At 51.1% G+C, this 115,343-nt stretch carries 83 protein-coding genes (2 of these 83 only partly in view); 24 read left to right on the forward strand and 59 right to left on the reverse strand.

Features of this window, described 5'->3' with window-relative positions:
* Positions 1 to 858, reverse strand: the 5' portion of a protein-coding gene (locus L1278_RS13960) for a hypothetical protein (RefSeq protein ID WP_253405443.1). It extends 267 nt beyond the left edge of the window; 858 of the gene's 1,125 nt are visible here — the first part of the coding sequence; the start codon lies at positions 856 to 858; its stop codon lies off the left edge, out of view.
* Positions 859 to 2,337 (reverse strand): MBOAT family protein, encoded by a 1,479-nt coding sequence (locus L1278_RS13965; RefSeq protein ID WP_253405445.1) that lies wholly within the window; start codon positions 2,335 to 2,337, stop codon positions 859 to 861.
* A gap of 608 nt (positions 2,338 to 2,945) precedes the next feature.
* Between L1278_RS13965 and L1278_RS13970 the strand changes: the two genes are divergently transcribed.
* The gene (locus tag L1278_RS13970) at positions 2,946 to 5,294 is read left to right on the forward strand and encodes a LamG-like jellyroll fold domain-containing protein (RefSeq protein WP_253405449.1); all 2,349 of its coding nucleotides are present in this window, start codon (positions 2,946 to 2,948) and stop codon (positions 5,292 to 5,294) included.
* A 343-nt stretch (positions 5,295 to 5,637) separates the two neighbouring features.
* Complete coding sequence (locus L1278_RS13975) at positions 5,638 to 6,114, forward strand: hypothetical protein (protein ID WP_253405450.1); 477 nt, start codon at positions 5,638 to 5,640, stop codon at positions 6,112 to 6,114.
* 292 nt (positions 6,115 to 6,406) lie between these two features.
* Here L1278_RS13975 and L1278_RS13980 read toward each other — a convergent pair whose 3' ends face one another.
* The 17 genes from L1278_RS13980 to L1278_RS14060 all read right to left on the reverse strand — a co-directional run bounded on the left by L1278_RS13980 (position 6,407) and on the right by L1278_RS14060 (position 30,037).
* On the reverse strand, positions 6,407 to 9,028 hold the full coding sequence (locus L1278_RS13980; protein ID WP_253405452.1) for a PA14 domain-containing protein: 2,622 nt from the start codon (positions 9,026 to 9,028) through the stop codon (positions 6,407 to 6,409).
* A 651-nt stretch (positions 9,029 to 9,679) separates the two neighbouring features.
* A complete protein-coding gene (locus tag L1278_RS13985) occupies positions 9,680 to 10,963 on the reverse strand; it encodes a glycosyl hydrolase (RefSeq protein WP_253405453.1) in 1,284 nt (427 codons plus the stop codon).
* A 9-nt stretch (positions 10,964 to 10,972) separates the two neighbouring features.
* Positions 10,973 to 11,812: a glycosyltransferase family 2 protein gene (locus L1278_RS13990; protein WP_253405455.1), complete on the reverse strand. Its 840-nt coding sequence runs from the start codon at positions 11,810 to 11,812 to the stop codon at positions 10,973 to 10,975.
* Between the two features lie 101 nt (positions 11,813 to 11,913).
* Positions 11,914 to 12,810 carry a nucleotide-diphospho-sugar transferase gene (locus L1278_RS13995; protein WP_253405457.1) on the reverse strand — a complete coding sequence of 299 codons (897 nt, stop codon included), beginning with the start codon at positions 12,808 to 12,810 and terminating at the stop codon, positions 11,914 to 11,916.
* Between the two features lie 102 nt (positions 12,811 to 12,912).
* Positions 12,913 to 14,214, reverse strand: coding sequence for an O-antigen ligase (locus tag L1278_RS14000; RefSeq protein WP_253405459.1), 1,302 nt, complete (start codon positions 14,212 to 14,214; stop codon positions 12,913 to 12,915).
* Between the two features lie 52 nt (positions 14,215 to 14,266).
* Positions 14,267 to 15,457, reverse strand: a complete 1,191-nt coding sequence (locus L1278_RS14005; RefSeq protein ID WP_253405461.1) for a glycosyltransferase family 4 protein — start codon at positions 15,455 to 15,457, stop codon at positions 14,267 to 14,269.
* 86 nt (positions 15,458 to 15,543) lie between these two features.
* Positions 15,544 to 17,079 (reverse strand): lipopolysaccharide biosynthesis protein, encoded by a 1,536-nt coding sequence (locus L1278_RS14010; RefSeq protein ID WP_253405463.1) that lies wholly within the window; start codon positions 17,077 to 17,079, stop codon positions 15,544 to 15,546.
* A gap of 104 nt (positions 17,080 to 17,183) precedes the next feature.
* Positions 17,184 to 19,556, reverse strand: coding sequence for a polysaccharide biosynthesis tyrosine autokinase (locus L1278_RS14015; protein WP_253405466.1), 2,373 nt, complete (start codon positions 19,554 to 19,556; stop codon positions 17,184 to 17,186).
* Between the two features lie 5 nt (positions 19,557 to 19,561).
* On the reverse strand, positions 19,562 to 20,260 hold the full coding sequence (locus tag L1278_RS14020) for a polysaccharide biosynthesis/export family protein (protein WP_253405467.1): 699 nt from the start codon (positions 20,258 to 20,260) through the stop codon (positions 19,562 to 19,564).
* Positions 20,261 to 20,813: 553 nt separating this feature from the next.
* The gene (locus tag L1278_RS14025) at positions 20,814 to 21,026 is read right to left on the reverse strand and encodes a hypothetical protein (RefSeq protein WP_253405469.1); all 213 of its coding nucleotides are present in this window, start codon (positions 21,024 to 21,026) and stop codon (positions 20,814 to 20,816) included.
* Between the two features lie 172 nt (positions 21,027 to 21,198).
* Positions 21,199 to 22,515: a PAS domain-containing sensor histidine kinase gene (locus tag L1278_RS14030; RefSeq protein WP_253405470.1), complete on the reverse strand. Its 1,317-nt coding sequence runs from the start codon at positions 22,513 to 22,515 to the stop codon at positions 21,199 to 21,201.
* Positions 22,499 to 23,878, reverse strand: coding sequence for a sigma-54 dependent transcriptional regulator (locus tag L1278_RS14035; protein WP_253405472.1), 1,380 nt, complete (start codon positions 23,876 to 23,878; stop codon positions 22,499 to 22,501). Before L1278_RS14035 ends, L1278_RS14030 begins: the two co-directional genes overlap by 17 nt.
* A gap of 54 nt (positions 23,879 to 23,932) precedes the next feature.
* Positions 23,933 to 25,111, reverse strand: coding sequence for an ABC transporter permease (locus tag L1278_RS14040; RefSeq protein ID WP_253405474.1), 1,179 nt, complete (start codon positions 25,109 to 25,111; stop codon positions 23,933 to 23,935).
* On the reverse strand, positions 25,108 to 26,349 hold the full coding sequence (locus L1278_RS14045; protein ID WP_253405475.1) for an ABC transporter permease: 1,242 nt from the start codon (positions 26,347 to 26,349) through the stop codon (positions 25,108 to 25,110). Before L1278_RS14045 ends, L1278_RS14040 begins: the two co-directional genes overlap by 4 nt.
* Before the next feature lie 2 nt (positions 26,350 to 26,351).
* On the reverse strand, positions 26,352 to 27,056 hold the full coding sequence (locus L1278_RS14050; RefSeq protein ID WP_253405477.1) for an ABC transporter ATP-binding protein: 705 nt from the start codon (positions 27,054 to 27,056) through the stop codon (positions 26,352 to 26,354).
* Between the two features lie 151 nt (positions 27,057 to 27,207).
* Positions 27,208 to 28,674, reverse strand: coding sequence for a TolC family protein (locus L1278_RS14055; RefSeq protein ID WP_253405480.1), 1,467 nt, complete (start codon positions 28,672 to 28,674; stop codon positions 27,208 to 27,210).
* 118 nt (positions 28,675 to 28,792) lie between these two features.
* Positions 28,793 to 30,037, reverse strand: a complete 1,245-nt coding sequence (locus L1278_RS14060; protein ID WP_253405487.1) for an efflux RND transporter periplasmic adaptor subunit — start codon at positions 30,035 to 30,037, stop codon at positions 28,793 to 28,795.
* Between the two features lie 263 nt (positions 30,038 to 30,300).
* Here L1278_RS14060 and L1278_RS14065 point away from each other — a divergent pair, with 263 nt between their 5' ends.
* The 3 genes from L1278_RS14065 (at position 30,301) to L1278_RS14075 (ending at position 34,444) form a co-directional block, all read left to right on the forward strand.
* Positions 30,301 to 31,281 (forward strand): hypothetical protein, encoded by a 981-nt coding sequence (locus L1278_RS14065; RefSeq protein WP_253405489.1) that lies wholly within the window; start codon positions 30,301 to 30,303, stop codon positions 31,279 to 31,281.
* An 84-nt stretch (positions 31,282 to 31,365) separates the two neighbouring features.
* Positions 31,366 to 32,505, forward strand: coding sequence for an OmpA family protein (locus L1278_RS14070; protein ID WP_253405491.1), 1,140 nt, complete (start codon positions 31,366 to 31,368; stop codon positions 32,503 to 32,505).
* A 160-nt stretch (positions 32,506 to 32,665) separates the two neighbouring features.
* The gene (locus L1278_RS14075) at positions 32,666 to 34,444 is read left to right on the forward strand and encodes an aminopeptidase P family protein (RefSeq protein WP_253405493.1); all 1,779 of its coding nucleotides are present in this window, start codon (positions 32,666 to 32,668) and stop codon (positions 34,442 to 34,444) included.
* 67 nt (positions 34,445 to 34,511) lie between these two features.
* Here the strand turns inward: L1278_RS14075 and L1278_RS14080 are convergent, their stop codons facing one another.
* Positions 34,512 to 36,656, reverse strand: a complete 2,145-nt coding sequence (locus L1278_RS14080) for a T9SS type A sorting domain-containing protein (RefSeq protein ID WP_253405497.1) — start codon at positions 36,654 to 36,656, stop codon at positions 34,512 to 34,514.
* A gap of 442 nt (positions 36,657 to 37,098) precedes the next feature.
* On the reverse strand, positions 37,099 to 39,003 hold the full coding sequence (locus L1278_RS14085) for an SBBP repeat-containing protein (protein ID WP_253405498.1): 1,905 nt from the start codon (positions 39,001 to 39,003) through the stop codon (positions 37,099 to 37,101).
* A gap of 779 nt (positions 39,004 to 39,782) precedes the next feature.
* Here L1278_RS14085 and ctlX point away from each other — a divergent pair.
* The 3 genes from ctlX to rluF all read left to right on the forward strand — a co-directional run bounded on the left by ctlX (position 39,783) and on the right by rluF (position 42,797).
* A complete protein-coding gene (gene ctlX / locus L1278_RS14090) occupies positions 39,783 to 40,712 on the forward strand; it encodes a citrulline utilization hydrolase CtlX (RefSeq protein ID WP_253405500.1) in 930 nt (309 codons plus the stop codon).
* 74 nt (positions 40,713 to 40,786) lie between these two features.
* Positions 40,787 to 41,698 (forward strand): AEC family transporter, encoded by a 912-nt coding sequence (locus L1278_RS14095; RefSeq protein WP_253405502.1) that lies wholly within the window; start codon positions 40,787 to 40,789, stop codon positions 41,696 to 41,698.
* Between the two features lie 88 nt (positions 41,699 to 41,786).
* Positions 41,787 to 42,797 (forward strand): 23S rRNA pseudouridine(2604) synthase RluF, encoded by a 1,011-nt coding sequence (gene rluF, locus L1278_RS14100; RefSeq protein WP_253405505.1) that lies wholly within the window; start codon positions 41,787 to 41,789, stop codon positions 42,795 to 42,797.
* Positions 42,798 to 42,967: 170 nt separating this feature from the next.
* On the opposite strand, the gene L1278_RS14105 is transcribed toward rluF, so the two are convergent.
* The 3 genes from L1278_RS14105 to hemN form a co-directional block, all read right to left on the reverse strand.
* Positions 42,968 to 43,627 carry a hypothetical protein gene (locus tag L1278_RS14105; RefSeq protein ID WP_253405507.1) on the reverse strand — a complete coding sequence of 220 codons (660 nt, stop codon included), beginning with the start codon at positions 43,625 to 43,627 and terminating at the stop codon, positions 42,968 to 42,970.
* A 59-nt stretch (positions 43,628 to 43,686) separates the two neighbouring features.
* A complete protein-coding gene (locus tag L1278_RS14110) occupies positions 43,687 to 44,229 on the reverse strand; it encodes a CopD family protein (RefSeq protein ID WP_253405509.1) in 543 nt (180 codons plus the stop codon).
* A gap of 130 nt (positions 44,230 to 44,359) precedes the next feature.
* The gene (gene hemN / locus L1278_RS14115; RefSeq protein ID WP_253405510.1) at positions 44,360 to 45,730 is read right to left on the reverse strand and encodes an oxygen-independent coproporphyrinogen III oxidase; all 1,371 of its coding nucleotides are present in this window, start codon (positions 45,728 to 45,730) and stop codon (positions 44,360 to 44,362) included.
* Between the two features lie 154 nt (positions 45,731 to 45,884).
* Between hemN and L1278_RS14120 the strand changes: the two genes are divergently transcribed.
* Positions 45,885 to 47,072, forward strand: a complete 1,188-nt coding sequence (locus tag L1278_RS14120; RefSeq protein WP_253405511.1) for an alanine racemase — start codon at positions 45,885 to 45,887, stop codon at positions 47,070 to 47,072.
* A gap of 67 nt (positions 47,073 to 47,139) precedes the next feature.
* Here L1278_RS14120 and L1278_RS14125 read toward each other — a convergent pair whose 3' ends face one another.
* On the reverse strand, positions 47,140 to 48,003 hold the full coding sequence (locus tag L1278_RS14125; RefSeq protein WP_253405512.1) for a M28 family peptidase: 864 nt from the start codon (positions 48,001 to 48,003) through the stop codon (positions 47,140 to 47,142).
* A 156-nt stretch (positions 48,004 to 48,159) separates the two neighbouring features.
* Here L1278_RS14125 and L1278_RS14130 point away from each other — a divergent pair, with 156 nt between their 5' ends.
* Entirely contained in the window at positions 48,160 to 49,077 is a 918-nt protein-coding gene (locus tag L1278_RS14130; RefSeq protein ID WP_253405513.1) for a glycoside hydrolase family 25 protein, read from the forward strand.
* Positions 49,078 to 49,176: 99 nt separating this feature from the next.
* On the opposite strand, the gene L1278_RS14135 is transcribed toward L1278_RS14130, so the two are convergent.
* A complete protein-coding gene (locus L1278_RS14135; protein WP_253405515.1) occupies positions 49,177 to 49,917 on the reverse strand; it encodes a hypothetical protein in 741 nt (246 codons plus the stop codon).
* A gap of 85 nt (positions 49,918 to 50,002) precedes the next feature.
* Positions 50,003 to 51,814, reverse strand: coding sequence for a glycosyltransferase (locus L1278_RS14140; protein WP_253405516.1), 1,812 nt, complete (start codon positions 51,812 to 51,814; stop codon positions 50,003 to 50,005).
* 224 nt (positions 51,815 to 52,038) lie between these two features.
* Here L1278_RS14140 and L1278_RS14145 point away from each other — a divergent pair, with 224 nt between their 5' ends.
* Together L1278_RS14145 and L1278_RS14150 are read left to right on the forward strand one after the other, a co-directional pair.
* Complete coding sequence (locus L1278_RS14145; protein ID WP_253405517.1) at positions 52,039 to 53,352, forward strand: glycoside hydrolase family 2 TIM barrel-domain containing protein; 1,314 nt, start codon at positions 52,039 to 52,041, stop codon at positions 53,350 to 53,352.
* Between the two features lie 238 nt (positions 53,353 to 53,590).
* Complete coding sequence (locus L1278_RS14150) at positions 53,591 to 54,406, forward strand: nucleotidyltransferase (RefSeq protein ID WP_253405518.1); 816 nt, start codon at positions 53,591 to 53,593, stop codon at positions 54,404 to 54,406.
* 199 nt (positions 54,407 to 54,605) lie between these two features.
* Here the strand turns inward: L1278_RS14150 and L1278_RS14155 are convergent, their stop codons facing one another.
* From L1278_RS14155 to L1278_RS14165, 3 genes are all read right to left on the reverse strand, one after another.
* Positions 54,606 to 55,091 carry a GNAT family N-acetyltransferase gene (locus L1278_RS14155; RefSeq protein ID WP_253405519.1) on the reverse strand — a complete coding sequence of 162 codons (486 nt, stop codon included), beginning with the start codon at positions 55,089 to 55,091 and terminating at the stop codon, positions 54,606 to 54,608.
* Positions 55,092 to 55,094: 3 nt separating this feature from the next.
* The gene (locus tag L1278_RS14160; RefSeq protein WP_253405520.1) at positions 55,095 to 55,520 is read right to left on the reverse strand and encodes an EamA family transporter; all 426 of its coding nucleotides are present in this window, start codon (positions 55,518 to 55,520) and stop codon (positions 55,095 to 55,097) included.
* A gap of 97 nt (positions 55,521 to 55,617) precedes the next feature.
* Positions 55,618 to 56,646 carry a phosphatase PAP2 family protein gene (locus L1278_RS14165; protein ID WP_253405521.1) on the reverse strand — a complete coding sequence of 343 codons (1,029 nt, stop codon included), beginning with the start codon at positions 56,644 to 56,646 and terminating at the stop codon, positions 55,618 to 55,620.
* Between the two features lie 1,004 nt (positions 56,647 to 57,650).
* On the opposite strand from L1278_RS14165, the gene L1278_RS14170 reads away from it, so the two are divergent.
* Positions 57,651 to 59,114, forward strand: coding sequence for an aminoacyl-histidine dipeptidase (locus tag L1278_RS14170; RefSeq protein ID WP_253405524.1), 1,464 nt, complete (start codon positions 57,651 to 57,653; stop codon positions 59,112 to 59,114).
* Between the two features lie 85 nt (positions 59,115 to 59,199).
* Here the strand turns inward: L1278_RS14170 and L1278_RS14175 are convergent, their stop codons facing one another.
* From L1278_RS14175 to L1278_RS14190, 4 genes are read right to left on the reverse strand one after another with little or no spacing between them, the layout of a single operon-like run.
* Positions 59,200 to 60,411 (reverse strand): ATP-binding protein, encoded by a 1,212-nt coding sequence (locus L1278_RS14175; RefSeq protein ID WP_253405529.1) that lies wholly within the window; start codon positions 60,409 to 60,411, stop codon positions 59,200 to 59,202.
* Positions 60,401 to 60,973: a chemotaxis protein CheB gene (locus tag L1278_RS14180; RefSeq protein ID WP_253405531.1), complete on the reverse strand. Its 573-nt coding sequence runs from the start codon at positions 60,971 to 60,973 to the stop codon at positions 60,401 to 60,403. The genes L1278_RS14175 and L1278_RS14180 overlap by 11 nt, the downstream gene beginning before the upstream one ends.
* Positions 60,973 to 61,803, reverse strand: coding sequence for a protein-glutamate O-methyltransferase CheR (locus L1278_RS14185; RefSeq protein WP_253405533.1), 831 nt, complete (start codon positions 61,801 to 61,803; stop codon positions 60,973 to 60,975). The genes L1278_RS14180 and L1278_RS14185 overlap by 1 nt, the downstream gene beginning before the upstream one ends.
* The gene (locus tag L1278_RS14190; protein WP_253405535.1) at positions 61,793 to 65,851 is read right to left on the reverse strand and encodes a response regulator; all 4,059 of its coding nucleotides are present in this window, start codon (positions 65,849 to 65,851) and stop codon (positions 61,793 to 61,795) included. The genes L1278_RS14185 and L1278_RS14190 overlap by 11 nt, the downstream gene beginning before the upstream one ends.
* A gap of 246 nt (positions 65,852 to 66,097) precedes the next feature.
* Between L1278_RS14190 and L1278_RS14195 the strand changes: the two genes are divergently transcribed.
* Complete coding sequence (locus L1278_RS14195) at positions 66,098 to 66,634, forward strand: DUF2975 domain-containing protein (RefSeq protein ID WP_253405537.1); 537 nt, start codon at positions 66,098 to 66,100, stop codon at positions 66,632 to 66,634.
* 3 nt (positions 66,635 to 66,637) lie between these two features.
* On the forward strand, positions 66,638 to 66,859 hold the full coding sequence (locus tag L1278_RS14200) for a helix-turn-helix transcriptional regulator (protein ID WP_253405538.1): 222 nt from the start codon (positions 66,638 to 66,640) through the stop codon (positions 66,857 to 66,859).
* 93 nt (positions 66,860 to 66,952) lie between these two features.
* Here L1278_RS14200 and L1278_RS14205 read toward each other — a convergent pair whose 3' ends face one another.
* From L1278_RS14205 to L1278_RS14280, 16 genes are all read right to left on the reverse strand, one after another.
* Complete coding sequence (locus L1278_RS14205; protein WP_253405540.1) at positions 66,953 to 67,351, reverse strand: GNAT family N-acetyltransferase; 399 nt, start codon at positions 67,349 to 67,351, stop codon at positions 66,953 to 66,955.
* 40 nt (positions 67,352 to 67,391) lie between these two features.
* Positions 67,392 to 68,294 carry a YwqG family protein gene (locus L1278_RS14210; protein ID WP_253405542.1) on the reverse strand — a complete coding sequence of 301 codons (903 nt, stop codon included), beginning with the start codon at positions 68,292 to 68,294 and terminating at the stop codon, positions 67,392 to 67,394.
* Positions 68,295 to 68,387: 93 nt separating this feature from the next.
* The gene (locus L1278_RS14215) at positions 68,388 to 68,936 is read right to left on the reverse strand and encodes a hypothetical protein (RefSeq protein WP_253405544.1); all 549 of its coding nucleotides are present in this window, start codon (positions 68,934 to 68,936) and stop codon (positions 68,388 to 68,390) included.
* Between the two features lie 93 nt (positions 68,937 to 69,029).
* A complete protein-coding gene (locus tag L1278_RS14220) occupies positions 69,030 to 69,680 on the reverse strand; it encodes a hypothetical protein (RefSeq protein WP_253405546.1) in 651 nt (216 codons plus the stop codon).
* Positions 69,681 to 69,757: 77 nt separating this feature from the next.
* Positions 69,758 to 70,126 carry a methylglyoxal synthase gene (locus tag L1278_RS14225; protein WP_253405548.1) on the reverse strand — a complete coding sequence of 123 codons (369 nt, stop codon included), beginning with the start codon at positions 70,124 to 70,126 and terminating at the stop codon, positions 69,758 to 69,760.
* Positions 70,127 to 70,392: 266 nt separating this feature from the next.
* Positions 70,393 to 71,595, reverse strand: coding sequence for a threonine synthase (locus L1278_RS14230; RefSeq protein ID WP_253405550.1), 1,203 nt, complete (start codon positions 71,593 to 71,595; stop codon positions 70,393 to 70,395).
* A gap of 62 nt (positions 71,596 to 71,657) precedes the next feature.
* On the reverse strand, positions 71,658 to 72,563 hold the full coding sequence (locus tag L1278_RS14235; protein WP_253405552.1) for a LysR family transcriptional regulator: 906 nt from the start codon (positions 72,561 to 72,563) through the stop codon (positions 71,658 to 71,660).
* A 72-nt stretch (positions 72,564 to 72,635) separates the two neighbouring features.
* Positions 72,636 to 72,833 carry a hypothetical protein gene (locus L1278_RS14240; RefSeq protein ID WP_253405554.1) on the reverse strand — a complete coding sequence of 66 codons (198 nt, stop codon included), beginning with the start codon at positions 72,831 to 72,833 and terminating at the stop codon, positions 72,636 to 72,638.
* Positions 72,834 to 72,998: 165 nt separating this feature from the next.
* Entirely contained in the window at positions 72,999 to 75,749 is a 2,751-nt protein-coding gene (locus tag L1278_RS14245; RefSeq protein WP_253405556.1) for a trehalase family glycosidase, read from the reverse strand.
* Positions 75,750 to 76,256: 507 nt separating this feature from the next.
* Complete coding sequence (locus L1278_RS14250) at positions 76,257 to 77,432, reverse strand: aldose epimerase family protein (RefSeq protein WP_253405558.1); 1,176 nt, start codon at positions 77,430 to 77,432, stop codon at positions 76,257 to 76,259.
* A gap of 19 nt (positions 77,433 to 77,451) precedes the next feature.
* A complete protein-coding gene (locus tag L1278_RS14255) occupies positions 77,452 to 79,038 on the reverse strand; it encodes an alpha-amylase family glycosyl hydrolase (RefSeq protein ID WP_253405560.1) in 1,587 nt (528 codons plus the stop codon).
* Between the two features lie 192 nt (positions 79,039 to 79,230).
* Complete coding sequence (locus tag L1278_RS14260; protein ID WP_253405562.1) at positions 79,231 to 80,271, reverse strand: SusE domain-containing protein; 1,041 nt, start codon at positions 80,269 to 80,271, stop codon at positions 79,231 to 79,233.
* A 76-nt stretch (positions 80,272 to 80,347) separates the two neighbouring features.
* Positions 80,348 to 81,973 (reverse strand): RagB/SusD family nutrient uptake outer membrane protein, encoded by a 1,626-nt coding sequence (locus tag L1278_RS14265; protein ID WP_253405564.1) that lies wholly within the window; start codon positions 81,971 to 81,973, stop codon positions 80,348 to 80,350.
* Positions 81,974 to 81,985: 12 nt separating this feature from the next.
* A complete protein-coding gene (locus L1278_RS14270) occupies positions 81,986 to 85,279 on the reverse strand; it encodes a TonB-dependent receptor (RefSeq protein ID WP_253405566.1) in 3,294 nt (1,097 codons plus the stop codon).
* Positions 85,280 to 85,295: 16 nt separating this feature from the next.
* Positions 85,296 to 86,330 (reverse strand): FecR family protein, encoded by a 1,035-nt coding sequence (locus L1278_RS14275; protein ID WP_253405568.1) that lies wholly within the window; start codon positions 86,328 to 86,330, stop codon positions 85,296 to 85,298.
* Between the two features lie 145 nt (positions 86,331 to 86,475).
* The gene (locus L1278_RS14280) at positions 86,476 to 87,039 is read right to left on the reverse strand and encodes an RNA polymerase sigma factor (RefSeq protein ID WP_253405569.1); all 564 of its coding nucleotides are present in this window, start codon (positions 87,037 to 87,039) and stop codon (positions 86,476 to 86,478) included.
* Between the two features lie 222 nt (positions 87,040 to 87,261).
* Between L1278_RS14280 and L1278_RS14285 the strand changes: the two genes are divergently transcribed.
* Entirely contained in the window at positions 87,262 to 90,081 is a 2,820-nt protein-coding gene (locus L1278_RS14285; protein WP_253405570.1) for an alpha-amylase family glycosyl hydrolase, read from the forward strand.
* Positions 90,082 to 90,165: 84 nt separating this feature from the next.
* Here L1278_RS14285 and L1278_RS14290 read toward each other — a convergent pair whose 3' ends face one another.
* Both L1278_RS14290 and L1278_RS14295 read right to left on the reverse strand, forming a co-directional pair.
* Positions 90,166 to 91,629, reverse strand: coding sequence for a M48 family metalloprotease (locus L1278_RS14290; RefSeq protein WP_253405571.1), 1,464 nt, complete (start codon positions 91,627 to 91,629; stop codon positions 90,166 to 90,168).
* A gap of 135 nt (positions 91,630 to 91,764) precedes the next feature.
* A complete protein-coding gene (locus L1278_RS14295) occupies positions 91,765 to 92,163 on the reverse strand; it encodes a hypothetical protein (protein WP_253405573.1) in 399 nt (132 codons plus the stop codon).
* A gap of 114 nt (positions 92,164 to 92,277) precedes the next feature.
* Here L1278_RS14295 and L1278_RS14300 point away from each other — a divergent pair, with 114 nt between their 5' ends.
* Entirely contained in the window at positions 92,278 to 92,739 is a 462-nt protein-coding gene (locus L1278_RS14300; RefSeq protein ID WP_253405575.1) for a DUF4268 domain-containing protein, read from the forward strand.
* 93 nt (positions 92,740 to 92,832) lie between these two features.
* On the opposite strand, the gene L1278_RS14305 is transcribed toward L1278_RS14300, so the two are convergent.
* Positions 92,833 to 93,075, reverse strand: coding sequence for a DUF3820 family protein (locus L1278_RS14305; RefSeq protein WP_253405577.1), 243 nt, complete (start codon positions 93,073 to 93,075; stop codon positions 92,833 to 92,835).
* Positions 93,076 to 93,550: 475 nt separating this feature from the next.
* Between L1278_RS14305 and L1278_RS14310 the strand changes: the two genes are divergently transcribed.
* Positions 93,551 to 94,315, forward strand: a complete 765-nt coding sequence (locus L1278_RS14310) for an oxygenase MpaB family protein (protein WP_253405579.1) — start codon at positions 93,551 to 93,553, stop codon at positions 94,313 to 94,315.
* Between the two features lie 63 nt (positions 94,316 to 94,378).
* On the opposite strand, the gene L1278_RS14315 is transcribed toward L1278_RS14310, so the two are convergent.
* From L1278_RS14315 to L1278_RS14325, 3 genes are all read right to left on the reverse strand, one after another.
* Positions 94,379 to 95,437 carry an ArsO family NAD(P)H-dependent flavin-containing monooxygenase gene (locus L1278_RS14315; protein ID WP_253405582.1) on the reverse strand — a complete coding sequence of 353 codons (1,059 nt, stop codon included), beginning with the start codon at positions 95,435 to 95,437 and terminating at the stop codon, positions 94,379 to 94,381.
* Between the two features lie 272 nt (positions 95,438 to 95,709).
* Positions 95,710 to 98,982 carry a S41 family peptidase gene (locus tag L1278_RS14320; RefSeq protein WP_253405584.1) on the reverse strand — a complete coding sequence of 1,091 codons (3,273 nt, stop codon included), beginning with the start codon at positions 98,980 to 98,982 and terminating at the stop codon, positions 95,710 to 95,712.
* Between the two features lie 63 nt (positions 98,983 to 99,045).
* A complete protein-coding gene (locus L1278_RS14325; RefSeq protein ID WP_253405586.1) occupies positions 99,046 to 100,356 on the reverse strand; it encodes an NCS2 family permease in 1,311 nt (436 codons plus the stop codon).
* 320 nt (positions 100,357 to 100,676) lie between these two features.
* Here L1278_RS14325 and L1278_RS14330 point away from each other — a divergent pair, with 320 nt between their 5' ends.
* Together L1278_RS14330 and L1278_RS14335 are read left to right on the forward strand one after the other, a co-directional pair.
* On the forward strand, positions 100,677 to 103,145 hold the full coding sequence (locus L1278_RS14330) for an outer membrane beta-barrel family protein (RefSeq protein ID WP_253405588.1): 2,469 nt from the start codon (positions 100,677 to 100,679) through the stop codon (positions 103,143 to 103,145).
* Between the two features lie 105 nt (positions 103,146 to 103,250).
* A complete protein-coding gene (locus L1278_RS14335; protein ID WP_253405589.1) occupies positions 103,251 to 103,979 on the forward strand; it encodes a Mut7-C ubiquitin/RNAse domain-containing protein in 729 nt (242 codons plus the stop codon).
* Between the two features lie 65 nt (positions 103,980 to 104,044).
* On the opposite strand, the gene L1278_RS14340 is transcribed toward L1278_RS14335, so the two are convergent.
* Both L1278_RS14340 and L1278_RS14345 read right to left on the reverse strand, forming a co-directional pair.
* Entirely contained in the window at positions 104,045 to 105,118 is a 1,074-nt protein-coding gene (locus L1278_RS14340; RefSeq protein ID WP_253405591.1) for a 3-oxoacyl-ACP synthase III family protein, read from the reverse strand.
* 163 nt (positions 105,119 to 105,281) lie between these two features.
* Positions 105,282 to 105,932, reverse strand: a complete 651-nt coding sequence (locus L1278_RS14345) for a CatA-like O-acetyltransferase (protein WP_253405593.1) — start codon at positions 105,930 to 105,932, stop codon at positions 105,282 to 105,284.
* A 171-nt stretch (positions 105,933 to 106,103) separates the two neighbouring features.
* Between L1278_RS14345 and L1278_RS14350 the strand changes: the two genes are divergently transcribed.
* From L1278_RS14350 to L1278_RS14365, 4 genes are all read left to right on the forward strand, one after another.
* Positions 106,104 to 106,730: an OB-fold-containig protein gene (locus tag L1278_RS14350; protein WP_253405595.1), complete on the forward strand. Its 627-nt coding sequence runs from the start codon at positions 106,104 to 106,106 to the stop codon at positions 106,728 to 106,730.
* Positions 106,731 to 106,735: 5 nt separating this feature from the next.
* Positions 106,736 to 108,871 carry a flotillin family protein gene (locus tag L1278_RS14355; RefSeq protein ID WP_253405597.1) on the forward strand — a complete coding sequence of 712 codons (2,136 nt, stop codon included), beginning with the start codon at positions 106,736 to 106,738 and terminating at the stop codon, positions 108,869 to 108,871.
* 204 nt (positions 108,872 to 109,075) lie between these two features.
* The gene (locus L1278_RS14360; RefSeq protein WP_253405599.1) at positions 109,076 to 109,894 is read left to right on the forward strand and encodes a DUF4393 domain-containing protein; all 819 of its coding nucleotides are present in this window, start codon (positions 109,076 to 109,078) and stop codon (positions 109,892 to 109,894) included.
* A 154-nt stretch (positions 109,895 to 110,048) separates the two neighbouring features.
* Positions 110,049 to 115,013 carry a DNA repair ATPase gene (locus tag L1278_RS14365; RefSeq protein ID WP_253405600.1) on the forward strand — a complete coding sequence of 1,655 codons (4,965 nt, stop codon included), beginning with the start codon at positions 110,049 to 110,051 and terminating at the stop codon, positions 115,011 to 115,013.
* Positions 115,014 to 115,091: 78 nt separating this feature from the next.
* Here L1278_RS14365 and L1278_RS14370 read toward each other — a convergent pair whose 3' ends face one another.
* On the reverse strand, positions 115,092 to 115,343 hold the end of the coding sequence (locus L1278_RS14370; protein WP_253405602.1) for an AhpC/TSA family protein. It continues 843 nt past the right edge of the window; 252 of the gene's 1,095 nt are visible here — the last part of the coding sequence; its start codon lies beyond the right edge, outside the window; its stop codon occupies positions 115,092 to 115,094.

Consider the following 115,343-nt stretch of genomic DNA (forward strand, 5'->3'; position numbering starts at 1 on the left):
GTAAATGTTCTCTTTGTTAGGTATAGGCATGAACACGAAGGGTATACCGCGTTCTGCCAGCGCATGTTTGTAGCCTTCCAACACATCGGCAATCTGTTTTATTTCTTCGTCGGTGAAGGAGCGGTTGGCGTACTCGCCTTCCATGAAAAATTCGTTTTGGTACTGGATGTACTGCTTTTTGCCAAACTTCCGCTCAATGTTAGCCAGGGTGCGGTGGTAGAGCGCCAGCTTCGAAATGCGGTCTGCCGTCACGGCTAGCCAGGTCAGCACTTTTGACGAGTTGATGATGGCGCCTGTCCGGTCGCGGAGCTTGTTGCCTATACCTGTGGCACCCACGGCGGGCAGCTCAGGTATACGGCGCTCAATGCTCGAAACCACCACCATCTCAGGTGGATTTTCCTCGAAACGCCTCGTGCCCAGAAAACGGTTGACGGTAGCGGGAGCAAAGGAGTATACTTCTTTTCCAAGTTCCCCTTCCAGTACTTCGGCCAGCGTTTCTTCCTGCGAGAGCTTGGCCCCGGTGATGTTGGAGTCCCCGATCAACAGCACCTCGGCTTGGGTGTCGCGGTTGCGGTAGCCGTAAGGGTCGGTGTACCACTCGACCTGCTTCTTTTCGGCATAGGGGGTGCGCGGGGCCAGTTCGCCCTCTTCCTCCATGCGCAGGTGCATGTTCGGGTAAAAAGGGCCAGACAACAGGCGCACACTTTTCACCGAAATGGTTTCCCATACCCGGAAGGTGAAGGTGTCCATCGGCAGCACAACAGCCTCTATAATGGGCCACAGCACGAACGGCAGCACGAGCAGCGCTAGTTTCCTGAGAAGCCTTTTTACCTCGTTGTTATTTGTTTCGTGTGCCATCTAGAACTGAAAATAGATAAACTCCTGCTGTCCGAACTGTCCGAAAAGCAGCACCGCAAGTATGGCGGCATAATAAAGTCCCCAGCGTACCACGGCGGGTTTTTGGCCAATGAGCTGCGATACGCTGCCGTGCCGCTGTATGAGGTGCACCGTTTCCATAATCATGATCGAGACAACAGACACGGCGAATACCTTAAAGCCCTGGTCCATGAACAGAATATGCTGCAGGTCTATACCTGCCAGCATCTGCCGGACGTTGCCTATACCTGTCACGCTGCTTTGCAGTATGTAAAAGGCCTCCCCGATAGAGTTGGCCCGGAAAAACACCCATGAGAAAAGCACCAGCGCAAACACGTTCAGCACCTGTACCCATTTGTAGAACAGCGGGCTTTTCATAAGGCCCAGCGATCTGGCTAGGGCATTTCGCTGACTGGCCGTCACGATAGCAAACACCAGGTAAAAGCCGTGCAATGCACCCCAAACCACAAATGTCCAGTTAGCGCCGTGCCACAGCCCGCTCACCAAAAACGTAATGAACAGGTTGTAATACCAGCGCCACTTTACCACCCGGTTGCCGCCCAGCGGAATGTAGAGGTAGTCACGAAACCAGGACGAGAGAGAAATATGCCAGCGGCTCCAGAACTCAGAGATGCTCTTAGAAAAGTAAGGCCTGCGGAAGTTCTCCATCAGCCGGAAACCCATCACCTGCGCCGCCCCGATGGCGATATCAGAGTAGCCCGAGAAGTCGCAATAGATCTGAAAGGCGAAAAAAACAGTGGCGATGATCAGCGTGATGCCCTCGTAGTCGGTTGGGTTGTTGTATACCTGGTTAACCATCAGGGCCAGGTTATCCGCGATCATGATCTTCTTGAAAAATCCCCAGCCCATACGCCGCAAACCAGCCACAACATGCTCGTAGCTGAACTCATGCTTCACTTTGAGTTGTCCGATCAGGTTCCCCGCCCGCTCAATAGGGCCAGCCACCAGCTGCGGAAAAAAGGTGACAAACAGCGCAAAGATGCCCAGATGCCGCTCTGCCTTAATGCGCCCGTGGTACACGTCGATCGAGTAACTCATGGTCTGGAAGGTATAGAAGGAGATACCCATCGGCAGCAGCAGCTCAAAAGCCGGCATGGCATAGCTCATGTTCAGGGCCGAGGCCACCTCCCGTGCGCTGTCGTTAAAGAAATTGTAATACTTGAATAAGCCGAGTATGCTCAGGTTAGAGAACAGCGAGAGCCAGAGGTAGGGCTTGCGTTTGTGTTTTTCCTCATCGCCATACCTGCCCATGGCACGACCGCAGAAATAATCAATCAGGGTCGACCCGATCAGGATCAGGGTATAGGCGGGCCGCCACGAGGCGTAGAAGTAGTAACTGGCTAGCAGCAGAATGAGCCATCTTCGGTTCGGGGGTGTCAAAAAGTAGAGCGTGACTACTACCGGGAAGAATATGAAAAATTCAGTAGAGTTGAATAACATACGCAGACGCTGTTATGGATCGAGAGAAGCGTGTAGTCCTATGCCGTTTGTCTGCTTTCAACCCGTCCCTGACTTGTGACAGATGAAACCAGCAGGCATTTTCCCCTATTATATTTAGTGTCGGGTCAAAAGGTTTAGGATTTCGATATATATTTTACCGGCAGTAGAGGCGCCTTAGACTAATTCTAATTGTGCAGCTTTCTATACGCATCTTGTCTGAAATGGCTGTTAGGTAAATGAAAAAATTGCATTGACCGGCTTATCTGCTATTCGGCTGCGCCGTCGTGTGCCAGGCAGGTTATGTTATCAGATCTGTATTCCTCAATTTTTGGCCGCTATATTCCTTGCCAGTACCTTTTTATATGCCCGTTGCTTTGTGGACAATTTAAGTATGCTGCAAAGCCGAACATCTGAGCCGCTACGGCGTAATATTATTGTACTCTAATACAACAGTAGTCCTATACTCTCCGTAAAGGACATGCAGTATTGCGAATTAGTATTTTAAGTAGAACAACAGCTGTTCAGCCCTAAACGAGACCCTAATACAACCCAAATCAAAGTAGCGAGCATTTATTAAATGCCGTGATACAGATACTTAGTGAGCTTATATGATAGCATCTTCTTTCAGGTACATTTTCCGGTACCTTTCTTTATACCCTTGGGGCGGTAAGCGCAAAATAGCCCTGGCAGGTGCACTTAGCATGCTGCTGGGTTTAGCAGCTCAGGATGTGGCGCAGGCTCAGACGAACTGCCCTCCCGGTTTGGTGCATCACTTCGGGTTTGACGAAAAAGTGGCCGGCAGCTACACAGATTACATAACCAGCGCCAGTGCCATCTGTACAGGCTGTCCTGCCCCAACTGTTAGTCGCTTTGGGGGTGGGCAAAGTTTCAACGGTTCCAGTGGCCTTCAATTCAGTGAGATAGAAAAATTCCAATGGGGACCCAATCATAATTTTACGCTCGAGGTATGGGTGAAGGTAAACCGCAAGTCATCCAATCAGGTAATCGTTGGTCGCAAATCGAGTGATGGTCTGACGGCATGGTGGCTGGGGGTGGACCCGGAGGGGTATGCTGTTTTTGACATGCAGGATAATTATGGCGCCCCACATACCATGAAGGACTACCTGAAAGCTGTCAATTTGTTCGATGGCAAGTGGCACCACCTGGCAGTAGTTCGTGAAGGTGGCCCCCAGATTACCAAACTGTATGTAGATGGGTTTCGGGTAGACGACAGGAGGACCGAAATAAGAGAATACCGCGGCAGTATGGAGTCATCCAGCCCTGTCACAATCGGGTACATTGATATTGACTCGAAGTATTATTTTGACGGCATAATTGACGAACTGCTGGTCTATGACACCAATTTGTCCGAACAGGCAACGCGTGACCGCTACAATCACGGAGCAGGCAATTACTGCGGACCTGAAGACATCAGCCCCGAGATCGTATCGACGCCCATTACGTTTAGCACAGTCAACCAGCAATATAAGTACGATGTGAATGCCGCTGGCAAACCCGCCCCTCGGTACATCCTAATATCAGGCCCGTCCGGCATGACCATCAACGCGGGTACGGGTCTCATCTCCTGGGTGCCTCAAGCCGCCGGAAGCTTCGCAGTGGAGGTGAAAGCCAATAACAGCCAAGGCGAGAGCGCCCCGCAACGCTTTCAAGTCGAGGTAAGAGCCGCCACGGAAGAGAGCATCGGGATACTGCACCACTGGAAGCTGAATGAAAATTCAGGCCCTAATTACCGGGACGTGTATACGCCGATTGATGCAGTTGCCCAGGCAAGAAGCCGTCCTTCCTCCGTGAAAGGTGCAGTAGAAGGGGGACAGCGTTTTAATGGAAAGGACACGGGGCTTGATGTAATCGGCAGTCCTAACTTTGACTGGAAAGCGAATGAAACCTTTACGATCGAGCTATGGCTCCGCACCGATACCAAAGAAGGTAGTAGTGAAGCCCAGAATCAGGTTCTGATCGGGCGCCATGCCACGGACTCGCCTTCGCAGTGGTGGCTGGGACTCGACCAAAACCGAAAAGCTGCTTTTTACCTGCCAGACATCGAGTTTAAAGGAAATCTTATCAGCTCCAGCGGCCCCAAGCTGAATGACGGAGGCTGGCACCAACTCGTGGCGGTGCGGGATGGCAGTTCCGGGGCTACCAGGCTGTATGTGGATGGTGAGCAAATTGCCGCCGGCAACTTCGTGTATGATTTTGGATTTAGTAGCCGGTCGCCTGTTAACATTGGCTACTTCAATGCGAGTCTGCTTAACAGTTACCACTACGAAGGTGACCTGGATGAAGTAAAACTCTTTGGCAGAGCGCTGACGGCAGAAGAAATAAGAGAGCGCTTCGTAGAAGTGTACAATAACCTGACAGGCATCCTGAACTTTAAAGGACGCTACGCAGATGGCGAGGGCTTCAACCAGAAAACCGTTCTGCTGGACTGGAGAACCCTTTATGAGCTGGAAACGAATTACTTTGAAATAGAGCGATCTGAGGATGGTGAGAATTTCACCGCCATCGGCCAGGTGAAAGCCTCGGGCACCACTACGGCTGCCCTTGACTATACCTTTACGGACGAAAAACCACTCAAAGAACAGGGTTATTACAGACTCCGGCTGGTTCGTCTGGATGGAACCGCTACCTACTCCAATATCATCCTGGTACAGGACCGCTCGCCAGCTGCTTCCTCGTTCAGGGTGTATCCGAATCCGGCCGCAGTAGGAGATGAATTGACAATCGAGGTTGCCAATCTGAAAGAGAGCGAAGATGTGACCTTTATGATAACGGACGCTTCCGGAAGACAAGTGTTTAGCCGGCAGGTACGGACAGATGAGCTTGGTGAACTATACCTGACGTTGCCGGTCGGGGCAAACTTAAAACCTGGCATCTATAACCTGACAGTGGCTGGTAGTAACAAAACCCTTAACCGTAAGCTCGTGGTGGCCCGTTAGTGCAATTGAACTGAAAGCATAAAGAACAAGGCCTAGACGATGCTGCATGACGAATACCGGGCGAGACTGAAGTACAGTCATGTAAAGCCGGCGATAACTATCCTGCGGCGTCAGGAGACTTGCTCTGATTTTAGGTATACGAGCAGGCTATAAATTTAAATTATATTCAATAATTTATTGAATATAAGGTGTTTATATATAAAATTTTGTAGATGTCAGTTTTTTGATAAACCCTACTAATTATAGCTCGTACTATGCTTGAAAAACATCGAATACTCTCCGCCAGATAAACACCCGATCATTAGGTTTCAGATTCCTTTACTAAATTTAATTGTATTATTTTATGAAAAAACTATTTATAATTCCAATACTTTTCGCGCTCTTCCTTACTTCATGCGACAAGGACAAAGATGAAAAGTTGGAGCCACCAGTTTCAGAAATTGATGCGAAGATGCGTGGCGACTGGACCAACACACAGATCAAAAGAGTTTACTATTCAGATCAAAATGAGGTTATGTTCACTGACTCAGTTCAGTATCAGACGGTCTTTAGCTTTAACGGCAAACAGTTAACTGTTACAGCGCCAGGAAGTCAGCCAGAAGTAATGAATTACAGTTTCCCAGACCCTAACGATTCGACTATAATTGAATTGCAGCGAGGTAGCGATAGGGGAAAGTACACTGTTAGCTCTATCTCAGGTTCAGATATGACTTGGACAGAAGAAAAACCATATGCCGGTTTCCCGGAAGAGGCACCGGATGCGGAGAAGACAACATCTCAAAAAGGGGTGTATACCTGGAAATTCGTTCGCAAAAACTAGTAGCGAATGACGTATCCTGATCTTCAGGTATGCTAGGATAAAGGGAAACCTCCGGTTTCAGGTATACAGTCGCTGTATTACCTAAAATGGGGTCATGAATATAACTTCTGAGAACCTTATATTCGGTCCTAAGACTTTCTGCTGATCGGGTATAGAGCTGCTATAGAACAGAAAAGCGGTGCAGGAAAACTCCTGCACCGCTTTTTATTATCCGGCTGGCATTGGCCAAGCCTAGTAGTCTATTGTTTCTGTCCCTTGATCAACCCAGGAAGATCCTTTTTGTAAGATACACTTACTCTTTGATCAGCTTGATTGTAGCGCTTTTGCCGGCGTTGTCAGTATACTTCAGGAAGTACAGACCTGCTCTTAGTCCGGTAGCAGCCAGGTTCATCACCAGCTTGTTGTTCTCTACCTTCAGGTTTTCTTCTTTGTATACCACTGTACCAGCCTGGTCCAGGATAACAACTTCCTGCAGCTTGATCTCCTCTTTGCCCAGGTCGAGTGTTACCACATCGTTGAATGGGTTAGGGTATGCGCTTACTTTTTCGAAGCTGATGTTTGTATCAGTTGTCTCAGCAGTAAGTGCTGACGAAGAAGACGCAGTCAGAGACTCGATTGGAGACAATCTATTTGCAGCGATCGGACGCTCCAGCGTGCCGTTCGGCAACTGCCAGCCCACGGCCAGGTTGTCGCCGCCGCCGCCCTGCAGCATCAGCGCCTCGATGTAGTAGCGCTTGCCGGCTTCCAGGGTGATCTTGGCCGACTGCTGACCGCTGGTCTTGGTCCACTCACGCGGGTTGGTCCAGGTGCTGGAAAGGGCGATTCTGGTCTTCTTGGTTGGGTCCTCCGAAGTGCTCAGGTATAGCTCAGCCGCGTCGTCGGCAGCGATCCAGAAGGTGTATTGGCCTGAAACAGGGGCCGTCACGTAGCCGCGGATGCGCTGGCCGTAGTTGTTGCCCTGGCCGCCTGGCGCTTCGAATGAAGTCAGCTCAGTAGTCGAGGCAGGCTTTGTGTTCACTGGGATCACGCTCACCGTTGAGCCGTGCACATTTGACCAGTAATCGCGTGTGATCTTGCCTACAGGTGTTGTCGTTGCAGTAGGTGCTGTTACTGTTGCCACAGGAGCAGTGCTTCCCATCTGAGACAATCTATTTGCAGCGATCGGACGCTCCAGCGTGCCGTTCGGCAACTGCCAGCCCACGGCCAGGTTGTCGCCGCCGCCGCCCTGCAGCATCAGCGCCTCGATGTAGTAGCGCTTGCCGGCTTCCAGGGTGATCTTGGCCGACTGCTGACCGCTGGTCTTGGTCCACTCACGCGGGTTGGTCCAGGTGCTGGAAAGGGCGATTCTGGTCTTCTTGGTTGGGTCCTCCGAAGTGCTCAGGTATAGCTCAGCCGCGTCGTCGGCAGCGATCCAGAAGGTGTATTGGCCTGAAACAGGGGCCGTCACGTAGCCGCGGATGCGCTGGCCGTAGTTGTTGCCCTGGCCGCCTGGCGCTTCGAATGAAGTCAGCTCAGTAGTCGAGGCAGGCTTTGTGTTCACTGGGATCACGCTCACCGTTGAGCCGTGCACATTTGACCAGTAATCGCGTGTTATCTTACCAGTACCAGTAGTACCTGTTGTCGTACCAGTAGTTCCTGAGGTTGGCGTCTGCTCAGCAGGTGCAGTAGCTACCGGATCCTGTACTGGCTGTGTAGGTGAGGTAACCGGAGCTGAACCGTTAGGGCCTAGTACAATGCCATTGCTGCTAAGTTTATTCAACCAGGCAGTATATTCGTTCTTTTCGTGCTGCTTCGTGATGTTACCGCCAACGTAAGGGTTGTTCTCGTTTTTAACCAGTCCATCAGGGAAGTAGTTCTTGTCGAATAAGTTGCCCTGGCTCATTACGCCGGTAACGTTGTTGCGCATTACTGCATTGAAAGTTGCGCCTTTCTTATAGTAATCGTATCCGTACAGACCTACGTTGTGTGTGTTAACACGCGTGCCATCGTCAAATAAGCCGGAGTTTATACCACGGTTGTTGTATACCTCGATGTTGTTACCGCCTGCAATAGCATAGTTGTAGTTACCGATGTTTACAGTCTGGTTGTCGTATACCTTCACGTGAGCAGTAGCTACCCCAGCCGGATCACCCATACCATCCTGGTACCATGAGTCAGCAATAATACCACCACCTGAGAATTTAGTTTCTGTAGCAGGGATTGGATAAGCGCCCTGGATGTAGTTGTTGTGGATACGGATTGGAGAACCGGAAGTACCGCGTGAGTTCGACAGGTTGATGTTATCTTCTACCAACGAATTGTTTGGCTCGTTGATGATTTCATTCCAGGCAATTTCGGCATGTGGCAGGTTACCACGGTAGTTGAACTGAGCGAACTGCGAGTGCTCACGCTGACCACCGTATACACGTCCGTCAATGTTCTTGGCCTTGTTGTAGCGTATTTTTACCGTGTTGTTAGTAGATCCGTCACCTTCATAGCGCGTGCCCACATAAATGCCGGCTGTACCTTCCAGGTAGCAGTTCTCTACAATAACGTTCTTGAAGTTGTTTACAGTTAAGAAACGACGTGGTTTCTTGTAATCCCTGAAAGGAGTAGGGGTAAGGCCGTAGCCTTTTGTGTTTTTTACGGTGATGTTGGCGGCATAGCCCCAGCTTTTGATCAGATAACCGGCACCACGAATGTTCGAATTAACGATAGTTACAGGTTCAGAAGTACGAACATCGACAGCAGCTACCTCAGAATCTCTTGATTCCCAGTTGCCTGTGTAAGTACCTCCTTTTGTGATTACTAATGGCCCGCTATAAGTCTGGGCGTTAACGAAACCCGTCGAGAACAGAAAGGCTACGAGTGTGAGGATAAAAGCAGACAGAGTTGTCCCCGTCCACTTAGTCTCCTGAGTGGAAATTGTATTCATCTTTTTGGCTAAAAGTTGAAAAATTAAAAAATGTACTCCTTATAAGGCACTAGGCTTGTTCCTGTTTTCTGATACAGAAGCAGATGTACTGCCTGTTGCTTTTTATGAAAATACTAAGCTTGGTAGATCCTTGCGACTATCTTCATATATAAGTTGTTGCAAATATAAGTAGGAATTTTTTAGAAAAACCAGACTTTTGTGATTTATTCTTATTTAAATTATAGCAACCTTGGATATTTCAATTTGAATAAGATGAAAAAATAGCGTTTAAAGGCTATTTAACGAGGTTTTTGATTTTATGCATACTTGAAAAAAGTTACAAAAATTTTAAAAATACAAAACCAAGAATATAATATTGACACTAATTACTATAATTAAAGTAATAAATATTAATTAAAAATATACAATACTGAGCCTATTTTCGACTTCGGAATCAGTCCAATGCATGAATATATAAAATATAATATATTCAATAACCTGGTTTTTTGTGTCCGAATTATAAATGGTGTTATACCTTTGAATTAGGAGATTAGGGATATCTGGGTTCGGGGGGTAGAGTGAGGTGACAGCTTATCAGCGAGTACAAAAACCAAAGGTATAAAGGGAGGCTGTACCTTCGCTGAGCCAGTTTGCTGCTTGCTGATTTGTCAGCTATTGAATGCCGCTTGATTCTTTGGATTTGGAGGGCTCTGCTAAAGTGGAGCCAAGGAGGATATTGTTTTTCGCCAGTTTTGTCAGCCAGGTATGGTACTCCGCCCGCTCACTTTGTTTTGTTATCTCACCTTGTATAAACTTGTTGCTGTGCTCACGCACTGTCCCGTCCGGAAAGTAATGGTTGTCATTTCTGCCGTCCTGCCCCATAATTCCGATCACATTGTTGTGGAATGTATTGTTGAAAGTAGCATTCTTTTTGTAGAAGTCGTAGCCGTACAGTCCCTGGGTCCACATCTTAAACTTCTCACCATTTTCAAAACGGGCGGCGTTAACGGCACGATTATTAAAAACTTCGATGTTGTTGCCTCCTGCGATAGCGTAATTATAATTGCCGAGGTTGACAGTCTGGTTGTCGTATACCTTAACATAGGCAGTGGCCACTTCTTTCGGATCGTCCATGCCATCCTCATACCAGGAGTCCGCAATAATGCCACCACCGGAGTATTCCTTACTATTGGCCGGGTAGGGATAGGCTCCTTGGATGTAGTTGTTGTGAATGCGGATGGGAGAGGCCGGTGTGCCGCGTGAATTCGACAGGTTGATGTTATCCTCCACAAGCGAATTGTTCGGCTCATTGATCACCTCGTTCCAGGCGATTTCGGCATGCTGGATCGGGTTTCGGAAATTGAATTGTACAAACTGTGACCGGTACCAACCCTCATAAATTCGCCCGTCGATGTTCTTTGCCACGTTGTAACGAATCTTGACGGTATTGTCCGGACTGCCATTGCCCTTGTAGGCGTCTCCGATGTAGATACCGGCCGTGTTCTCCAGGTAACAGTTCTCTACCACCACATGCTTGAAATCGTTCACAATCAGAAAACGCCGGGGCTTCTCATACAGAATCCAGGGGGTGGGGGGAAGGCCGTAGCCTCTGGTGTTTCTAACGGTAATGTTGGCCGCATGTCCCCAGCTTTTGATCAGGTAGCCGGCTCCCCGTATGTTGGAGTTCTCGATAATGACGGGCTCCGATGTTCTAATTTCCACAGCAGCTACTTCAGAGTCCCTTGACTCCCAGTTGCCGGAGTAAGTGCCCTTCTTCGTGATCACGATTGGATCATCATAGCCGACTGTTGTGGCTTTGGCACTTCTTTTTGCACCAGGTAGGTGCCCCTGGGTATAATAATAAGCAAAAAGCATTGCTACTACCGCCAGGGGAATAGCAATGCTTAGTATTATGAGGTATGGAAATCCTTTCTTCAAATCAAAGGCCTGGTGCATCAGGGAGTGTTATTTCAAAAAATACCCGAACAGCCTGCGCGTATAGCCGTTTGCCAGGTGAAACGGGATGTAAGGAGCAGGGCAGTTCTTCAGTGTGAACCTTGTAAAGTCCCGCAGGTTACCGCCGCCCTTCAGGTCGAACAGGTGCTTGTAGTAGTTCTTAAAGTTCTTGTCGCTCCTAATCTGCCGCTCCCCGCTTTCTTCCGGGTAAGTGAGCAGCTTGGCATCATAGTTAACGTACAGCTCAAATCCCGCTCTTCTGGCCGTATGGGTATAGTCGTAGTCTGCGATGTAGTGCGGGAAGCGGTCCTGGTCGAAGAGTCCTATCTTTTCGATTATTGCACGAGGTATAAGCAAGCCTCTACCTGGCAGGTGGGTCACCGCATGCAGGCCCTTTTGCTCATCTTTCGACAGGGTAGGCAATACTTCTTCAATGGTGTTCAGCAGCCAGTTTAAGCGCTCCCCCCCAAAGATAGGCTGTTGCGTATTGGCATCCAGTTCGAGCGCTCCCAAAAGGGCTTCTGGCTTTTGCTCATGCCAGTAGTACATTTTCTCGATCAGGCGCTCATCCGTGATCACGTCGTTGTTCATGGTCATGATAAGCTCAGCGCCTTGCTTCAGGGCATGCCGGATGCCCATGTTTACGCCGGCTGTCCAGAACAGGCTGCCACTGCCTTTAAGTACTTCCACTTCCGGAAATTCCTGCCGCAGCATGTCTTCTGTGCCGTCTGTAGAGCCATCGTCCACAATAACCACTTTAAAACGCTGGTGTGTTTGTTTGCCTAAAGACAGGAGGCACTCCCGGGTATATTCTTTTCTGTTAAATACAGGTATGATGATGCTGATCATATGTTTCAAATGTGAATCTGATAATAGGTGCAGATTATGCTGTCAGCGTTGCAGCTAAGCAGCACTATCTACGAAAATCAGAAAGGTTGTTATAAATTGTTTTACAAATTAAAACTCAGGATGCTTTTGAGTTTTGAACTTACCTTGCCCTTGATCAAGTGATTAAAGTTCTTGGTGTCTGACTCGATGTCTCGTACCACAAAACGCGGGTGTCGCAGCGGGAAAGCGATCTCATTTTCCTTGATTTGTGCCTTATTATCGTGGGTGTTAAACGTGTGCGTGGCGTCTTCTCCGAAGCCGATGTTACGCACCAGGTTTACCTCCGGCACAATACAAAGCCCTGAATTGCTGTATACCGTAAACTCCCACTGGTAATCCCAAATGTCGCCGTTCGAGATACTGGCGAAAGCTTCTTCGAGCTTGCTCAGGCGATAAGTTTCTTCAAACTTGTTCAGGAACAGACCTTTCAGGTAGCCTTTTTCTTTCAACTCTGGGTAGGCTTTCAGGTTAAAGTCAAACAGCTGCCAGGCCCTGCGCCAGGTAGCCCAGCCCCAGGCGTTCACTTTGTTTGAGAAGTAGTAGGAGTAATCATTGTCTCTGCGCCAGCCATTGAGGTAGTTGTTGCCGCTGATGTGCATGATGCGCGTATCGTGCTTATACTTCTCGAGCAGCTCCTGGCAAAACCAGAAAAAGCTTTTGGAGGGTACGCAGTCGTCTTCCAGGATAATGCCGGACTCTTCTTGCTCAAAGAACCAGCTGATCGCTGTAGCAGGTGCCACACCACACTTTAAGTTTTTCTCCTGGAAAAGCGTTTTCACCTCGCAGTCCCAGTCCACTTGTTCTACGATGCGCCGGGTCTCGGCGCATTTAGCTATATCTGTCTCCACGCCAGGTCGCGGGCCATCGGCGGCTACATAGAGTCGCGCTGGCTTTACCTGGCGGATACGGTCGAATACTTGTTGTGTGGTATGAGCTCTATTGAATATGATTAACAGCACGGGTGTGTGCAAAGGGGTCGTGGGAATAGAATTACTCATAATATTAAGGTATAACGATATGTCTGTTTTGTATACTGAAATTGCCGTCAGAAGTTACCGTAATCAGGCGGCTGTTAGCTTTCGGTACTGCCCAATGGTTTTCGCCTTCCAGCGGGAGGCGAAATCGCGCAGGTAACTGGTTCGCTCCACGCCATCTTCTTCCATGTAAACGATGGCCCAGCCCAGCACGGCATAATAAAACACGGGCAGTACATATGAGAAACCGTAGGCAAAGCCTGTGCTGATAAAGGCGATCAGGATGATCTGGTTTACGGTCATGGCTTTCGAGCGCAGGCCTTTCACGATGGCGTAAATAGGCATGATGCAGTAAATGGCGAGTCCGACAAAGCCGGTGTAGAACAAAATGTCTACATAGAAGCTGTGGAAGTGGTGCCCCTGGCCATCGTCGAACACGGGCTCGTTGGTATCGTCGCGCCAGAACTGGATGGGCAGCTCAAAGCCTTCGAAGCGCATCCCTACCAGCCAGTTATCCTGAATGAAGGGTAGGTACGACATCCACTGTATGTAGCGCCAGCCCCCCGTGCCCTGCGAGTCGAAGTTCTCTATATCCGAGAAACTGTCCTGTATTTTGGTAATAATCTCCGGGTTGGTCGAGAACAGGAAGGCACTGCTGGCAATACCTGCGATCAATAGCACGATACCGATGGGCATGAATTTCGCAGCGAAGTTGATCGATAGGCCGGACTTAAACCTGATCAGGAGGTAATACACAACCAGTATGATGGCAGTAGATATCCACACGGTCCGGTGCTGGAAAAAAACGATCGAGACCAGTATAAAGAAAGCCATAAACAGGCTCATAAGTTTGCCGTGGAAAATGTATTTGCTCAGGAAATACATGAAAGGTATCACCAGCATGTATACGGAAGAGGCGTACACCCCCCGCTCATGTGAGGTAAAAGCGCCCAGGCTAAGCTTATCAGGATGCACCACGATAACGCTGACCCAAAAGCCGCCCAGTATAAACCAGACTACATGCGAGAACTTCAGGTGAAAATTGCCCTTGTAGAAGGTATAGACAAAGAAAATGAAGTAAAATAAAAACAGCTTCTGGAATACGTGTGGGTACACCATGGGGGTGCCATAAAAGTAGTACGACTCGAACACCATGGCGAATACATACAACGTCGTGAGTACGTAGGCTACCCGCATGACGGGCGACATGCGCTTAAAGTAAAAAGCGCTATAGCCAAACGAAACAGCCGCCATACCTTTCAGCAAAAGGTTCAGCATGTTGCCCTGCGCTTCCAGGTTGTGCGGGAATGCCAACTCCGTAAAAGCATTGTCCATGATGAGGATCATGGCAAGCGGGATAATGAATATAAAGCTGTAGTTAAATTTCATACGGTTGTTTCATTCTAAAGCCATTTTCGGAAAGTGGCTCACAGTAACCCGTTTAGGCAACCTGCTTTGGCTTACCGGACTGTACCGCAGGCTGCAGGGGCTTGCCCAAAATCTCGCTGTAGTACTTCAAATGCCGGTCCACGATCACCTTCTCAGAGAAATTCTCCTCCGCATAGGTATAGCCTTCATCTACGAGCGTCTGGTACAGCTCCTGGTCCGAAAGAATACGTCCTACTTCGGCCGCCATCGAGTCAGGTGATTCCACGTCGCACAGCAGGCCTGCTTTGCCATAATTGAGCAAATGCGGAATGTAGCCACTGTCTTTGCCCCCAACTGTCGGCGTACGGGCCACCATTGCCTCGAGCAGCACCATGCCAAATGACTCTTCCCTGGAAGGGTGCAGGAGCACCTGGGCATTCTGGATCAGCCTGAACACCTCGTCATAAGGCATCGGGCCCATAAACCGTACGCCATCTGTTAAGTTTTGTTTCTGCGCATACTGCTGTGCCAGGCCTCCCTCTTCAGAGTCGACCCCCACCAGGTAGTACTCTAGGTCCGGAAACTGCTTGCGCAGCAGGGCAAAGGCCTGCAATCCGGTCTCGATATTTTTACGGTGTGTGAAGCCCTGGGCTACCGTAATGATATAATTTCCCTTTTGGGCAGTAGCGGCTAGGCGTTGCTCCAGTGTACTTGGATAAAAATTGTCGATGACTCTGGTTTTGGATTTGGTTTTACTATCAAGCTGGTTGTAGGTATAGGCTGAGTTGGCCAGCAGGAAATCCGCCTTGCTCACGACGATATAATTGATCATCCAGCGCACCAGGCGGAACATGTCGGGTATTTTGCGCAGGATCTGGAACGCCACATCGTGCAGGCTCACCACGGTGGGTTTCCCTGTTTTCAGGGCGGCCCAGGCAAATTCATAGCTCCAGAAAGCACTCATGAAATCAGCCGGATGCGCTACCATCATCTTCCGAAGGTCTTCCACCTCGAACAGAAAGAAACGGCGACCCGGCTGCGGCTTCTGGCGGCTTATACATACCTTGAGGTTGCCGCTCTCCAACACCATCGGCTCCGCTATCTCGGTCGAGTTGGTATAGGCGATTACTTTAAAACCTCTTTTAAGCAAAGCGTTGATAAAGTGCGAGGTGAGGGGGAACGCATTGGTCGGGGGTAAGTTCGTATCTTTCAGGTCCCAGTCAAGTATTCGCAATTCAACGGGCCCAGCTACTCCTATAGTCATTTGGTTTTCTTCTAAAGTAAATTAGTATGCATTAGACGAGCCAAGGCTGGCTAACTAGTGTTGTCATTGTTGTGTGTATACCCTGTTTATACCTGCTCAGTTTCTTTTGTCAGGCTCTTTCTATACCGCATTAGCATACGGCCAGAGTAGGAGCTTGGGTTGTCCTGCACCCCCAGTTTGGAAAAGATCATGTGCAGCTGCTCTTTGAGTGCACTGTGCGGGAAGAGCAGGATCATAGCCAGAAAGATAAAGCCGCCCACAATCATCTGTGAGATCAGGATCACCAGGTGCGGCAACTCCATGTTACGCAGCAAGTTGCTCACCAGGTATACGACGATGGCAACCACAGCTCCGTTCAAGATGCCGGGCAGGTATACGCGCAGCTGTTTCCAGTAGGAGAGATACAGGATCTTTTTCATCAGGGTCTGGTACATACCGATGCGAACCAGCTCACTGATCAGTAGCGCAAAGCCGAAGCCTACCAGGCCATAGTCGCGGAGCAGGAAAAACAGGCCACTGATCACGACAATCAGCGTGATCGTGATGACGATCTTCCAGTTGAGTACGGCTTTGGCGTCGCACACGATGCCGGCAAACATGGTGACAAAACTCAGCGGAATGGCCAGGCTGAGCACCTGCAGCACAGGTATAGCTTCGAGCCACTGATCGCCCAGCACCACGTGCACAATTTCTGGCGCAGCCACCATAATGCCCAGGCAGACAGGTATAATGAGAGTCGCCAGCAGGGTGGTGCTGGATAGGTATACCCGGGAAAGCTTCTCCGTTTCAGTTTGCAGTTTGCTGAACGAGGGGAACACCACACGTGACACCGTACGCGTAAGGTTATACATGGGCAGGTTCACCAGCATAAAGGCCCGGTTGTAGATACCCAGTTTGTAAGCGCCGAACACACGGCCAATCAGCAGCGTGGCCAACTCGGTATAGATGAACTCAAAAAAGCTGATGACGGACATTTTGCTACCATAGGCTAACAATGCCCTGTACGCCTCCCAGCGCACGACCGGCAGCACATTGTGACGAGCCATGGCATGAGCGCCTATCGCCACCAGCGCCTGCTGTACCAGCGAGGCATATACCAAGCTCCAAACACCAAAGTCCAACCAGGCCAGCAGTATACCTACGCCCAGGTATGAGATCACGTACGAGGCTGTCTCTACAATGCTCAGCTCCTTGAACCGCATGTTACGCTGCAACAGGCTGGTAGCCGTGGCAGACACGCCTCCCACCACAAAGGCCAGCGACATGACGCGCACAATCGGCACCACTTCGGGCATATCGAAAATTAGCGTTGCATACGGCGCCAGCACCCAGGCCAGTACGGTAAATATGGCTCCGAGCAGGGCGGAGGAGGTAAAGGCTGCCCGAATGTTTTCAGAAGTGAGCTCTTCTTTCTGGATGATGGCCTGGTTGAGGCCCAGATTGGCGAAATAGTAACCGAATCGCAGGATAACGGCCGAAAGGGCTACCAGACCAAAGGCCTCGGGAGCAAGCAGACGGGCCATAGCGGAGGTATAGCCAATCTGCATCACGGCGTTGGCGATGGTGCCCGCCGAGCTCCATTTCAACCCGCTAACCGCCTTCGAAGCTAAATTTTTACTCATGTATAGGTTCAGGTAATCGTGCTTCGCTTGAAAAAAGGTGCTGTGGGAATCTGCATCCTACAGCACCTTTCTAATCAAGCGCGCAATTAATTCTTGCTCTGGCGCTACGCGTAGTAGTAGCTGCCCTTTTTCTTGTATCCGTACTCGTAGGTATTGTTGTAGTTCAGGTCGTTAATCACCATGTAGATGTTCTTCAGCTTGCGGGCTGCGTACAGGTCGTTCACCTGGGTGAGCATGTCCTTGTTGGTGTACTTATGCTTCACTACATACAGGTTTACGTCCATGTGCTTCATCAGGATAAAGTACTCGGCCACAAACCCGATCGGCGGTGTATCGATCACTACGTACTCATACTGCTCCTTCAGTTTGGCGATTAGCTCGGCCATGCGCTTGTGCTCCAGCAGCTTAATGGCATTGTCAGGTATAGGACCGCACGAAATGATATCCAGGTTCTCGATATCGGTCTTCTGGATCACTTCTTCCAGCGGCAATCCCTGGCTCAGGTATGAGGACAAACCGGCCGCATTGTGCGTGTTAAAGTACTTGCCAAAGGTAGGCTTGCGCATATCCGACTCAATCAGGATGGTGCGTTTACCGGCCATGGCCATCTCGCTGCTCAGGTTAACCGAGGTAAACGTCTTGCCCTCGCCCGATACCGATGACGTCACGCCCAATACTTTAAAGTTGGTTTCAGACATCAGGTACTGTAGGTTGATGCGGATCGATCGGAACGACTCGGCAATGGCAGAGCGCGGGTTGTTTTTAACTGCCAGCTTGTCAGCCTTGGTGCCATGCGCAATCACACCCAGGAACGGAATGTTGGTTACGTTGTTCAGGTCGTTTTTGCCCTGTATGGTGTTGTCCACGTTGTCCATCAGAACAATAAGCACGGCAGGTATGATCAGACCCAGGACGAGGGCCAGCATAAAGATCATCTTCGGCTTCACGTTCACCGGACCAGAACCCCACATGGCAGCTTTGTCCACTATCTTTTTATCGGTGGTGTTGGTCGCCAGGGCAATGGCAGCCTCGGCACGCTTCTCGAGCAGGAAGTCATACTTCTTATTCACGAAGTCGGCCTGGTTCTGCAGGTCCATCAGGCGGCGCTCGTGCTCCGGCACTTTCGCTATACCTGTTTCGAGCTGGCCAATGCGCTTGTCGGCGTTGGCAATAGAAATATCGGTAGAGCGGATCAGGTTTTTGATGTTCGCTATAATGGCATTGCGCGTGCTTTTGATCTCACTGTCAATTACCTTAATTCTCGGGTTGTCTGCTGTGGCACTCACGCTATAAGAGGCGCGCTGTTGGTTCAGGCGAGACAACTCCGTGAACAGGTTCGCCAGGTTCGGGTTCTGTACACCCGCCACTGCAGGAGACACTGCCTGTGTAAAACTCTCGTCATCCTCAATCTGGTCGAGTACCGTCACGTAATACTGCTTCTCGGTGCTTAACTTCGACTTCTCCATTTCTAGCTGCGCGAGTTTCTCGTAGCTGATGTTAGACTGCACATCGATGTTGGCAATGCGGTTAGCCGAACGGAAAGACGAAAGCGCCTGCTTGCTCTGGCGGAGCGAGTCGGTCAGGCCGGAGATCTGCTCGTCGATAAACTCGAGCGTTTTCTGACCGTTCATGTTTTTCTCGTCCAGGTCACGGGCCACGTAGGTGCTCATCAGTGTGTTCAGGAAGAGCATTTCCTTTTCAGGTATGGTGCCTTTGGTGCTCAGTTCCAGTACCCGCGCCTCGCGCTCAATTGGCTTAATGTGTAGGCTGCCAGCGTACTGGGCTACCAGGCTTTCCAGGCTGTTAAGTACGAAATAGTGCTTTTTGGCGTCAATCTTGTCGTCAGGATTGGCGCGCTTTATCGTAAAGCTAAAGTTTTTGTCCTTATAAGGCTTGCCGAATTCCAGCACTTTAGTGAAATTCACCTCCGGTACGATTTGCTTCACAGTATGCGTCGTGTAATCATACAGGGGAGGGGTTTGGGCTTTCACAGTCAGCTCGTACTCTTTGTCATTGAGCACGCGCACCTCCAGCGGAATGTCCACGATCTGGAGCGAACTGGTGTCAAGTTGTACGATGAACGGAGCGTTGTCATACTGTTCCTCTTTAATAAGGTCCAGGCCGGTATTCAGCCAGTGGTCGGGCACTTTGTAGTAAGATACCGAAAAGTCGAGCTGCTTTAAGGTACTGCGAATCATGTCGGCTGAGGTCAGAATGCCGATCTCATCCTCCACCTTAATGCCCTTGTTCTGCACATCGAGCAGGTTGAGAAGCTCCTGTGCCTTTTTAGAACCGGTATGCTGATCACCCAAAAGAAGGGTGGATTTAAACGCGTAGACGCGGGTAGAGCTTTTGACATAGACATAGGCTCCTGCCATGGCTACCATCACAAAAGCCAGGAACAGATACCATCTGGTCCGGAACTTGAACAGCCAGCTTCTTAAGTCTATTTCGTGCGCTGTGTTTTTTCGTTTCATGGGTACTATTTAAAGTAATTCAGGATAACTGCCGCCGTAGAGATAACACCCAGGGCTATGGTAATCACATTAAGCGACACCAGGTTGTCACGCTTCACCTGCGCAACGGACGGCTCTACGTACAGCACATCGTTAGGCTGCATGAAGTAGTATTTGGATTGTACGATATTCGGGTCTTTCAGGTCGAGTAGGACTACTTCGGAACCACCGGGCGTCTGGCGCACCAGCTTCACGTTCTCGCGGGCGGCACTGCGGGTCAGGTCTCCCGCCATACCCAGCGCATCGAAGAGTGTAGCGCGCTCGTTGTACACAAAGTACTGGCCCGGGCGGTTCACTTCACCCAGCACGCTTACCCGGAAGTTAATGAGCTTTACCACTACGGTCGCGTTGGTGATGTAGCGGTCCACGTTGCGCTGAATCAGCTCCTGTGTCTGCTGCAGGGTGAGGCCCGACACTTTCACTTTGCCCACGTTCGGGAGGTTCACGTTGCCCTCGTCGTCCACGGAGTAGCCGCTCAGGAACATGGTGCCCGGGTCAGCAAAGCCAAAGGCGCTGGAGGGAGGTACGATGTTGTAGATATTGGAAATTTCTGGTTCCAGACTCTGTACCTTAATAGAGAGCACATCGGCAGGCTGTAGCTGGTAAGGCTTATAGGTGGTCTGCATGGGCGTAGCCACTGTCTCTTTCAGGTTGTCATTTTGCATGTATACAAGCTCTTTTTTGCTTAGGCACGAGGTCGCGCTTATTATTAGGAGCAGGAGGTATACGACTCTTCTCATGTGTTTTGTATAAGGGTGTTGTGAATGATGATACTCGTACGTTTATTTTGATTTTATGATAATGAGTACGCATGCCTTTTGTGTTTCGGTATGAAGTACCCAAAAAATTGTATCAGCCATATATACTATAGGAGCCACAAAAAGATGCTTGTTTTCAAAAATATTATGTGAATTTAATGTTGGCAGTCAGAGTTTTGAATTGCAAGTTTCTTTAAATCAGAATGTTGCTATTTTTCGAGATCGGTAATTATTAACACAGGATAACACTGTATTTGCACAACGTGTATATTCGTGCATAAATGATTTGTTGGAATAATTATATATTTTATATTGAGACAGGAGTTGTCGCGGCAGGTGGGGCAACGTGAAACGGCTGCTGTTATAAAAAGGGACTACCATAAAGCAGAACCACCTTCCCCATGCGTTTGGCACGAAGAAGGTGGCTCACTTACTGATAGTAAGGTATATCGTATACTAATTATTCAATCCATTTGGTGCGGCGCTGTTTGGCACGGGGCGCGGGCATCTGGCTCTGTTTCAGTTTATCGGATGCCTTGCGTATCAGCTGTTGCGAGAATCCGTCAGCGTGCTCAATAATTCCACCTTTCAGCTTCCAGCCTTGCGGAAATAATACGGCAACCTCTGTTGCCAGCGTCTCGAGAGTAGGGGCTACTATAATATTGTATTCCATCTTAATGTGTAAATAAACAAACGGTAGAACCAATATAGGGGGTTATAACATAGGTTGTATGCGCGCGATTACGAAATTTAGTAAATGAAGTTACATTCAAAATAAAATTTAGATGATTATCAAAATGATTCAATAAAAGTAGGGGCCAGAGTAGCTTTTTGATGAATTAGTTCTATTTGGTGTTTTCTGAGGTTAGGAGAATTTTGAAAGAGGTCAGCCCTTTGTTGTCAGATTCAAGCGAAAACTGGAAGCCATGGCTTAGTAAGATCTCCCGAATCATGGTCAGGCCAATGCCCTGTCCGGTTTCTTTGGTACTGAAGAAAGGAGTAAAGAGCATGGGGCGGACGTGCTCCGGTATACCTTCGCCGTTGTCGGTAATGGTTAGGCAGAGCGGTTGCTCCTGCAGTTCCACCCAAATGTTGCCATCCGATTTCACGGCTTCCATGGCATTTTTCAGGATGTTTAGCAGGGCTTGTTCTATTTGTTGTTCATCCAAAGAAATGCAAAGCGGGGTGTCAGAGAGTTTCATCGTTAGCTGAATCTGCCGTTGCTCCAGCTGTGCCAGCATCAGTCGCTCGAGCCGTTTGAGCAGGGCCTGCAGCTGCACCGGCTTTTTGGAGGGGGCGGGTAGGCGCACCACATCCGCAAAGTTAGCCATGAACCGGCTCAGGTTGGCATTCCGGTCAATGGCTACCTGCAGGGCATAGGTAAAGTCTTCTCGGTGCTCCTCGTCAATCTGTGGGGTATAATACTGCACCGAGTCCAGAATTGAGTTGATGGCACCGGTCGAGTTGTTCACTTCATGCGACATCATCCGGATAACTTTTTCATAAGCCTGTCGCTCGTTTTTAATGATGGCCTCAGTGAGTTCTTCCAGCATAATGAAGGCCCGCTGAAAGCCGCGGTCGATGAAGTGCGCTCGGTGTGCCCGGAAGGTACGGATGCCGTTGAGGCGGAAGGTATAGGGCTGACCTGCCTGTACCTGCGTCAGTTCCCGCGCCCAGGTGTTGGGCAGTGCCGCCAGGTCGCTGCCCTGCAACGATTGGCTGGACAGGTATAGGAAACGCTCCGCAGCGGGGTTTATACTTTCGATGCGGTTGTCGAAGTCAAGCAGGATGATGCCAGCAGGAGAGGCCTGAATGATCTTTTCGAGCAGGAAGTGTTTTTCGGCCTGAGCCACACGTTCCTGTCGCAACTGCTCAATCATGCGGTTGTACACGTCCACCAGCTCGTCCAGTTCCGGCTGCCCTACCTGCACAAACTTGGTGGAGAAGTCTTTGTCGCGGATGGACTCTATACCTGCCCGGATCAGGTTGAGCGGCTTGAAAAAGGCATTGTAAAGATTGATAGTCAGCACGACGGAAATCAGTACCAGTACCTCCATCCCTATAAACAGCAACTTGTTTTCCTGCAGCAGGAAATAAGCCATAGCCGCCAAAAGGCCATGCATGAAAACCGCAAAAAAGATAAACTTAGTCCTGAGCTTCATACGGGATGCCGAACTTTTCGAGGCGACGGTAGAGAGCGGCCCTGCTCAGCCCCAATGCACGGGCTACCTTGCTGATGTTGTTGTGGTAATAGGCCATGGATTTTCGGATCATGGAGGCTTCCATCTCGTCCAGCGTCATGGTGCCAACGGCTGGCAGGGCCTTGTCGCCTGTCTTTACGGGGCCTTGCTGCGCCTGCGCCTGGAAGTCCTCTGCGCTCAGTACTTTGTCTTCGGCTACCAAAACGGTCCGTTCCACCAGGTTTTTTAGCTCCCGAATGTTGCCCGGAAAGGGGAGCTCTTTCAGCCACTGCAGCGCTTTGGGACTCAGTTCCAACTCCGGACGGTGGTAGGTCTTTTTCATGTTCTCCACAAAAAACTGCACCAGCAGCGGAATATCATCGGGGCGCTCGCGCAGCGAAGGTATACGCACCTTGATCAGGTTGATGCGGTAAAAAAGATCTTCGCGGAACTTGCCCTCCTCTACCATTTGCTCCAAGTTGCGGTTGGTGGCGCACACCACCCGGATGTCGAGCTTGCGGGAGCGACTGTCGCCGAGCACTTCGTAGGTGCGGTCCTGCAGCACGCGCAGCAGCTTTACCTGGCTGTTCATGTCCAGTTCCCCGATCTCATCGAGGAAAATGGTGCCCTTGTTGGCCATTTCGAAGCGGCCTACCCGGTCGGCTTTGGCGTCGGTAAAGGCGCCGCGCTTGTGTCCGAACATCTCGCTTTCAAACAGACTAGATGAGATGCCTCCTAAGTTAACCTTCACAAATGGCTGGGATTTGCGGAGGCTGTTGCGGTGCACAGCCTCCGCGATCAGTTCTTTGCCGGTACCGCTTTCGCCTTCAATCAGTACGGAGGCGTCGGTTGGCGCAATCTGCCCGATCCGCTTCAGGATTTGCAGCAGCTGCGGGTCCTGTCCCACAATGTTGCTGAAATCGTATTGCTGGTCGAGCTTTTTGCGGGTGAGGGCTTCGTCTTTAACCGGAGCTTGTTGCGATAGACTGAGCGCCGTGCGCACGGCCTGCAGCAGGTAGTCGTTGCTCCAGGGTTTGGTGATAAAGTCCGCTGCACCGAGCCGCATCCCCTCCACCGCCAGGCTGATGGAGCCCCAGCCCGTGATCAAGATGACGGGCAGTTGCGGCATCCGCTGCTTGAATGTCCCCAGTAATTCCAGCCCATCATGGCCAGAAGTCTCAATGGAGAAATTCATGTCCATGATCACGAGTTGCAAGGCCTGCTGCTGCGCCATTTCCAGCGCCTCCTTCGGAGAGGCTACTTCTTTTGTCTTGAAACCGTGTTGCTTGAGCAAAATGCTCAACGAAGCGCGAACGGCCACATCGTCGTCTATTATCAGGATCATGCTCAGCGTGCTGTTTGTCTGCTCTAAATTAAGTTTTTTGTCAATTATATTTTATTATTCTTCGTGCAATGCCATGGCCGGATGTATGGCAGCGGCCTGCCGGCTGGGGTAGAAGGCGCAGCCAATGGCTAAGAGATAAATAAGCCCTATCGCTATACCTAGCGCGATTAAGTATACCGTCGATTCGACCTCAAACACCTGCAGCAGCGGAAACTGAATGGCAAATGCCACGCCCAGCACCAGGCCAAAAGTAGCCAAAACCAGCACCTCGCCAATAAACTGCCGGTATACCTGGCTGGAGGCGGCACCCACTGCTCTTCGCAAACCAATCTCACTGTTGCGACGACTGATGTTGTACCAGAGCACTCCGAACAGACCAAGCGCCACGTTTAAAATCAGGAAGACGCAGATAATGGTCAGGGCTATCATCGGGACTTTAGCCACCTTGGCTTTATTCTGGCGCATTTTTTCCAGGGTAGTTACTTCCATGGTCCAGCCCTTGCCTATACCTGAAAGCTCTTTCACCATTTTCTCCTCAAACTCCACGCCCATACCCGGTTTTACCTTTATCAGGAGTTCCCCATAAAAGTCTTTTTCATCTCTGGGCAGTTGGATACGGTTAAAAAAACCTGGTTCTTCGGCCGTATACTCACTGCTTGGCCGGTAATGCTCCACCACACCTACCACCTGGTAGTTGGAAGAGTCATTACGATGCAACAATTTACCCAGTGGGTCTTCTCCTTCAAACAGCTGCTGCTGCATTGCCCTGTTTATAACGATAGGGTAGTGGTGGGAGGCATTGTCCTGTTGCCCAAACCAGCGTCCGTGGCTCACCTGCATCCGCATTACTTTATCGAAGTCGTCCTGGACCAGATACTCGTTGGCCATAATCATTTTCTCTCCATAAGAAAGTTGGTTATTCATCTGGCTAAAGGCAAAAGGGGCGTTGCTGTTGGTCAGCGCCATGCTCTCAATTTCCTGAAAGCCTTTGGCGCGCTGCATAATCTGCTCTAAGGTCTGTCGATTAAGCGCAGTTGAGTCAGTGTCAGGACGCATGGACAGCAGCCAGACGTTCTCATGCTCGAAGCCCAGCGGTTTGTTGTAGTTGCGCACATTGTAAACGATCAGACTCAGCACCGCGAACAGCACCAGGAAGCAAAAGAAAATCTCGGTTATGAGCAGGAAGTTGCTTCTCTTCCTGTTCCAGATTAATTTAAACAGATGGCGTATCATTTGGAGCCTCCTTTCAGTGCCTCTACGGCTTTTAAGCGTGACATTTTATAGGCAGGGTACACACCGGAAATCAATCCAAAAATCAAACTCAGTAACAGCCCCCAGGTGAACACCCGCAGGTTCAGTCCCAGATTGGCATACACAATCACACCGCTGTCGTTGATGAGCTTCAGCACAGCAGCCGAGAGCGCAAAACCAAGTATACCGCCCAACAGTGTCAGGAAGACGTTCTCGACTATAAACTGCCCGATGATGGTGGATGAGGTGGCCCCAAAGGCTTTGCGAACCCCGATCTCGGAGGAGCGCTCCATGATACGGCTGATGTTGATGCTGACCAGGTTGATGGCAGGTAACAGCATGAACAGGAATGTCAAACCAGCTAGAATTGTGTAAAGTATCGCCAGACCGGGCTCTCTTCCTCTTCCCAGGAAGGTCCGGGCAAAAGCCTCCAGAATCGTGTCAGGGAAGGAGGAAAGTTTGGAGCCCTTCACTGCATGCTGATCCTCCAGCTTCTGAAGCATAGCAGCATACTCATCCTTTATCTTAGGAACATCATCAGGGCTGTGCGCTTTAATAGTGGCAAAGTATAACCCCCTAAACCCAGGTTTGTTGAAGTCCTGGCTTCTGAGCGTGATGGGCACCCAAACATCAGCGTATGAGTTCACGCGCAGCACGGGCACATCTTTTACAACACCCACTACTTTGTACTTCACCTGGTCTACTTCTATGGTTTTACCGACGGCCTCACCTTCACCAAAATACTGGTTTCGGGTGTTCTCATTGATGACGGCCACACGGCTAGCGCCTGCTACTTCCTGCTGTCCGAAGGGGCCTCCTTCCAGGAACTCAAACTCCAGTATGTCCCAGAACTCCCGGTCGGTGTACTTGATGTCCAGGGCAAGTTTGCGGTTGTTGATGTAGCTGTTCACCTGGAAGAACATGGAGTTAATAGATACTTGTTCAGGCGTCTGCAGGGTGCGCACGTTGCGGTCCAGGAAGTGGTAGCTCGGTGGGCCACTGCTTGAGTAGCCCTCGGAATGCTCTTCGCGCATCATATTGACGAACAAAAGCTTATCCATGTCGCGCTCCGGTATCTGTGGCCCAAACGTGTGATCAAAGAGGGAAGTGGCCACCATCAGTACCATTAGAGTGAAGCTGATGCCGAAGAGGCTGATGAAGGTGAAGAACTTGCGCCGCAAGAGCACCTTCCAAGCTATTTTGAGGTAATTTTTCAGCATGGCTATACCTTTTGATAGTCGAAAGCAGTGGTTTTGGCATCGGACACCTGCTGGCCATCAAAGAAGCGGATGAGTCGCTCGGTCTTCTGGGCCATGTTCTCGTCGTGCGTCACCATCACAATCGTGGTGCCGTCGTGGCGGTTGAGGTTGAGCAGGATGTTCATGATTTCCTCTCCCATCACGGAGTCGAGGTTACCGGTCGGTTCGTCGGCCAGGATGATCTCAGGCTGACCGATCAGTGCACGTGCAATGGCCACACGTTGGCGCTGCCCACCGGAAAGCTGGGTAGGGTAGTGCTTGGTGCGGGCGCTGAGGCCTACTTTTTCCAGGGCAGTGAGCGCCAGGCGGCGGGTTTCGGCAGCAGACACGCCGGTGCGGTATAGCAGCGGAAGCTCCACGTTATCGAGCACGCTCAGGTCGTTGATCAGGTGATAGCTTTGGAACACAAACCCAAGTTTCTGGTTGCGGATGTGCGCCAGTTCTTTGTCTTTATACCTGCTGATAGGTAGGCCGTCAATTTCCACAATGCCATTGGTTGGCTCATCGAGCAGGCCCATAATATTGAGCAACGTGGACTTGCCGCAGCCCGAAGGGCCCATCACCGACACGAATTCCCCCTTCGGGATGTGCAGGTTGACGTTGTGCAGCGCTACCGTCTCAATGGTCTTGGTCTGGTAAACTTTTTCGATGTTCTTTAACGTAATCATAGTTTTATACCTTGGTTTCTAATGTCAATGAAATTGTTGAATTGCTGCATGGTTAAATTGTTGGTGCACGATTCGGGCAGGTCGCTGTACATTTTTAAATTCCCCAACTCTTCCTTCATACCTATATATAATCACTCATTCACTAAATCACTCATTCGCTCATTTCTATCACCTGCTGTTGTTCAAAATCATAAAGCGTCAATAATCGTAGGATATAGTGTGCAGTCCAGAACTCGCTTAGTGAGGCGATGTGGGCGCGGCGGGCCTGGTCTTTTTCTGCGAGCGCGATGTTGAGGTCGGTGATGCTGATGCGGCCAATCAGGAAGGTGTTGCGGGCAATTTCGTAACGCTCTTCTGCAATGGCGTCGGCTTCGGCGGTGGTGGCGATGCGGGCTTTCAGGGTGTTGTACTGGTTCACTTGCGTGAGCACAGCCTGCTCGAAGTTGGCGTCTTCCTGGTCCACGGTATACTGCACCAGCTGTTTGTTCAGCTCTGCTACTTTATAAATAGAGCGCTGCCCCCCCCAGTCCATGATCGGCATGCTGAAACCGATGCGGGCCCGCTGCTGGTTTTCGGGACTTGTATAGATGTCGGTGAAGGAGGCGCCGCGGTTCGTAAGGCCAAAGGTGGCAAACAGACTGGCATTGAAGCCATTGTCGCCGTGGGCTTTGGCCATCAGTGCTTCGGCCTCCAGCAGTCTTCTGCTAAAGTTGATGCTTTCTTTCCGGTTCTTGCGGGCTTCGGCAAGCGCTACCTCGGCGAGTACGGTTGTGGCAGGTATACCTTCGGGCGTTATCAGCTCCAGTTGGTCTGTCTCTTTCATTCCGATGTAGGTTTTAAGGGCAAGCGCTGCGGTCTGCTGATCGAGGGCCGCCTGTGCCATGGCCAGTTCGGCGTTCAATACCGCCAGGCGCAGCTGCAGCAGGTCGTTTTTAGAGAGGCGACCAAGCTTGTACTTCTCCTGCGCGATCTGGTATAGCGTATCGTTGCTCGACTGGTTCTGGCTCGCGATGCGCTGGTTTGTCTGGGCAAGCAGCAGGTCAAAGTATAGTCTGGTCGCGTTCACGGCTATGCTTTCGCGCTCTTCCAGGTATACCTTCTGCGACTCTTGGTAACGGAGCGGCTCTATCTTTTTGGCCCAGGACAACTGGTTATAAGCAAACAGGGGTTGCTCTATACCTATAATCGCCGGGTTGCCGTTGTAGCGGGTCTGATCGCGGTCAAAGTCATCGAAGCGCTGCATCAGCGACGTAACAAACACCCGTCCACCGGTCGGACTTACCACCTGGCTCAGACTCAGCCCCAGCTCAGAGTTGTTGATCGATACCGGTTTGAAATCGGTGGTACCGTCGGGCTGCGTAACGGGCGTAATCGTGCGGCTGAAATCGGGAAGGGTACCGGTGAGGCTGAGCTGCGGCTTGTAATCGGACTTGAAGCTGCGCCACTGCCAGTAGCTGTTCTCGCGGCTGGTCTCTGCTTGCCTTGCTGTTGCTGACTGCTCCTGCGCCAGGGCAATCACTTCCTGCAGACGCAAAGTGCGTGTAGCAGGCTGTGCCATACCTGGCAGACAGGGCAGCAGCATAACAAACAGCAAACAAATTTTGTATAATTCTTTCATGATTTTATTTGCGAATCAGAACTTCTTCCTGATTAAGGACTACTTGACAATAGACATAGGACTTTTCTTTTTCTCATCTTTTGTCCTTTGTCACAAAGTCCTTTGTCCAATTTCCAACTTACTTCACTTTCACTTTGTCGAGGTGCTGGTATTCGGTCAGGTCAGAGATCACCACTTGTTCGCCGGCTTGCACGCCGCTTTCCAGCTCCAAGAAGTCTACATTGCTCACTCCGATCTTCGCATCTCTTCTGATCAGTTCACCGTCGCGCAGCACGTATACCTGGGGTTTGCTGGCCGTTCTGAAGTAAGGGCCGTTCTTCACGCGCAGCGTATTTGGTTTGGCAACAGTGTGCACATACACATCCACGCGCAGACTCGGGCGCAACTGCTGGTGAGCTTTCTCATCAAGGGCGACAAGAAAGGTGACGATGCCGTTTTCGACGGTTGGTTTGATGGAAGCAATACTACCCGTAAGGTTAGTGTCGTTGATACGAACAGTTACGCTGCTTCCAACGCTGATCTGGTTGGCAAAAGCATCAGAAATAGTAGCCTGCACGCGGTAGCTGCTCAGGTCAGCGAGTCTGGCAATGATGTCGCCGGCATTTACGTTGCTACCGATCTCGTTTTTCACCCAGGTAATCACGCCCGGCTGTGTGGCACGCACTTCGGCCTGTTCCATTTTGCGCTGCAGCTCCTCGATCGAGCGGCTCTGCATGGCCAGGGTATAGCGCAGTTCCTGTTCGTCGGCTTTTAAAAGCTGGCGCTCTGTTACGATTTCACGCTCGATCTGCTCGAGTTCCTGCTGCGCGATGCGGAGGTTGAGTTCGGCCTGCTTCACACTCTCCTGCGTTCCGCCACCAATTTTGAGAAGGTATTGTTCATCTTCAAGCTGCGCCTGCAGACTCTTCACCCGCATGCGTTTTATTTCCAGCTGCGATGCCAGGGCATTCAGTTTCTTTTCGAGGTTGAGGTTGAGCTGCACTGTTTTGTGGCGGCTTTGTTCCTGCTCGTCTTTGAGTTTGTCGTAGGCTAGCTGGGTGTAGGCTCTGTCGAGCAGCAGGATCTGGTCGCCGGGCTGCACCTGCTCGCCCGTGTTGTGCACTACCTGCTCGATACGTGCCTGGATGGGGCTGGTGATCACCTGCTCGTGCTCCGGCACCACTGTACCCGAAGCGGTGATGGTAGCCACAACCGGCCCTTCCTCCACTAGTGCAGTTCTGAGTTCTGACCTGGCAATGCTGGGTGTAATCAGGCTTCTGAATCCGAGGATAGCAACTGCAACCAAGGCAGCGGCTATACCTATTTGCCAAATGCGTTTCCGCTTCCGGGCTTGTCTGGTGCTGGCTGATAATTCACGATCCATTGTCTGAAGTTGGGTTTTGCTCGTGAGGGTATAGCCAATTTAGATGCCAATAATGTATATTGTTGATTTGTAGCTAGTTGAGTTGAAAATAGTTGATTTTTAGAGGTTTGTACCTGTTCAATAATGAACAGTTTGTGCGGTTTTGTGAGGGCAGTATGGAGAGGAAATGATTTAAATATAGTATTCTGTTGATTTTTATTAGTTTTAGGTGTGGGTAGATGTGAAGCTACCTTCGATGCAACAGAAAATCCTTCCCAGAAAATATGAAAACAAACTATGTGCTATACCTTGTAGCGATGCTCTTGATGGCTTGCAACGAACAGCCGGTGCAGGAACTTGCTACTGCTTCAACCTCAGAAGCAACACTATCGACTGAAACTACTGCAGAGCTCACGGACGAGCAAATGGAAGCTATGCGGCAAAAGTGTGAGGCCTATTATGCATCTTTGAATGTGCACGATTCGGTGCGAGTAGCATACCTTAACAGGATTCTGGCAGACAACGGAAGCAATCTCACCGCCAACAATCGTCGGTTTCTGACACAGCTTAAGCAGGAGTTTACCAACAGCAATCACAGGCAGCCTAGCCTGACCATTGAACAAGCGCTGTTCCCAGTTTTCAAGATTCCGAACCAGCCATTGGGCATCATTGGGCAGCCAGTGCCGGACATGGACAGACCTAACGAGTTTACAGATGTTTCAGCAGAAGCTGCGTTGCTGCAGAAATGGGTTGGGCCTGACTGGGCAAACAGCGCTGGAACACGCTTGGTGCACTATCCTGAGCTACTTGAATCTGTTTATCCTGCCGGCAAACCCCAGGTATACCTCTACACCACAAATACAGCCCGAACATCCCAAATAAAGGAGCTGGGGTATTACCAAAGCGAATGTTCTGAATACTATCACTATACCTTTGATGAGCAGGTATTGCAAAGTGGGGATGAAGTGCTTTTTGCCAGCCGCCTGCCGCTCGACCTGACCTATGAAAACAATCCGGCTTTTGATACCTGGTTCAAGTCTAATCTGATCCCAGACTGCGCCGATTGCCCCAGCAGTCACGACCAGGCTAAATCCATCGCTAAACTGACAGGTACCGAAAATCTCTATTTTATGTATGCAGATGCCTTTCCGGATAACCAGGGGTTGCATACCCCGCTTCGGGCTCTAATTGCAAAAGACGAGAATGGGAAGTGGCTATACCTGTGGTACAGCGATATCGATAATTTCGGCTGCAGCTGTTTGTAGTTGCGATTTTAACTCAACTATAAATAGTATAGCAGCTTATCGTATGCGTTATACCTTCCGCCATTCATCCCCGTAAAAACAGAAATGAAAGCGACGCTGCTATACCTACTTCTCAGCCTATACCTGAGTCAGGCTGTGGCGCAGAATCTGGTCCGGAACCCCGGACTTGAGCAGTTGAAAGGGGGCGTCATCGGATTTAAAGGGGTAAGTGGCACACCTGATATTGCCTCCGTAGAACATAAGGTACTGCAGTACCCACCTTACTTCAATGCCTATCAATCGGAAACACCTTCCAGGCAGCTTTCCAATATTGAATTCGGGGAAGTTTGTCTTTGCCAGTGGTTTAGTTTTGAGGCAAGTGAGCTGACGCAGGTGGAATTGTCGAAGCCGCTTCGGAAAAAACAGGAGTATGTGGTGTCGCTCTATACCATCCGGGCCTCTGTCATGGAGCCGCCCATCAGTGAGGTGACAGTACATTTTAGAAGCAGACCTCTGGCAGCCATTAAACAGGTATACGGACTCAAAGAGTACCCCCTGACAGCGGCCGTTATACCGTATATCTCCCTCCAAACTGCCACCGGAGCGCCACTGGATTCCCGCATATCCTGGGAAAGAGTAAGTGGCACCTATAAAGCCACAGGCGGTGAGCGCTACCTGCTGATCGGGAATTTTCTGGGAGCCAATACTGCCGCGCTGGGTGTCATGAATCCGGACACCGTTGAAAGTGACGAGGAACCTAAAAGCGGCAAGGCCAAAGGCACTTATTACTGCTACGACAACTTCAGCGTGGTGCCCAAGGCGGCTGCTGACAAGGAAGCGACTGCTGAATCGGATGCCGCGCTACCACTGGCGTCGACAGCTGACGCGCCCATCGCCATCGGCAGTACCCTTACGCTGGGCGATGTAAACTTTGCTACCGCAGAGCATACCATCAAAGCAGTGGCTTTCCCGCTGCTCGATTCACTGGCTGCTTTCATGACGAAGCAGGCGCAGGCGGGCGTCCGGATTGTGGGGCATACTGATGATGTGGGGGACGAAGCAGACAACCTGGCACTCTCTGAGCGGAGGGCAGCCGCTGTAGCAGCGTACCTGCAGGAAAAAGGTATAGCCGCCAACCGCATTTCGGCCAATGGCTTAGGGGAGTCTTCTCCGAAATTAGATAACTTTACCCAGGAAAATAGGGCCCTGAACAGGCGGGTGGAAATCGAGATTTTCCAAGAGTAAATGCACCCGCTTTTTAATCAGGTATAGCTGCGCTTTGTCTAATCGATATTTCCCGTTCAGGCAAAAATTATCCAGCCGATAAACCAGTAATCAGAGCCAGAAACTGCGCATTTCTCCCCATCTTTCCTTAATTTGCCTCTTTCACTAAGCCATACAAACTATGAGTTATAAAGAGAGACTGGCCGCTATGCGCCAGCAAATGAAAGAGCAGGGATTAAGCGCCTACATCATTCCTTCCGCAGACCCGCACATCAGCGAGTACCTGCCCGACCGCTACAAATGCATTTACTTCGCTTCGGGCTTCACGGGCTCGGCAGGTACGCTTGTTATCACCCAGGACTTTGCCGGTCTCTGGACCGATGCCCGCTATTTTGAGCAGGCAAGCGAGCAACTGGCCGGCAGCGGTTTTGAACTGGTGAAACTGCAGGTACAGCACGCACCCGAGTACATTGGCTGGCTGGCCAACCGCCTGAACCAGGGCGAAGTAGTAGGGTACGATGCGAAGCTGATTTCAGTGGGTCTGGCGGAACTGCTGGAGCAGGAACTGGCACCGCTAGGTATAGCAATGGCCTCTGACCACGATTTGCTGGATCCGATCTGGGAAGGCCGTCCGGAGTTGCCAACTGCTGCCGCCTACCTGATAGGAGAGGAGACAAGTGGGCAATCTACTACTTCCAAACTGCAAGACTTGCGCAAGTCCCTCAAAAAGCAACGAGCTGATTATTACCTGATTTCTTCGCTCGACGACATGGCCTGGCTCTTCAACATGCGCGGCGCCGATGTGAAGTGCAACCCTGTCGTTCTCAGCTTTGCGCTGATCAGTCAGGAGAACACGGTGCTGTTCATTGACCAGGCCAAACTAAGCGAAACTGACAAGAAAAAGCTGATGGCCGACAGCGTAGAGCTGCAGCCATACGAAATGGTAGAGCGTCTGCTGGCTGAACTTCCTCCCGGATCTTCTATCCTGATCGACCCGAAACGCAATTGCTACGCCCTATACAAGCAACTGCCATCTGGCACGCGCGTGATCCAGAATACCAACCCGACAACCTTTTTCAAGGCTGTTAAAAATGAAGTGGAAGTAGAAAACACCCGCAAAACCATGGTGAAAGACGGCGTGGCTTTGACCCGCTTCTTCAAGTGGCTGGAAGAGAACCTGGGCAAGGAGAGCATTACCGAAATGTCCGTGGCAGATACTTTGCGTGACTTCCGGGCCGGGCAAGAGGGCTTTATTGGCGAAAGCTTCGATACCATTGCCGGCTACAAAGCGCACGGTGCCCTGCCTCACTACAAAGCCACGCCGGAGAGTGATGTGGAGCTGAAAGCAGACGGTCTGTTCCTGCTCGACTCTGGTGGACAATATACTACCGGTACCACCGACATCACCCGCGTGATTTCGCTAGGCAATCTAACTGAAGAAGAAAAGACTGATTATTCCTTAGTCCTGAAAGGCATGATCGACGGCGCCACTGCCCGCTTCCCGAAAGGCACCCGCGGCTACCAGATCGATGCCATTACCCGCAAACCGCTCTGGGACCACGCCCGCAATTACGGCCACGGCACCGGCCATGGTGTTGGTTTTGCCCTGAACGTACACGAGGGTCCGCATGTGTTCAACCCATCGCCCACACCAGTAGATATTGAACTGGGGATGATCACCTCGGTAGAGCCGGGCATCTACAGACCAAATCAGTACGGTATCCGCATCGAAAACCTGGTGCTAACTATATCGGACGAGTCGAACTCCTTCGGAGAATTCTATACCTTCGAGCACCTCACCCTGGCTCTGATCGACACCGCTCCGGTGAAGAAAGAACTGCTTGATGAACGCCAGATCAAGTGGCTCAACAACTACAACCAACTGGTAGTAGAAAAGCTCGGCCCGCACCTGAACGAGGAGGAGTTGAATTGGCTAAAGGAAAAGGCTAAGGCTGTTTAATTGTTGATTGCTTATTGTTCATTGTTGAGCCGGCTATACCTGTTGAAGGTATAGCCGGTTTTGTTTTTTATTTCTTTAGAACCAGTCTAACGGTTTGTACCTCGTTATCCGTGATCAGTCTCAGATAATGGATTCCTTCCTTCAGTTTTCTGCTTTCTAGTTCCTGCTTTACCAATTGACCCGCTTTGCCTTTGCCTTGTGCGACTTTACTTAGCAATTTGCCATTAGCGTTGTATAACTCGAGGCGGTAAGCCCCAGTTTCAGTAAGCGAAAACTCTACATTTGTTCTGTCCTGGAAAGGGTTTGGATAAGCCCTTAGTGCAATGATTGGGGTGCCAGCTACTACTGAAGCAGGTGTGCAGTTGCTGAGTTTGTCTCCTTTGTGATTGCGCAGGTGAGCTTCTACTGCGGCAGTTGCGATGCAAAGTGGCTTCCCATTGTGACTAACCAGCACTTTGCTATTGCCGCAACGTGCATCCTCCACTGTGATCGTTATGGAAGCGATAGCCGAGCAGGTACCGTTATAGGCTGTCAACGTGAAGGTGTAAGTGCCGGCAGTAGAAGGTGTAAAAATAGGATCAGCTACGGTTGTGCTATTCAGGCCAGTAGCTGGACTCCATTCGTAACGCTTAGCCCCACTTGCCTGCAGGCGTACTCGCTGTGGACCATAGCCCAGGTATATAGTTGCTGGATCACCGCCTGTATATACCTTAGAAGAAGGAATAACAGCAATGACAGGAGTAGGTGGTGTGCAGGCAGATTCGCCGCTTAGTTTTACGATCCAGAAGTCCGAGCCGCCAGGGCCTCTGGATGCTTCTGTTTTATCACCACTTATTCCGGACAAGGAACCCCCGCCTGCCAGAAAACCGCCGTCAGCAGTATGGTCCAGGGCAAACAACTGATCGTAGTCACCTCCACCAAGCGTGCGGTCCCATACCTTGTAACCATTTGCATCAACTTTCAGGAGCCAGTAATCGGAGGAACAGTCTCTGTAACCTTCGAATTCAAAACAAGTGCCCCTGTTAGGCTCAGATTTATCGCCACTGATCTCGGCATAAGAGTAGCCGCCCAGTATGAAACCACCGTCTGCGGTCTGTTTAATGGAAGAGAGTACGTCCAGCTCTGCTGACCCATAGGTGCGGTCCCATTCTTTGTTTCCATCCTGATCTAGCTTAATAATCCAGTAATCGGCCGAGCACCAGGATGAACAATCCCCTTTGTTCGCTTCCGTTTTGTCGCCACTTATACCTGAACTGGAAGTGCCAGCCAGCATGTAGCCACCGTCCATAGTCTGTTGTATAGCAGAGAGCCTGTCTGATTCATTGCCCCCAAATGTACGGTCCCAAATGATACTGCCGGTAGCGTCAATCTTCACCAACCAGTAATCTGTTCCGCCTTTTGACGCTTCTGTCTTTTCGCCACCAGTGCCTGAAATAGACGATCCTCCCAGAATAAAACCACCATCATCGGTCTGCTGTAAGAAGGAGAGTAAATCGTCTTCGTCGCTCCCATAGGCTTTGTCCCATATTTTATTGCCTGAGGCATCGAGTTTCACCACCCAATAATCTGTACCTCCCCTAGGCGCGGCTGTTCTATCACCGCTGATTCCAGAACTTGAATTTCCACCTAGTAAATATCCTCCGTCTGCCGTTTGTTGTAAAGTAGTTAAACCGTCGAAGTCACCTCCTCCAAATGTTTTGTCCCACTGCTTGTTACCGTTAGCATCCAGTTTGATGACCCAGAAGTCACTGGAGCACCACGGGTCACAGGTACCTCTGTTTGCCTCCGACTTGTCACTACTGATCCCAGAGTAAGAGGTTCCCCCCAAGAAGTAACCGCCGTCTGCCGTTTGTTGGATCAATTGCAGTTCATCGAAATTACTACCCCCGAATGTCCGGTCCCATACTTTATTGCCATCCGCATCAATTCTGACTACCCAGAAATCGGTTTCACCACGGGTGTTTTCAGACTTTTCTCCTGAGGTGTTGGCATCGGAGGAGCCCCCCAGAATATAGCCCCCATCGCTGGTCTGCTGCAGAAAAGTAACTGCTTCTTCACCGTTGCTTCCGTAGGTTTTATCCCACTCCAGAGTTTGTGCATGCGATAAATGAGGAGAACAGAACGATAGGAATAAACCTGCCAGGAAGAGCCATGAATAAGATCGGACATTTGGCATTAGACTGAAGATGAAACTTAGTATACCTGTTTTCATATTGTAGGATGTTTGAAAATGAGATCAATCAATAAGGTGACTAAGCCTATACCTATCGCCAGTAGCTGTTTAAAAATCCGCAGCAATACAGTAGTAGACCCAAAAGCACATAGTTCTCCTGCTCCAGCAAGGCTGAATACATACAGTGGATCCATTGTAATGAGTGATTAAGTCTTTGTGCCAACAAAGTTGGTCAAAAGACTAGGTTGTAGCAGGTAAATTGCATACCTAACGCTCTAAGGCTGTTGTGTCAGCCTAGTGAGGGTAGAGCTCTAAAAGAGTTTGGAGCAGCAAATAAATCCATAGAAGGATCTAATATTCTATACTACCTTATATTGATTTAGTTTAAATAATTATGGATAAAATTTAATTAAAAACAAAAGTATCTGGAATGATGATCTTTCTAGTAGAATGATTTCTCACCTGTTTGCCTTAGCACTTATTATTTCAGCACTAGTCTAACCGTTTGTGTTTCATCCGGAGTGATAAGCTTCAGGTAATAAATGCCTTGATGCAGTCTTCCAGCCTGCAGTTGCTTGCTCACCAGCTTGCTGGCTTCGCTGTAACCCTGGGCTACTACACCCAGCATTTTGCCGCTGGCGTTGTAAAGCTCCAGGCGATATTCCCCTTTCTCAAAAAGTGCAAACTCCACTTGTGCAAAGTCCTGAAAAGGATTGGGGTATACCCGCAACGGAATAGACAGTGTATGTTTTTCTAAAGGCTCTGAAGTGCAGCGGCCCATTCTATCGCCCTTGTGGTTGCGCAGATGAGCCTGCACGGCTGTAGGAGGTAAGCACAGGAGGCGACCATTGTGACAAATGAGTAATTTGCCATTGCTACAGCTGACATCCTCTGTGATAACTTGTGAATACTTGATCGTGGCATATTCAGAGTCCAAGTCCGTATAATACACACTCTCGTCGTCGAGATAGCTTTGCCCTGCCACATACACATTGCCTGCAGCATCTAACCATATGGCAACAGCATTATCGATGTAATCACCCGGTCCATTGTAGGTCATCAGCCATTGCTGTACACCCTCCGGACTATATTTGATCGTGGCGTAGTCTGTATTTTGCCATTCTTGCGTCATGGTAATAGCGCCAGTGACATACACATTCCCTTCAGCATCCAAGGCGATGTCATTGCCACCGCCTCCCTGTGGTCCGCCCGGTCCATCAAAAGGTGCGGCCCAAAGCACATCTCCCAGCGTACTGTACTTGATGGTGAGGAAAGCATTATCAGGGTCCTCCTCTCTGTTGCCAGTTTGCCCGGTTACGTAGACATTCCCCTCGTCGTCCACAGCCAGCGCCCGGGCAAAATCATCTCTCGAAGCAGGCTGGTAAACTGCCAGTTCACCGGAGTCAAAGAATCGATCCCATTGCAGCACACCGGCTGAACTGTACTTTAAGGTCGTGTAGTCATACATGGGCAGGTCATCAGAGTCGAGTTCGGACCAACTGTAGCCGGTAATGTATACATTGCCGTCAGCGTCAAGGGCAAGATCGCTAGCGTAAACGCTAGACAAATGCTCAAGTCCGCTGTACCTGGCTATCCATACTTCATTCCCATCTGCATCGTATTTGATAGTCGCCGCGCTTCTAAGGAATATGTCAGCAATATCAAGGCTTGTGCCCGTAACGTATACATTGCCAGAAGCGTCCAAGGCAAGACTGGTGGCTCTGTCAGACAGGCCGGAAGGCCCGTTGTAACGTTTTATCCATTGCACGTCGCCGTCTGTGTTGTACTTGATGGTAGCATAATCATAGTTTGCGCTGCCCCCAAAGCCTGGACCGTCCACGTAAACAGAACCCGTTACATACACATTGCCTGCGGCGTCGACCTCTAAGGCCGTAGCTTGATCCCAACCGTTTCCGAGGCCATTATAATAGGCCACCCATTGTTCGTCCCCGGTTGCATTGTATTTGATAGTCACATAATCATACCTGGATCGGGGGTCACTGTCTGCGGTTTCACTGTCGGCACTGTAACCAGTCACATAGACGTTACCGGCCGCATCTAGGGCAATATCCACGGCGTGGTCTGCTCCGTTTACTGACCCGTTAAACCTTGCCACCCATAGCTGCTCACCAGCCGAGTTGTATTTGATTGTGGCAATGTCCTTAGACGCCTCTGAATCGTTGACTGGTCTACTGGTATAACTGAAGCCGGTCACATACACATTTCCTGTAGCGTCTACTACCATGGCTGTTGCCCCGTCCTGACTGTCTCCAGGACCGTTATATGTGGCGACCCATTCCTGGGTAGCTTGTGTATAACCGAATGTGGGAATGATAAGAAGGACAGCCAAGACCAGCGCTCTCCCTAATAATAAAAGTTGTTCCATTAGCTTAGCAAAAAAAATGTGAGACAACGAGTTGAAGTATGTGACAATGCCAAAACAGGCTTTCATAATGATGTTACTACTGAATAGCTTAAAAATTACAGTTGCGCATCGATCAGAAAATCATGGTAACAGAGAACATATTGTTGAGCTCGGCTACGCTATAAATCGAATAGCGTCAAGTCAGTTATTCTCCTGCTGATTGGCTGGTACCGGTTCGTTCGTAAACAAGGGCATTAAGATAAACTCAGATGAAAGGTTTGGTCTTTTATAGTACGAGTAATGTTGAACTATATAAATAAAATATAAGATGTAATTACTTTAATATGTGTGACTGGTGCATCTTGAGGAGTAAACGGATCGAATACACTAGGAAACGGTCGTTAATGAATACCCAAGGTCTTCAGAGCTGGTATCCTGCCAATTCCTGTACATTCTTAAGGAAAAGGGTATAGGGTATATTAATACGATTACATACGGCAATAGGAATCAATGATTTAAGCGCTACCTGCAATACAGGAGGAATTTACCAGTGCAAATGAGGTATATAACTGCAGTGGTGATGTGTTGAGAAGGTATGCTCATGTATTAGAATATGATTAATAAGAGCTTAATTGTGGCTCTCGAAAACTTAACCTGGGTTATTTTGAAGTTTGGTTTAGCTAAATTTGGAAAGGAAATGAGCCGCAATGCTGACGAATAAATTTGTTAATTGCGATTGTGGCTAACCGATTTTCAATTCCTATTTTGCGTATTGATTGAACTGAATATCTGGCAAAAACATGAAACAAACCACCCCCATCATTCTGATGATCGAGCCGACAGGCTTTGGGTATAACCCGGAGGCGGCTGCAACCAACAGCTTTCAGCAAGAGCTGCGTGACTTTACTCCCGGTCAGGTGCAGGATATCGCACTACTCGAGTTTAGGAATGCGGTGGCAGAACTAAGGAACCTGGGAGTGGAGGTGATCACCATGCGCGATCCTGAGAATGCAGGCACGCCTGACTCTGTGTTTCCAAACAACTGGTTCTCTACACATGCCGAAGGGCATTTGGTGACCTACCCGATGGCCTCCGCCAGCAGACGAAATGAGCGGCGGCAGGAAGTAATCGAACAAATAAAACATGCCTGCCAGTGTAAGGAGCATGTGATGTTGGAGTTTTTTGAAGAGCAGGAAACGCCGGTATACCTGGAAGGAACGGGAAGCATGGTGCTCGATAGGGTCAACAAGATAGCCTATGCCGCTGTATCGCCGCGCACGAATGAGGATGTATTGCGGCAGTTTTGCGATAAGCTGGGCTACAAGGCAGTTACATTCGAAGCTTATGGTTCGGCAGGAGAATTGATCTACCACACCAACGTGATGATGTGCGTGGGCGATACCTATGCCGTGGTGGCGCTGGAAACGGTAGCAGAGCAGGACCGCGAAATGCTTCAAACTAGTCTGACTGAAAACGGGAAAGAAATCATCGAAATCAGCAAAGAGCAGACCTACCAGCACTTTGCCGGCAACATGCTGCAGGTCGAAAACCAGCAGGGTGAGCGCATTCTGGTGATGTCGAAGGCGGCTTATGAAAGCCTGACGCCTCAGCAACTAGAGCGCATGCAGGCACATAATGAGCATATCCTATACTTGCCCATCCATATGATTGAAAAAGCAGGGGGTGGTAGTATCCGCTGCATGATCGCGGAGCTGTTCAGGAAACAGTAATTTTTCCGGGGCGCTATACCTTATACTTGCCGCCGTATACCTAGCTTTGCGGTTTCATTTATACCCGAGCCTGCATGAGCAGTATCATCTTACTTTTTCTTTGCCTGATTGTGGGGGTGCTGCTGCGGCGGGTACCGGCTTTCCCGAGCACTTCACCGGTGGTGCTCAACCAGTTCATCATCTATATTTCGCTGCCTGCACTGGCGCTCTTTGCTATACCTGAGGTAGAATTGGACAGCACCGTGCTGTTGCCGGTGGGCGTGGCCTGGATCTGCTTTGGGGCAGCTGCGTTGTTTTTCTATACCTTGGGCCGCATTTACGGCTGGTCCAAAAAGCTGATCGGCTGCCTGATTCTCACTGCCGGTCTGGGCAATACTTCCTTTGTCGGCTTCCCGATCATCGAAGCGCTTTATGGGAAGCAGGGTTTGCAAACAGCCATTCTCGTTGATTTGCCCGGTACTTTCGTGGTGGTCTCTACGCTGGGTATAGCCCTGGCTGCCTACTTTTCCAAAGGACAACCGGATTTCAAAGCCATCGGCCTCAAGATTCTCACTTTCCCGCCATTCATCGTATTTATCATCGCCTTCGCTATGAACGTGGCCAATCTGCATTTTTCAGCTGATCTGAAAGAAGTATTCAACCGACTGGGCAGCACTGTGACGCCGCTGGCGCTGGTGAGTGTGGGCATGCAGCTGCGTATCGAACGCAAGAGCAAGCACTGGCGATTTCTGTTCCTGGGCCTTGCTTTTCAGCTGATTCTGGCGCCGCTGCTGATTTATGTGCTATATGCACTGGTGCTCGGCATGCGTGGTCCGGTGGTGCAGGTGAGCATCCTCGAAGCAGGTATGGCACCCATGATCACCGCCTCCATCGTGGCCATTTCTTACGGACTCAAACCCCGGCTGGCTTCCATGATGGTGGGCTTCGGTATACCGCTTTCCTTTATCACATTAGCGGTCTGGTACCTGCTGGTGCAGGGGTTGTAGGTATAAGAGGTTAGCTATTCCTGAAGATTTCTCGTTATTTTACAAGGTATAAATACTGGTCCGGGCTATACCTGGGCCTATTCAGATTATGACACAAAACACAGCCGAGGGCATCCGCCTGAATAAATTCATCAGCGACGCCGGCATCTGCTCGCGCCGCGAAGCCGATAAACTGATAGAGCAGGGGAGGGTGCTGGTGAATGGCAAATTGCCTGAGGTCGGTGCCAGGATTAAAGGCAAAGACAAAATACAGGTAGACGGCAAGACACTGCAATGGAACCAGGTGGCACCCGTATATCTGGCGCTCAACAAACCGGCTGGCATCGAAACTACCACCGACCTCTCGCAACGCGATAACATCATCCGCTTTGTTAACTACCCGGAGCGTATCTTCCCGATTGGTCGTCTCGATAAAGACTCAGAGGGCCTGATTTTCCTGACAAACGACGGCGACATCGTAAACAAAATTCTGCGGGCCGGAAACAAGCACGAGAAAGAGTACATCGTGACGGTGGACAAGCCAATCAATGAGGACTTTGTGCAGAAGATGGGTAGTGGTGTGTCGATCCTCGGTGTGAACACCAAAAAGTGCTTTGTAGAGCAGTTGGGTGCAAACAAATTCCGCATCATCCTCACACAAGGTATGAACCGACAGATTCGTCGCATGACCGAGACACTGGGTTACGAAGTGCAGACCCTGCAGCGCATCCGCATCATGAACATTACCCTGGCTAAGCTTCCGCTCGGCCAATGGCGCGAACTCACCGACGAAGAAATTGCCACAATCCAAAGCCAGGTGGCTGACTCAGCAAAAACGGAAGAAGGGTCAGTGAGCAAAAAAAAGGCAGCAACAAATCAAACATCATCTTCACAACCAGCTCGTAAGAAGTCAACTACCAACAACCGGCCGCCCCGAAAAGAGGGTGGTGCAGGCAAGAAAAGCGGTTTCGGAGCCAGTGATGCGAAAGGAGGCAAAGGCCAGCGCGGTGCTTCGAAAGGGCCGGGTGCTAAAAAATCAGGAGGGAAGAGCAGCGCAGGTGCCAGAGGAGCCAGTCGCAACGCCCCGGCAGCCAAGGGCGGCGGACGGAAGCGACGTTAGCTTATACCTGTAATTAAGAAAGCCGGTGCATCAGGCAGGTTGTTATACCTATACCTGTTGCACCGGCTCTTTGCATTTTATGTCCTGATACCTATCTGCTGTCGGATTAAAAACTACTACTCGTTCCAGTAGACTACCTTTTTACTTCAGAAGCGACAGCAAAAAGGCACTTACTGATTATCCTCCTCTTCAGTCTCTTCCTCTTCCGGATAAGCGTTTAGTTTGATCTTTTCGATCTGGAGGTAGGTTTTGAATTGATGAATCAGCTTGTCCATTTCCTTTTCCTTCTGTTGCAAGGCATCCACTTCTTCGTCTGATGTTTGCAGCACCGGGCGCAGACGGTTCAGGCTTTCTTTCATCTGAGCTACAGCGTCTTCTGTGTGGTTGATCACATCCTGGTTTTGCTCGGCGGCCATAGCCAGTTGCAACTGACCGATGTACATTTCCAGAAATTCCACCATGTCCCAGGGATTATTCGGGCGGTTCCAGGTGAAGCCCGTGTTGCAGCGGCGGCACTTGTAGGTATTGCATTTCCAGCCGTACTCGTTTGTGGTCGAACCGGTGCGCTTCAGCATGTCGGCTTTGCTGCACTTGGGGCACTGGGCATTGTCTTCGATGATGTTGAGCAGGCGCTCCCGCTTGTCCATAATGGCAGTGCGGTTGGTGGCATGCGTGAGCAGCTGCGTCTCCAGGTTCTGGCAGGCAGCAGTCAGTTGGGAATGTTCCGCGCTAAGCTCACCTTCCTCCATCAGCTTGGCTGCACGCTTGCTAAAAAAGCGCGTCAGTTTAATCAGTTCTCTCTCGTTGGGCTTTAGAACGGCTTGTTTCATGGGGTTTCTATTTATTCAAAGTTACGAAATCCGTGGCAAAGCACGAATTGTTGAGCTGATTACCGGGATGCTTTTGCTTCGCGGGTGCGTTTGTAAATGCGGATCGCCAGCATCAGCATAGCCGAAAACAGGAGTAGTCCCACGATGCCCCAAACCATGCTCAGTGCGTTTTTGAGGACCACCAGAAAGACTATGGCGATCAGAAAGACTGTGGCCACCTCGTTCCAGATGCGTAGCTGGGTAGAGCTATACCTGATGATGCCTTTTTGCTGCTGCTTGAAAATGCTGTGACACAGGAAATGATACACGTACAGGCACACTACAAAAGCCAGCTTCCAGACAAGCCAGCCCGGAAAACCGCCGCCATACAGGTGCCACATCGTAATTCCAAAAATCAGGGTGAGCACCGCCGAGGGCCAGGTGATGCCGAACCACAGCCGCTTCTGCATGATGCGGAACTGGTTCTGCAGAATGCTGCGCTCCGGTTCCGGTTTTTCTTCTGCCTCTGCAAAGTAGATGAACAGGCGCACGATGTAAAAGAGGCCCGCAAACCAGGTAACTACAAAGATGATGTGCAGGGCTTTGATGTATAAGAATGACATAGAGCGTCAGGTTGCTGTTTCGGCAAAGGTACGTAAAAACAAAATTCCGGAAGGGAAGGCCCCATCCGGAATTTTCGGGCGGTTTAAAGTAACAATAAAAGCTTTAAACCATTTCTAAACTAAACTTATCTTAAACAGATTTACTGAAAATCGGTACGGTTAACTTGCTGGCCCACAGGCGCGCATCCAGGCACATGGCAATATTGCGAACGAAAGGCTTACCGGCAGGCAGCACTTGTATGTCGTGGTTGCTGTACTCTACCAGGCCGTCGTCGGCGAGCGGTTGCAGGCGCATAAGGGCATCTACAAAATAAGGCAGTTCTTCAGCAGACCAGCTGGTGTAGTCGCGGCACATCAGGTTTTGGATGTGGGTACGCAGCAGCATGTCTTCGCCCGTCAGCTCGTGACCTTTCAGAATTGGCAGATGTCCGGTCAGAACAGCTTCTTCGTAGGCTTCCACTTCTTTGATATTCTGCATAAAGGCCGTGCCCGTGTCAGAGATGCTGGAGCAGCCCAGGCCGATCAGCAATTCGGTATGACGTGCGGTATAGCCCATGAAATTGCGGTGTAAAGTTCCGTTATCGGCCGCAATGCACAACTCATCTTCCGGCAGGGCGAAGTGGTCCATACCTGTTTCGATGTAGCCGGCCTCTTCCAGCATGGCTCTGCCGAGTTCGTACAGACCGCGTTTCACTTCCGGTGCCGGCAGGTCAGCCTCAGAATAGCGACGCTGGCCTTTGCTCTTCCAGGGCACGTGGGCGTAGCTGTAGAAGGCGATGCGCTCCGGACGCAGCTCTTTCACTTTCTCGATCGTCATGCGCACGCTCTCTGCAGTCTGGTGGGGTAGACCATAAATAATGTCGCCGTTGATAGAGTTATAGCCGATTTCACGGGCGATGTCAAAAATTTCTTTTGTTTTGGCGAAGGTCTGGATGCGGTTGATCACGATCTGCACACGCGGGTCGAAGTCCTGTATACCTACGCTCAGTCTGCGGAAGCCCAGGTCATAAAGCACCTGCAGCTGCTCGCCATTGGTAGCGTTCGGATGCACCTCGATGCTGAAAGCCGCGTCGGGTGTCACTTCGGTAGGGGCCAGCAATCGCTCCAGCAGGTCTTTTAAATTGGCCGCACTGAAAAATGTTGGTGTGCCGCCACCCAGGTGAAGCTCCCTGATGCGTGGTTTCTCATCAAAAAGCGCCAGGTACTGCTCCCATTCCTTCAGCAGGGTTTCCAGGTAGGGCGACTCTACTGCGTGGTTTTTGGTGATACGCTTGTTACAGCCGCAGTACGTGCACAGCTGCTCACAAAAGGGCAGGTGCAGGTATAGACTGATGCCTTCTTTTTTATTGGTAGCACGAAAAGCCTGCTGCACATGGCTCATCCAACGCTCTTCGGTCAGGGGCTTTTCGTCCCAGAACGGCACGGTGGGGTAGCTGGTATAACGCGGCGAAGGTACATCGTACTTGGCCAGTAGTTCAGCGGGGGTGACAGCAGTTTTCATAATCGACTCTTCTTTATTCTATACCGAAGCAGACATCTGCTCCATTACGTTTACAAAGGTCGGGCACACAGACTGCCGAAGAAATGACATTTGTCAGTCAGCGTGTTTTTTCTGAAATTTCGGGCAGGGCAAAGGGATGATTTTTGTCATAAAAATGATTTTCCTGTTACAGGATCAGGTGCTATACCTGCCACGCAACTGCCTGCTATACCTGTTAAGCCAAATTACTATGCTCGACCATATCACGCAAACCACGCTTTTGCTGGACGAAAAAAAGTGCCTCCAGAACATTGCCATGATGGCTGAAAAGGCCGCCCGCAACAATGTACGGCTGCGGCCGCATTACAAAACGCATCAGTCGGCGCAGGTCGGGGAGTGGTTCCGGGAAGCAGGCACAACGGGCATCACAGTGTCTTCGCTCAAAATGGCGCGCTACTTTGCCTCTCATGGCTGGACTGATATACTGGTGGCTATACCTGTGAACATCCGGGAGATGGCGTTGGTAAATGAACTGGCTGCTAAAGTGCAGTTGCATCTGGTGGCCGTGAACATCGAAACGGTGCAGGCGCTGGCAGAAGAATTACAACACCCGGTTAACCTCTGGCTCAAGATCGATACCGGCTACCACCGCACGGGCATCCTGCCGCACAGTCACGATGAACTCGATGCGATAGTTACACTGGTGGAACAAAGCGACTTGCTGCAGTTCACAGGCGTGCTCGCCCACGACGGCCATACCTACAAACAAACCGATGCCGATGCCATTCGCACCATCCACCACACCACTGTTTTCCTCCTGAACCTGGTCCGCGACAGGTATAAGGCCCGCTTCCCATCGCTGAAGGTATCGATAGGGGACACGCCTTCGTTTAGTATTTTGCAGCATTTCAGCGGGGTAGACGAGATCAGGCCGGGCAATTATGTTTTTTACGACCTCACTCAGCAGCACATTGGCTCCTGCAATTTCGGACAGATAGCAGTGTGTATGGCTTGTCCGGTCATCGCCAAACACCCGGAGCGCAACGAGATCATCGTGCATGGTGGTAGTGTACATTTCTCTAAAGACAGCCTGGCCGCGGCAGATGGTTCTCTGATCTATGGGCGTGTGGTGGAATTGTCCGAAAACGGCTGGTCAGAGCCCCTGGAAGGTATAGAGGTGGTGTCGCTTTCGCAGGAGCACGGCACGCTGCGCGCCAGCGAAGCACTCTTCGACAGGTATAAGATCGGTGATCTGATAGGTATACTACCGGTCCACTCCTGTCTGACTGCCGATGTGATGGGAAGTTATACCAGACTGGACGGCAAACGACTAGAGCATCTGTCAGGTATAGGGCAGGTATAAGTTAGCTTAATGATGGCTATACCTGTAGCCGGTGCCTGACGGAATTTAGCTATAAGCACGGGTCTTTTTACAGGCGGATGAGAACTCCGTATACTCCCTGCACTACACCCGCCATTTTGTCGAAGTCGAGCGTGTCGATGGTGTCGCTGGTCTGGTGGTAGTGCGGATTGCGCAGGAAGGACGAGTCGTTGATCATGATGGCGTTGATGTTGTACTTCCAGTAGTTACGGTGGTCGGAGAGGCCCGCCAGCCCGAAGCTAGCCGGTAGATTTACCGACTGCACATCGATGTCGGTATGCTGGCGCATGAGGTCACGCACTTGTTGGGTATAGGTTTCCTGGCCTGTTTTGCCGACCACGACGATGAAATTGCCGGTATGAGGGTAATGTTTAGCCAGTTCTGAATCCGGAAACTTCTGTGAATGAGGTTCATCTGAAAAGTAACCGATCATTTCATAGCAGATCATGGCGCGCACCTTTATTTTCTGCTCATGCAGTTTTCGGGCGTGCACGGCACTGCCCATGTCCTCACTGGCAAAGTAGGGCGGCTCCTCCAAACAATAGGCGACCAGTTCGATATCATGCTGTAGCGGTGGTTTGTGCTGGTGCAGGAGCCGGGCAGTTTCGAGCAAGCCGGCCACACCGCTGGCGTTGTCATCGGCGCCGGGCTGCTCGCCACATACATCATAATGTGCTCCCACCACAATGCGTTCGGCACTACTGTTGCCCTTAAACAGGGCCACCACATTTTTGTAGGTCCTGTTATCGACTTTAAAGGACTGCTCCCTAACCTCACATTCCAACTGCTCCAATTCACCTTTGATGTACCGGACTGCCTCCTTCAATGCCTCCAGGTTCCGGTAGTTCCGTGCCGGTTTTATACCTGTCAGCTTCCCCACATCCCGGTAAAGTCGCTCTCTGCTGTTTTTCATACCATCACTTTCTTGTAGACTACCTTTTACGATATTAGCAAATTCTGTTTGGCCAGAAACTCAGGATAGCAGTCCGGGATATTCTCATAAGTTTCGCTAAGGTATAGTCTGCTTGGTCGGCAATCTTTTTTAACCTCACCTATACCTTCCATTTGCATGAAAGGCATATCTTTGCTTCCCCCGCAACAAACCATGAGCACCGTTAAAACGCCCGCACCACTAAAGCCCATCAAGGCGCCCAAGAAGGCCACGCAGGCCCCAAAGGCGCCACGTGCTGCGCCTAAGCGGAAAAAAGGGAAGAAGAAGCAGTCCAAACTACCCTTCTGGATCGGAGTTGGGGTAGTGGCGGCTATTGGTTTGCTGGTACTCTACGTGGAGTTCTTCCGGGAAAAGGAGCAGCCCATCTGGCCGGATGGGCACAGCCCGCTCGGCAATACCATACTAGGTATAGACGTGTCCAAATACCAACGTAAGATCCATTGGGAGAAGGTGCGCGACAACGATGTATCCTTTGCCTTTATCAAAGCCACCGAAGGCGTAAAGCTGAAAGACAGTCACTACGAACGCAACTGGGAGGGAACGCAGGAAGTGGGCATCATCCGGGGAGCCTACCACTTTTACCGGCCCAACGTGTCGCCGGAGGAGCAGGCCCGCAACTTCATCCAGACCGTGGTGCTGCAGCCCGGCGACCTGCCCCCCGTGCTGGATGTGGAGGTGCGCGGCAAGCAGCCACTCAACCATTTCCGGGGCGATATTAAAGAATGGCTGGTGCACGTGGAGCGGGCCTATGGCGTAAAACCCATCATCTATACCGGGTACAGCTTTTATAAGGATTACCTGGAGGGCTTCTTTGATGAATACACCCTCTGGATTGCGCACTACAATGTGAAAGAGCTGCAAATGCAGCGCACCGACCGGGCCCTGCTTTCATTCTGGCAGCACACTGACCGCGGCGTGATCGAAGGTATAAGAGGACCTGTGGACTGCAATATCTTCTACGGCACCAAAAAAGAGATACTGAAGTTGTGCATCCAACCGAAAGAACCTGCCAAAACAGCAAAGGCGCAACGATAAGCTGCGCCTTTGCTGTTTTGGCAGGCTATACCTGCTTTCAGAATTTTGTCAGGATTTCCGATTTAGGTACACATTGCCTAAACGGGAAGCTATACCTGCTTACCAATCAGTATTCCAACGGTTCTGAGCCGTGTTGAATTCACGTGAGCGGTTCTGACGATCGCGGTCCCTGCTGGTTTGGCTGCCTGACTGCAGGTAGCCGCTCGAGCCGTAGTCGCCTTCGCCATACCTGCTACGGGATGCGCGGTTGTAACCACTGCCCATGTAGTTGCCCTGATCATCGCCGTAGTTGGAGCTGTAGTAGTCGTCGCGCTCAAAGTCGTAGCGCTCCTGCCCGCCACGGCCCTCAAAACGGCGTGACACCTCGTGTCCATACAAGTCTTCTCGGTCGGCGCCATAGCGGTTGTGGCGGCTGTAGTCCCGGCTTTCTTCGCGGTAGCCGCGATTGCCCATCGATCCTCTGCCTTCACTGCCATACCTGCCCTGCGAGCCCATGCCGCTGTCGAAGGGGTGACTAGAATCATGATGGCCGCCTCTGCTGTCCCCAAAGCCCTGGGCACCACCGTAGCTGCCCATGTTGCCGTAGTTGTGGGAGGTGCTGTAGGTGTTGCTGTCGGTGATGTTGGCGTTGGAATAGTTGCGCGACCCGCCGCGTTCATTGCCCTGGTTGCCCCAGGTGCCCTGGTAGCTCTCGTTACCATAGCCGCCGTGCGCAGCGGAGCCGTAGTCGTCAAATCGATAACCGCTGTCCTGTTCCGGATGACGGTATCGTTCCGAGCGATGGGTATGGAAACCTCCTTCGTGGCGGTCGTAATCCCGGTCTGATGAGTGTCTGTTCATAGTTCTAAGTTTTAGCGTTTTACATCAATACACTATCCTTATAAACGGGAGCGAACCTCAACTGTTGGGTAATTTGTGACCGGACTTAGTGAGGAGTGGTCAGCAGGTTGGCAGGAAGGATCGTATGGGTGCGAGACCCTGACTTGACAGGCTTTTGTACGAGGGGCTTGTCCTGCTGCTGGGAGGTGTTATACGGTTTGTATCCAAATAACAGGAAGCTGGTCGAGACGGCCACGGACACCATGGTAATGACAATGGCCACGTACCGGATGCCGTCGTAGAAACTGTGCCGCGTACGCCAGATGGCTAGCCGGAGCGGCTGCAACACAGGCTGCAGGGCATTGGCGTGCAATACATTGTGGCGTACCCACTGTATGAACTTTTCCTGCCCGATCACCACAACCGAACCCAGTATACTGATGTTCACAAGCGAGAACATGGCCATCATCTGCACATAGGGGTTGGTATACAGGTGCCCGTACAGGTGCTGGCTGTAGGCGATTGCTCCAAGCATCAATCCGATCATTAGGATGTTAGGCAGGCTCAGCAGCCAGTTGTTTTTCGGTTTGTCGTCTTTGGGCGTTGGAATATAGGGCACCTTCACCCGGAAAATAGAGTAGATGAGCCCCAGCAGGAAAATCCACCAGGTGCCGGTGCGCAGAATGCCGCCGAACAGGTGGAAGCCCTTCTCATTTTTCTCGTGGTACCAGCGCTGCGCATACTGCCGGATGGCAATGGAGATGAGGAAAAACGGCGTGAACATGATCAGAAACTCACCCAGCGAGACATACCACGGAAACTCTGCCATGATCAGGGCCAGCGAAGGAATCAGGAAGTCGATCAGGTTGAACACTCCGAAGAGGTAGTAGAATGGGAGTGTACCGTAGTGGATGCGCTGCCGCCAGGTGAAGCGGCTGAACAGCTTGGGGTATACCGTGAAAAGCAGCTCAAACGTGCCGCGGCTCCACTTTACCTGCTGTTTGTAGTAAGCTGAAAGGGTACCAGGTACCAGGCCACGGTTCAGGATCTTGGGAACGTAAACTGATTTCCAGCCCTCGGCATGCAACTGCATGGCGGTGTGCATGTCTTCGGCCAGACCAGCAGCATGTCCGCCTATGCTGTCGAGGGCGCTGCGACGGAAGGTGCAGTTGGCGCCAATGGCCTGTGCCGTGCCGTGGGCATTCATGCCCATCATCATCGGGCCGTAGAAATTGTAGGTCTGCTCGGCCGCGCCATAGGCCACCAGGCTTTCCTTTTGGTTGTAATAGGCCTGCACGCACTGCACATAACCTATTTCAGGGTCTTCAAAGTAAGGCAGCACCTCATCCAGAAACTCGGGAACGGGCACGTGGTCCGGGTCCAGCACCAGGCAGATATCGCCGGTGGCCTGCTTCAGGGCATTATTAATGTTGCCGGCTTTGGCATTGATCTTCTGGGTACGGGTAACGTGGATCACGCCCAGACGCGCGCATTCCTTCCGCAGAAACGGATCATCGGCCTCGTCGCAAAGGTAGGTGGTGTGCGGGTAGCGGATGCGCTGAATGGCCTCCAGTGTGTTGATGATCATGTCGTAGGGCTCGCCGGGGCAGAAAGTAGTGAGCACATCGACCTTAAACTTAGTGCGCAGTTTGGGCTTTACCGGAACGCTCACATCGAAGTAGTGGTACCACTCATGCAGGGTGCGGAGGAGTTTGAAACCCAGCGCAGTCGTCAGCATGATGTAGAGTGGCAGGTAGCCGATATGGTCTTTATCGATGAACCAGTAAAGAAAAAGTACCATCGTGATGAGGCCCATCACGATCATCAGCCGGATTGTCAGGATATCTTTCTGTTTGGGAACAACGCCGGGAATAGAAGCTTGCTGCACTTTCGGATTACTGGCAGGAATGTTATACATCAGTAAAAGGGGTCGTGTATTATCTTAGGGGTGGCTTACTTATCATGCAAGTGCTGTTATGTATGATTCGGGGTTGCCTGGCACAATAACATCTGAAGTTTATACTCGTATTAGCCTCAAAAGTTCTATTGCTTTACCCGGAATTTTATCACACATACCCCGCTACATCCGACTATATGTTCACCCACAGTATGGTTTATCTTACCAGTAAGAGTACAATTTTATTGTTTTGCTTACTCCTTATCAACGCCTGTTCGTTCAGAACATCTGATAATCAGCAATATGTAAAAAAAGGCCGCACGGTAGAGGTAGTGAAAGAGGGCGACAAGTATACCCTGTACCGCAACGGTGAACCGTACTTTATCAAGGGGGCCGCTGGATATGAACATTTTGACAAGGTAGCAGCCTATGGCGGCAATTCTATTAGGGTATGGCACACCGACGAGGATACCCAGCGCCTGCTGGACGAAGCGCATCAACAAGGCCTGACCGTGATGCTGGGGCTCTGGATGGAGCGTGAGCGGGAAGGGTTTAACTACTACGACAAAGACGACGTGGCCGCCCAGAGAGAGCGCCTGCGTGCGGAAGTTCTCAAATACAAAGACCATCCGGCCCTGCTGATGTGGGTGGTGGGCAACGAACTGTACGCGGAAGGGTCGAACGTGAAGGTATGGGATGCCGTGAATGGCGTGGCCGAAATGATTCACGAAGTAGACCCCAATCACCCGACTACGACCACGGTGATGAACGTGCCAAAACAGGTGGTGAACCTAATCAACCGCCGCTGTCCGGCCATCGACATTCTGTCTATCAACTCATTCGGAGCCCTGCACGACCTGCCTACTGAATTACGCGGAACGGACTGGAATGGTCCCTATGTGATAGCCGAGTTCGGAGGACGCGGATATTGGGAAACCAATACCACCTGGTGGTATGCGCCCATCGAACAGAACAGTTCTGAGAAAGCCGCCTTCGCCCGTGAAAGGTATGAGAAAACCGTACTGGCTGACGCTGATCGCTGCCTGGGCGCCTACGCTTTTATCTGGGGCTACAAGTATGAAACGACACCGACCTGGTTCAGCATCATGACCGAAACTGGCGAAGAAACCGAAATGGCGCAGGTGATGCGCGAGATATGGAGCGGGAAAAGGAACTTCAACAGGGCGCCGCACATTGCATACCTGTCCCTCAAGGGCATTTTTCCATTAGACCAGGTATACCTGCAGCCCGGCGAATTGTCCACGGTAGCCGTGTTTGCAACTGATGCCGATGGCGATAGTCTGCGGGTAGATTGGGAGCTGCTGCCTGAAACCGTGAGTGAAGACGGCAACGCCATCAAAGAGCAAAAGCCAAAAGCCCTACCTGATGTGATCCAGCAAACGGAGGGCAACAGCGCCGTCCTGAAAGCCCCGCAGCGGGACGGCGCCTACCGGCTGTACGCCTATGTGTACGACGGCCAGGGGAACGTCGCCACCGCCAACTTTCCGTTTTATGTGAAGGCCGGCAACACCTTTAGTTCAGCATTGGATTTTTACTAAGCAAATCAACGCTGTAGTTAAATTATTTGGCTGATTTTTAGACTTATTTCATCGTCTTGCCCTGGGTTAATCTTTATTTAGTAACCGCTACAACCAATTCGGCGCTTCTACAGTAAACCACTTACCTCAGTTTTAGATTTAGGAGTAGTACAATTTAGACCGTTTCCGATAGAAGCAGTCTTCAGGCCATGCTGTCTCCTGCTGAACATTTCAAAGATCCTAGAGCCTGAATGAACAAATGAACAAGCAACTGAATAATACAAAAATAAAAAAGGCCCAGTCCACGGGTATAGCTACCGGCACAATGTCAAAAAATGGGCAAAAAACCCCAAAAAAGCTGGAGGCGGGGGACTTTTACAAAGAGGCGTTGAGCCTGCTAGTGAAGAGCGAAGCGAAATTTCTGGTTGGAGGCGGACTCGCGCTGGACAGGTATACGGGAATCAACAGGGCCACCAAAGACCTCGACATTTTCTGCAAAGTAGGAGAGTGCCCGCGAATCCTCAAAACCTTTGCTGAGAGCGGCTATTATACCGAAATGACTGACCCCCGCTGGCTGGCCAAAGCCAAAAAGGAAGATCACCTGATGGACCTGATCTACAACAACCCGGCCAGCCTATGCCCTGTGGACGACCGCTGGTTTGAGTATGCCACTGAAGGCGAGTTGTATGGCGTCAAAGTGAAGTTTATGCCGCCCGAAGAGCTCATCTGGTGCAAACTGTACGTACAGAACCGGGAGCGTTACGATGGTTCTGACATCAACCACCTCATCCTGCGCTGCGGCGAAAAGCTCGACTGGAACCGTCTTTGGTCCTATACCGAACAGCACTGGCAGCTTGTGCTGGCCCAGTTCATGAGCTTCCATTTTGTGTACCCATCCGACCGCGACATCATACCCCGCTGGCTGATGGACGAGCTGCTGCTGCGGGCCAAAGAGCAGTACGATGTGGAAACACCCAAAGAGAAAATCTGCCGGGGCCCCTACATCGATCAAACCCAGTATGGCCACGACATCACAGTTTGGGACTACAAAGCAATGACCATGCGCACCATATAGATACCAAGGCTGATGTGTACGCTGCTATACTTGTAGGAAACGGAATGAGACTTCGTGTTTTTCCAGAGTCAGTAGCAGATTTTTGGGCAGGTATAGTTTGTGTTTTAATTCATCGTTCCTATAAGTATAGCGCTTAATCAAGAAGGCTATACCTACTGGTATCACGACAAAGGCCCTGAGTTACATGGCCTTTGTCGTTTCAGAATTTATCGCTGCGTCGCTCCAGCAGAATGGTGTTGTGCCATACGCCGTGCAACTGGGCAATGCGGTCGCGGTAGCCGATCTGCCGGAAACCGTGCCGTTCCTGCATGCGCAGGCTGGTGGTATTATCGGCGAAGGTGGAGGATTGCAGCGTCCAGATGCCGTTGGCCTCGCTCTCCTCGATCATAGCGCGCATCAGTTGGTCGGCTATACCTTTGCCACGGTGGTGGGTAGCAATGTAAATGCTGAACTCAGCCACGCCACGGTAGCAGGCTCTGGAAGACACAGGCAGCAGCGCCACCCAACCCAGCACTTCATCGTTTTCAATCGCCACCAAACGGGTATGTGGCAGATGGCTACGGTCCCATTCTTCCCAGGTGGGCACTTCGGTGTTGAAGGTCGAGTAGCCGGTTTCCAGGCCCTCGCCATAGATGCGGAGTACCTCGTTTGCATGCTCCGCTTGCATCGGTACAAGCTGTATCATCGCCTATTTCCAGATCAAAATTAGCGTGCCGCACAAGATCACACCCATACCTAGTAGCAGGCGCGGTGTGAGCGGCTCGTTCAGCAAAAAGTATGAGAGGCCTACCGTCACCAGTATACCTGCCCGGTCTATTGTCGCCACCACCGACACATCGGCTGTTTTGATGGCTTTAAAGTACAGAATCCAGTAGACGGCGGTGCAGGCGCCGGCCAGTATGAACCAGGTGAGCGTTTTGTTGTCGATTTGCCGGGCTGTTTTGAGTCCGCCTGCGTACAGCGCGTGCCCGAGCACCATCATAAACAGCACCCCCGTGCGTATAACCAAAGCCAGGTGCTCGTTGGCATTGTTATTCATTCCCATCTTCGCAAACACCATTGCCACGCCCCCTGTGAGCATGGCAACGAGTGCATATCCTAACCAAGGTTCCATTATCCTATAAATTTCAGGCTGCAATAGTACGATAGGTTTTGTTCTTTCCCGCTACTTCCAGTCGGAATTTTTTATCCTATTGCCAGCCCCAGCACTTTTACTTTTTGGTGAGCTGGCTAGCGGCTCTCACCTGAATAATTTCCGCTTTCATGGCTTCCAGATCAGTACGGAATTTTGGACTCTTCATCAGCTTGTGCACAAACTGGCGGGCAAACTCTTTCCCGGCCTCCGAGTCGCTTGGGTAGTGCACCCCGCGGGTTTCTCTGGAGAAGGCCATGTCACTGGCAACACCCAGGAAGTGATCCTGATACTCTGGGAAGATGTGGCCCAAAATATAGGCATGCACATGGGAAGTTGAAGAATGTCCGCTCGGGTAGGAGGCGTGTCCCGGCGCTTCGAGGTTTTCCAGGCGGCTGTCCAGTTGGTATGGTCTCGGGCGCTTGAAGTCGTTTTTGAGTGAGAAGATATAATAAGTAGCGTCCTGTATTACATGCTGAAATACCTTTGATGTAACCGGCAGCTTTTCTGCATTGAACCATGGCCCAAGATCGCGCCCGATGTAGAACAAGCTGTTGAGGTTTCGGGTATAGTCCGCATCAGTTGGGTTGGTAGTCAGTGGGTCGTAGTATACGGCAGCCAAGGTTTCGGTACGGTTAATGGCTTCGGCATTCCGGTTCTTTTGCAGGTATAGCAGAAAGTCGAGTTCAGCGCGGGTCTCAGCAGAGTTATTGGCCGGAAAAGGCTTCAGTTTGAACTTGCTGACGGGCACATCTACGTATACTGTGCGCAGCTTCAGGTAGGCGCCCCGTTTGAAATCTGCTTCCGGAAAGGTGATGTCATCCAAAGATCGGATGGCCACATCCAACTTATTTTCTTTTGCGGGTTTCTTGCCGCCATCAATTACCATAGTCGTTTGAGCAAGCGCCGCTGTTTGCAGGGCCATGCTCAATAGCAAGACCAAGGTTAATATGCGGAGGGGAGAGGCCCCTTTATGTTGGCGCTCACAAGCGGCTTTGTTGCAGGTATGCTGCGCATCCGGCTGCTGTTCTTTTGTCGTTTGGCTGTGCTGCGCTGCTTTTTGATTTTTGACAGACTGCGGTGTTGCGAATTGATAGATCGGTTCCATGTGATGAATTCTTTATTGTTTTGGTTTAAATTCATCAGGATGACGGGGAGGGGAGCGGAAAGACGCAGGGGTTTGGAAAAAATTTATAACAAGTTTTTGGATTAGACGATTGACAGAAATCTTATGCATGGTTGTTATCCTCCTACCTTTTTTGTCTGAATCAGGATTTACAGGATTTTAAGATTTACAGGATTCTCGTGCACGATTGTCATCCCCCTGCCCCCTTCGAAGTACAGGGCCGTTAAGTTCTGCAGACAACTATCCCCTTGAGGGGATTATAGGGGTGTAACTTCAATCCTTGAATGCCAATCATTAGCTAATTTGCTTTTCTCTTACATCAGTCAACACCCCTCTGCGCTCCCCTCAAGGGGAGAATTTGGTAGAACTTAACGGCCCTGCCCTTCAAAGGGGGACTCTCCTGTAGCTGCCAGTCCACAGGTATAAACTTCGTTGTAATTGTTCTGTTATACCGGGTCCAACCACCCCTAACCCCTCCTTGTCTAAGGAGGGGAGTCTGGAGTTGCCATTTCACAGGTCTAGGCTTCGTAGTACGCATCAAACACCACTGACAGGTATAGCAAGAGTAACTTGCACCGTAAGCGATGAAACAGATAGCTCTAACCAGGTGCACAAAACGACGCTCCACTGTTCGAGCGTTCAGCGAGTTTGGAGCGTCTTGATTTTTTTGCTTACTTTTTTCATCAAGGAAAAAAGTAGGTGCCCGCCGCACAGGCGAAGCTATAAAACAAATTAGCTTAAGGTATAGGAAGGCTTAAGCTACGCTAGGTATAGGTATACCACGCCAGCTATAACTTGTACGGGGCCAGAGGCCCCACGATAGCAGACACAAGCGGGGACGCTTGCGCCACAGCTAATAGCTATACTGCAACCACTGAGTATACACCCGCAAACCAAAACCTTTCCCATATTCTTACTACCTTAGCGCCACATTGCCGCCGGCAGTAGCGGATAAGAAATTCAACATTAGACATAAACAATCATACATGAGCACTGAAGTAAGAGCACTCGAGCCGAAAGCCCTCTGGAATAATTTCGCTGACCTGAACGCCGTGGCGCGGCCATCCAAAAAAGAAGAACGTGTCGTTGCCTTCATGATGGAGTTCGGTCAGAAACTCGGCTTGGAAACCATCCAGGACGAGATCGGCAACGTCATCATCAAGAAACCCGCCACAACGGGTATGGAAGACCGCAAAACGGTGCTGATTCAGAGCCACGTCGACATGGTGCACCAGAAAAACGCAGATACAGATTTCGATTTTAACACGCAGGGCATCGATATGTATGTGGACGGTGACTGGGTGAAGGCACGCGGCACGACACTGGGTGCTGACAACGGACTGGGTGTGGCTTCCATCATGACTTTGCTTGCCGCTAAGGATATTGCGCATCCAGCCATTGAGGCGTTGTTTACGATAGACGAAGAGACAGGTATGACCGGTGCCCTCGGCCTGAAAGGCGGGGTGCTGGAAGCTGAGATCATGCTTAACCTCGACACCGAAGACGACACCGAACTGACCATCGGCTGCGCCGGCGGTGTGGACATTAACGCCAGCGACACTTACCAGCCGGAAGGTATAAACGGCGATATGAAAGGTTATAAGCTGAGCATTAAAGGCCTGACTGGCGGACACTCCGGTATGGACATTTACCTGGGTCGCGGCAATGCTAATAAACTAATGAACCGTTTGCTGCACCAGGCTGCTGAAAAAGTTGGCCTGCGCATCGGCTCAATCGACGGGGGTAGCCTTCGCAATGCTATTCCGCGTGAGTCGGTGGCTGTGGTGGCTATACCTGCTGGCGAGGCGGCAGCTTTCGAAAAGTTTGTGGAAGAACTGACGACCATTCTGAAGAACGAGCATGCTACGACTGATCCTAATCTGGCTGTGACGGTAGAGCAGGTAGAAGCTCCGGCGCAGGTATTGCCAGCTGATTATCAGGCAGATTTGTTGCGTGCGCTTTACGCCTGCCAAAACGGGGTGTATCGCATGAGTCCGGACATTGAACACCTGGTGCAGACCTCCAACAACGTAGCCCGCGTGCTGGTGCAGGACGGCAAACTGACCGTGCAGTGCCTCACGCGCAGCTCCGTGGACAGTGAGAAAATGGACCTGGCTGCTGGAATTAAAAGCGCACTTGAGTTAGCCGGTGCTACCGTGTCACTGAGCGGGATGTATCCGGGCTGGATGCCTCGTCCGGGTGCCGGCATCGTGCAGCTGATGAGTGACCTCTACAGAGAGAAGTATAACGGGGAAGCCCACGTGAATGCCTGCCACGCCGGTTTGGAGTGCGGTATCATCGGGGCAAATTATCCGGAAATGGAGATGATCTCGTTCGGACCTAACATCCGCGGCGCACACTCACCTGACGAAAAAGTACAGATCAGCTCGGTGCAGAAGTACTGGGATTTCCTGCTGGATACGCTGAAACGTATACCTGCGAAGGCGTAACACTAACTTAGGCCTATAAAGCAAAGCCCCTTCCGGAATCATCCGGAAGGGGCTTTTTTATACCTGAATATCAGCTTTCTAAATTCTAAACTCCCTTCAGGTATACCCTGAATTCTGAGCCTTTACCCTGTTCGCTGTCGCACTCTATTTTGCCATCGCAGTTCTCCACGATCCGCTTCACGATAGCCAGGCCGACGCCGGTGCCTTCTACGTGCGCATGCAAGCGCTTGAACATGTCAAATACCTTTTTCCGGTCATCCGATCTTATACCAAGCCCATTGTCTTTGACACGGAACACGGTATAGGCACCTTCGCGGTAAGTGCTGACCTCGATCAGCGGCGGACGCTCCGGTGAGCTGTACTTGATGGCATTCGATACGAGATTATAGACGATACTGCGCAGATTTTTTCGTGAAAAAACCATTTCCGGCACCTCAGAAAAGTCTGTGTCGATCGTGGCGTCGTATTTGAGAATCAGGTCCTGGATATTCATGGTCACATCATCGATCAACTCCGCAAACCGAACACTTTCGATGGGTGCTTCGTCCTGGTGCTGCAGCTTGGCCACTTCAGTCAGGTCCATAAGCGTGTGCTTGAACCGACCGATGGCATCCTGAATCATGTGCATGATGATGTTCAACTCACCGTGATCAGGCTCGGGGTTATCCAGCACCTCTCTCAGCGCCACTACCAGCCCTTCGATGTTATTAATAGGGGCTTTCAGATCGTGTGAGGCGGTATAGACGAAGTTGTCCAGGTCTTTGTTCACGCGGGTGAGTTCGGCTGTGCGGGCGTTTACTCTTTCTTCCAGCTCGCGGTTAATCTCCTGGGTGCGTTTGTGGGCGAGTTCTACTTCTTTCTTTTGCAGGTAAAAGCGCACAAAAGCCGTTACTTTGGCCTTGGTGATGGCAGGGTGCAGGGGTTTAAACAGAAAATCCACGGCACCGGCCTCAAATCCCTCCATCACATGCACATCCTGCTGGTTAATGGCCGTCACGAAGATGATCGGAATGTCGCGTGTTTTGGAAATATCGCGCAGGTAGCGGGCTACTTCGTAACCGTTCATACCGGGCATCTGCACATCCAGCAAAATAAGGGCTATTTCTTCCTGCAAAGCAATTTTCAGGGCTTCTTCGCCTGAATTGGCAAGCAGGTAGTCGGTATTGTCGCCGTCTTCCGACAGCAGGCTCGCCAGGCTGACAAGGTTTTCCTGCTTATCGTCCACGAGCAATATCTTTACCGGATGGGTAGTAGTAGGCAAGGTCGTAATAGGTAAGATATCGTGGTCAGTGTCCATGTAAGGTTAGCAAATAAGCTTGTATGCGCTCAACATTTAGGATACTACAGCCGGGTGTGCTCTGGATGGCTGCCAGCGGCATAGTGGAAATTTCCGCTTCGCCGGGGTGCTGCACGATGGCGGTGCCCCGTTGGTCAAATATATACTTTAATCCTGAACTTCCATCCTTGCTGGCGCCACTAAGTAATATCCCCACCGTATTTTTCCCGAAAACATCGGCTGCGCTGGTAAAAGTCACGTCGATAGAAGGGCGCGAGTAGTTCTCCAACTCTGAATCGTCAAGCGAGAAGGTATGGTCTTTTTCGAGCAGCACATGGTAGTTGGCTGGGGCAATGTAGACGTGGCCAGCCTCCAATGGGGCTTTATCATCAATTTCCACCGCTTTCAGCGCCAGCTTTTTTTCGTAGAGTTCCTGCAGATTGCCCTCATAATTGCGCAAACGGTGCAGCACCAGCACGATGGGAATGCTGTAGTCGGCAGGGAGGGCCTGCAGTATTTTCATTGACGCCTGTATGCCGCCCCAGGATCCACCAATTACGATCAGTCTGGATGTGTCGTGCATCAGGAGTTTTTACGGTAAATACGGTTGTTTTTGTCTACGAAGTCATACCTGTTGCTGATGTCTGACATGGCCAGTGTTTCTTTTTTGCCCAATGCCAGGTAGCCCAGACTTACCAGACTCTCGTCGAAAAGCTGGTAAACGCGCTCCTGCAGTGTCCGGTTAAAGTAGATCAGCACGTTACGGCACACGATCAGGTGAAATTCGTTGAACGAGCTGTCGGTAGCCAGGTTGTGCGGGTAAAACACCACATTCCTGACCAGCGACGAGTTGAACTTCACGCTGCCGTAGTTACTGGTATAGTATTCTGCAAAATCTCGCTTACCGCCCGCTGCATAGTACGCTGCGGTATAGGCCGTCATGTTTGTAGCAGAGAAGATGCCGTCCTTCGCCTGCCGCAATACCTTCTGGTTGATGTCGGTAGCGTAGATCTTGGTGCGACCCAGCAGCCCTTCTTCCTCCAGCAGGATTGCCAGCGAGAAGAGCTCCTCGCCGGTAGAGCAGCCCGCGTCCCATACCTTGATGAACGGGTAGGTAGACAGGATCGGCAGCACGTTCTCGCGCAGCGACTTGTAAAACGTAGGGTCGCGGAACATCTCGGTCACGTTCACGGTAATCTCCTGTAGGAAATTCTCGAAGAAGAAACTGTCCGTGAACAAAAACTTGCGCAGGTCTCCGATGCTCTGCAGGTGCTTCTGCCCCAGAAAGCGCTTGATGCGGCGGTACACCGAGGCCCGGGCATAGCCGCTGAAATCGTAACCGTAAGCTGTGTGTATTTCCTTGATGAGCGCCTCTACCTCCAGCTCAAACAAATCATCCTGCTCAGGCTTCATACAACCAAACCCGCATCAGGGTAAGCAATTTATCGGTATCTACTGGTTTCGGAATATAGTCAGAAGCCCCGGCTTCAATGCATTTTTCTCTGTCTTCTTTCATGGCCTTGGCGGTGAGTGAAATGATCGGCAGTTGCTTAAAACGTAAATCCGACCGGATTCGTTTTGTCGCTTCTATACCGTCCATTTCCGGCATCATCACATCCATCAGCACCATGTCTATACCTGCTTCGGTGTCAAGTTTTTCAAGGGCCTCCTTGCCATCATAGGCAGCTATTACCTGCATGCCGTGGAGCTCCAGCAGACTGCTCAGCGAGTAGATGTTGCGCACATCGTCGTCTACCACCAGTATCTTTTTGCCGCGCAGCACTTCCTCGGGCACGTGCAGCTTCATCTTGAACTCGTTGCCCGGCGGCAGCTTCTGGTTGACCTTGTGCAGGAAGAGCTGCACCTCGTCGAGCAAGCGCAGGTATGAGTACTCGTTTTTGATGATGATCGTGTTAGCGAACTCCTTCAACTTCGTCTCTTCTTCCTCGCTCAGGTCTTTGCCGGAGTAAATGATGATCGGAATGTCGCCGAGCTTGGTCTGCGACTTGATGCGCTTCATCCAATCATAGCCTTTCATACCCGGTAGGTTCAGGTCAAGGATGATGCAGTCTACTTTTTGCTTGGCCAGCACTTTTTCGGCTTCTTCTGCGGAGTAGGCGGAGGTTGACTTGAGTCCGTGTGCCAGCAGCAGTTCGGCCACGGCTTTGTTCTCAATATCATTGTCCTCCACGATCAGGATGTTCTCGATGTTCGCGCCCGACTTGTTCACGATAGAGCCAAAGGCCTTGTTCAGCATTTCGAGTGTTACTGGTTTTGGCAGGTACTCTTCGTTTTCAGCGTGCTCCCCGATCACCTCTTTGTCGTAGGCCGACATGACATGCACGTTGATATTGCGGAGGTTCTTGTCTTCACGCACTTTTTTGAGCACGTCCCAACCCGACATGTCGGGTAGCTGGATGTCGAGGAGCATGGCGTCGGGCTTGTGCTGCAAGGCCATGCGCAGGCCGTCGCGACCCGTAAAAGCCTGGTGCACCCTAAAGTTTTTGGCCTTGGCGAAGTCAGCTAGGATGTCGCTGAAGCCCTTGTCGTCTTCCACGATCAGCACACAGATATCTTTTTTGTCCTGGCGCTCCATGTTTAGGAAAACCTGCCCCATGCTCTGGCTCTTTTGTTGCGCCGATGATGGACCAGCAACTGCGGCAGGACGAGACGCTGAATTATGGGCAGGAGACTGTCGCTGCGCAGGTATAGCCGAGCCATTTACTGCGCCGAATGGCACACGCGGCAGGTATAGCGTGAAGGTGCTGCCCTTGCCCGGCTCACTCTCAAGCATCAGTTCGCCGCCCAGCAAAGTAGCGAGCTCTTTGCTGATCGTAAGTCCCAGACCCGTGCCACCGTACTTGCGGGTAGTGGAGGTGTCGGCTTGCTGGAAGGCTTCGAACACCATCTCCTGCTTGTCCTGTGCTATACCTATACCTGTGTCGCGCACGGCAAAGGCGACCACATCCTGGGCTTCGCGCAGCTGCTCCGATCTGAAAGCGGGACGCTGCGTAACCAGGTATACCTGGAACTCTACTTCGCCGCCCTCGTCGGTAAACTTGATGGCATTGCCGATGAAGTTCTTCAGGATCTGCTCCAATCGGAAACGGTCGGTCACGATGCTGTCGAATGCACCTGCTATGTGGCGCTCTTTGAAGTTGATCTGCTTTTTGGCAGCCAGTTCCCTAAACATCGGCCTCATTGAAATGTCGGACAGTTGCAGCTCCTCCGTCTCCAGCTTCACCATACCTGACTCGATCTTAGAAAGGTCCAGTATCTCGTTGATCAGCCGCAGCAGGTCGTTGCCAGACTTGTGGATGATGTGGGCATGGTCGATCTGTTTGGTGGACAGCGTATTCTCAGCGTTGTCGGCCAGCAGACGTGAAAGGATAAGGATACTGTTGAGCGGGGTGCGCAGCTCGTGGCTCATGTTGGCCAGGAAGTCGCTTTTGTACTTGCTCACGGTTTCGACCTGCTGTATTTTCAGTTCGATCGCTTCGCGGGCATCCTCCAGGGCCTTGTTCTTGGCACCCAGTGCCTCGTACTGTTCTTCCAGCAGTTGTGCTTTTTCTTCGAGCTCGGCGTTCTTTTCCTGCAGTTCTTCCTGGTTCACGCGCAGTTCTTCTTCCGATGCCTTCAGCTCGGCATTAAGCTGACGCAGTTCCTCCTGTTGGGTCTCCAATTCCTCGGCCTGGTTCTGTGTTTCGTAGAGCAGTTCCTGGGTATGCAGGTGGGCCTGCAGGGTATGGATGAGGACTGAAATGCGTTCGGAGGCGGAGTCGAGCAGGCGGCGCTGCACCTCGGTGTAAGGCGTGCGGGAAGCCAGTTCCAGGGCCCCAACGATGGTGTTGCCAAAATAGAGCGGCATGATGATGACCGTGGCCGGTTCAATATCAGTAAGACCGGTGCGGATGCGCAGGTATTCTTCCTGCACGCCTTCGAGCACTTTTACCTTGCGTTCCTGCACCGTCTGACCTACTGTACCGGTTCCAACTTCAAACACAGGCAGCTGCGCTTTGCTCTTTTGCAAACCATAGCTGGCGGCAGGTTCTAGTTTGCCCGCGTTGTTGTGCAGGTATAGCACACCCGCTTCGGAGTCGGTGTAGTTGCAGAGGTAGGAGAGGGCGTGTTTGGACACGTTGTCGAGTGTGGACTCGCCCCCGATCAGATTGCTGAGTTCGGCCACGCCGGTCAGCACCCAGTTGCGGTTGGCATTCTCGGTGGTGTAGGAGTGCAGGTTTTCCTTCATGGTGCGGATGGACAGGCTGAGCGTGTCTGCCTCGCTCTGTGGCTCCACATCCATATCGTAGCGGCCCTGGCCAATGGCTTTGGTCACCTCCGAGAGCATCACCGTTTTCTTGACCACCCCTCTGAAAGAAGAAGCTACACTGCCAATCTCGTCGGTGCTGTTAATGTCGATCTGCACGTCGGTGGCACCCAAGCGGATGCGGTCAGCAGCATTTTTGAGGCTGGCAAGGGAGCCGGAGATCAGACTGATGATGTAATAAGACAGGAAGCCAACCAGCAGCAGGATAGCCGCCAGGCTGGCAAACAGTATCTGCAGGTAGCGTTCTTTGCTTATGGTCTCGGCTTCAACTCCTGCTCTGATCTGGTCTATCAGGGTTACCTCCGCTTTGCGCAGGGCCTCGATGTTATTGGTGAAAAGGGTATAGACTTTGAGAGGCTGAAACCTGTTTAAGTCTGTTTCGGGATTCTCCTGAAATGTTTTCAGAATGGCGTCGCCGCGCTTGTACTCGTCCGATACCACGATTTGCTGCACCACGTTGACCGCGTCTTTCTCGCCATAACGGTAAAACTCCCCAAGGGCAGCAGAATGTGCGGTGTACTGCGCCATCAGTTGCGCATAATCCTGGTATGAGAAAATCCCTTCCTGCAGAGATTTCATGAGCAAGCTACGCATGCGGGCAAGGTGTATCTTTGCTTCCGATAGACTCTTGAAACTGATCAACTGCTTGCTGATTTCAGAATTGTTAATGCCGATGGCGCTGGCATCCATGCGGTTGAGCATGCTGAAAATAAAATCTGAAGAATAGCGCCGGAAATCCTCTGGGTCTAGTTTGCCCTTATCGAGTTCGCTACGGTATTTTTTGAGGTCATCGAGCATGCTGAGGGCCGGAAAAGTCCGGTTGGTCTCGCTCAGGAAATTGGTCAACTCCAGTCCGGCTGCATCCGTCAAACCGCGTTGGGCGCGGGCATCCAACATAAAGGCGGAGTCGCCGGCAGAGGCGGCCAGGATACGGGCCCTTTCCCGCTGGAAGGCATGCACCAGATCAGAGATTTTTTCTGACTCGTTTAGCTGCACCACTTCATTTTTCAGCTTCTCGTTGTCTTCGAGCTCACGCTGCACGGTGGTGGCCACAAAATAAACGAGCGGGAAAAGGAGCAGGGCCAGCAGGAGAAGGAGTTTATCCCTGATCTTCAGGTTTTTGATGATGTTCATCGAGCGTGCGTTGGTTTAAGCAAGGGTGAATAGGAACCTGTTGAATATGCAAGTTAGGAAAACATAAGGAATTCTGGGATACGGGTATAGGAAAAGCCCGGGCAGGTTGCCATCGTCTTTCCCTAGGTCGTGAACCGGCTTGGGAAAGCCGATGTGCTGTGGAATCTTTTTTATCAAATTTTAATAAATATTTATTGTTTTACGATAAATAATTTTTTACTTTCGATCTATCTAAATGATAAAACTATGAAAACACCAGGCAAAACCAGAACTGAGCAGATTCTCCGGGTGATGTACGTACTGTCGTGGATCGCGTTCATTGGCCTGCTGGTAAAAACAGGCGCCATTATGACTTCCTTTGGTGTGAGTTTGTACAATCCGGAAGCTTCACACAATCTATATAAAGGTTTGAGTCTGTATGATCTGCGGGAGCACAGTTTCTGGTACTACACGCAGGTTGTTTCCCTGATGATTGCCTTTTCGGGCCTGAAAGCCTATATTTTTTATTTGGTGATCCAAGCCTTGTCGAAAGTGAACTTGACAAACCCTTTCACTATGGAAGTGGCAGTCCTGCTGGAAAAGATCAGTTATGTGCTGATCGGCATTTGGGCAGTGGCGCTGCTATATAACGCACAGACGGAGTGGTTTGCCAAAAGGCAAATAATAAACCTGGATCACTGGTCAACCGAAGGCTTCTTTTTAATGGCGGGACTGGTATTCATTATCTCCCAGATATTTAAACGCGGGGTGGAGATTCAGGCTGAAAACGAACTAACTGTATAAGACATGCCAATAATTGTGAACCTGGACGTGATGATGGCCAAGCGAAAAATGTCTTTGAACGAACTCTCAGAAAAGGTGGATATCACGCTGGCCAACCTGTCTATACTCAAAACCGGAAAAGCCAAAGCAATTCGTTTCAGCACCCTCGAAGCCATCTGCAAAGCACTCGACTGCCAACCCGGCGACTTGCTGGCTTATGGCGCAGATGAACATACAAGTTCTTAAAATAGAGAGGAAGCTATACCTGGCTATACCTATACCTGCAGGTATAGCGCTATGTCCTGATCAGGTTTTTGATGAGAGTTGAAGGTCTGGTATTTACCTGGTTCGCCTGATCATAAATCCGTTTTCCACCTTCTCGAATCCTACTTTGGGGTAATACTCCATGGCGGCCGGAGCTGACAGAAGCAGCAGCATCGTTTGTTCTCCAATCATCTCCTTTGTCAAAGCAATCAACTGCCTGCCGATTCCTTCTTTCTGATACTCCTTCCGAACGGCTAGATCTGACAAATAACAGGTATAGCAGAAGTCGGTCAGTGAGCGTGCTATACCTATCAGTTTCTCTCCATCCCAGGCCGACACAACCAGGTTGGAGTTAGCATACATCCTCTCGATGCGCGCATGGTCTGCAGTCGGGCGGTTTATACCTGAGCTGTTGTACAGGTCGATGATGAGCTGCGTGTCTGGGGTGAAGTCTGATCGATAGGTGATTTCCATGGGGGAGGTTAGTAAACCTTGTTGGGAGTTCGTTTTCAGTCTAACAGCATTGTAAGCTAAACCAAGATTTGTCAAATTTTTGATTCAGTAAGTCGTCTTTCCTTATCCAAAAGTAAAGGCGTCCTACATCTCCCCACATCATTCCATTTTCTTCGTTACTGTCAATTTGTAAAAGAAGTCGCCAGTTTTTTGCGTTTGGTTCAAGTTCTTTCGCTCTAGGATCGTTGTAGCCGGAAGGGTCACCACAATAAAGCCCATTTGTTACAAGTTCGCACTCAAATTCCATATCATTTTGAATGTTGTCAGAGTAGCCTAAAAGTTTATTTAAATTTCCGTCATCATAAACTTCTTCCCAGAATTTGTCGTCTTCTCCATCTTCAAAATCATCATAAACTTCGTGTCCGTAAGAAGGCAAACTGATTTCAGATTTCACTTCAACTGAACAGGGTTTAAAGCAGGAATATCCTGGCAAATCGTTAGGGAAATCATTTCTTCGTAATTCAGACAAATTGCCGTTCCAATAAATTACTTTGAATTTGTTTTTGTCTTTATAATCAAAGCCCCAAGCTTCTTGTTCTGCTGAATAAAAAAAATACAGCATGCCCGACTTTGGCAACAAATTGTCTTTATCAAATTTCGAAACTTCTGTCAGATTTATTTGAGCGATAAAGGATAGTGGTTTTGTGATCGTCTCTTGTTTTTTGCTGCTGAAAATCAGAAACTTTTTTTCTGTTGTTTCAATCGTGTTGGTTTCTGATACCCAGGCAATTTCGTTAGGTAAATCAGGATTACCACCAATTTTAGTTTGTCCTATACCTATAGTATTGTCGTCGGCTTCTGTTTGATAAAGTCTGATAGTGTTTCTCAATGATGGTTGCAACCTATCAAAATACTTTCCAAGTCCGTTTACATCGAGTCTTTGTTGTAGTTTTTCTAAGTTCATTTCGGTGTCGCTATAAAATGACTGCCTAACGGGCTCGTACAGCAGAAGCTCTTGTTATAATAAGGGTTAAGGCTTCCGTTGTTGACGGAAGTACTATCTAATTATCACTACTCCATTATTAGCGGTGCTACCATAAATTTTTTGTGCTTCATCTGCAGAAAGTACCACTATGGATTTAACCTTAGAAAAATTTAGATTTATTAGCATACCCTCAACATTAGGTTTTAATATCTCACCATCGATGACATACATTAAGTTATCTCTGTCATCGGGCTCGTTTATTGTTTTATCATGATATTCTTTTGAAATACTTGAGAGTTTAGGTCTGTATTTACTGATCGCATATTTCTTAGTTATCAACAAGACAACGCCATTTTCTATATTATTCTTTATATTTTTTGGTACCTTTTTGTCTGATTTTTCATAGATAGTTATCTTGGCAATGTCATTGGGATCAATATTATTTAAAGCACTTTTATGTCCCACCTTTTCATAGTCTACAAAAAATACTGTTTCATCAGTTATTCTTTGTAAAACTTCTGTTTCATTCCACTTCTTCCCGTTAGTGGTTATTAAGCTGGATGAGCAACTTCCTAAGCAAAGCATGGAAGCGCAAGCGAATATGATCTTGATTAAATTCATTTTCAAATATTTATTTAGATTTTGTATGCTGTTACTACCAACGGACTGGGTTTTGCCATGGCGTAGCTATGGTAAAGGTGGGGTTATAAGACTTTATTTTTTCATGCCTAACCAAAGGCTTCCACGTTTAAAAGAGTATACTTCTGTTATGTTACCTATTGGTTCATCCAGCTTTTCTGTCCGATGTGGTTTCCTAAGTTGCTTCTCAAACCATACTTTAGTTTCTTCAAAATCTTGTTTTGAAACATAATATTCTGGTTCTCCAATTTCGCAATTATCGTAGCTGTCTTCATCTAAATGGTAGTCCCAGTTAAACTGTTCAAGCCTATTCTTTAGAATTCCATAGTTGCGTGTTTGGAGTGCCTTAACTTTAGATGGTTTGTGGAAAATATTTTCATAGTACTCTATCCTATTCCCTATAGCACAAACCACCTGTGACCTTGAAAACCGTGGCTCGTAAAGCCAAATCTTCAAATAGTAAGGCTGACTTAACTGGTCAAGCTGTAATTTCCAGCAATCATAAATATCAAGAAGCCCTTTGAGGATTTCTTGCTTAATCTTCCCCTTCGGTGCTGGTGCAGAACTTTTGATAATTGAGATGTCACACCAAGGATGCACTATTATGTCTATGTGGTCACTTCCATTCCTCTTCAGGTAGTCAAGATTAAGATCCAGATTTTTCCGTCTCCACTCTTCAACTTGCTTATGGCGTCTCTTATGCCCACGAACTTTTTGTATTCTCATCTAATCCTTAAAATGGCTTATAACTTGTTCAAAAGCGAATACATACGGTTATTGACACCATATCAAAAGGTCTCTCCCTAATCCTCCCGCTCCAGAACTATCAAATTGGCAGAAGCCCGGTTCAACGCAATCGGGATGTTGTTGAGAACGGCCGTGCGGATGAGGGTTTGGATGTCGTGCTCGTGGCCGTGTGGGGTTTCCACGTCGATAAAGAAAATCACTTTCTGGATCTGTCCTTGTAGCAGGCGGGCGGCCAGCAGAATGTCACCACCACTGGGGCCGTGACCGAAAGGCTCGATGTTCAAGTCGAGCAGTTCGTTGATCAGCTTGGCGGTATTGGTAGTGCCGATCAGTTTGTATTGGCGGAGAGCCTGCTGGTTTTCTTTTACCCAGTTCAGCAGTTCTGTTTTTTTGTTGTTGTGGGCGATGAGTGCAATCGTTGACATAAAATTTCAGGTATAAGGTATAAGTACAACACCGCTGCCTGGGTGTCGCACAAGTGAAGATAGCGCTTTTCCTATTAATTGTTGATACCCTGAAGTTCGAAAGATTACGGGATGGCAGGAGTAGCAGCGCTACTACAATGGCTTTGTATATAAAAAAAAGCGCCGCCGATAACTACCGACGACGCTTTTGGTAACAGCCTTGGTGGAAGACCGCTTTCTATCCCGTTTTTGTAAAAGGGTACTCTATTAAATCAATCCCTCATCGTTTAATCCGGCTGATAGCCGCTCAGGTTCTCCATGTATTTCTGCCCGGAGCCGGTGTTAAGTAACAAAATTTCTTCGTCGTACTGAATGAAGCCGGTGTCCAGCAGTTTGCGGGTAGCCATCCAAACGGCTGCTCCCTCCGGTGCTACAAACAGCCCTTCGCTGGTGCCGAGTTCTTTCAGACCGGTAATCATTTCCTCCTCCGAAATGCTGATGGCCGTTCCACCAGATTCGTGCAGCGTATGCAGCATCAGTTGCTCGCCCAGCGGACGCGGAACAGCCAGTCCGTTGGCGATGGTTGGTTTGCCCATGTAGTTATGGGCGTTTGCCTGCCTTCCGTAGTAAGTCTCTACCAGCGGACGGCAGTTTTCGGCCTGCACGGCCACCATGCGGGGCAGCTTTATGTTTTCCGGCAGCCAACCTATTTGTTTCATTTCCTTGAAGGCTTTCCAGATGCCGATCAGCCCGGTGCCGCCGCCTGCCGGGTATAGGATCACGTCCGGTAGTTGCCAGTTGCCTTGCTCGGCAATTTCGTAACCCATGGTTTTCTTGCCCTCGAGGCGGTAAGGCTCCTTCAGTGTCGACACGTCCAGCAGTTCGCCTTTGCTGTTGAGTTCTCTCACTTTGGCGGCACAGTCGTTGATCAGGCCGTCCACCAGCACCACTTCAGCTCCATACCAGTAGCACTCGTCCCGGAAAGCCTTGGGCGTATGGCGGGGCATCACCACGGTGGCGCGCATACCTGCCTTGGCACAATAGGCGGCCATCGCGACCCCGGCATTGCCGGCCGTAGGTATAATGCAGCCCTCCACGCCGTGCTCTTTGGCTTTGGAGATGGCCATGCTCAGTCCGCGGGCCTTAAACGAACCGGTTGGGTTCTGCCCTTCGTCTTTCAGCAGTAAATGCTGTAGTTCGTACTTCCGAGCCAGGTTCTTCAATTCCAGGATAGGGGTATAGCCCTCGCCCAGGCTCACGATGTTTTCTTTGTGCAGCACAGGCAGCATTTCGAGGTAGCGCCACATGGTGCCTTCCCGGGTGAGCAATGCCTCTTTTTCAGGCACGACGTCAGGGGAATAGCCAGCCAGAAGCGGGAGCTGGCAGCAGGCTGAGACCGTTTGTTTATCAAAAGGAGAGTAAGGGGCGCCACAGCCGGAGCAGGTCAGGGTGCTCAGGTGACTAATAAGAGGTTGAAGCGTCGTTTTCATATCAGTATCTACGGCAAATTGCACTCCTGATATGACCAAACAAAATAGCTAAAAGGAATAGGCTATTCCATTTTGGAATAATAACGCTTGGTAAACTGAATGAAGTTTTTGTAAGGGAAATTATTCTCGGTGCCTTTGCGCTGGATGAAGTTGAAGCTCCGTTTGATGGTTAGTCCGTTGATGGGTACCTGTACCAGTTCGCCTGACTGCAACTCTTTAATAACAGCCTGCCGGGGCAGGAAGGAAAGACAGGTATCTACCCGCACAAAGTTTTTAAGGGCCTCCGTGCCGCCCAGTCTTATTTTAATAGGGAGTTCGTTCAGCTTCACTTGTTTTTTCTCCAGCGCCATTTCCAGCACGGCCAGTGTACCCGAACCACGTTCGCGCAGCGCCAGCGGAATATCGTATAGGTCACGGATCTCGAGTTGCTGCTTTTTGAGCGGATTGCGCGAAGAGCAGACCGCGATCACCTCGTCCGTCAGAAAAGGCATGTAGGTCACGTTGCTCACCTTATTGACACCCTCCACGATGCCCAGGTCTATTTCATGGTCGAGGAGGGCTTTGAGGATGTTCTCGCTGTTGCGGTTCTTGAGGTCGAGCTGCACGTTCGGGTTCTTCTGCAGGTACGCTGAAAGCACAGGTGGCAGGATGTAAAGTGAGATGGTGGTGCTGGCCCCCAACACCATGTTCACCTGCGGCGAGAAACTCTCGCTGAGCTGCTTGAAGTCCTGGAACAGCTCGTGCTGCAGTTGCTTGGCCGACAGCAGTTTGTCGTACAGCAGCCTGCCGGCAGGCGTGAGCACCACGCTGTTGCCTAGTCGCTCAAAGAGGCCGGTTTTATAGAACTCCTCCAGCGCTTTGATGTGCTTGCTGATGGCGGACTGGCTGATAAAGAGCGTCTGGCTGGCTTTGGTAAAGCTCAGCAGCCGTGCCACTTCCATAAAAATCTCGTGCCTGTGAGAGAGCATGCCTGTCGAAATGTGTTCCTGCCAATATAACGAAATGCCTTGGTGTTTGGTAGCAGCTATACCTGAAAGGTGTTAATGCTGCTGCGCCGTGATCTGATCGACCAGTTCTTCGTCGGTTACAGCCTCCAGCCAGTCTTTTGGCAGCTGCAGTCGCACCGTCTGGGCGCCGCCGCTTGGGGTGCAGACCACCGTCACCTCGCCGTTTGTGTCTTCGGTTAGTTCGGCTGCCTTTTCGGCGTTTTCTTTTGATAGGGTGCCATAGGCCTGCACGCAGGTCCAGGTGGTGTTTTCGGTGTCGGTTACTTCTCGTTGTGTAATCTTTTGTATTTTAAGTTATACCCTATACTCTTTTTGGCGGTAGAAGATGCTAGTACAACAAAAAAGCCCCGGCCATTTTATTTAGCCGGGGCTTTCGGAATGATACGTATTGAATAGCTATTGTATCCGAATCAGTCGCAGGTGGTCGATCATGGCCTGGTTAATTTCGCCGTTCATGTTCTCGTTTTGCGGCTCAAAAGTGAGTGACAGTTGATTGGTGCCTTTCTCGAGCTGCACCCATACCTTGTTGGTATAGCCCCAGTCGCTCCACTCGCCGATGCCGCGCTGTGGCAGCACAATGGTACCGGCCATTTCCTTGCCCTTGCGGAGGGTACGCATGGCTGATTTGTTGTCGGTGTTGATCGGGCCATTGCCGTTGGCATAGCGGAAGTCAATGGCATACAAACCGGCCTGCGGAGTATTTACTTTAAAGTTGATGGTCGTGTTTGTCTTTTTGCTCACTTCCACAAAGCCTTTGCCCATGAAGCCCTTGTATGGTTGTTTGGCTGGGGTAGCTGCTGCTTCCGCTTCGTATACCTGTTCCATTGCTTTGGCATACACCGGAATTGGCTCGCTGGCAAAAGAGCCATAACCTGCCGCATCGGTCGCGATCACCTGATATTCGGCATAGCCATTGGGTTGCACTGCTATACCTGTTTCTTTGGTATCCTGCATTGGCTTGCCATTACGCAGCACGGTATACTTCACCGCTCCTTCCACAGGTTGCCAGCTATACCTGCCATTAGCGAAAGTGGCAGTGGGGGCAGGAGGCGTCACGTGGTGGGCCACTTTGTTTTGGCTGCCCTTGTCGCTTATTTCATTAGCGAGCACGATCTGTATATTGTGCTGACCGGTAAGACTGGCAGGTATAGCGGCACCTTCCAGAGGCTGACCATCCAGGGTGATCGAGCGAATGCTGTTGCCGAAGCCCTGCATCTCAATGTTGAGCACGGCATTCCTATACCTGAAGTTGGTGAGTTGATGATTACCTTTGTATACCTCCGGCACAAAGGGTTTGAACACCAACTGATCCGCCTGAAAGTTCATGCCGAAAAGCAGTTTGTAGGTCATGCCCAGGAAGCCGCCCACACTCCAAAGCTGGCGGTCGGAGTTGACCTGCGTGCCGGCATAGTCGCCGTTGCTGGCCACAAAGTTCTCTTTGTTGGTGAGGAACAAAGCAGCTGGGCGGTAAATGGCGTTCAGGCTCTCCAGAGTAGCAGTTTCGTTGCCGGCTTTGGCGGCGGCCAGTGTCCAGTAGGCCTGCACGAAGGGCCAGATGCCGTTGTTGTGGTAAGGCGGAATGTTCGGGATCTGCGGGAAAATGCTCGGCACACCAAAGTCATACACCGGTGTGTTGGCCACGATTTGTTTCGCTCTGTCAGAATCTGCTATACCGAAGAGCACCGTCAGGGCCTCGCCCAGCGCTTCAGACCTCGGGGAGAGTGACATATAGTTACGGCCGTACAGGTACTGCCCGTAATGGCCTTTATCTTCCTGCCACAAGTGCTGGTTTATACCTGCCTTGATGCGCGCGGCCAGTTGGCTATACCTGTCAGCCGCCTGTTTGTCGTTTAGCATGGTCGCCATCTGGCTTAACAGCGTATTAGCCTGATAATGTACGGCGTTTGTGCCCAGGTTCTGCGAAGCGTAAATATCAGCGGGCTGCATCCATTTAGGGTAGGTCTGCTCGCGCCAATCCAGGAAGGAGGATTCGCCGCGCATCAGGTTCGTTTTCTGGTCGAAGGCATTGAGCAGGTCGTCTTCCACAGAGTTACGGATGATCTCGTAAGATTCACGCAGCCAATTCTGGTCACCGGTAACAGTGTAAATTTCCCAGGCGGCAATGCCCCACACAATGCGGTCGGTCGACACTGGATAGGCACCACCAGTACCGGTGTCCTGGATGATGCGTTGGTTCTTCACTTTACGCATCAGACTTTTGCGGGCTATCTCCGGTTCAATGGCGGCTAATCCTAGTATCAGAGCGTAGCTGATGTCTCGGGTCCACACGCCGGCCCATTCTTTGCCCGTCCGGAAAGTGCTGTCGGCCTCGATGTTCTTCACTACTTCCTCCAGCGTCATGTTATAGAGCGCATCGGTCAGCACATAGTCAGATTTGTACTGCGGATAGTGGTCGATCTTCGAGCTCAGCTTCCAGTGCGATGCCGTGAATTTCTCTTCGCGGTGTGCGTTCATGGTGAGCGTCACTTCATAAATGCCATCGCCGTCCGGGTCTTCGAGCTGCATGCCTTTGCGACTCGCCAGGTTGTCGAAGTCCCAGGAAAGGGGAGTCGTATTGCCGGCAATATAAACTCCCTTGAAATCGTCTTTGTATACCTTGCTGCCGTTATAGGCGGTGTAGAAACCGTTCTTCTCAAAAGCTGCCAGCACTTCCCGCATATCCACCCGCACCGTCAGTGGTGTGTTTGGCGGTAGAAAAGCCTTTGGTGGAGCGGGGGGAGTCGCTTTCAGCTGTTGACCAAACTTGATGATCGGGGTTTCGCAGCTCCCGCCTTCCTCGGCGAGGCAGATGAACTGGTGGTCCATACCCGGTGGCATCTCGTTGTCCTTGCTGTTGATGCTGAACTTGAACATGATCTCCGGCGACTGGAATTCATTGGCCGGGCTTTGGTAACTGGAGGTGATCTCGGTAGGGGAGATGGCCTTGGCCACATAGTCGCCTTGCACGATTCGATCAGGGTATAAGCTGTAGGCCTGGGATTGCCAGAGTGGGTTTTCGCTGCTGACTGTAGCGGTAGTTGTGCCGGTGTCGGCGGTGTTGCCCGTGTCAGGTTGCTGTGTTTTGCAGGCTGTAGCTGTTAGTAGGGCTGCCAGGCCCAGGGTATGTATGTAATAGTGTCTTTTCATGATCAATGTTTGTAATGTTTTATACCCGTGTTGGTTGCAGGTATAGTCACTGCTTTTATTTCATAGCTTGCCCTCGCCGGGCGGGCCTTACTTTTTTCCTTGATGAAAAAAGTAAGCAAAAAAATCAAGACGATTTTGAACTCGCTGACCGCTCAAACAAAAAATCGTCATTGGAGCACCGGGCCAATGTGACTTGTTGTATAGCTACCGGGGCAAGTTAGTTTTTCGACGCGTGCCAGTGGTATATGTGGTATGTGTCAAATCCTACTGCGCTTATACCTTCATAGTGGCGGTAGCCGAAACTCCCCTCCTTGGACAAGGAGGGGCAGGGGTGGTTGGACCCGGGGTAGCTAGACAGTGCTACGAAGCTTATACCTGTAGAATGGCAGTATCCAAAAGTCCCCCTTTGAAGGGGGCAGGGAGGTGTTAATCCTCCATGAAAATTCTGTCAATCCTTTAATCCTGTAAATCCTTGGGGTAAGGGCGCTATATAAAGATCCAGACAAACTATTCCCCCTTCACCCCAAACTTATAAACCGTCGTCTCGCTGTACTTTTCGCCTGGCCGGATGATTGTCGAAGGGAAGCTCTTCTGATTCGGGGAATCGGGGAAGTGCTGGGCTTCGAGGCAGAGGCCGGCGTAGCGGTTGTAGGTCGTGTTGTTGTGGCCGGTCAGGGTGCCGTCCAGGTGATAGGCGGTGTAGAACTGGATGCCGGGCTGTGTGGTTTGAACCTGCATCACCCGGCCAGTGCTGGGGTCTTCCACAGTCGCAGCAGGTACCAGTTTGTCGCCACCGTTGCGTACCACGTAATTCAGGTCGTAGCCATAGCCCTGCAGGTTTTCGATGCGGTCGCCTACGCGGGTTGGCGTGGTAAAATCGTACGGCGTGCCTTTCACTGGCTTCAGCTCGCCGGTAGGTATAAGCGTCTTGTCGGAAGCAGTGAACTGGTCTGCGTGGATCGTGACGATGTGGTTGAGGATGTCCTTTTCCTTGCCCGCGCTTAGGTTGAAATAGCTGTGGTTGGTGAGGTTAACCGGGGTGGCTTTGTCGGTAGTGGCTTCGTAGTCGATCTTCAGGGCGTTAAAGCCTGTTAGAGTATAGGTCACCACCACAGTAAGGTTGCCGGGGTAGCCTTCTTCGCCATCCTTGCTCACGTACGTCAGCCGGATCGCGTTCTGCTTTTGCAGGGGCTCGGCTTGCCACACCACTCTGTCGAAACCGGTGATGCCGCCGTGCAGGTGGTTGGGTGCATCGTTCGCAGCCAGGGTATACTCTTGTCCGTCCAAAGAGAACTTTCCCTTGGCAATGCGGTTGGCATAGCGCCCCACAATGCCCCCGAAATGCGGATCGTTGGGTACGTAATCGTCCACGCTGTCGAAACCGAGCGCTACTTCGCCTAATTTTCCGTCACGATCAGGTGTCTGAATAGAGGTGACAATAGCGCCGTAATTTGTGATTTTGACGGTCATGCCGTTGGCATTGGTCAGGGTATAGAGCTGCACTTCCTGCCCGTCAGGGGCGGTGCCGAAGGGTTCGGATTTTATTTCCATGTTGTTCACTTGATTACTCATACTTTGTCCGGGCTGACCCGGCTTGCCGCCGCAGCCTGTCAGTGTCGCGACACTCAGACAAGCATAGAACGCCAGGGAGCGCAAGGTATAGAGGCCTTTTCGTTTTTTCATAAACTCTTTTCGGGTTGGTTTATTTTCTAATGATAAGGGAACTGTACGGTGGTAGCTGCGCTGTAGAACCATACAGTTTGGCAGCATTGTGCTGATGAATCAGCTGCTTGTGCTCCTGCAGACTGGCAGGTATAGTAACGCTCACTTCTTTGCTGGATAGGTTGTGCAGTACCAGTACTGATTCATCACCCATGGTACGCACAAAGGCACTCACCGCCCGGTTGCTCAGGTTCACCGGTTCCAGTTTTCCTTGTGTCAGGGCTTTGCTGCTGTTGCGCAGCTGGATGTAGGCTTTGTAGTGGTTGAGGAGCGAGTTCGGATCCTGTGCCTGCTGTGCCACTGGCTTCACATTCTGCTCGGTGCTAAACTTCGGCGTTACCCAGGTGGTGCGGCAATCGTCGTTGGTTTTGGTGTCCCACAGGAAAGGCTCCCGGATCATCTCATCCGGCTTCTTGCCCTGCATCCCGATCTCCTCGCCATAGTACACGTATGGAGCGCCAGGTAATGTAAAGAGTAATGCCGCCGCTACTTTAGCTTTGTTCAAGTCGCCGTCCACTTCGCTCATGATGCGGTTCTGGTCGTGGTTGCTCAGGATAGTGGCGTCCACAAAATTTGGATTCACCTGCTGATACGTGTTGATAATGCGGTCATGGTGGATGGCCAGCGAATCGCCATTTCCAGTCTTCAGAGCATCAAGTATTTTCCAGCTCATCTCGAAGTTGAAGAGGGCCGGAAGGCCTTTGGTATAAGGGGCCACCACATCAGCCTCAGCCCATACTTCACCCACCAGGTATACGTCCGGCTTCACTTTTTGCATCTCGGCTCTGAACTCCTCCCAGAAAGCATGATTATCGGCTGGTCTGTCATCCGGGAAAATGTGGCGGGCCGCATCCAAACGGAAACCATCCACACCCACTTCCTCGAGCCAGTAGCGACCTACTTTATATACCTCCTGCCGTACTTTCGGATTGTCGAAATTGAGGTCGGGCATGCCTCCCCAGAAGTAGCCGAAGTATTTGTAGTCGCTGCCTTTCACCTCATGCCAATGCTGGACGTTGTGGGAGTCATCGCCAGTCGTTTTGCCCTCGCCTTTGGTCTGCGGATCGTCTTTGTGCGCCCACACATAGTAGTCGCGGTAAGGACTTTTCTCGTCTTTGGCCGCCTCCAAAAACCAGGGATGCTGGTTGCTGGAGTGGTTCACCACCAGGTCGATCACCACTTTGATGTTGCGTTTGTGCGCCTCCTCCACAAAGGTCTTAAAATCCTCCATTGTGCCGTAGTCGGGGTGAATGCCGGTATAGTCGTTCACGTCGTATTTGTGGTAAGAAGGAGAGGGGCTCATCGGCATCAGCCAGACGCCTTCTATACCTAGCTCATCCAGATAATCAAGCTTCGAAGTCATGCCTTTGATATCGCCTATGCCGTCGTTGTCGGAGTCGCAGAAAGACTGCACAAAGATCTCGTAACTCACACTGTGCGGCCACTCACTGGCCTTGGCTTCTGACTTAATCCCGACTTCACTGCCGAGTACTGTAGGTGCACTGCATCCCGTCGCCAGGTATAGCGCAGTTATAAGCAGGAGGTGATGCAGGTTTCGTTTTTTCATGGTTGTTTATGTGTACCCATTCCCACCAGTGTAGCTAGGCTCGTGGGAGTGGCTTGGGTTTAGAATACGGATGATCAAGTGGGCTTAACATAGAAAACCCGACAGAGCGGAGCTGCCTGTCGGGTTTGCTAGGATTAAAGTAGCTGTTCGCAGCAGGATACTTTTGTAAAGTCTGGGTGCGAGTGTAGCATCTTAAAGCTTGGTCAGTGTATAGGTATAGTTACCTGGGTTGGCCAGATTCAACACCACTTCGTACCGACCCGCCTCTGTTATTTTGATGTTGGAACCGCCATATTCCAGGCTGGCATCGGCATTGTCGTCACCTAAGTTAATGTCCCATTTGTCATTGGCTCTGAACTTGATCTCTCCAACAGACAATTGTAACGTGGCCTTCCATACCTGAGCAGTCGCATCGTAAGTCATGTCCTGATCGTTATCCCAGCTGCCGGTGGCGTCACCTATTACGCCCCATGTTGTCTTAATGGCCTCCCAGGTCAACTGGTTGGTGTTGGCTTTGAGCAGGTAGTAGCCTGCGCCGTCCACCTGCAGGTCGCTCCCTTTTGCAACCAGTGTACCTTTGTTGCCGCTGCTGGTGCCTCCAAAGTCGTTGTCCCAATTAGGTGCGGGGTTTATCTTGAAATTCGTCTTGTTATCAGGGAAGTTCACATAGCCTTCGTACACACCGTCGTCTTTAACAGATGACACTTTGGGTGCTTTGCCCGGGTCCCAGCCCTGGTGGCTGCCCGGCACCCACAGCGACACGTACTCAATGATGTCGAGAAATGGCGTCACTTTGAATGACACCACGTTGGAGTGAGTCGGTGTAACACTCTCTGCTACCGAGGATTTTACACGTACCTGCATCGTGCCTTCGTTGTTCGGAGCCAGACCCAGCTGCGTAGCCAGGGTATTCAGCTCTGCCACAGTAAGGGTTTCGCTCAGCATACCCGCAGTAGTTTCTACTTCCCTGGCTTCCGCAAAATCGCCGCTTTCGGCAATAAACTGCAGGGTATAGGTAACAGCTGCCTGGAAACCGTAGTCAGCGGCGGTCCAGTTCAGGGTGATAGCGTCCTCTGCTTTGTTTTCAGCAGCCAGCTCCACACTGTTGGCTGTGGCAGCAAGGGTAGGGACGGCACCCGAACGCAGTACCAGTTGCTCTTCTTCTTTCTCACATGAGAACAGCACCAGCGACATCAGGCACAAGGTGAATAACTTATTTATCGTGCTTTTCATATTTGATGATTTCAAAAAGTGATTTACCTACCTGAAAGCCGACTGCTTGTGCAGCTAGCTTCCAGTATATTTCAGATTATCGCGTATAGCCAGGATTTTGCGTCAGGTTCGGGTTGGCAGTCAGGTCTGTGGTTGGGATCGGGTAAAGTCTGCGGAATTCCTCCACACCTCTGCCCTCCGGATCACCGCCTTTCCACGGCCAAACATAGGTAGCTGATGTAAACCTGTTGAAGCGGATCAGGTCCGTTCTGCGGTGGCCTTCCCATTTCAGCTCGCGAGCGCGCTCGTTAATGATGAAATCCAGCGTAAGCTGACCTTGGCTGATTGCACCTCCGTTGTTACGCACGTTTCCGGCGGCATCGGTATAGGCGCGACGACGCAATTGGTTCACGTAGCCCAACGCGTCAGCAACAGAACCGCCTCCTCCACGCAGCACAGCCTCCGCATACATCAGGTACACGTCAGCCAGTCGAAACATCGGGAAATCTGTGTCCGGGTGGTTACCGCTTGGATCAGAACCTGCCTGACCCGCTCTGTTCACATTTTTGTATTTCGTGATCGGATAGCCTTCTGTAAAGGTGAAGATATCGCCAATCTCAAGGCTCTGTCCGTCGGTATGGAACATAGCGCGCTCATCCGGGGTTGCGTTGGTGCTCGGGAAAAGTTCCACAATGTTTTTGGTAGTGCGAAGACCACCCCAGCCACCGTTGATGCCAAAGGCGGCTGCGCTCATGCTGCCCCCAACCGGTGCGTGCACCAGGTAGGTCATACCGCCCCATGTAGTGGTGCGCATCCCGTCAAAGGTAATCGGGAAAATGATCTCGCTGGAGGTGTGGTTGTCTGCCAGGAATAAGTGGCCGTACTCTGCCTCCAACTGGAAGCGTCCTGAGTCGATCACCTTTTTAGAGTAGGTTACAGCTTCGGCATATTTGCCCTGGCCGGTGTATACCTCCGCGTTCAGGTATAGCTTGGCAAGCAGCGTCCAGGCGGCGGCCTTATCAGCTCTACCATATTCAAAGCCCGGCTCTCCCAGCTCATTTTCAATGGCCAGCAGTTCGCTCTCCACATAACTGAAAAGCTCGGCGCGCATCGTCTGCTCCGGTAAGAAAGAGCCTACCCGGTCTGTTTCCGTCACAAAAGGCACGTTGCCATACAGGTCGAGTGCATGCCAGTAGCTCAGTGCGCGCAGGAAGCGGGCCTCGGCACGGAAACGCTTGGCTTCCTCCAGGTTGGCGCCTGTGATGCCTCGCTCGCTCAGCAGGCCGTCCTGCGTTTCGCGGATGAACTCGTTTGTGAGCGATACCTGGTAGAAGATACGGTTGTAAAGCGCACGCAAAAATTCGTTGGCCGGAGTCCAGTCCATGTCATGCAGGTCGCGCAGGTTGCCGTCGTTCCAGGCAATGATCGCCTCGTCTGTCGACAGTTCCTGTGCCTGCCAGTACTGGCGCAGGTAGTTCGAAAAACCCTCGTCGATGCCACTGATGTCGGGGCGCCCGGCAGGACCCTGCTGGCCTGTCACGGCATAGCCGGCGTACATTTTTGCCAGGATGGGCTTGTAGTTGGCGAAGTCGCGGTAAACATTGGCCGACACCACATCGTACTTCGGCTCTATGTCCAGATCGTGGTCGCAGGAGGCAGCGGACAGGGAAATAACGCCTGCCAGTGCTATGTTTCTTATATTTCTGAAATTCAGAGTTCTCATAATAGGGACGAATTAAAGATTAACTGTCAGACCTAAGGTGTACACCCGCGGCCTTGGGTAAAAGTTATTGTCTATACCGCTGGCAATCTCAGGATCAAGACCGTTGTATTTGGTGATTACAAACAGGTTCTGGATGTTGGCATTCAGGCGCAGGTTCGCTTTTTCGTTGAAGATGCTGCCCACATTGTAGCCAAAGTTGATGTTCTCCATTCGTAGGAACGAGGCGTTCTCCATGTAGTAGTCAGAGAACAGCTGGTAGTTCATGAAATTGGTCTCCAGCACGTTCGGCGATACGTTGGTGAGGTAACCCGGGAACATAAAGGAGCGGTAGGCGCCGTTATTTGAGTAAATGTTATTATACATATAGTTGCCCACGCTGCCACGCATCACAAAGCCAAAATCGAAGTTGCCATAGGTTAGGTTAGAGTTGAAGCCTAGGAAGAAATCCGGCTCTGGCTTCTTGTAGCGGTAGCGGTCAGCTTCACTGATCACACCATCCTCGTTCAGGTCGGCATACAGGCCTTCGATCGGTTTGCCCTGCTCGTCATACACTTGCTTGTATACATAGAACACATCCGGGGCGTAGCCAACCGTTCTGATCTGGATGTTGTTGCCCACGCCACCGGCAATAGTGCCAACAGGGTAGCCTTCAAAGTTTGGATCTTCGACCTTGCTCAGATTCGTGATCTCACGCTTCTGGTACGTACCGTTAACGCCGATGCTCCAGGTCAGCTTTTCGTTGCTGATGGCCACGTAGTTCAGGGCTGCTTCCAGACCTCTTGTTTCCAGGTTGCCTACGTTTGTGATCAGTTCGTTCACCAGGTTGGTACCGGCAGGAACCGATACGAGGGCCAACAGGTCGCGGGTGTCTTTGAAGAAGTAATCGAGGCTACCGTTCACTTTGTTATTGGCAAAGCCAAAGTCTATACCTGCGTTATAGGTTGTCGTTTCCTCCCACTTAATACCAGCATCATAGCCCTCCGGACGGAGCAGGTTGTAGAACTGGTCGCCGAGCTGGTATTGTGCTGTGTTGTCGCTTATTGTATAGCGTGCCAGGTACGGAAAGAAAGGACCGATGTCCTGCTGGCCTGTTACACCCACACCTAAACGGAGCTTCAATTCAGATACAGCCGGTGAGTTTCTCAGGAATGCCTCTTCGTTGATTCTCCAGGCCAGTGCCAGCGCCGGGAATGTACCCCATCTAACGTCATCACTAAAGCGTGATGTACCGTCACGGCGCACGGTGGCTGTCAGGATATAGCGGTCGAGGAGCACGTAGTTCAGTCGGCCAAAGTAAGAGCGCAGGCGGTAGAAGTCGTTTGTAGGAAGTCCTGGCTCCAGATCGCTCAGCGGTGTTCCCTCTGCGTTAGTTGGGATAAACTGCGGGCTCTCGTTCTCGAACTCCTGGAAGGAGTAACCGGCTGTTGCATCGACGCGGCTGTTAATGCCGGTCAGATCTTTCACGTAGTTCAGGTAGAAGTCAACCAGACTGTTTTTCTTCTCCTGCTCAAACTGGGTACTTCTGCCTTTGTTAGGCGCCTCGGGTGCAAAGGCGGCCGGGTATAAAGTGGTGCCGTTGCTGTTGGAGCGATCAAAACCCAGGTTGAGGTTGGCTCTCAGGTCAGGCAGGAAATGAAGCTTGTAGTCCAGCTGTACATTACCAATGTGGCGCTTTACTTCACCACGGTCGTCGCGCTGCTCCAGCATACTTACCGGGTTGCGGGTAGCCAGCGGATTGTAGCGACCGTTGGCGTCCAACCATTGGAAGTAGCCACCAAACTCGTCACTGCCAGACATCACAGGCTGTGTTGGGTCCATTGCCACAGCCGCCCCAATGGCGCCTACGTCAGCAAACTTGCTGTCGGTGATCGCTCCTTTGTAGTTCAGGTTTACGGTTAAGTGGTCGTCGAGGAAGCTCGGGTTCAGGTTGACTCCGATTGAGCCACGCTCAAAGTTACCGGTGCGCAATATACCGTCTTGGTTCAGGTAGCCCAGCGATACACGGTAGGGGAGTTTTCCCACCGAGCCGCCTATGCTCAGGTTATTGTCCGTGGTGTAGGCTGTCTGAAAGATCTGGTCCTGCCAGTCGGTATTGTCGTTGCCGAGCAGTGCGATCTGCGAAGGAGTGCCCTGCTCGTTCACTACACTTCGGAACTCGTCAGCTCCTAGCACATCAACTGTTTTGCCCACTTTGGAGAGCGAGTGCTGTGTTGTAAAGGTTACCGCGAGCTTCTGCCCGGCAGTGCCTTTTTTGGTCGTGATGATGATTACACCGTTGGAAGCGCGCGAACCGTAGATGGCAGTTGCCGAAGCGTCTTTCAGAATGTTGAAAGTCTCGATGTCATTCGGGTTGAGGAAGTTGAGCGGGTTTGCCGCACCTGATACACCTGAGTTATCGAGTGGCACACCGTCGATAACGATGAGAGGATCGTTGCTGGCATTAAGAGAGCCACCACCACGGATGCGGATGCGGCTACCAGAGCCAGGCGCGCCACCGTTTGGTGTGATCTGCACACCGGCTACCTTACCCTGGATCAACTGCTCTGGAGTAGTGATCTGGCCTTGCACAAAGTCTTCGGAGGAGATCGCTGTTACGGCGCCCGAAATGTCGGATTTACGCTGCGTACCATACCCAACCACTACCACTTCCTGCAGAGCGCGGGCGTCGGTGCGCATTGTAATGTTGAAGTCAGTCTGGCCACCGATGGCCACTTCCTGTGTGGCGTAACCAATGAAAGAGAACACCAGCGTACCGCCTTCAGAAGGGGCTGGCAGTGTAAACTCGCCATTGGCATTGGTAGCAGTACCGCGGGTAGTGCCTTTGAGTACAACCGTTACGCCTGGCAGTGCTTCGCCATTCTCGTCTAACACGCGGCCACTAACGGTTACATCCTGCTGTACCGCCGTGCGTGGTTTGGCTACCACAGTTGTGGTGCTAGCTGCGGCAGGGCGTGCCTTCGAGATGATGTATACGCCCCTCACTTTTTTATAAGCCAGATTATTGCTGGCCAGCGTGGCACTCAGGAACTCATCCACGTTCTGCACGCCGCCTTTCGGCTCTGGCACAATCAGCTGCACGTCGTCGGCCAGACTGGCCTGGTAAGAGAACTGTATGCCGTGCGAGTTTTTGAGATCATTGAGCAAATCCTTGAGCGACTTGGCTGTCAGGGCCTGTCCGGAGGTGTGGTTTACTGCAAGGCTCGGACCAGGGCCCGGATAACCCTGAGCGGTCCCCGGTACCTGAAAGCAGCACAGGGCTACTGCCAAACCAAAGGAACCTAGTCTCTTAGTAGATTTATTTGACATAGATTATGAGGTTAATTTATAGTGAGCTTATATATATAGTGTTCTCTTGTTGGGTGATCTTGAGTTCAAATGTCTCAGCTAGTGTGTTCAGAATGTCTTCGGGGTTTTTTACTTCCAGGAAGGCCGTGATGCGCTGCCCGGGAAGCTCTTTGCCACTGAATTCTACCTGATAGCCATACTGCTGCTCGATCAGCGTGCCTACTTCACGCAGTGTGTAATTGTCAAAATATACCTTGTTGTGCTGCCAGGCAGTATATAGTTCCGGGTCTACGCGACGGTGGCTAAGACCGCCTGCTGCAGACACTGTTATCAGATCGCCGGGTTGCATTTCCATTTGTCTGGATGCACCGTTTTGTGTGGCGCTCAGCCTTACTTTGCCGCTCGCCAATACAACCCGGTCTTCCTGGCCTCGGTCGTATACGTTAAATTCCGTCCCCAGTACGTTTATTTTGGTGCCTTTGCTGGTTGTCACGATAAACTGCTGTCTGTTAGCCTGCTGTGTTACCGAGAAAAAAGCCTCGCCGCGCAATTGAACAGTTCTGGGCTCATTCTTTTCCCATTTTTCAGGAATAGTTATACTTGAATTGGCATTAAGTACTATTACGGATTTATCCGGAAGTTGGACAATGCGCTTCTCTCCGTAACCAGTGGCGTAGGTGACCGGCTCAGCACTTTGGCGGGTGAAAAGAAGGGCGGCTGAAGCTAACAACAGAGTGATGACGGCCGCCGCAGACGACCAGGTTTTGAGGGGATAGCCCCATAGCGAGAACACACGGCCACTATCCGGTCCGCGCTCCCGATCATGCTGCATCGCTTCCTGCAGTTGCTCCCACACCAGTTGTGCATCTTCGTCGAAGCTATGGTCATCAGCCTGTTCCTGCGACAGCAATAATACTAAATGACGCGCCTCCGCCATTTCCTGCGCCCTGTCGGGGTATTGTTCAGCAAACTGCGACCAGTATAGCGTACTTTCCTGCGTAGGGTATTTGACCCACTGTATAAAGTCATGGTCGGCTGCCAGTTCAGCTGCAGTGGCTGTTGCGTAGTTCATGTAAGGCGTCTGTTTATTGGGCGGTTTTAGCGTATAGGCACACACTATAGACAATAGCCGGCAGGGTCAGAAATTATCCCTCCTTTTGGCTATAAAAAATTAAAATAATTTATAAAGTATTGTAAGTGAGTGGGATAATTTTCCCCTAATAGAAGAGCATAAAGAGCAGGAGGGCGCTGTTGTGGAGCAGCTGCTGTAAACGGGCGATGGCTTTGTAGGTCGTTTTGTACACCGAGTCCTGCCCGATGTCCATGATGGCGGCGATTTCGTCGTACTTGAGGTTGGCGTAGTATTTCAGGAAGATGACTTCCCGTTGGCGGGCCGGAAGCTGCGAGAGTAGTTCTGAGATCCGCTGGCGCGTCAGCTCGGCCGTCTGCAACTGGATCATGGTCTGCTCGTGAGAATCCTCAAGCTCAAAGTGGTAATTTTCGGGCAATTCTTCATGCAGTTTAGCGCGATTTCCTTTTTTGATGAGCTCGTTGCGGATGGCTTTGAGCAGGTAATGCCGCACACTGGCAGGGGTGCCAACAGTGGTACGGCTCTTCCAAAGCGAAAAAAATACCTGTTGCAGACAATCGCGTATAAGTTCTTTGTCAGACGTGATCCGGTTGCCGTAGCGCAGCATGATGGGAGCAAAATGACGGTACAGTAGCGAAAAATCATCTTCGCTTCCTCCTTTAAACCTGCCCCAAACTTCCTGCTCGTCCATGCGCGATTGCACCGTTTTCGAAACGGATTACAACAATTATATTAGAATTTAATCGGATATCATACCTTTAGGCTCTGAAAAATATACAATCGTATCTGGTGTTATAACATGTAACTGAGGATTTGGGCATATCTGCTCTGCCTGGCGCATGTTGTAATAGACAGAAGACTAGCCTGCTTGCTGCTGTGTACCCGAATACCTTTCATTCATAATTCCCCCTTTATGGCAAACAAATACCTCAACCACTTGCTGATCCTTTTTGTTTTTTTGGCAGGTATAACATGGCAGGCAAAGGCGCAGGCAGTCCAAACTATACCTGAGTTCCCCAACGGCGATCAGGAAATCACGATCATTTTTGATGTGAAGCAGGCTAAAGACGGGCGTGCTGCCGGACTGCTGGGCAAGACCGACGACGTATACCTGTGGTCGGGTGCGGGCGTTGTGGGCAATCCAAATGCCTTCCTGTACCAGCCGGCCGGGCAGACGAGTTTTAATCAGCCTTTCAATCCTGGCAAGATGACCTCGCTCGGCAACGACCGCTGGCAGATAAAACTCACGCCCCGCACTTATTTCGGAGTGCCGGCCGGTCAGACCATCGACAAACTGGGGCTGCTGTTGAAAAACGGCAATGGTACCGCCCAAACCGAAGACTTTATCATCCAGCTCTATGACGGCAGTCTGCAGGTAGCCCTGCGCGAACCTGTGCAGAAGGACTTTTTTGTGGCGGCCAACAGCGCTATACCTGTACGGGCCGTTGTCTCGGCTAAAGCCGACGTGACGGTGAAGTTGGATAATGCGGTGGTGTATAGCGCCAGCAACACGGATCAGGTACAGACCACGATCAATGCCGGCAGCCAGCAGGGTGTGCTGCGAACCGTCACCATTGAGGCGAAACTTGGCACTGCAACCACCACTGAAAGCTTCACCTTTCGGGTGAGGCCGCAGCCGGCTGTGGCAGCGCTGCCGGTAGGTATGCGGGATGGCGTGAACTATACGGGTGCCTCCAGCGCCGTGCTGGTGCTGTATGCGCCCCACAAGAATTTTGTGTACGCCATTGGGGAGTTTAATAATTGGGAGAGTTCGCCGGAATACCTGATGAAGCGTACCCCCGACGGCAACCGCTATTGGATCGAGCTGAATAACCTGCCGGCAGGGCAGGAGGTAGCCTATCAGTACCTGGTGGATGGCACGCTGGCCGTGGCCGACCCCTATACCGAGAAGATCCTCGACCCAGCCATGGACCAGTACATACCTGTCAGCACGTACCCTAACCTCAAAGCTTACCCGGAGGGAGCACAGGGAATTGTGTCCGTACTTCAGACCAACCAGCCCGGCTATACCTGGAAAGTGACGGACTTTGAAAGACCGGATCCGGAAAACCTGGTGATCTACGAGCTGCACGTGCGCGACTTCATCGAGGCCCGCAACTACAAGGTGCTGGCCGATACGCTCACCTACCTCAAGCGCCTCGGCGTGAATGCCATCGAACTGATGCCGGTAATGGAGTTTTCTGGCAACGACTCTTGGGGCTACAACCCGATCTTCTTTTTTGCACCCGACAAAGCCTACGGCATCAAAAACGACCTTAAAGCTTTCATCGACAAAGCGCACGAAATGGGTATTGCCGTCATCCTGGACATTGTGCTTAACCAGGCGGATTACGAGTACCCTTATGTGAAAATGTACTGGGACGGCAACCAGCCGGCGGCCAACAACCCGTTCTTCAACCAGCGGGCCACGCACCCCTTCAGCGTCTTCTTCGACTTCAACCACGAGAGCGAAGCCACCAAGGAACTGGTGGAGCGGGTGAGCCGCCACTGGATAGAAGAGTACAACATCGACGGCTACCGTTTTGACCTTTCGAAGGGCTTTACACAGAAAAACACTGGTGATAACGTGGGCGCCTGGAGTTCCTATGATGCCGGCCGCGTCGCCACCTGGAAGCGCATTTATGACGAGATCAGAAGCTACGACGAATCGGCCTATGTGATACTGGAGCACTTTGCAGATAACCAGGAAGAAAAAGAATTGTCCAGCTACGGTATGCTGTTTTGGGGCAACCACAACCACGACTACCGCAACATGGCAAAAGGCGTGCTGGCCAACCCGCAGGGGATATCTTATAAAAACCGCACCTGGGAAAACCCATACCTGATCGGGTATATGGAAAGCCACGACGAAGAGCGTATACTATACGATGTGCTCAACAATGGTAACCGCAACGGCAGTTATAATACCCGCACCCCGAATACCGCCCTTGACCGCGCCAAACTGGATGCTGCCTTCTTCCTGCCCATACCTGGTCCGAAGATGATCTGGCAGTTCGGGGAACTGGGGTATGATGTGTCCATCGACCAGAACGGCCGGACGGGCCAGAAACCGATCCGTTGGGAATACCAGCAGCAAGCCGATCGGCAGAAGTTATACCAGGTATACGCCGAGCTCATCAAGCTCAAACTAAACGAACCGGCCTTCACAACCAACGATTTCGACCTCCAGTTGAGTGGCCAGGTAAAGCGCATCTTCCTTTTTCATGAAGACATGGATGTGTTCATACTGGGTAATTTTGATGTGCGGGCGCAGCAGATAAACGCCAATTTTCCTACCACTGGGGTATGGTACGATTACTTTACAGGTAGGGAAAACAGCATCGAGGACCCCGGCCAGGCGATGGAACTGCAGCCGGGCGAGTTCCACATTTATACCACCAAAAAGCTCGAAACGCCACAGCCTAACTTAGTGCCCTGGCAGGGACTCGTACTCTCAGCAGAAGAGGAACTGGCCGAAAATGGTGTGAGCGTATACCCGAACCCGATGCAGGAGACTACCGTGCTGCACCTGGAAGGCGACTATCGCGGGCCGGTGCAGGTACAGCTGGTGGACATGACTGGACGCAATCTGCAACACGTTCGCTTCCTCAAGCACCAGCAAAGCCACCAGGAGCAGCTCCGGTTACAGCGGGTGCCGGTGGGCATTTACTACATGCAGGTAGAGCAGGGCGGAAAAAAATCGGTGCATAAACTGCTCAAGGTAAACGAATAAAGGCCTATCCGACAGGTATAGCGCAAAGCAAAAAGCCCTGCTTCCTGAAAAGGAGGCAGGGCTTTCTTTGTATACTGGTTATACCTATTTCTTTACTACTTTGATCAGGGTGCCAGCAGGTAGCTGATCACTTAGCTGCATGCCGTTGAGCACGGCCAGTTCGTTGTGGCGGGCATCAGGCATGTTGTTGCTGCGCAGTGCCTGGGCCAGTGTGGTGGCCTTCGGAACCGTTACGATGCTGATGCGCTCCGGCTTGCGGTTCAGCTTTTCAGGGTCCGAGAGCACCTTGAAGCTCTGCATACTCCCGCTGAAAACCTGGAAGTAGTTGTTGAAGTTCTGTGCCGTGGTAATGCCCATCAGACTGTAGATGTTTTCGCCGTGCTGGATAAAGTACGTGAGCGTGCGCAAAGGCTGTTGTTGTTGTTGCTGTTGCTGCTGCTGTTGTTGGGGCTGTGGGTCAGCCACTACCGCAATGGCAGGCAGCCCATTCACAGTTACCTCTTTGCTTTCAACAACTTGTAGGCCGTAATTCTGCAACGACTGCTGGGCAGCTTCTTGCAGGCTGGCTCCAGGAGCAAGGGTTAGTGCCATCACGGCGCTTCCATCCTTTGGCCCCATCTGTACCTGCTGCGGGGAGTTCTGGTAGCCCCAGTCACTTGGGATATTAAACTGGAATTTGAGAACCGGATGATAGAAAACCTGATTCTCTACAAAGCCCTGTTTCGGATCCTCTCCGTAGACTATGCCGTCAATCATTTTGAGGTAGCTGTTGCGCCCCACCTTCGGGTCAGTCAGGTTCTGTTTCTTTTGTTCTGCATCTGCCAGTTGATGCACAGTATTGTAACGGTCGCCCGGGTCAGGGTGTGACGACAGGAGAGAAGGGATCGCCTGACCGCTTTCCTCCTGCTTGCGCTGCAGTGTGGTGAAAAAGTCAGCCATTTCGGAAGCATCGTAGCCGATCTTGGTCGAGTACTCCACGCCCAGCTCGTCCGACTCCCGTTCCGCATCGCGGCTATACTTGAGCATCAGCAGACCAAGTCCCTGTGACACCTCCTGGCCGTACTGCGCAATCGTAGGCGACAGAATCATACCAAGCAGCAGGCCTCCTTGCGCCAGAATAGACTTGCTTTGCTGCTGTGCTGAGTGGCGCGCCGTGATGTGGCCGATCTCGTGGCCGAGTACCCCGGCAAACTGCGCTTCGTTGTTGAAGTGGGCCATGATGCCGCGCGTGAAGTACACGTACCCTCCCGGAACGGCAAAGGCGTTGATCACAGGGGAGTCCACGATCTTGAATTCGTAGTTGAGGTTGCTGCGGTGTGAGACTTTAGCCATTTGCTGACCTTTTTCTTTGATGAAGCTTTGCAGTTTGGGGTCCTCGTAAAGTCCAAACTCTGCTACAATCTGTGGGTCCGCTTCCTTGCCAAGGGCTATTTCCTGACTCTCTGACATGAACATCACGTCTTTTTTACCCGTAACCGGATTGGTCTGGCAGGAGCTGCCTATCAGGAACACGGATGCCAATAATCCGGTTATTATGTTCTTTCTCATCGTTTTGTCTTTTTATGCCTCCTGGTACCACCCAAAATGCAGGTATATCGCAGAGACTGAATATGTAACAAGCAACGATAATGCAATTTTTAAGTTGCAGAAAACGCTTGTCTGGTATCACTAAGCCATTTTTTGTTAGGGAGTGTAGTCCGGTATATGAAGCCCCAACGTGATATCGCGGTTAGCGACAAGGGTATCGCCATGCCGCCTGGCCCAGCCTTTTTCATCTCCTTTTTTAGGGTATATACCTGTTACGTCGGTGTGGTAAACGTACAGAATGACATCTTGCGCCGGCGTTTTGCCATCGGGCAGGTATACGGTACCCGTCAGCACGAGCTTGTTTTCAGCACCCAAACGAAAGGCGGGCAGGGTGTCCGTCGGGCTAAGCGGCTTATCGCCGTACTCATGCAGCGCCTCGCAACCTTCGCAGGGGCCTCCCACTTGCCGGGCAGGCTGTTGGGTTTCTTGGTTGTCCTGTGCCTGGCAGCTGACCGCTGTGACGAGCAAAAGGTATAGAAGAATCGATTTTTTCATGGGTGTCTCGTTGTAGGTATAGCATCCTTTTTACGTACTATTTACCCTATATGACGATTACTGCGCTGCACTTCTGATTTTGCTATTTAATTCTACAATCACCAATTTTACTGCATGTATACACGGGAACAGGCTTCAAAACTCAGACAGGCATTCTGGACAGCATTCGGACAATATATGTCCCCCGTGCTGTCAGCGGAAGGGATTCCAACCAACTGGATCAATTACAAGACGGGCCTGAAGAACGTGTACTTCCGCATGCAGGCTGATAAAAAGCAGGCTTCCATTGCCATCGAAATGACGCAGCCGGACCCGGAGATACAGCAAATGTTCTTTGAGCAGTTTGAGGCACTGAAGGAGCTGTTGCACGATACGGTAGGAGAGGAGTGGACCTGGGACCTGCACACAACAGACGAATACGGAAAAGAAATCAGCCGCATCTATACAGAACTGAAAGGAGTGAGCGTCTTCAAACAGGATGACTGGCCCGCGCTGATCTCCTTTTTCAAACCCCGCATCGTTGCCCTCGACGCGTTCTGGAACGACGCCAAATACAGTTTCGACGAGCTACGGTAGGTATAGCCCCGATGACTATAACTAAGGCGGGCGTTCTTTAGAGCTCAATCATCTGAATCAACTCTTCGTAGTCTGATAAAATTAGGTATAACCCTAGCGTTTTCGGGCCTGCCGCTTAAGTGGATCCAGCAGGTATTCCAGTCCGTTGATCTTGATCTCGTAGAGGGTAGCCAGCAGCATGCCGAGCTTGCCTGGCGGAAAGCCTTCGCGGGCAAACCACTCCAGGTATGAGACAGGCAAATAGCAAAGCACCGTGTCTTTGTACTTGCCGAAGGGCATTTTCATGCGTACCAGTTCTATGAGCATGGAGGAGTCGGGTTGCATAGGCGTGTTCATTTTCCCAAAGATAAGGTAAGATGGCAGGCACTGAAAAGCATCTGGAAACAAAAGCAGCGACAGATCACAAAAACTAACTCGTTGTGATTCATATCTTCCATGTAAATGTGCTGCTTTTCAGAAAGTTTGGAGTTACTTAGGCAACTGTGTGCTGAGAAGGCAGGCTGAGAACAGGATTGCAGGTTACAGGCGAACCATTATTTGGAATTATGAATGGTCCTAAAAAGAATTCCGCTTAGCCCGTCCCAAAAGTATGTGGGCAGGCTAAGCGGGGTTCAGTTTGGCTAAAAGCTGAACCTAAAGATAAGCACAAAATTTTTTAGCGTGCAAGGCTTGTTATCGAAAATAAGTATATTGTTTTATTTATGTATTTGATTATCAGTGCAATAAAGTGATTTTAAGCTACGTGGTATGTTATACCAGGAAAGTAGCATCCTTAGCAGCACATTTTGGCCACCTCCTTTGTTCTCTTATTATGGAATACTTTGTAAAGCAAGACAGCGTAGTGCGCGAAATCTGGGGAAAGGGCGACACCATCCTGTTCATTTTTGCAGGAGCTTCGGCCGAGTTTGCCCTCAACAAGGCGGTGGACTGGCTTTATTTCACAGGGCGGCTACCGGCCGACCCTCTGGGACGCCTGTTCTCGACGGTAGGCTATGCCCGGCAGATCGTGTTCTCCAGTCTGGAAGGTGCGCACAAAGCGATCGATACCATGGCCAAGATACACGCCGGGGTAGAGGCTAAACGCGGCATGGCTATACCTGACTGGGCCTACCGGGACGTGTTGTTCATGCTGATCGACTATTCCATCCGCTCGTTTGAGTTGTTGGAGCGGGCGTTAACTGAGCCCGAAAAAGAAAATGTATTCGAGGTTTTCTGGCGAGTAGGCACGCGCATGGGGCTGCAAGGGCTGCCAGATAACTACCAGGCCTGGCGGCAAATGCGACAGCAGCACTTAGAGGAAAACTTGGCCTCCAGCCATTTCACTACCGATTTGTACAAGCAGTACCGCAAGCATTTGGGACCCGTCAGGTATAAGCTGTTGCTAGAAGGGCAGAAGTTGATCATGCCCGCCACCGTGCGTACACAGCTTGGCCTGCGTAAGTGGTCGGCGCTGAGGCCGGTGCTACGCGTGTACAAACTGAGCCGTCATTTGCGTGCCGACTGGTTGATCAAATCCCTAATCCTGCCACCGGCTTACAAATCCGAGATAAAAGAACTGGATGTACATCCCGCCTGAGTGCTATAATTGGTTTAGGGTTGATTATTTATGTTAAATACAAATGGCTATACCTGAGGCGCGCTATACCTGCTTTAGAAAATCTTGAATCTCCGCCACCGTCTGACGTGCGCTGCGGCCGACACCGATCAGGGTAGCGGAGGCGAAGCCGGTCCAGTTGCCGTAGCCAACCAGCCACAGGCCGGCCTGGTGTTTGGCTTTTGTGCCCTCTACTTCTACTTTGCCTTTCTGGTCTTTTAGGTTCATGCAGTCCAGGTGATCGAGCGCGTAACCAAAGCCGGTACACCAGATCACCGCATCCACCTTTTCCTGCTGGCCGTCTGACCATATTACACCGTCTTCATAAAAGCGATGGAAAGGTCTTACTGTGTGCAAGACCCCACGGCTGCGGGCATCTTTCACGGCAGGTACCATCACAATATTGCCCACATGAAACTGGGAGGGATTGACTTCCTTCCCGTGCTGCATGGCGTAGTAGCGTGCCGATGCCTGGTCAAAGAGCACACGGCCGTCCACGTCGTCGGGCAGGAAGGTCACCTCGTCCAGGGTCACCCAAGTGGTATTGGCCACTTTCGAAACTTCTGCCAGAATCTGCGCACCCGAATTCCCGCCACCTACTATCAATACCCGCTTATCTTTGAATGGCTCCGGATTTTTGTAGTCAGAGGAATGCAGTTGCAGTTTCCGGAATGTCTCGGCACCTTGGTAGTTAGGTATAAATGGCTTCCGAAACGTGCCTGTTGCACTGATTACGGTACGCGCCAAGTAAGTTTTATGGGCGCTCCTTACTTCGAAAAGCCCGTCACGAAAGCATACCTCCTGAACCTGCACAGGGCGCTCGATGGGAAATTCGTAACGTTGCTCATACTTGGTCAGGTAGTCGATCACTTCTTCACGCGATGGAAAAGGGGCTTTGCTCTCCGGCATCAGCCAACCGGGCAGACTGCTAAAGGCAGCAGGAGAGAAGAGGGTGAGGGAATCCCAGTACTTGCGCCATGAGGCACCAGGCGCTGGCTGGTCATCCAACATGACGTAGTTTAGCTTGGCTCTGCGCAGGTAATAGCCACAGGCCAGGGCGCTCTGGCCGCCGCCAACCACCACCGTCTCGTAAATCTCTTGCATGCTTCTGCAGGTATAGGTATGGTTCCGAAGTTACTAAAATGCTCGGTAAGTTTGAGAACTCCAAACCCATGAAAGGATACTGAACCCACTCTGTCATCTCGACAGCCTGGAGAGATTTGAAATTTTCCTTTGCCCACAATATTCCGGATTTCTCCCATGGGTCGGAATGACAGATTCTTACTGAAACTGATGGTGCCGTGACCAACAGCCCATCAAACCAAAAAGCCCCGACTACTGCCGGGGCTTTCTAGATTTTGGTATACGAGCTTAGCCTATTTCTGGGCCTGGCCTTGTGCTTCCAGGTCTTTGAGCAGTTCCTGTACGGCTGCCTCCAACTGCTGGTCTTTTCCTTTGCTTACCAGTTCGTAGGCGTTGGCTACTTTCACGTCGGGCTCGGTCTGCAGGTTCTCCAGGTACTGCCCTTTGATGTCTTTCACACCCAGTGGTGGTACGCCCCAGCGCACACTGCCGTTTTGCAGCATTTCCCAGCCGCCAAAGGTACAGGTGCCCGGTACCGGCATACCTACCAGCTTGCCCAGCTTCAGGTCGATGTAGCTGTAGGCGAAGCAGTGGCCGTCGCTGTAGTTGGCCTCGTTGGCCAGCGCGATGCTCGGCTTCGTCCAGCGGAAGGATGGCTCAAAGCCGGTCGAGCGGGTGTCGGTGGTATAGTCCAGGAACTTCTGTCCGCTCAGGAACATGGCCAGGTCTGCCACCAGGTCGCCGCCGCCGTTGTTGCGGGTGTCGACTACCATACCTTTGCGATTGGCGTATTTGCCCATCACTTCTTCATACACGGTGCGGTAGCTCGGGTCGTTCATGCCCGGTATGTGCACGTAGCCCAGCTGACCGTTGCTCAAACGATCTACTTCCTCTGCGTTGCGGCGCACCCAGCGCTTGTAGAGCAGCGGATTTTCTTCGTTCTGCGCAATCGGCTTCACGGTGATGTCTCTGCTGTTTTTGCCATTGGCGTCCGTCACGGTCAGCAGGGTGTTTTTGCCTGCCTTGCGGTTCAGGAACTGCGCCAGGTCTTTATCCGGGGTGATCGTCTCGCCATCGATCTTCTCGATGATCATACCTGACTTCAGGTTCAGGCCGGCTTTGTCCAACGGACCGCCCACGATCACCTCGTCTAGTTTGATGCCGTTGCCGGTATAGGTCTGGTCGTAGAAGATGCCAAGCGAGGCCGTGGCGTCACCATTCGGGTCGTTTTTGCTGTAGCTGGCACCGGAGTGCGACACGTTCAGTTCACCCAGCAGTTCGCTGAGCATTTCGGAGAACTCGTGGTCGTTGCTGATGTGCGGCAGGTAGGCTTCGTAGTCGGGTTTCAGCTCATCCCACTTGGTGCCGTGCAGGTTGGCGGTGTAGAAGGTCTGCTTGGTGCGGCGCCATACGTGCTCAAACATAAAGGCGCGCTCAGCTGCCATGTCCAGGATCATCTCGCCGTCTACTTTCACGGTTTCCTGCTTGCTGTTGCTCGGGTCCAGCTTCACGATCTTACCATCCGATTCCAGGAACAGGTTTTTCTGCTCTTTGTCCCACAGCATGCGGGCGCGGTTGGCGTTCAGCGTCACCAGCATTTTGGTTTCTTTGCTGCGCAGGTTCGTCGACCACAGGTTGAAGCCTTTTTCAAACTTGGCCAGGTAGTAGAGTGTTTCGCCGTCTTTCGACACCAGGGCGTCGGATAGGCTGGAAGAGTGCAGCGTGAGTTTGGCTTTGCGGTTGGTCAGGCCATCCCAGTCAATCTTGAATTCCTCTTTCTTTGGCTCTTCCTTTTTGGCCTTCTTCTTATTTTTCTCCTGCTCTTTTGCCTTCTCCTTCTCTTTGGCGATTTTCTCTTCCTGCTCTTTTACAAGGGCATAGTCCACTTTGCTCAGTCTGTATTTATCGAAAGCGTCTTGGGTGAAGAACATGGCGTAAATGTCGGACTGAGCACCACCGCTGTTGGCCTGGGCACGCATGCCGTCGCGGGTGCTGTTCCAGATCAACATCTCACCGCCCATCATCCATTTGGGGGCGTAGTCGCTGTAGCCGCTTTCGGTCAGGTTGATCTTTTTGCCCTTGCCGTCAGCCGCTATAATGCCCACTTCGCCGTTGGCAAAACCAGGCTCCGAGTATTCAAACAATATCCACTTACTGTCAGGGCTCCAGGTAAAGTACTGGTCGTTGTCACGCATCGAGAACAGCTCGTTGGTATTGAGCAGTGTGCGTACCTGCTTCGTGGCCAGGTTCAGCACTTTAAGGGTAATGCGATCTTCCAGGAAAGCGATTTCTTTGCCGTCTGGCGAAAACTGCGGGTCGTAGTTCTCTTTTTCATTTTCGATCAGCGGTGTCTCTTTTAGCAGGGTAGAGGCATAGAAATAAGGCTCTTCCTTTCGTACGATGTCCGTCTTGTAGATCTTCCAGTTTTTGCCGCGCTCACTGGCGTATAGCAGCGATTTGCCATCAGGTGAGAAACTCACGTTGCGCTCCTGCTCCGGCGTGTTGGTGATCCGCTTGGTCACCGATCCTTCCACGGCACTCACAAACACCTCACCGCGGTATATGAACGCCACCTCTTTGCCATTTGGGGATACCGCCAGATCACGAAGGCCACCGTTCACTTTCAGGATGCTTTCGTTATTGGTCTTGACATCCGTTGCGATGCGCACGTTCACTTTCTGCGCCTGCCCGTTTGGCTTCTTGGTAAAGAGCTCGCCGTTCTGGCTGAAGCTCAAGGTACCATCCTGTGCAGCTGTGAGGAAACGAACCGGGTGTTTTTCGAAAGAGGTCACCTGTTCGGGTTTGGCAGGTTCCTGCGCAGCCATTTTGTGCACGTTCAGGGTGCCGCTCGCCTCGCTCAGGTAGTAGATCGTTTTGTCGTTGTCAGCAAACACCGGGCTGCGGTCTTCGCCTTCGTAGTTGGTGAGTTTGGTGTGCTTGCCGGTTTTGGTGTCGTACTCCCAGATATCTCGTGTAACGGAAGAAACATGGTGCTTGCGCCACTGGTTCTCACCGCCTTTACGGTCCTGGTACAGCATTTTGCCGCCATCACGACTGAGCTTTACCTCTTCGGCCGGCGTCGTAAGCACTTGCTTCACGCGTCCGCCCGACACGGCTACCTGGTATAGTTCCGGCTGGTAAGCCGTCGGGAACTGCCGGTTGCTGGCCGCGTCGTGGCGGGTAGAGCCGAAGTATACAGTCTTGTTGTCGTGGCTGAACTCATACGGGTACTCGTGCGCCGAATGGAAGGTGATGCGCTGGGCGGCACCACCGGTAGCAGGCATCACAAAAATATCGAAGTTGCCGTAGCGGTCGCTGGCAAAAGCGATCGACTTACCATCGTGGCTCCACACCGGCATGTAGTCATGCGCCTCGTGCAGCGTAAGTGGTGTTGCGTTTCCGCCTGCTGCCGGTACGGTATAGAGGTCTCCTTTGTAAGTGAAAACAATGGTTTTGCCATCAGGGGAGATGGCCGGGTAACGCATCCAGGAGGGTGCGTCCTGCGCAGCAACTGAAAGCGCCGATCCGGCGGCCAGCAATGCTGCTAGAGCAAACTTTTTGATCATAGGGTTCGGATTGAAAGCCCCTAAGATAAGGAAGATGCTATTAATATAATATAGGCAAAGTGCTTAATGTGACTGCATAACGAGGGCCAGCACGCAAAAGGCAACAATGACCCACAAAGTGATCGGGATACTTCTACTCTGACCGGTCGTTACTTTCAAAACAGCCCAGCTGAGGAAACCCCAGATGATACCCTGCGAGATAGAGTGGGTGAAGGGAATCAGCACCATGGCCAGAAACGCAGGGATCGCTTCATCCATTTTCAGCCAGTTGATCCGGACAATCGGGCGCACCATGAAGGCACCTACCAGCACCAGGGCCGGCGCAGTGGCAATGGCCGGTATCATGGAAAGCAGCGGCGCCAGAAACAGGAAGGGCAGGAAAAGCAAGCCGGCTACAACCGCGGTCAGACCGGTGCGGCCGCCAGCTTCTATACCTACCGCCGACTCTACGTAGGCGGTGCCGGGGCTGGAACCCAGCAAACCAGCTATGGTGGTGGACACCGCATCGGCGGTCAGCGAGCGACCTACGTTGCGGGGCTCTCCATGCTCGTCCGTCAGGTTGGCGGCTTCGGCCAAGCCTACGAATGTAGAAAGGCTATCGAATAAATCAGTGAATACGAAGGCGAAAATGACAGGGAAAACTGCAAACTGCAGCGAGTTAACCAGATCCAGCTGCAAAACCAGGCTGAAGTCGGGAGCAGCGAACAGGCCTTGCCAACTGATGACAGGGGCCGCATCCATCGCCCACCAGCGACCCAGCGGATAGGCGGCCAGCGTGGTAAGCGCTATACCTACCAGTATGGCGCCCGTCACATTGCGGGCAATCAGAATGGCCATTAAAAACAAGCCGGCCAAAAAAGTAAGCACAGAGGGAGAGAGCGGCCCCAGGCCCGTCGTGGTAGCTTCATCAGGAACAATAAAACCAGCGTTGGCAAAACCGATGATGGTGATGAACAGGCCTATACCTGCAGCGATGGCATAGCGCAAAGGACGGGGAATGGCCTTCACGATGAGGATACGCACTTTAAACACGGAGAGCATCAGGAATACGATGCCTGACCAGAAAACGGCCCCTAGCGCCACTTGCCATGTTATACCCATCCCCAACACTGCCGAGAAAGTAAAGAAGGCGTTCAGTCCCATACCTGGCGCTACAATAATTGGGTTGCGGGCATACAGTCCCATCATCAGACTGCTGAAAAAAGACACCAGCACCGTAGCAGTCAGCGCTCCCGAAAAAGGCATGCCCGCCTGGCTCAGTATGGCGGGATTCACCGCAATGATATAAGCCGTTGCCAGAAAAGAAGTGAAGCCGGCAAGGACCTCGGTTCGGATAGTCGTGTTATTCTTTTTGAGCTCAAAATATGACTCCATGCTCGGATCTGGGTTATAAAGGATGGCAGTTTAATATTAGGCAATTTATACGGTCAAGCGTTAAAAATATGTTAAAGTCATGCTTCTTCGCTTGATTTTTCCTGCCTCAAAGCAACCCTCATGCTATCTCCTCTCTCTATTGCTTATACCTGCTGCCAGGGTGTGTTCAAATTCAGAACAGGGTGTTCATTTTCAGACACTTCAGAAGATAGTAAAAGGTTTAAAAAAATGTTTAAGGATCAGATAACCAATATATTATGTAGCTGGCACACAATTAGAATCAGCAAAATCAAACTATGGAAAATAAATACTGAGCGCACATGAAAAATTCTCTATCTCTCCAGTCTCAACACAGTGACAAGGTATGTCTGCTTCTGCTGTTTTTTCTTTTTGTCTGCACTTCCGTTTCGGCGCAGCAGGCCACAATCGCGGGCAAGGTGATGGAAACTACGCACAAGCCGATGGGTTATGCTAACGTACTCCTGCTCAAAGCAGCTGACTCCTCACTCGTAAAGGGTACGCTGTCCGATGAAAGCGGCGCCTTCCTGTTTGAAGGTATAGCTGTGGGCAGGTATAGGGTGGTGGCCAGCATGGTCGGTTTCGGCAAGTCAAAGGCCATGGAAGCGAACGTAAACGCTGAAGCAGAAGCCCTCAAGCTAAATCCGATTGTAATGAGCCAGTCTGCCACGGCACTGAAAGAGGTCGTGATCGAAGCACAGAAACCGCTGATCGAGCAGCACCTCGATAAAACAGTATTAAATGTGCAGAACAGCATTGTGTCGGCGGGCAACACGGCACTCGAGGTGCTGGAGAAGGCGCCGGGCGTGGTCATCGATCAGAACGACAACATCAGCATGCGCGGTCGCCAGGGCGTGATCGTGATGGTGGACGGGAAACCGGTGCCGATGTCGGGCTCGGAGCTCGCCAATATGCTGCGCGGCATGTCCGCCAGCAGCGTGGAGAAGATCGAGCTGATCACCAATCCTTCGGCCAAGTACGATGCGGCCGGTAACTCGGGCATCATCGACATCCGTCTGAAACGTGACAAAAGCCTGGGCACCAACGGCACGCTCAGCGCCTCTTACGGACAGGGCCGCTTTGCCAAATCGAACCAGGGCGTGCAGCTGAATCACCGCACTAAAAAATTCAACCTCTTCGGCAGCTACAACTACGTACTGCGCAAAGACTTCAACGACCTGGACATTTACCGCCGCTTCCTGGACGAAAACGGTGCATTCATTGGCGCTTATGACCAACAGAACAGGTTCGACTTTGTGTTTAACAACCACAGCGGCAGGGTAGGGGCTGATTACTTTTTGTCACCTAAAACAGTATTGGGCGTGGTAGCCAGCGGCTTTGCGTCGGACATAGACCGTGGCACGAACAACCGTTCCAGTGTGATCAATGCAGACGGGCAGGCGGAGTCCTCTTTTGTGACGGGCGCCGATGTGGAGCACGGTCGTCGCAACCAGGCCTACAATTTCAACCTGAAGCACACAATAGACAGCCTGGGCAGTGAGATCACGGCTGACGTGGACTACATTTCGTACCGAAACACCGACGAGCAGAACTTCACCACCAACTACTATAACCTGAGCAACGAGCAGATCCGTGACCCTTACCTGCTCTACGGCACGTTGGACGGTGACCTGACTATCAAGTCTGCCCGCGCCGATTATCGTCAGCCCTTGGCAGGTATAGGAGGGAATTTGGAAGCCGGTTTAAAAAGCAGTCTGGTAACGGCCGACAACGACCTGGAATTCTACGACCGAAGCAACGGCGGCAATGAACTGGACACTGATAAAAGCAATCATTTTCTGTATGACGAGAACATCAACGCTGCCTATGTGAATGCGAACAAGAAGTGGAAAAAGACAGGGCTGCAACTGGGACTTCGTCTGGAAAACACCATCGCGAAGGGCAGGCAGTTGACCGACGGGCAGAAATTTGACCGAAACTATACCCAGTTGTTTCCGAGTGCAGCCGTTAACTACAGCCTGAACAAAAAGCACGACCTGGGCATGTCGGTGAGTCGCCGCATCAACCGTCCTTCTTACAATCAGCTCAACCCTTTCAAGAACTTTCTGGACCCAAGCACTTACTCGGCTGGCAATCCCTTCCTGAAACCAGAGCTGTCCTATTCCTTCGAGCTGACCCATACTTTGGATCAGCGCTTCATCACCAAGCTCAGCTACAGCCGCACCACCGATGTGATGGTACAGGTGCTCTCGCCTGCCGAAGAAGGGGAGAAGCTGGTAGTGCAAACCTTCCGCAACCTAGCTTCGCTCGATTATTACGGCTTAACCGTTACAGCTCCCTTCTCGATTGGAAACTGGTTCAACAGCGTGAACAACGGCACCCTTTACTATGGTCATTATAAGGGCTTTGTGGCCGACACTGATCTGAGCAACGGCACCCCGACCTTTAACCTGAACTCTAACAACACGATCAAGCTGCCAAACGACTGGTCAGCAGAACTGGTGGGTGTGTACCGCAGCCGGGAGGTATATGGCTTCCTGGAAGTTGACCCGCTATGGTTTATGTCGGTGGGCGTGCAAAAGCAGTTCTGGGACAGAAAAGCAAGTTTGAAGCTGAATGTATCGGATGTGTTCTATACCAACAAAGCCAACGGCTATACCGCTCTGGCCAGCTACGAAGAGAATTTCTACCAGCGCCGCGACACGCAGGTGGCGACCCTGAGCTTCAACTACCGTTTCGGGCAGGCGCAGTCTGGTCCGTCGCGCCGCCGCACCGGTAGTGCCGAAGAGGAAACAAGAAGAGCGAATTAAGTTTGTGAAAGTGTAAAGACTGGTTTTTGTTAATTGATAAAGCGCCCGGGTTTTGCCTGGGCGCTTTTATTTTTGGTGCGTATACCTTGGTTATACCTTGTGCCCATGTCCTATACCGCTACTTTCCGGTTTCACGACTCCCTGAAAGACTTTTTGCGGCCCCGCCAGCGGCATACTGCCATCTTCTATACCTTCGCAGAGCACCAGACAGTAAAAGACATGATCGAGGCGATGGGCGTGCCGCATCTTGAGGTGAAAAACGTGTTGGTAAATGGGGAAGAATTAAGTTTTAGCCAGCGGATTCAGGCAGGTGATCAGGTGGAAGTATATTCATACGAAGGAGGGGAGGCGGAACTGCTGCCAGGTATAGCGGAGCCACGTTTCGTGCTGGATGTGCACCTCGGCTCGCTGGCCCGTTATTTACGCATGTTGGGTTTCGACACGGTATACGAGCAGCAACTGCATGATCCGGAACTTGTTCAGATCTCCAGTGAAGAGCAACGGATTCTGCTCACGCGGGATGTGAACTTGCTCAAGCACAAGGCTATACCTGCCGGCTACTGGCTGCGCTCCCAGCAAACCGAAGAGCAACTGCAGGAAGTGCTCGCCAGGTATAAACTAGCCGATCTGTTCCAGCCTTTCACCCGCTGCATGGTATGTAACGGGCCCATCGTACCGGTCGAAAAACAGGAGGTGCTGGAACAACTGCCAGCCAAAACCAAACTCTACTTCGACGAGTTTTACCAGTGCCAGCAATGCAAACGGGCCTACTGGAAAGGCTCGCATTATGAGCGGATGCAGGAGTTGATCCGGCGAATAAAGGAGCAGGTATAGCTGAATAAAAAATGAAGGCCTCACTATTTTTGTGAGGCCTTCATTTTAAGGTTTAGAAGTATAAATTATACCCGGTAGCAGATCGCGTTGATGTTCATGCCTGCTCCTACGGAAGCAAACAGAATAATGTCGCCCTCGTTGAGCTCATGCTTCTCATCCTGTCCCCTGCGCACAATGTCGTAGAGTGTTGGTACGGTGGCTACAGAGCTGTTGCCCAGGTAGTGGATGCTCATCGGCATGATGTCTTCCGGAATGTCGCGTCTGCCGTAAAGTTTGAAGAGCGCCTGAATCATGCCTTCGTCCATTTTCTCGTTGGCCTGGTGTATAAACACCTTCTTCACGTCACTGATGTCCACGCCGCACATATCCAGGCATTCCTTCATGGCCTCCGGTACTAGCTTGATGGCGTACTCGTATACCTTGCGGCCCTTCATTTTGATGTAGCGCACCCGCGGGTCGCCGTCCGGCATGTAGGACTTGTTCATGTTGATATAGTAGGCCTCCTCTATACTGTGGCTGCGGGCGCAACTGGCCAGTATACCACTGCCGTCCTCCGGCACCTGCTGGTACTCCACCACCGAAGCACCGGCACCGTCGCTGAAGATCATGCTGTCGCGGTCGTACATGTCGATCACGCGGGAGAGGGTTTCGGCTCCGATCACGAGCGCCTTCTTCGCCATACCTGCCTTGAAAAACGCTTCGGCCTGGATCATACCCTGCACCCAACCCGGACAGCCAAACAGAATGTCGTAAGCCACACAGTTCGGACTCTTGATCTTCAGGTTGTGCTTCACGCGACTGGCCAGCGCAGGCACGGCGTCGGACTGTATCGTGCCCTCAAGTACATTGCCAAAGTTGTGCGCTACGATGATCATGTCCAGCGTTTCGGGGTCGATGCCGCTGCTGCGGATGGCTTCTTCGGCCGCGAGCGTGGCGATGTCGGAAGTAGTGAGGTGGGAGGCTACGTAGCGGCGCTCCGCTATACCTGTTATTTTTTGAAATTTCTCAACGACCACATTCGGGCAAACCCCGATTGGCTCGTTTTGATCAGTGTAGAAATTGTGAGAGGTAAAGTCCTGATTGGTTTTTACTTCTGTCGGAATATAACTGCCGGTGCCAGTGATAACGGATCGCCACATATTGGTAAGATAAAAGGTAAGAAAGATCAGTTGGGGATGAGCCTCAACTGCCACCCAATATATTGGTTATCACTATATACGGCAAGATAAATTTAGGGAAAAAGTTGAAACATCAGTGCGTTTAATACTTGCTTCAGGTATAGCGCAATAAATACGTAGAATTCTACAAGGTATAGCGTTGGACTACCTGCGTCAGCTCTTCCAAAAACAGGTGCATGTGGTAGCCGTCGGCCAGGGCATGGTGCAGGCCGATGCTGATGGGCAGGTATACCTTGTCGTCACGCATTTCCAGTTTGCCATACCCAATCCTGGGCACGCCCGGGTCTTCGTGGCCGATCGAGAATGCGTGTTCCATACCTTTAAAAGTGAACCAGGGCAGCGTGGTCATGTGCAGCAGGTCTGCACCCTGATGGCCGTTGAACAGTTTGGCGCTTTGCTTTACGGCTGCAATAATACGGGCACCTTCAGCGCAGAAATCCTCCAGTTTTTCGTGGTAGGGGAAGTGGGTGAAAGCGATCTGCTTGTTGTCTTTCAGAATGGTAGTAGACAGGTCCAGTCCGCTATACCTAACCACTTGTCCGTTTTCAATGCGTAGCAGAAAGTTCTCTACCTGCCGAGCAGCCTGCACGGAAGCGTGCATGTAAGCGAGCGAAACCGACAAGCCGTGCTGTTTACAATATAGGTATAGCGGGGTGATGTCCGCTTCCGTGTGCACGTTAAAAAACGGTTGGGTGAAAGTGCTGAAAAACCGGAATGTCTCTTCGCGTTCCCATCCTTCAATAGGTATAATTTCTTTGCTGTAGCGGCTTTGCATGTATAAGCAGGGCAGTTTTTTGTTAGACTGTCATTTGTAAATAACAGTGCAAAGATAGCGGATGGTGCGTACTTCTCTTTTTTTCCAGGAGCGAAATACAAAAGTATATGCTTTGTTATGAATATTCTTTTATATTTATAGCACAATACTTTTTTCAACCTGCTTCTGCCTATGAACGAACTTTTACAAGCTACTTTTTCCGCCGTTAACATCCTCCCAACCGCCCTGTTGGCCTTCGTGCTGCTTTACTGGCTGGCCGTCATCTTCGGCCTGCTGGACCTCGACTTTTTCGATGTGGATGTAGCGCCCGATGTGGATGCAGATGGCGTGTCGGCCGTCAGCTGGCTCAACAATGTCCTGGCCTTTTTCAACCTGGGCAAGGTGCCTTTCATGGTATTTCTGACTTTCCTGGCGCTGCCTTTCTGGGCGATCTCGATCCTGGCCAATTACTACCTCAACGATGGCTATACCTGGTTAGGCTGGCTATACCTGATCCCGTCCTTTATCACAGCGCTTTTTGTGGCTAAATTCCTGACCATGCCTTTCATTCGCGTGTTTGCTGCCATGGAGAAAGAGCACGAATCGGCTGCCGCTATCATCGGCCAGATCTGCACGGTTACTTTGCCTGCCAACGGCAACGAGCTGGGCCAGGCTGCCGTGAAGACGACCGGCGCACCGCTTCTGTTGAATGTCAGAACGACCCAGGGCTCCGCTGTGCAAAAAGGGGAGACCGCGCTCGTGCTCGAGTACAATGCTGAAAACAAATTTTACCTTATAGAACCTTACCAAACCATTTAATTCGCATGCTAGAATCTTTATCCCTGTCTATCGTCATTATACTGGCGGTATTCGCGATTGGCTTTATCGCCATCGTTATCAAAATGTACCAAAAAGCCATTCAGGGCGAGGCCCTGGTGCGTACCGGTCTAGGCGATACGAAAGTGTCTTTCTCCGGTATTTTTGTAGTGCCCGTTATCCATAAATTGGAGGTGATGGACATTACGCTCAAGACGATCGTGATCTCCAGAACCGGCTCCGAAGGATTGATCTGTAAAGACAACCTGCGCGCTGATATTAAGGTGAACTTCTTTTTGCGCGTGAACAAAACGCCGGAAGATGTGATACAAGTGGCACAATCGATTGGCTGTAAGCGTGCCTCTGACCACTCGGCATTGGAGAGCCTGTTTGATGCCAAGTTCTCGGAAGCACTCAAGACAGTAGGCAAGCATTTCGATTTCGTGGACCTGTACCAGAGCCGCGACGATTTCAAGCGTCAGATTCTGCAGACGATCGGCACCGACCTGAACGGCTACGTACTGGACGACTGCGCGATCGACTACCTGGAGCAGACCCCACTCACCCACCTGAACGAGAACAACATCCTCGATGCCGAGGGTATCAAGAAGATCATCGACCTGACGGCCAAGCAGAAAGTACAGGCCAACCTGATCGAACGCGAGAAGCAGAAGACCATCAAAAAGCAGGACGTAGAGGCCCAGGAAACCATTTTGGAGCTCGAGAAACAGCTGGCTGAAAACGAAGAAAAGCAAAAGCGCGAGATTGCCAACATCAAATCGCGTGAGTTTGCCGAGATGGAAAAAGTGCGCCACGAAGAGCGCCTGAAAGCAGAAAAAGCCCGCATCGCCACCGACGAAGAAGTGAAAATTGCCGAGCAGAACAAAGACCGCCAGATACTGGTAGCTGAGCGCAGCAAGCAACGCACCGACGCCATCGAAACAGAGCGTGTGGAGCAGGCGCGTTTGCTGGAGGCCAATGAAAAGGAGCGTATCGTATCGCTCGCTCAGATCGAGAAAGAGAAAGCCATTGAAGAAGAGCGCAAAAACATACAGGGCATTATCCGTGAGCGTGTGACCGTGGAAAAAGCCGTGGTAGAAGAAGAAGAGAAAATCAAGGACACCAGGGCCTTCGCTGAAGCAGATCGTGTGAAAGCCGTGGCGATTAAGAACGCGGAGCGTGAAGCAGAAGAGTCGCTGGTGAAAGAGATCAAGAGTGCCGAAGCAGCCCGTCAGGCATCGGAGTTCCGCGCCAAGCAAATGCTGATCGATGCCGAGGCGGAGCAGGTATCCTCAAACAACAGGGCACAGGCGATCAAGACCATGGCCGAGGCGGAAGCCGCGCAGGCAGCAGCCATTGGCCTGTCCGAAGCACAGGTAATGGAAGCCAAAGCCCATGCCCGTCAGAAGGAAGGTGAGGCGGAAGCGCAGGTGATCAAGGCAAAAGCCAATGCACAAGCCGAAGCCGACGAGCGACTGGGTATGGTAACGGCCAAAGTGACGAAGGAGAAAGGTATAGCCGATGCGACGGTAGTAGAGAACCTGGCTGCCGCCGAAGAGAAACGCGGTCTGGCAGAGGCCCGTGTGATCGGAGAGAAGTTCACGGTGGACGCCAAAGGTATAGAGGAGAAAGCAGAGGCCATGCGCAAACTGGACGGCGTAGGCAAAGAGCACGAAGAGTTCAAGCTGCGTCTGGAGAAAGACAAAGCGATCGAACTGGCACACATCAGCATCCAGAAAGACATTGCCGCTTCTCAGGCCGAAGTAATTTCCGAGGCGCTGAAGTCAGCGAAGATCGACATCGTGGGTGGCGAGACCATGTTCTTCGACCAGATCGTGGGTTCCATCACCAAAGGCAAGCAGGTAGACCGACTGGTAGGTAACAGCGAAGTGCTGAACACGGTGAAGGAGACCTTCTTCCAGCCAAACGGCAACGGCCATGTGGACTTCCGCGAGAACCTGCAGCAGTTCATCAACCAGTTCGGTATGACCTCCGAAGACGTGCGCAACCTGAGCGTGTCGGCTATTTTGCTGAAGATGATGCAGAGCAGTGCTGATGAAGGCACGCTGAACACATTGAAGCAGTTGACCTCAGCGGCTACGGCGATGGGGATCGCGGACAAGCCTTATATTTCATTGAACTAGGATTAGTTAGGGTATACTGAGAAGATTAATCATCAAAGAGTAATGCTATGATCAAAAAAACACGCGACTTTTTAAGAAGTCGCGTGTTTCCTAAATCAATGTATTATCTATGATGAATTTAAATTATAGATCAAGAGTCATGGATGAATTCTGAAGCCTAAAAACGTTTTCCTTTCAATGCATTTGTGTATATAAATATATCCTATGAGTAACGAATTATCAAAACCAGATTCAAATGTTAAATCCACTATTGAAGCTGCTACAGGTTTAGTAAAGGCAATACCAATTTACCAAGATGCAATTCAGCCATCTGCCCAACAAATAGGTAAATCTCTAGAAACAATCACTAAGACTGTTAACATTGCATTAGCTCCAATAAAGGTTTTAGTTTGGGGATATGAGCAGATAGAACAATTTGTATCTAACAGAGTTGCTGAAAAACTAAGTAAAGTGCCTGAAGAAAATATCGTTACTCCTCCTCCACAAGTAGCGGGACCAGCGATAGAAGCCTTAAAGTATTCCGGACATGATGAAAACCTAAGAGAACTTTTTGCAAACCTTTTAGCAACTGCCATGGATAAAGCAACAATCCACAGTGCGCATCCTGGATATGTTGAAATAATCAAAAATCTCACTTCAGACGAAGCAGTCTTATTATCTGCATTTGTGGATAAATCTGTTTATCCAATAATAAATATTAACGCAAAGTCTAAAGATGAAAATGGAGGGTTTATACTCAAATATCCTAAATATTCACATTTGCACAAAGCTGTTACAGTCAGTCAAGTAACTATGCTGCCTTCCTACTTGGACAATCTGTGTAGATTAGGTATTCTTGAATCACCATCGGGTTTATCTATGACAGCACCTAATACATATGAGCCTTTAGAAATTGATGAAGAATTAGCACAATTAAAAAGTGAAATTGTGAGCGATAATTATGATATCGACTTTAAAAGAGGGCTTATAAGACCAACTTCTTACGGAAAGCAATTCATTCAGAATGTTGTCATAAGTAAGTAGTTAGTTTATCACAATAAAGAGTAAAAGCATTAGTATCACATGTACCACCTATAAGTTAATGAAAACCATTAGTGCAGATTAAGCTATGAAAATAATGGCACCTAACTAGGCGCCATCAGACTTACCCATCTTCAATTTTTAATCCTCCACCTACATGGAAGATACCAATACCACCACCATTGCCACTGCCGAAAACGTGCAGTTAGAGGGTGGTACCTATGAAATCTTACGGAACCGTCTGCAAAAAAGCGGGGCCGAACTGCGTGCGCAACTGGAACAGCTGAACCAGGAGCGGAAGAGCGTGTTTGGTGCCATTGAGACGCAACTGATCACGACCGAGCGCATTACCACCGAAAATAACTGTGTGCCCTGGGACATGGTGCCGGTGGGCTATACCTTGCTTTTTGGCTACAACGTGTACCTGGGCCTCAAGTCGGAAGTGGAGCTGTCGGATGTGTTTGGTGTCTATACTTACGAAGGCCACAGCTTTCATCAGCAGTCGCTGGATGTGCTGCAGGTCAAGACCTTTCAGGACGATTTCCAGAAACTCTACAAATACTACAAGAATACCCAGTTCGTCAAGTTCGCGCACATCGGCAACTACCTCTACATGGTGTTCCGGGTGGGCAAAGGCCTGAACGATATCAAGACCTTTAAGTGGTTGCTCAAAGGCGACACGATCACCTACATCGATAACCGCAGCGATCACGAGTACGTGTTCCCCAACCAGCACGACTTCAGCTGGAAACGCACCACCCGAGAGGCACAGCGCAAAGGCAAGCACCCGCACGTGTCCATCGAGGACAAGGTGTTTGTGGAGACGGTCGGCGGTGATCTGACCATTAAAGTAGAAGACAACACTGACTCCGGTCGTGGCATTTATTCCGAAGAAGTCGAGGACAAAGACCAGACGCTGGATGATTCGGAAATCTACTACGCCGTGGTTGGCAATATCATCATCCTGAAGATCCGGCCATACCGCGAGAATAACTACCGCTATTTCGTTTACAACTCCAAGCTGCAGGAAGCCCGCCGCATCGACGCGCTGGAGCACAGCTGTGTGCTGTTGCCGGACGGACAGGGCATTATCTACGCCTATGGCTACTACCTGCAGACGGGTGAGTTCAAAGCTTTCGACAACAACCTACAGGACATGCTCTTCGAGAAGCGCATTGCTTCCCCGAACGGCGAGGATTTCCTGTATGTGTTCTACAACAAGGAGTCAAGCGTATACCTCCTGCTGTCCTACAACCTGATCACGCAGCAGATCGAAACGCCGATCGTGTGCCACGGCTATGCCATTTACGAGAACGGGGAGCTGTGTTATTTCCGGGCGGATGAAGAGGCGCAGAAGCACCACGCCATCCAGATCTGGCAGACGCCCTACATCGGACCGAACTTCGTTATACCTGTCACACAGGAGTCTTACCTCTATAAGATCGGTAACAAGGATATTGTACGGGCGATGGCGGAGAGCAACGAGGTGCTTTCCTTGCTCCACAAAGACGATTCATACGCCAATCTATACTTGGATCTGATCAAGAAAACGACGGATGTGCTGGACTCCTACCACTGGCTCAACCGTGCGGAAACTTACAACCTGGCGGCCCCGCTTGCGGCTATCCGGCAGACGGCTACGGCGGCCGTGGAGGAGTACGAGAAGGTGCTCAGCATCAAGAAAAACACGCAGGCGCAGATCAGTCAGGTGCTGGGGCAAGCCGATGCGCTGATCCAGACGCTGAAGCACAAAAAGGCCGAAAGCATCAACGATTATGTGAAGTATTTGGCCGACCTACGCGGTATACGCGGTGAAGTGATTTCGCTTAAAGAGTTGCGCTACACCGACCTGCCGACCATCGAGAAGTACGAGGCGCAACTGCAGCAATTTGCGCAGGAAACAGCCAACGGAGCGGTTGAGTTTCTGTTGCAGCCCAACGCACTGGCGCCTTACGAGAAGAAGGTAAAGGAGATCAATACCGCGATCGAAGGTATAGCGAAGGTAGTGGAGGCCGATGCGACCGACAAAGAGATTGCGGCGGTATCGGCGGAGCTGGAAATGCTGATAGATGTGGTGAGTAACCTCAAGATCGAAGATGCCACCCAGACCACCCGCATCATCGACACCATTTCGGCCATTTATGCCACCTTCAACCAGACCAAAGCCACGCTGCGCCGCAAGCGCAAAGAACTTTTGAGTCAGGAAGGTAAGGCCGAATTTAACTCACAGATCAAGCTGATCAGCCAGAGTGTAGTGAATTACCTTGATGTATCAGACTCGCCGCAGAAGTGTGAAGAATACCTGGCTAAACTGATGGTGCAGCTGGAGGAATTGGAAGGCAGATTCCCGGATTTCGATGAGTTCATTGAGCAGCTCACGGTCAAGCGGGAGGAAATCTACAGTGCTTTCGAATCGAAGAAGGTGCAGCTGCAGGAGGCGCAGAACAAACGAGCCAACAGTCTGCAGCAAGCCGCCGACCGCATCCTGAAAGCGGTGCAAAATCGCGCCGGAAAACTAACTTCGATAAACGAAATCAACGGCTACTTCGCCTCCGACCTCATGATTGAGAAGGTGCGGAGTACGGTGGAGGAATTGCTCAAGATTGGCGACACCGTGAAGGCTGACACCATCCAGAGTCGCCTTAAAACCCTAAAGGAAGACGCTGTGCGTCAGCTCAAGGATAAGCAGGAACTGTTTGTAGAGGGCGCCAACATACTCAAGTTCGGCAAACATCAGTTTACGGTAAATACGCAGCCGCTGGAACTGAGCGTGGTGCACCGCGATGACGCCATGTACTACCACCTTACCGGCACCAACTTTTTTGAGAAGATCACTGATGACCAGTTTTTGAGCTACCGTCCGGTGTGGGAGCAGACGCTGGTGTCGGAAAACCACCAGGTATACCGTGCCGAGTACCTGGCCTTTAAAGTGCTGGAAGCGGCGCAGGACAAAGGTATAGCTGGTCAGCAAACGGATAACAGTCTGCTATACCTAAGCATTGATGAACTGCACAAACTCACGGAGGCAGAGCTGACGGAATATGTGAACAAATTCATGGCCGTGCGCTTCAACGAAGGTTACATGAAAGGTGTGCATGATCACGACGCGGCCCTTATTTTAGGAGCCCTGATTCGCCTGATTAAAACAGCCGATCTGTTGCGCTATACCTCCATCGACCGGGCCTGTGCGCAGCTATACTGGCAGGTGTTTTTGCCGGAAGCCAAAAAGAAAACGCTCCATCACCAGCTCCAGGGTATAAGCGCCATCCTGCAGGTCTTCCCCGACACACACGAGTTTGATGATGTGAAAGCCGATCTGCAGCAGGAACTCTATACCTTCCAGCAGGAGACGGGACTCTGCAAAGAAGCCAGTGCCGCCGAGGCTGGCGCTTACCTGTTCTATGAGCTCACCCGAGGCAACCAGTTTGTTATCGACAGTCAGGCCGACGTGCTTTATGTTGGCTTCAAGCATTTCCTGACGGAGCGCAAGGTGCTGGATCGGTTTGAAGATTCGGTGAAGGCGCTGCAGGAAAATGTGGCGCACCAGTTCGAACTGATTCAGCACTGGCTGAAGGCTTACATCGCGCAGGCGGGTCAGCATGACAAGGCCGAGTTTGTGGCCGAAGTGGCGACACTCTTGCTCACCGACAGCTACAACCCGTTACAGGTTGTGCACACGGTGCTGAAAGAAAATCTGCAAGGTATGCAGGGCGCGCACCAGCAGGTACAGGGCCAAAGCTACCAACTGAACTATCACCAGTTTCTGCACCGCCTCCGCGACTATACCAGCAGCACTGCTACGGCCTTTACAGCTTTCACGGAGCTCAAAAAGAACATGACGCAGCAGGCCGAGCAGGCGCTTCGCCTGAACGAATTTAAGCCGCGGGTGCTGTCTTCCTTTGTGCGTAACAAACTGATCGACCAGGTATACCTGCCGCTGATCGGCGCCAACCTGGCCAAGCAGATCGGCACGGCAGGGGAGGCCAAGCGCACCGACCTGATGGGAATGCTACTCCTGCTTTCTCCGCCGGGCTATGGTAAGACGACCATAATGGAGTACATTGCTAACCGCCTGGGCATTATCTTTATGAAGATCAACGGTCCGGCTATCGGGCACCAGGTAACAGCGCTGGACCCGAAGGAGGCGCCCAATGCCGCTGCCCGCGAAGAGCTGGAGAAGCTGAACCTTTCCTTTGAGATGGGTGACAACGTGATGATCTACCTCGACGACATCCAGCACTGTAATCCCGAGTTTTTGCAGAAATTCATCTCCCTTTGCGATGCCCAGCGCAAGATCGAAGGCGTGTACAAAGGCCGCAGCAAAACCTATGATTTCCGGGGTAAGAAGGTATGCGTGGTGATGGCCGGCAACCCCTACACCGAAACAGGAGAGAAGTTCCGCATCCCGGACATGCTTGCTAACCGTGCCGACATCTACAATTTGGGTGACATCATCGGCGATACCGAAGACGTGTTCAAACTGAGCTACATCGAAAACTCCCTGACCTCCAACACGGTGTTGGCAAAGCTGACGGCAAAGAGTCAGAAAGATATTTACGCGCTGATTCAGCTGGCTGATAGCGGCAACAGCGAAGGGCTGGAGTTTGAAGGTAACCACTTGGCAGCCGAATTGAACGAGTATGTGCTGGTGCTGAAAAAGCTGCTCAAGATTCAGGATGTGATCCTGAAGGTGAACCTGGAGTACATCCGATCAGCGGCGCAGGCAGAGGAGTACCGCACAGAGCCGGCCTTTAAGCTGCAAGGCTCTTACCGCAACATGAACAAGCTGGCCGAAAAAGTCATGCCGATCATGAATGACCAGGAACTGCAGACGCTGATCCTGTCGCACTACGAAGCCGAGTCGCAGACGCTCACTTCCGGTGCCGAAGCCAACATGCTCAAGTTCAAGCAGCTCATCGGCATCATGACCGAGGCAGAGGCGCAGCGCTGGGAAGACATTAAAGCCACGTTCGTGCGCAACAACAAGCTCAAAGGCTTTGGTGGCAACAACCAGGTAGGGCAGGTGCTTTCCGAAATGGAAAACATCTCCGGCGGACTGGCAGGTATAAAGGATGTGCTCAGTCAGTTTAAGCCGAGCAGATTGGAAGCCGAAGAGATTTAAGGTATAGCATTAGCCAAATAAGCAGCCCCTGCAGGTATAGCTACTGCAGGGGCTTTTTTATCTTATATGGTCGGTTACTTACTTCAACAGACTAGCCAGTTTCTCAGAGAGTTCGGCGCCTTTCACATTAATGGCCGCAATGTTACCTTCCTGATCTATCAGGAAATTATAAGGTATAGCATTTACATTGTACTTCTCAGCTAAATGGCTGTACCAGCCTTTCAAGTCAGTATAATGAATAAAAGGCATCTGGTACTTGTCCATGGCTTTCCGCATTTTCTCATCGTCCACATCGAGCGAAATAGCCAGCACCTCGAATCCCTTTTGCTT

The organism is Pontibacter sp. HSC-36F09, assembly GCF_024171605.1.
Lineage (GTDB): Bacteria > Bacteroidota > Bacteroidia > Cytophagales > Hymenobacteraceae > Pontibacter.

Coding starts and splice junctions, on each gene's coding strand:
- L1278_RS14155 (WP_253405519.1), bottom strand. CDS start 55,091: ATGATACAGCTTGTACCGATGCAAGCGGAGCATGCAAACGAGGTACTC.
- L1278_RS14125 (WP_253405512.1), bottom strand. CDS start 48,003: ATGAAAAACAGCAGAGAGCGACTTTACCGGGATGTGGGGAAGCTGACA.
- L1278_RS14030 (WP_253405470.1), bottom strand. CDS start 22,515: ATGAAGCTCAGGACTAAGTTTATCTTTTTTGCGGTTTTCATGCATGGC.
- hemN (WP_253405510.1), bottom strand. CDS start 45,730: ATGAAAACTGCTGTCACCCCCGCTGAACTACTGGCCAAGTACGATGTA.
- L1278_RS14210 (WP_253405542.1), bottom strand. CDS start 68,294: ATGAACTTAGAAAAACTACAACAAAGACTCGATGTAAACGGACTTGGA.
- L1278_RS14350 (WP_253405595.1), top strand. CDS start 106,104: ATGAACGAACTTTTACAAGCTACTTTTTCCGCCGTTAACATCCTCCCA.
- L1278_RS14025 (WP_253405469.1), bottom strand. CDS start 21,026: ATGGAATACAATATTATAGTAGCCCCTACTCTCGAGACGCTGGCAACA.
- L1278_RS14270 (WP_253405566.1), bottom strand. CDS start 85,279: ATGTCAAATAAATCTACTAAGAGACTAGGTTCCTTTGGTTTGGCAGTA.
- rluF (WP_253405505.1), top strand. CDS start 41,787: ATGACACAAAACACAGCCGAGGGCATCCGCCTGAATAAATTCATCAGC.
- L1278_RS14275 (WP_253405568.1), bottom strand. CDS start 86,330: ATGAACTACGCAACAGCCACTGCAGCTGAACTGGCAGCCGACCATGAC.
- L1278_RS14060 (WP_253405487.1), bottom strand. CDS start 30,037: ATGGATCGTGAATTATCAGCCAGCACCAGACAAGCCCGGAAGCGGAAA.
- L1278_RS14215 (WP_253405544.1), bottom strand. CDS start 68,936: ATGAATTTAATCAAGATCATATTCGCTTGCGCTTCCATGCTTTGCTTA.
- L1278_RS14265 (WP_253405564.1), bottom strand. CDS start 81,973: ATGAGAACTCTGAATTTCAGAAATATAAGAAACATAGCACTGGCAGGC.
- L1278_RS14280 (WP_253405569.1), bottom strand. CDS start 87,039: ATGGACGAGCAGGAAGTTTGGGGCAGGTTTAAAGGAGGAAGCGAAGAT.
- L1278_RS14245 (WP_253405556.1), bottom strand. CDS start 75,749: ATGAAAAGACACTATTACATACATACCCTGGGCCTGGCAGCCCTACTA.
- ctlX (WP_253405500.1), top strand. CDS start 39,783: ATGAAACAAACCACCCCCATCATTCTGATGATCGAGCCGACAGGCTTT.
- L1278_RS14200 (WP_253405538.1), top strand. CDS start 66,638: ATGCCAATAATTGTGAACCTGGACGTGATGATGGCCAAGCGAAAAATG.
- L1278_RS14355 (WP_253405597.1), top strand. CDS start 106,736: ATGCTAGAATCTTTATCCCTGTCTATCGTCATTATACTGGCGGTATTC.
- L1278_RS14225 (WP_253405548.1), bottom strand. CDS start 70,126: ATGTCAACGATTGCACTCATCGCCCACAACAACAAAAAAACAGAACTG.
- L1278_RS14095 (WP_253405502.1), top strand. CDS start 40,787: ATGAGCAGTATCATCTTACTTTTTCTTTGCCTGATTGTGGGGGTGCTG.
- L1278_RS14250 (WP_253405558.1), bottom strand. CDS start 77,432: ATGAAAAAACGAAAAGGCCTCTATACCTTGCGCTCCCTGGCGTTCTAT.
- L1278_RS14105 (WP_253405507.1), bottom strand. CDS start 43,627: ATGAAACAAGCCGTTCTAAAGCCCAACGAGAGAGAACTGATTAAACTG.
- L1278_RS14135 (WP_253405515.1), bottom strand. CDS start 49,917: ATGAACAGACACTCATCAGACCGGGATTACGACCGCCACGAAGGAGGT.
- L1278_RS14195 (WP_253405537.1), top strand. CDS start 66,098: ATGAAAACACCAGGCAAAACCAGAACTGAGCAGATTCTCCGGGTGATG.
- L1278_RS14205 (WP_253405540.1), bottom strand. CDS start 67,351: ATGGAAATCACCTATCGATCAGACTTCACCCCAGACACGCAGCTCATC.
- L1278_RS14335 (WP_253405589.1), top strand. CDS start 103,251: ATGTCCTATACCGCTACTTTCCGGTTTCACGACTCCCTGAAAGACTTT.
- L1278_RS14220 (WP_253405546.1), bottom strand. CDS start 69,680: ATGAGAATACAAAAAGTTCGTGGGCATAAGAGACGCCATAAGCAAGTT.
- L1278_RS14150 (WP_253405518.1), top strand. CDS start 53,591: ATGAACAAGCAACTGAATAATACAAAAATAAAAAAGGCCCAGTCCACG.
- L1278_RS14015 (WP_253405466.1), bottom strand. CDS start 19,556: ATGAAACGAAAAAACACAGCGCACGAAATAGACTTAAGAAGCTGGCTG.
- L1278_RS13980 (WP_253405452.1), bottom strand. CDS start 9,028: ATGAATACAATTTCCACTCAGGAGACTAAGTGGACGGGGACAACTCTG.
- L1278_RS14070 (WP_253405491.1), top strand. CDS start 31,366: ATGAAAGCGACGCTGCTATACCTACTTCTCAGCCTATACCTGAGTCAG.
- L1278_RS14140 (WP_253405516.1), bottom strand. CDS start 51,814: ATGTATAACATTCCTGCCAGTAATCCGAAAGTGCAGCAAGCTTCTATT.
- L1278_RS14260 (WP_253405562.1), bottom strand. CDS start 80,271: ATGAAAAGCACGATAAATAAGTTATTCACCTTGTGCCTGATGTCGCTG.
- L1278_RS14325 (WP_253405586.1), bottom strand. CDS start 100,356: ATGGAGTCATATTTTGAGCTCAAAAAGAATAACACGACTATCCGAACC.
- L1278_RS14175 (WP_253405529.1), bottom strand. CDS start 60,411: ATGGACACTGACCACGATATCTTACCTATTACGACCTTGCCTACTACT.
- L1278_RS14055 (WP_253405480.1), bottom strand. CDS start 28,674: ATGAAAGAATTATACAAAATTTGTTTGCTGTTTGTTATGCTGCTGCCC.
- L1278_RS14120 (WP_253405511.1), top strand. CDS start 45,885: ATGATTTTCCTGTTACAGGATCAGGTGCTATACCTGCCACGCAACTGC.
- L1278_RS14130 (WP_253405513.1), top strand. CDS start 48,160: ATGAAAGGCATATCTTTGCTTCCCCCGCAACAAACCATGAGCACCGTT.
- L1278_RS13990 (WP_253405455.1), bottom strand. CDS start 11,812: ATGATCAGCATCATCATACCTGTATTTAACAGAAAAGAATATACCCGG.
- L1278_RS14065 (WP_253405489.1), top strand. CDS start 30,301: ATGAAAACAAACTATGTGCTATACCTTGTAGCGATGCTCTTGATGGCT.
- L1278_RS14080 (WP_253405497.1), bottom strand. CDS start 36,656: ATGAAAACAGGTATACTAAGTTTCATCTTCAGTCTAATGCCAAATGTC.
- L1278_RS14255 (WP_253405560.1), bottom strand. CDS start 79,038: ATGAAAAAACGAAACCTGCATCACCTCCTGCTTATAACTGCGCTATAC.
- L1278_RS14190 (WP_253405535.1), bottom strand. CDS start 65,851: ATGAACATCATCAAAAACCTGAAGATCAGGGATAAACTCCTTCTCCTG.
- L1278_RS14040 (WP_253405474.1), bottom strand. CDS start 25,111: ATGATACGCCATCTGTTTAAATTAATCTGGAACAGGAAGAGAAGCAAC.
- L1278_RS14000 (WP_253405459.1), bottom strand. CDS start 14,214: ATGAAATTTAACTACAGCTTTATATTCATTATCCCGCTTGCCATGATC.
- L1278_RS14035 (WP_253405472.1), bottom strand. CDS start 23,878: ATGATCCTGATAATAGACGACGATGTGGCCGTTCGCGCTTCGTTGAGC.
- L1278_RS13985 (WP_253405453.1), bottom strand. CDS start 10,963: ATGCACCAGGCCTTTGATTTGAAGAAAGGATTTCCATACCTCATAATA.
- L1278_RS14295 (WP_253405573.1), bottom strand. CDS start 92,163: ATGAAAAAATCGATTCTTCTATACCTTTTGCTCGTCACAGCGGTCAGC.
- L1278_RS14045 (WP_253405475.1), bottom strand. CDS start 26,349: ATGCTGAAAAATTACCTCAAAATAGCTTGGAAGGTGCTCTTGCGGCGC.
- L1278_RS14310 (WP_253405579.1), top strand. CDS start 93,551: ATGGAATACTTTGTAAAGCAAGACAGCGTAGTGCGCGAAATCTGGGGA.
- L1278_RS14085 (WP_253405498.1), bottom strand. CDS start 39,003: ATGGAACAACTTTTATTATTAGGGAGAGCGCTGGTCTTGGCTGTCCTT.
- L1278_RS13975 (WP_253405450.1), top strand. CDS start 5,638: ATGAAAAAACTATTTATAATTCCAATACTTTTCGCGCTCTTCCTTACT.
- L1278_RS14110 (WP_253405509.1), bottom strand. CDS start 44,229: ATGTCATTCTTATACATCAAAGCCCTGCACATCATCTTTGTAGTTACC.
- L1278_RS14010 (WP_253405463.1), bottom strand. CDS start 17,079: ATGAGTAAAAATTTAGCTTCGAAGGCGGTTAGCGGGTTGAAATGGAGC.
- L1278_RS14365 (WP_253405600.1), top strand. CDS start 110,049: ATGGAAGATACCAATACCACCACCATTGCCACTGCCGAAAACGTGCAG.
- L1278_RS13970 (WP_253405449.1), top strand. CDS start 2,946: ATGATAGCATCTTCTTTCAGGTACATTTTCCGGTACCTTTCTTTATAC.
- L1278_RS14340 (WP_253405591.1), bottom strand. CDS start 105,118: ATGTGGCGATCCGTTATCACTGGCACCGGCAGTTATATTCCGACAGAA.
- L1278_RS14315 (WP_253405582.1), bottom strand. CDS start 95,437: ATGCAAGAGATTTACGAGACGGTGGTGGTTGGCGGCGGCCAGAGCGCC.
- L1278_RS14345 (WP_253405593.1), bottom strand. CDS start 105,932: ATGCAAAGCCGCTACAGCAAAGAAATTATACCTATTGAAGGATGGGAA.
- L1278_RS14165 (WP_253405521.1), bottom strand. CDS start 56,646: ATGGAACCGATCTATCAATTCGCAACACCGCAGTCTGTCAAAAATCAA.
- L1278_RS14285 (WP_253405570.1), top strand. CDS start 87,262: ATGGCAAACAAATACCTCAACCACTTGCTGATCCTTTTTGTTTTTTTG.
- L1278_RS14305 (WP_253405577.1), bottom strand. CDS start 93,075: ATGAACACGCCTATGCAACCCGACTCCTCCATGCTCATAGAACTGGTA.
- L1278_RS13965 (WP_253405445.1), bottom strand. CDS start 2,337: ATGTTATTCAACTCTACTGAATTTTTCATATTCTTCCCGGTAGTAGTC.
- L1278_RS14005 (WP_253405461.1), bottom strand. CDS start 15,457: ATGACTATAGGAGTAGCTGGGCCCGTTGAATTGCGAATACTTGACTGG.
- L1278_RS14180 (WP_253405531.1), bottom strand. CDS start 60,973: ATGCACGACACATCCAGACTGATCGTAATTGGTGGATCCTGGGGCGGC.
- L1278_RS14330 (WP_253405588.1), top strand. CDS start 100,677: ATGAAAAATTCTCTATCTCTCCAGTCTCAACACAGTGACAAGGTATGT.
- L1278_RS14360 (WP_253405599.1), top strand. CDS start 109,076: ATGAGTAACGAATTATCAAAACCAGATTCAAATGTTAAATCCACTATT.
- L1278_RS14300 (WP_253405575.1), top strand. CDS start 92,278: ATGTATACACGGGAACAGGCTTCAAAACTCAGACAGGCATTCTGGACA.
- L1278_RS14050 (WP_253405477.1), bottom strand. CDS start 27,056: ATGATTACGTTAAAGAACATCGAAAAAGTTTACCAGACCAAGACCATT.
- L1278_RS14290 (WP_253405571.1), bottom strand. CDS start 91,629: ATGAGAAAGAACATAATAACCGGATTATTGGCATCCGTGTTCCTGATA.
- L1278_RS14230 (WP_253405550.1), bottom strand. CDS start 71,595: ATGAAAACGACGCTTCAACCTCTTATTAGTCACCTGAGCACCCTGACC.
- L1278_RS14075 (WP_253405493.1), top strand. CDS start 32,666: ATGAGTTATAAAGAGAGACTGGCCGCTATGCGCCAGCAAATGAAAGAG.
- L1278_RS14020 (WP_253405467.1), bottom strand. CDS start 20,260: ATGCAAAATGACAACCTGAAAGAGACAGTGGCTACGCCCATGCAGACC.
- L1278_RS14235 (WP_253405552.1), bottom strand. CDS start 72,563: ATGCTCTCTCACAGGCACGAGATTTTTATGGAAGTGGCACGGCTGCTG.
- L1278_RS14160 (WP_253405520.1), bottom strand. CDS start 55,520: ATGGAACCTTGGTTAGGATATGCACTCGTTGCCATGCTCACAGGGGGC.
- L1278_RS14320 (WP_253405584.1), bottom strand. CDS start 98,982: ATGATCAAAAAGTTTGCTCTAGCAGCATTGCTGGCCGCCGGATCGGCG.
- L1278_RS14185 (WP_253405533.1), bottom strand. CDS start 61,803: ATGAAGCCTGAGCAGGATGATTTGTTTGAGCTGGAGGTAGAGGCGCTC.
- L1278_RS14170 (WP_253405524.1), top strand. CDS start 57,651: ATGAGCACTGAAGTAAGAGCACTCGAGCCGAAAGCCCTCTGGAATAAT.